General features: G+C 69.5%; 119 protein-coding genes, 5 tRNA genes and 3 pseudogenes (2 of these 127 running past the window's edge). 91 read left to right on the forward strand and 36 right to left on the reverse strand.

Annotated features, from left to right (window positions below):
• Positions 1–1,167 carry the 5' portion of a peptide MFS transporter gene (locus B9S64_RS19410; protein ID WP_103490598.1) on the reverse strand. The gene continues 333 nt to the left of window position 1, outside the view, so only the first 1,167 of its 1,500 coding nucleotides appear in the window; it begins with the start codon at positions 1,165–1,167; the stop codon falls past the left edge of the window.
• A 156-nt stretch (positions 1,168–1,323) separates the two neighbouring features.
• Here B9S64_RS19410 and B9S64_RS19415 point away from each other — a divergent pair, with 156 nt between their 5' ends.
• From B9S64_RS19415 to B9S64_RS19435, 5 genes are all read left to right on the forward strand, one after another.
• Complete coding sequence (locus B9S64_RS19415; protein ID WP_103490599.1) at positions 1,324–2,334, forward strand: polyprenyl synthetase family protein; 1,011 nt, start codon at positions 1,324–1,326, stop codon at positions 2,332–2,334.
• Positions 2,335–2,523: 189 nt separating this feature from the next.
• Positions 2,524–3,738, forward strand: a complete 1,215-nt coding sequence (locus B9S64_RS19420; protein ID WP_103490600.1) for a sigma-E factor regulatory protein RseB domain-containing protein — start codon at positions 2,524–2,526, stop codon at positions 3,736–3,738.
• Positions 3,739–3,830: 92 nt separating this feature from the next.
• On the forward strand, positions 3,831–4,847 hold the full coding sequence (locus B9S64_RS19425) for an ABC transporter ATP-binding protein (RefSeq protein WP_103490601.1): 1,017 nt from the start codon (positions 3,831–3,833) through the stop codon (positions 4,845–4,847).
• Complete coding sequence (locus B9S64_RS19430; RefSeq protein ID WP_103490602.1) at positions 4,834–5,709, forward strand: ABC transporter permease; 876 nt, start codon at positions 4,834–4,836, stop codon at positions 5,707–5,709. Before B9S64_RS19425 ends, B9S64_RS19430 begins: the two co-directional genes overlap by 14 nt.
• A 225-nt stretch (positions 5,710–5,934) precedes the next feature.
• The gene (locus B9S64_RS19435; RefSeq protein ID WP_103490603.1) at positions 5,935–6,534 is read left to right on the forward strand and encodes a TetR/AcrR family transcriptional regulator; all 600 of its coding nucleotides are present in this window, start codon (positions 5,935–5,937) and stop codon (positions 6,532–6,534) included.
• Between the two features lie 26 nt (positions 6,535–6,560).
• Here the strand turns inward: B9S64_RS19435 and B9S64_RS19440 are convergent, their stop codons facing one another.
• The 4 genes from B9S64_RS19440 to B9S64_RS19455 all read right to left on the reverse strand — a co-directional run bounded on the left by B9S64_RS19440 (position 6,561) and on the right by B9S64_RS19455 (position 8,797).
• Positions 6,561–7,367: an HAD family hydrolase gene (locus tag B9S64_RS19440; protein ID WP_103490604.1), complete on the reverse strand. Its 807-nt coding sequence runs from the start codon at positions 7,365–7,367 to the stop codon at positions 6,561–6,563.
• A 64-nt stretch (positions 7,368–7,431) separates the two neighbouring features.
• Positions 7,432–7,704, reverse strand: coding sequence for a DUF397 domain-containing protein (locus tag B9S64_RS19445; RefSeq protein WP_103490605.1), 273 nt, complete (start codon positions 7,702–7,704; stop codon positions 7,432–7,434).
• 38 nt (positions 7,705–7,742) lie between these two features.
• Positions 7,743–7,958 carry a DUF397 domain-containing protein gene (locus B9S64_RS19450; RefSeq protein WP_103490606.1) on the reverse strand — a complete coding sequence of 72 codons (216 nt, stop codon included), beginning with the start codon at positions 7,956–7,958 and terminating at the stop codon, positions 7,743–7,745.
• Positions 7,955–8,797, reverse strand: coding sequence for a helix-turn-helix transcriptional regulator (locus B9S64_RS19455; RefSeq protein ID WP_103490624.1), 843 nt, complete (start codon positions 8,795–8,797; stop codon positions 7,955–7,957). Before B9S64_RS19455 ends, B9S64_RS19450 begins: the two co-directional genes overlap by 4 nt.
• A gap of 92 nt (positions 8,798–8,889) precedes the next feature.
• Here B9S64_RS19455 and B9S64_RS19460 point away from each other — a divergent pair, with 92 nt between their 5' ends.
• From B9S64_RS19460 to B9S64_RS19480, 5 genes are all read left to right on the forward strand, one after another.
• Positions 8,890–9,150 carry a hypothetical protein gene (locus B9S64_RS19460; RefSeq protein ID WP_037747924.1) on the forward strand — a complete coding sequence of 87 codons (261 nt, stop codon included), beginning with the start codon at positions 8,890–8,892 and terminating at the stop codon, positions 9,148–9,150.
• Between the two features lie 53 nt (positions 9,151–9,203).
• Positions 9,204–9,575, forward strand: a complete 372-nt coding sequence (locus B9S64_RS19465; RefSeq protein ID WP_103490607.1) for a hypothetical protein — start codon at positions 9,204–9,206, stop codon at positions 9,573–9,575.
• 110 nt (positions 9,576–9,685) lie between these two features.
• The gene (locus B9S64_RS19470; protein ID WP_103490608.1) at positions 9,686–9,952 is read left to right on the forward strand and encodes a hypothetical protein; all 267 of its coding nucleotides are present in this window, start codon (positions 9,686–9,688) and stop codon (positions 9,950–9,952) included.
• Positions 9,933–10,448: a DUF6879 family protein gene (locus tag B9S64_RS35555; RefSeq protein ID WP_103490609.1), complete on the forward strand. Its 516-nt coding sequence runs from the start codon at positions 9,933–9,935 to the stop codon at positions 10,446–10,448. The genes B9S64_RS19470 and B9S64_RS35555 overlap by 20 nt, the downstream gene beginning before the upstream one ends.
• 41 nt (positions 10,449–10,489) lie before the next feature.
• Positions 10,490–11,293, forward strand: a complete 804-nt coding sequence (locus B9S64_RS19480; RefSeq protein WP_258037801.1) for a helix-turn-helix transcriptional regulator — start codon at positions 10,490–10,492, stop codon at positions 11,291–11,293.
• Between the two features lie 377 nt (positions 11,294–11,670).
• On the opposite strand, the gene B9S64_RS19490 is transcribed toward B9S64_RS19480, so the two are convergent.
• Entirely contained in the window at positions 11,671–12,864 is a 1,194-nt protein-coding gene (locus B9S64_RS19490; RefSeq protein WP_103490611.1) for an MFS transporter, read from the reverse strand.
• Positions 12,865–12,968: 104 nt separating this feature from the next.
• On the opposite strand from B9S64_RS19490, the gene B9S64_RS19495 reads away from it, so the two are divergent.
• A complete protein-coding gene (locus tag B9S64_RS19495) occupies positions 12,969–13,577 on the forward strand; it encodes a TetR/AcrR family transcriptional regulator (protein WP_103490612.1) in 609 nt (202 codons plus the stop codon).
• 13 nt (positions 13,578–13,590) lie between these two features.
• Here B9S64_RS19495 and B9S64_RS19500 read toward each other — a convergent pair whose 3' ends face one another.
• Positions 13,591–14,040 (reverse strand): VOC family protein, encoded by a 450-nt coding sequence (locus tag B9S64_RS19500; protein WP_103490613.1) that lies wholly within the window; start codon positions 14,038–14,040, stop codon positions 13,591–13,593.
• A gap of 22 nt (positions 14,041–14,062) precedes the next feature.
• Between B9S64_RS19500 and B9S64_RS19505 the strand changes: the two genes are divergently transcribed.
• Entirely contained in the window at positions 14,063–14,746 is a 684-nt protein-coding gene (locus B9S64_RS19505; protein ID WP_181012236.1) for an ABATE domain-containing protein, read from the forward strand.
• A gap of 38 nt (positions 14,747–14,784) precedes the next feature.
• Here the strand turns inward: B9S64_RS19505 and rarD are convergent, their stop codons facing one another.
• Both rarD and B9S64_RS19515 read right to left on the reverse strand, forming a co-directional pair.
• Positions 14,785–15,792, reverse strand: a complete 1,008-nt coding sequence (gene rarD, locus B9S64_RS19510; protein WP_103490614.1) for an EamA family transporter RarD — start codon at positions 15,790–15,792, stop codon at positions 14,785–14,787.
• Between the two features lie 162 nt (positions 15,793–15,954).
• Entirely contained in the window at positions 15,955–16,815 is an 861-nt protein-coding gene (locus B9S64_RS19515; protein WP_103490615.1) for an SDR family oxidoreductase, read from the reverse strand.
• Between the two features lie 104 nt (positions 16,816–16,919).
• On the opposite strand from B9S64_RS19515, the gene B9S64_RS19520 reads away from it, so the two are divergent.
• Positions 16,920–17,321 (forward strand): helix-turn-helix domain-containing protein, encoded by a 402-nt coding sequence (locus B9S64_RS19520; protein WP_103490616.1) that lies wholly within the window; start codon positions 16,920–16,922, stop codon positions 17,319–17,321.
• Here B9S64_RS19520 and B9S64_RS19525 read toward each other — a convergent pair.
• The 6 genes from B9S64_RS19525 to B9S64_RS19550 form a co-directional block, all read right to left on the reverse strand.
• A complete protein-coding gene (locus B9S64_RS19525) occupies positions 17,309–19,267 on the reverse strand; it encodes an APC family permease (RefSeq protein ID WP_103490617.1) in 1,959 nt (652 codons plus the stop codon). The genes B9S64_RS19520 and B9S64_RS19525 overlap by 13 nt on opposite strands.
• Before the next feature lie 129 nt (positions 19,268–19,396).
• Positions 19,397–20,455 carry a 2-oxoacid:ferredoxin oxidoreductase subunit beta gene (locus B9S64_RS19530; RefSeq protein WP_028439302.1) on the reverse strand — a complete coding sequence of 353 codons (1,059 nt, stop codon included), beginning with the start codon at positions 20,453–20,455 and terminating at the stop codon, positions 19,397–19,399.
• Positions 20,448–22,403: a 2-oxoacid:acceptor oxidoreductase subunit alpha gene (locus tag B9S64_RS19535; protein WP_103490618.1), complete on the reverse strand. Its 1,956-nt coding sequence runs from the start codon at positions 22,401–22,403 to the stop codon at positions 20,448–20,450. Before B9S64_RS19535 ends, B9S64_RS19530 begins: the two co-directional genes overlap by 8 nt.
• Before the next feature lie 406 nt (positions 22,404–22,809).
• Positions 22,810–23,469 carry a response regulator transcription factor gene (locus B9S64_RS19540; protein WP_103490627.1) on the reverse strand — a complete coding sequence of 220 codons (660 nt, stop codon included), beginning with the start codon at positions 23,467–23,469 and terminating at the stop codon, positions 22,810–22,812.
• Positions 23,470–23,715: 246 nt separating this feature from the next.
• Entirely contained in the window at positions 23,716–25,077 is a 1,362-nt protein-coding gene (locus tag B9S64_RS19545) for a sensor histidine kinase (protein WP_103490619.1), read from the reverse strand.
• Between the two features lie 212 nt (positions 25,078–25,289).
• On the reverse strand, positions 25,290–26,486 hold the full coding sequence (locus tag B9S64_RS19550; RefSeq protein WP_103490620.1) for a sensor histidine kinase: 1,197 nt from the start codon (positions 26,484–26,486) through the stop codon (positions 25,290–25,292).
• A 363-nt stretch (positions 26,487–26,849) separates the two neighbouring features.
• On the opposite strand from B9S64_RS19550, the gene B9S64_RS19555 reads away from it, so the two are divergent.
• The 14 genes from B9S64_RS19555 (at position 26,850) to B9S64_RS19620 (ending at position 39,694) form a co-directional block, all read left to right on the forward strand.
• A complete protein-coding gene (locus B9S64_RS19555) occupies positions 26,850–27,251 on the forward strand; it encodes an NADH-quinone oxidoreductase subunit A (protein ID WP_028439297.1) in 402 nt (133 codons plus the stop codon).
• The gene (locus tag B9S64_RS19560; protein WP_103490621.1) at positions 27,242–27,880 is read left to right on the forward strand and encodes an NADH-quinone oxidoreductase subunit B; all 639 of its coding nucleotides are present in this window, start codon (positions 27,242–27,244) and stop codon (positions 27,878–27,880) included. Before B9S64_RS19555 ends, B9S64_RS19560 begins: the two co-directional genes overlap by 10 nt.
• Positions 27,877–29,316 (forward strand): NADH-quinone oxidoreductase subunit C, encoded by a 1,440-nt coding sequence (locus B9S64_RS19565; protein WP_109492074.1) that lies wholly within the window; start codon positions 27,877–27,879, stop codon positions 29,314–29,316. Before B9S64_RS19560 ends, B9S64_RS19565 begins: the two co-directional genes overlap by 4 nt.
• On the forward strand, positions 29,313–30,281 hold the full coding sequence (locus tag B9S64_RS19570; RefSeq protein WP_103492037.1) for a complex I subunit 1 family protein: 969 nt from the start codon (positions 29,313–29,315) through the stop codon (positions 30,279–30,281). Before B9S64_RS19565 ends, B9S64_RS19570 begins: the two co-directional genes overlap by 4 nt.
• Entirely contained in the window at positions 30,281–31,051 is a 771-nt protein-coding gene (locus B9S64_RS19575; RefSeq protein WP_103492038.1) for an NADH-quinone oxidoreductase subunit I, read from the forward strand. Before B9S64_RS19570 ends, B9S64_RS19575 begins: the two co-directional genes overlap by 1 nt.
• Positions 31,048–31,728, forward strand: coding sequence for an NADH-quinone oxidoreductase subunit J (locus B9S64_RS19580; protein ID WP_258037913.1), 681 nt, complete (start codon positions 31,048–31,050; stop codon positions 31,726–31,728). The genes B9S64_RS19575 and B9S64_RS19580 overlap by 4 nt, the downstream gene beginning before the upstream one ends.
• Positions 31,728–32,156 carry an NADH-quinone oxidoreductase subunit NuoK gene (gene nuoK, locus B9S64_RS19585; RefSeq protein ID WP_103492039.1) on the forward strand — a complete coding sequence of 143 codons (429 nt, stop codon included), beginning with the start codon at positions 31,728–31,730 and terminating at the stop codon, positions 32,154–32,156. The genes B9S64_RS19580 and nuoK overlap by 1 nt, the downstream gene beginning before the upstream one ends.
• Positions 32,153–34,153, forward strand: coding sequence for an NADH-quinone oxidoreductase subunit L (locus B9S64_RS19590; protein WP_103492040.1), 2,001 nt, complete (start codon positions 32,153–32,155; stop codon positions 34,151–34,153). Before nuoK ends, B9S64_RS19590 begins: the two co-directional genes overlap by 4 nt.
• A gap of 27 nt (positions 34,154–34,180) precedes the next feature.
• The gene (locus tag B9S64_RS19595; RefSeq protein ID WP_103492041.1) at positions 34,181–35,782 is read left to right on the forward strand and encodes a NuoM family protein; all 1,602 of its coding nucleotides are present in this window, start codon (positions 34,181–34,183) and stop codon (positions 35,780–35,782) included.
• On the forward strand, positions 35,779–37,314 hold the full coding sequence (locus B9S64_RS19600; protein WP_103492042.1) for an NADH-quinone oxidoreductase subunit N: 1,536 nt from the start codon (positions 35,779–35,781) through the stop codon (positions 37,312–37,314). Before B9S64_RS19595 ends, B9S64_RS19600 begins: the two co-directional genes overlap by 4 nt.
• Positions 37,315–37,406: 92 nt before the next feature.
• Entirely contained in the window at positions 37,407–37,880 is a 474-nt protein-coding gene (gene mscL / locus B9S64_RS19605) for a large conductance mechanosensitive channel protein MscL (protein WP_103492043.1), read from the forward strand.
• A 210-nt stretch (positions 37,881–38,090) separates the two neighbouring features.
• Complete coding sequence (gene htpX, locus B9S64_RS19610; RefSeq protein ID WP_103492044.1) at positions 38,091–38,954, forward strand: zinc metalloprotease HtpX; 864 nt, start codon at positions 38,091–38,093, stop codon at positions 38,952–38,954.
• Positions 38,951–39,343, forward strand: a complete 393-nt coding sequence (locus B9S64_RS19615; protein ID WP_028439286.1) for a YccF domain-containing protein — start codon at positions 38,951–38,953, stop codon at positions 39,341–39,343. The genes htpX and B9S64_RS19615 overlap by 4 nt, the downstream gene beginning before the upstream one ends.
• A gap of 78 nt (positions 39,344–39,421) precedes the next feature.
• Positions 39,422–39,694, forward strand: coding sequence for a GlsB/YeaQ/YmgE family stress response membrane protein (locus B9S64_RS19620; RefSeq protein ID WP_103492045.1), 273 nt, complete (start codon positions 39,422–39,424; stop codon positions 39,692–39,694).
• A 17-nt stretch (positions 39,695–39,711) separates the two neighbouring features.
• On the opposite strand, the gene B9S64_RS19625 is transcribed toward B9S64_RS19620, so the two are convergent.
• From B9S64_RS19625 to B9S64_RS19635, 3 genes are all read right to left on the reverse strand, one after another.
• The gene (locus B9S64_RS19625; protein ID WP_093675328.1) at positions 39,712–40,356 is read right to left on the reverse strand and encodes an alpha-ketoglutarate-dependent dioxygenase AlkB; all 645 of its coding nucleotides are present in this window, start codon (positions 40,354–40,356) and stop codon (positions 39,712–39,714) included.
• A gap of 211 nt (positions 40,357–40,567) precedes the next feature.
• Positions 40,568–41,080, reverse strand: coding sequence for a methylated-DNA--[protein]-cysteine S-methyltransferase (locus B9S64_RS19630; RefSeq protein WP_181012340.1), 513 nt, complete (start codon positions 41,078–41,080; stop codon positions 40,568–40,570).
• 361 nt (positions 41,081–41,441) lie between these two features.
• Entirely contained in the window at positions 41,442–41,930 is a 489-nt protein-coding gene (locus tag B9S64_RS19635) for a YajQ family cyclic di-GMP-binding protein (RefSeq protein ID WP_028439282.1), read from the reverse strand.
• A gap of 165 nt (positions 41,931–42,095) precedes the next feature.
• Between B9S64_RS19635 and B9S64_RS19640 the strand changes: the two genes are divergently transcribed.
• Positions 42,096–42,177, forward strand: a tRNA-Tyr gene (locus tag B9S64_RS19640).
• A gap of 550 nt (positions 42,178–42,727) precedes the next feature.
• On the opposite strand, the gene B9S64_RS19650 is transcribed toward B9S64_RS19640, so the two are convergent.
• The gene (locus tag B9S64_RS19650; RefSeq protein WP_103492046.1) at positions 42,728–43,288 is read right to left on the reverse strand and encodes a histidine phosphatase family protein; all 561 of its coding nucleotides are present in this window, start codon (positions 43,286–43,288) and stop codon (positions 42,728–42,730) included.
• A 27-nt stretch (positions 43,289–43,315) separates the two neighbouring features.
• Positions 43,316–44,436 (reverse strand): annotated as a pseudogene (locus tag B9S64_RS19655) (IS630 family transposase).
• A 125-nt stretch (positions 44,437–44,561) separates the two neighbouring features.
• Here B9S64_RS19655 and B9S64_RS19660 point away from each other — a divergent pair.
• Positions 44,562–45,079: pseudogene (locus B9S64_RS19660) on the forward strand (XRE family transcriptional regulator); the annotation flags it as partial.
• Here the strand turns inward: B9S64_RS19660 and B9S64_RS19665 are convergent.
• The 3 genes and pseudogenes from B9S64_RS19665 to B9S64_RS19670 form a co-directional block, all read right to left on the reverse strand.
• Positions 45,063–45,839: pseudogene (locus tag B9S64_RS19665) on the reverse strand (GntR family transcriptional regulator); the annotation flags it as partial. The pseudogenes B9S64_RS19660 and B9S64_RS19665 overlap by 17 nt on opposite strands.
• Before the next feature lie 159 nt (positions 45,840–45,998).
• Entirely contained in the window at positions 45,999–47,006 is a 1,008-nt protein-coding gene (locus tag B9S64_RS34195) for a hypothetical protein (RefSeq protein WP_146060130.1), read from the reverse strand.
• Complete coding sequence (locus B9S64_RS19670; protein ID WP_374936082.1) at positions 47,003–47,542, reverse strand: hypothetical protein; 540 nt, start codon at positions 47,540–47,542, stop codon at positions 47,003–47,005. The genes B9S64_RS34195 and B9S64_RS19670 overlap by 4 nt, the downstream gene beginning before the upstream one ends.
• 315 nt (positions 47,543–47,857) lie before the next feature.
• Here B9S64_RS19670 and B9S64_RS34555 point away from each other — a divergent pair.
• A tRNA-OTHER gene (locus B9S64_RS34555) sits at positions 47,858–47,964 on the forward strand.
• A 99-nt stretch (positions 47,965–48,063) separates the two neighbouring features.
• Here B9S64_RS34555 and B9S64_RS19675 read toward each other — a convergent pair.
• Positions 48,064–49,128, reverse strand: a complete 1,065-nt coding sequence (locus B9S64_RS19675; RefSeq protein ID WP_103492048.1) for an FAD-dependent monooxygenase — start codon at positions 49,126–49,128, stop codon at positions 48,064–48,066.
• A gap of 109 nt (positions 49,129–49,237) precedes the next feature.
• On the opposite strand from B9S64_RS19675, the gene B9S64_RS19680 reads away from it, so the two are divergent.
• The gene (locus B9S64_RS19680) at positions 49,238–49,765 is read left to right on the forward strand and encodes a TetR/AcrR family transcriptional regulator (RefSeq protein ID WP_103492049.1); all 528 of its coding nucleotides are present in this window, start codon (positions 49,238–49,240) and stop codon (positions 49,763–49,765) included.
• Between the two features lie 82 nt (positions 49,766–49,847).
• Here the strand turns inward: B9S64_RS19680 and B9S64_RS19685 are convergent, their stop codons facing one another.
• The gene (locus B9S64_RS19685) at positions 49,848–50,504 is read right to left on the reverse strand and encodes an SDR family oxidoreductase (RefSeq protein ID WP_103492050.1); all 657 of its coding nucleotides are present in this window, start codon (positions 50,502–50,504) and stop codon (positions 49,848–49,850) included.
• Positions 50,505–50,540: 36 nt separating this feature from the next.
• Complete coding sequence (locus tag B9S64_RS19690; RefSeq protein WP_109492075.1) at positions 50,541–51,869, reverse strand: hydrolase; 1,329 nt, start codon at positions 51,867–51,869, stop codon at positions 50,541–50,543.
• Positions 51,870–52,242: 373 nt separating this feature from the next.
• Between B9S64_RS19690 and B9S64_RS19695 the strand changes: the two genes are divergently transcribed.
• From B9S64_RS19695 to B9S64_RS19730, 8 genes are all read left to right on the forward strand, one after another.
• Positions 52,243–52,315: transfer RNA gene (locus B9S64_RS19695), tRNA-Thr, on the forward strand.
• A 45-nt stretch (positions 52,316–52,360) separates the two neighbouring features.
• Positions 52,361–52,433 (forward strand) — tRNA-Met (locus B9S64_RS19700).
• 89 nt (positions 52,434–52,522) lie between these two features.
• On the forward strand, positions 52,523–52,687 hold the full coding sequence (gene rpmG / locus B9S64_RS19705; RefSeq protein ID WP_003956487.1) for a 50S ribosomal protein L33: 165 nt from the start codon (positions 52,523–52,525) through the stop codon (positions 52,685–52,687).
• A 105-nt stretch (positions 52,688–52,792) separates the two neighbouring features.
• Positions 52,793–53,245, forward strand: coding sequence for a MaoC family dehydratase N-terminal domain-containing protein (locus tag B9S64_RS19710; protein WP_103491253.1), 453 nt, complete (start codon positions 52,793–52,795; stop codon positions 53,243–53,245).
• Positions 53,245–53,673 carry a MaoC family dehydratase gene (locus B9S64_RS19715; RefSeq protein ID WP_103491254.1) on the forward strand — a complete coding sequence of 143 codons (429 nt, stop codon included), beginning with the start codon at positions 53,245–53,247 and terminating at the stop codon, positions 53,671–53,673. Before B9S64_RS19710 ends, B9S64_RS19715 begins: the two co-directional genes overlap by 1 nt.
• A 191-nt stretch (positions 53,674–53,864) precedes the next feature.
• Positions 53,865–54,413: a TetR/AcrR family transcriptional regulator gene (locus B9S64_RS19720; RefSeq protein WP_093819744.1), complete on the forward strand. Its 549-nt coding sequence runs from the start codon at positions 53,865–53,867 to the stop codon at positions 54,411–54,413.
• Between the two features lie 161 nt (positions 54,414–54,574).
• The gene (locus tag B9S64_RS19725; protein WP_103491255.1) at positions 54,575–56,005 is read left to right on the forward strand and encodes a DHA2 family efflux MFS transporter permease subunit; all 1,431 of its coding nucleotides are present in this window, start codon (positions 54,575–54,577) and stop codon (positions 56,003–56,005) included.
• 53 nt (positions 56,006–56,058) lie between these two features.
• Positions 56,059–57,114 (forward strand): UDP-N-acetylmuramate dehydrogenase, encoded by a 1,056-nt coding sequence (locus B9S64_RS19730; protein ID WP_181012285.1) that lies wholly within the window; start codon positions 56,059–56,061, stop codon positions 57,112–57,114.
• Between the two features lie 5 nt (positions 57,115–57,119).
• On the opposite strand, the gene B9S64_RS19735 is transcribed toward B9S64_RS19730, so the two are convergent.
• Positions 57,120–58,133: an adenosine deaminase gene (locus tag B9S64_RS19735; protein WP_030632157.1), complete on the reverse strand. Its 1,014-nt coding sequence runs from the start codon at positions 58,131–58,133 to the stop codon at positions 57,120–57,122.
• Between the two features lie 133 nt (positions 58,134–58,266).
• Complete coding sequence (locus B9S64_RS19740; protein ID WP_103491267.1) at positions 58,267–59,493, reverse strand: pyridoxal phosphate-dependent aminotransferase; 1,227 nt, start codon at positions 59,491–59,493, stop codon at positions 58,267–58,269.
• 214 nt (positions 59,494–59,707) lie between these two features.
• On the opposite strand from B9S64_RS19740, the gene B9S64_RS19745 reads away from it, so the two are divergent.
• From B9S64_RS19745 to tuf, 14 genes are all read left to right on the forward strand, one after another.
• Positions 59,708–59,780: transfer RNA gene (locus B9S64_RS19745), tRNA-Trp, on the forward strand.
• Between the two features lie 106 nt (positions 59,781–59,886).
• Positions 59,887–60,174, forward strand: coding sequence for a preprotein translocase subunit SecE (secE, locus tag B9S64_RS19750; protein ID WP_028439272.1), 288 nt, complete (start codon positions 59,887–59,889; stop codon positions 60,172–60,174).
• A gap of 74 nt (positions 60,175–60,248) precedes the next feature.
• Positions 60,249–61,127 (forward strand): transcription termination/antitermination protein NusG, encoded by an 879-nt coding sequence (gene nusG, locus B9S64_RS19755; protein WP_103491257.1) that lies wholly within the window; start codon positions 60,249–60,251, stop codon positions 61,125–61,127.
• Positions 61,128–61,302: 175 nt separating this feature from the next.
• A complete protein-coding gene (rplK, locus tag B9S64_RS19760; protein WP_103491258.1) occupies positions 61,303–61,737 on the forward strand; it encodes a 50S ribosomal protein L11 in 435 nt (144 codons plus the stop codon).
• Between the two features lie 82 nt (positions 61,738–61,819).
• Positions 61,820–62,542 carry a 50S ribosomal protein L1 gene (gene rplA, locus B9S64_RS19765; RefSeq protein ID WP_103491259.1) on the forward strand — a complete coding sequence of 241 codons (723 nt, stop codon included), beginning with the start codon at positions 61,820–61,822 and terminating at the stop codon, positions 62,540–62,542.
• Positions 62,543–62,689: 147 nt separating this feature from the next.
• A complete protein-coding gene (locus tag B9S64_RS19770; RefSeq protein ID WP_103491260.1) occupies positions 62,690–63,616 on the forward strand; it encodes a hypothetical protein in 927 nt (308 codons plus the stop codon).
• Between the two features lie 302 nt (positions 63,617–63,918).
• Positions 63,919–64,476, forward strand: a complete 558-nt coding sequence (rplJ, locus tag B9S64_RS19775) for a 50S ribosomal protein L10 (protein ID WP_028439267.1) — start codon at positions 63,919–63,921, stop codon at positions 64,474–64,476.
• Positions 64,477–64,560: 84 nt separating this feature from the next.
• Complete coding sequence (gene rplL / locus B9S64_RS19780) at positions 64,561–64,944, forward strand: 50S ribosomal protein L7/L12 (RefSeq protein ID WP_103491261.1); 384 nt, start codon at positions 64,561–64,563, stop codon at positions 64,942–64,944.
• 599 nt (positions 64,945–65,543) lie between these two features.
• Positions 65,544–69,029 (forward strand): DNA-directed RNA polymerase subunit beta, encoded by a 3,486-nt coding sequence (gene rpoB, locus B9S64_RS19790; RefSeq protein WP_103491262.1) that lies wholly within the window; start codon positions 65,544–65,546, stop codon positions 69,027–69,029.
• A gap of 129 nt (positions 69,030–69,158) precedes the next feature.
• Positions 69,159–73,058: a DNA-directed RNA polymerase subunit beta' gene (locus B9S64_RS19795; protein WP_103491263.1), complete on the forward strand. Its 3,900-nt coding sequence runs from the start codon at positions 69,159–69,161 to the stop codon at positions 73,056–73,058.
• Between the two features lie 499 nt (positions 73,059–73,557).
• Entirely contained in the window at positions 73,558–73,929 is a 372-nt protein-coding gene (rpsL, locus tag B9S64_RS19800) for a 30S ribosomal protein S12 (protein ID WP_003948652.1), read from the forward strand.
• A gap of 2 nt (positions 73,930–73,931) precedes the next feature.
• Positions 73,932–74,402, forward strand: coding sequence for a 30S ribosomal protein S7 (rpsG, locus tag B9S64_RS19805; protein ID WP_014047773.1), 471 nt, complete (start codon positions 73,932–73,934; stop codon positions 74,400–74,402).
• A gap of 38 nt (positions 74,403–74,440) precedes the next feature.
• Positions 74,441–76,570, forward strand: coding sequence for an elongation factor G (gene fusA, locus B9S64_RS19810; protein WP_103491264.1), 2,130 nt, complete (start codon positions 74,441–74,443; stop codon positions 76,568–76,570).
• A 157-nt stretch (positions 76,571–76,727) separates the two neighbouring features.
• Positions 76,728–77,921, forward strand: coding sequence for an elongation factor Tu (gene tuf / locus B9S64_RS19815; RefSeq protein WP_103491265.1), 1,194 nt, complete (start codon positions 76,728–76,730; stop codon positions 77,919–77,921).
• A gap of 106 nt (positions 77,922–78,027) precedes the next feature.
• On the opposite strand, the gene B9S64_RS19820 is transcribed toward tuf, so the two are convergent.
• The 6 genes from B9S64_RS19820 to B9S64_RS19845 form a co-directional block, all read right to left on the reverse strand.
• Positions 78,028–78,750 (reverse strand): trypsin-like serine protease, encoded by a 723-nt coding sequence (locus tag B9S64_RS19820; protein ID WP_103491266.1) that lies wholly within the window; start codon positions 78,748–78,750, stop codon positions 78,028–78,030.
• A gap of 210 nt (positions 78,751–78,960) precedes the next feature.
• Positions 78,961–81,108, reverse strand: a complete 2,148-nt coding sequence (locus tag B9S64_RS19825; RefSeq protein ID WP_109492076.1) for a PIG-L family deacetylase — start codon at positions 81,106–81,108, stop codon at positions 78,961–78,963.
• A 306-nt stretch (positions 81,109–81,414) separates the two neighbouring features.
• A complete protein-coding gene (locus B9S64_RS19830; RefSeq protein ID WP_103492845.1) occupies positions 81,415–82,359 on the reverse strand; it encodes a nitroreductase/quinone reductase family protein in 945 nt (314 codons plus the stop codon).
• Positions 82,360–82,857: 498 nt separating this feature from the next.
• The gene (locus B9S64_RS19835) at positions 82,858–83,766 is read right to left on the reverse strand and encodes a hypothetical protein (RefSeq protein ID WP_103492846.1); all 909 of its coding nucleotides are present in this window, start codon (positions 83,764–83,766) and stop codon (positions 82,858–82,860) included.
• A 36-nt stretch (positions 83,767–83,802) separates the two neighbouring features.
• Positions 83,803–84,774 (reverse strand): DNA-binding protein, encoded by a 972-nt coding sequence (locus B9S64_RS19840; RefSeq protein ID WP_103492847.1) that lies wholly within the window; start codon positions 84,772–84,774, stop codon positions 83,803–83,805.
• Between the two features lie 280 nt (positions 84,775–85,054).
• Positions 85,055–85,477, reverse strand: coding sequence for an ATP-binding protein (locus B9S64_RS19845; protein WP_103492848.1), 423 nt, complete (start codon positions 85,475–85,477; stop codon positions 85,055–85,057).
• A gap of 204 nt (positions 85,478–85,681) precedes the next feature.
• Here B9S64_RS19845 and B9S64_RS19850 point away from each other — a divergent pair, with 204 nt between their 5' ends.
• The 34 genes from B9S64_RS19850 (at position 85,682) to truA (ending at position 104,842) form a co-directional block, all read left to right on the forward strand.
• Positions 85,682–86,518, forward strand: a complete 837-nt coding sequence (locus tag B9S64_RS19850; RefSeq protein ID WP_103492849.1) for a helix-turn-helix transcriptional regulator — start codon at positions 85,682–85,684, stop codon at positions 86,516–86,518.
• Complete coding sequence (locus tag B9S64_RS19855; RefSeq protein ID WP_103492850.1) at positions 86,515–86,724, forward strand: DUF397 domain-containing protein; 210 nt, start codon at positions 86,515–86,517, stop codon at positions 86,722–86,724. Before B9S64_RS19850 ends, B9S64_RS19855 begins: the two co-directional genes overlap by 4 nt.
• 24 nt (positions 86,725–86,748) lie before the next feature.
• Complete coding sequence (locus B9S64_RS19860; RefSeq protein ID WP_103492851.1) at positions 86,749–86,955, forward strand: DUF397 domain-containing protein; 207 nt, start codon at positions 86,749–86,751, stop codon at positions 86,953–86,955.
• 604 nt (positions 86,956–87,559) lie between these two features.
• The gene (gene rpsJ, locus B9S64_RS19865) at positions 87,560–87,868 is read left to right on the forward strand and encodes a 30S ribosomal protein S10 (RefSeq protein ID WP_003948644.1); all 309 of its coding nucleotides are present in this window, start codon (positions 87,560–87,562) and stop codon (positions 87,866–87,868) included.
• Between the two features lie 13 nt (positions 87,869–87,881).
• Complete coding sequence (gene rplC, locus B9S64_RS19870) at positions 87,882–88,526, forward strand: 50S ribosomal protein L3 (protein WP_014047781.1); 645 nt, start codon at positions 87,882–87,884, stop codon at positions 88,524–88,526.
• Between the two features lie 4 nt (positions 88,527–88,530).
• A complete protein-coding gene (gene rplD, locus B9S64_RS19875) occupies positions 88,531–89,181 on the forward strand; it encodes a 50S ribosomal protein L4 (protein ID WP_014047782.1) in 651 nt (216 codons plus the stop codon).
• A complete protein-coding gene (gene rplW / locus B9S64_RS19880; RefSeq protein WP_003966958.1) occupies positions 89,181–89,504 on the forward strand; it encodes a 50S ribosomal protein L23 in 324 nt (107 codons plus the stop codon). Before rplD ends, rplW begins: the two co-directional genes overlap by 1 nt.
• A gap of 39 nt (positions 89,505–89,543) precedes the next feature.
• Positions 89,544–90,380: a 50S ribosomal protein L2 gene (gene rplB, locus B9S64_RS19885; protein ID WP_028439253.1), complete on the forward strand. Its 837-nt coding sequence runs from the start codon at positions 89,544–89,546 to the stop codon at positions 90,378–90,380.
• 12 nt (positions 90,381–90,392) lie between these two features.
• Positions 90,393–90,674, forward strand: a complete 282-nt coding sequence (gene rpsS, locus B9S64_RS19890) for a 30S ribosomal protein S19 (RefSeq protein ID WP_003966956.1) — start codon at positions 90,393–90,395, stop codon at positions 90,672–90,674.
• Between the two features lie 43 nt (positions 90,675–90,717).
• Positions 90,718–91,065, forward strand: coding sequence for a 50S ribosomal protein L22 (gene rplV / locus B9S64_RS19895; protein WP_026290933.1), 348 nt, complete (start codon positions 90,718–90,720; stop codon positions 91,063–91,065).
• A complete protein-coding gene (gene rpsC / locus B9S64_RS19900) occupies positions 91,065–91,901 on the forward strand; it encodes a 30S ribosomal protein S3 (RefSeq protein WP_103492852.1) in 837 nt (278 codons plus the stop codon). The genes rplV and rpsC overlap by 1 nt, the downstream gene beginning before the upstream one ends.
• Before the next feature lie 5 nt (positions 91,902–91,906).
• A complete protein-coding gene (gene rplP / locus B9S64_RS19905; RefSeq protein ID WP_014047785.1) occupies positions 91,907–92,326 on the forward strand; it encodes a 50S ribosomal protein L16 in 420 nt (139 codons plus the stop codon).
• Positions 92,326–92,550: a 50S ribosomal protein L29 gene (gene rpmC / locus B9S64_RS19910; RefSeq protein WP_014047786.1), complete on the forward strand. Its 225-nt coding sequence runs from the start codon at positions 92,326–92,328 to the stop codon at positions 92,548–92,550. The genes rplP and rpmC overlap by 1 nt, the downstream gene beginning before the upstream one ends.
• Positions 92,550–92,837, forward strand: a complete 288-nt coding sequence (gene rpsQ / locus B9S64_RS19915) for a 30S ribosomal protein S17 (protein WP_028439251.1) — start codon at positions 92,550–92,552, stop codon at positions 92,835–92,837. Before rpmC ends, rpsQ begins: the two co-directional genes overlap by 1 nt.
• Positions 92,838–92,937: 100 nt before the next feature.
• Positions 92,938–93,306 carry a 50S ribosomal protein L14 gene (rplN, locus tag B9S64_RS19920; RefSeq protein WP_003966950.1) on the forward strand — a complete coding sequence of 123 codons (369 nt, stop codon included), beginning with the start codon at positions 92,938–92,940 and terminating at the stop codon, positions 93,304–93,306.
• A gap of 2 nt (positions 93,307–93,308) precedes the next feature.
• On the forward strand, positions 93,309–93,632 hold the full coding sequence (gene rplX / locus B9S64_RS19925; protein ID WP_028439250.1) for a 50S ribosomal protein L24: 324 nt from the start codon (positions 93,309–93,311) through the stop codon (positions 93,630–93,632).
• On the forward strand, positions 93,632–94,189 hold the full coding sequence (gene rplE / locus B9S64_RS19930) for a 50S ribosomal protein L5 (protein WP_006126888.1): 558 nt from the start codon (positions 93,632–93,634) through the stop codon (positions 94,187–94,189). The genes rplX and rplE overlap by 1 nt, the downstream gene beginning before the upstream one ends.
• Positions 94,190–94,191: 2 nt before the next feature.
• The gene (locus tag B9S64_RS19935) at positions 94,192–94,377 is read left to right on the forward strand and encodes a type Z 30S ribosomal protein S14 (protein WP_003948630.1); all 186 of its coding nucleotides are present in this window, start codon (positions 94,192–94,194) and stop codon (positions 94,375–94,377) included.
• A gap of 223 nt (positions 94,378–94,600) precedes the next feature.
• Complete coding sequence (gene rpsH, locus B9S64_RS19945; protein ID WP_028439249.1) at positions 94,601–94,999, forward strand: 30S ribosomal protein S8; 399 nt, start codon at positions 94,601–94,603, stop codon at positions 94,997–94,999.
• Positions 95,000–95,020: 21 nt separating this feature from the next.
• Entirely contained in the window at positions 95,021–95,560 is a 540-nt protein-coding gene (gene rplF, locus B9S64_RS19950; protein ID WP_028439248.1) for a 50S ribosomal protein L6, read from the forward strand.
• 2 nt (positions 95,561–95,562) lie between these two features.
• Positions 95,563–95,946: a 50S ribosomal protein L18 gene (rplR, locus tag B9S64_RS19955; RefSeq protein ID WP_028439247.1), complete on the forward strand. Its 384-nt coding sequence runs from the start codon at positions 95,563–95,565 to the stop codon at positions 95,944–95,946.
• A gap of 46 nt (positions 95,947–95,992) precedes the next feature.
• Positions 95,993–96,595, forward strand: coding sequence for a 30S ribosomal protein S5 (gene rpsE / locus B9S64_RS19960; RefSeq protein WP_014047793.1), 603 nt, complete (start codon positions 95,993–95,995; stop codon positions 96,593–96,595).
• Positions 96,595–96,777: a 50S ribosomal protein L30 gene (gene rpmD, locus B9S64_RS19965; protein WP_028439246.1), complete on the forward strand. Its 183-nt coding sequence runs from the start codon at positions 96,595–96,597 to the stop codon at positions 96,775–96,777. The genes rpsE and rpmD overlap by 1 nt, the downstream gene beginning before the upstream one ends.
• A gap of 1 nt (position 96,778) precedes the next feature.
• A complete protein-coding gene (gene rplO, locus B9S64_RS19970; RefSeq protein WP_103492853.1) occupies positions 96,779–97,234 on the forward strand; it encodes a 50S ribosomal protein L15 in 456 nt (151 codons plus the stop codon).
• 224 nt (positions 97,235–97,458) lie between these two features.
• Positions 97,459–98,778, forward strand: coding sequence for a preprotein translocase subunit SecY (gene secY / locus B9S64_RS19975; protein ID WP_103492854.1), 1,320 nt, complete (start codon positions 97,459–97,461; stop codon positions 98,776–98,778).
• Positions 98,778–99,434, forward strand: coding sequence for an adenylate kinase (locus tag B9S64_RS19980; protein ID WP_103492855.1), 657 nt, complete (start codon positions 98,778–98,780; stop codon positions 99,432–99,434). Before secY ends, B9S64_RS19980 begins: the two co-directional genes overlap by 1 nt.
• Positions 99,435–99,562: 128 nt before the next feature.
• Entirely contained in the window at positions 99,563–100,399 is an 837-nt protein-coding gene (gene map, locus B9S64_RS19985; RefSeq protein ID WP_103492856.1) for a type I methionyl aminopeptidase, read from the forward strand.
• A 168-nt stretch (positions 100,400–100,567) separates the two neighbouring features.
• On the forward strand, positions 100,568–100,789 hold the full coding sequence (gene infA / locus B9S64_RS19990) for a translation initiation factor IF-1 (protein WP_003956442.1): 222 nt from the start codon (positions 100,568–100,570) through the stop codon (positions 100,787–100,789).
• 60 nt (positions 100,790–100,849) lie between these two features.
• Positions 100,850–100,963, forward strand: a complete 114-nt coding sequence (rpmJ, locus tag B9S64_RS19995; protein WP_003956441.1) for a 50S ribosomal protein L36 — start codon at positions 100,850–100,852, stop codon at positions 100,961–100,963.
• Positions 100,964–101,160: 197 nt separating this feature from the next.
• Positions 101,161–101,541: a 30S ribosomal protein S13 gene (gene rpsM, locus B9S64_RS20000; protein WP_014047799.1), complete on the forward strand. Its 381-nt coding sequence runs from the start codon at positions 101,161–101,163 to the stop codon at positions 101,539–101,541.
• 105 nt (positions 101,542–101,646) lie between these two features.
• Positions 101,647–102,051 carry a 30S ribosomal protein S11 gene (gene rpsK, locus B9S64_RS20005; protein WP_003956432.1) on the forward strand — a complete coding sequence of 135 codons (405 nt, stop codon included), beginning with the start codon at positions 101,647–101,649 and terminating at the stop codon, positions 102,049–102,051.
• A gap of 137 nt (positions 102,052–102,188) precedes the next feature.
• On the forward strand, positions 102,189–103,211 hold the full coding sequence (locus tag B9S64_RS20010; RefSeq protein ID WP_003966937.1) for a DNA-directed RNA polymerase subunit alpha: 1,023 nt from the start codon (positions 102,189–102,191) through the stop codon (positions 103,209–103,211).
• A gap of 191 nt (positions 103,212–103,402) precedes the next feature.
• Positions 103,403–103,909 (forward strand): 50S ribosomal protein L17, encoded by a 507-nt coding sequence (gene rplQ / locus B9S64_RS20015; RefSeq protein WP_103492857.1) that lies wholly within the window; start codon positions 103,403–103,405, stop codon positions 103,907–103,909.
• Between the two features lie 78 nt (positions 103,910–103,987).
• Positions 103,988–104,842, forward strand: coding sequence for a tRNA pseudouridine(38-40) synthase TruA (gene truA, locus B9S64_RS20020; RefSeq protein ID WP_103492858.1), 855 nt, complete (start codon positions 103,988–103,990; stop codon positions 104,840–104,842).
• Between the two features lie 7 nt (positions 104,843–104,849).
• On the opposite strand, the gene B9S64_RS20025 is transcribed toward truA, so the two are convergent.
• The gene (locus tag B9S64_RS20025) at positions 104,850–105,698 is read right to left on the reverse strand and encodes a hypothetical protein (RefSeq protein WP_103492859.1); all 849 of its coding nucleotides are present in this window, start codon (positions 105,696–105,698) and stop codon (positions 104,850–104,852) included.
• A gap of 66 nt (positions 105,699–105,764) precedes the next feature.
• Here B9S64_RS20025 and B9S64_RS20030 point away from each other — a divergent pair, with 66 nt between their 5' ends.
• The 4 genes from B9S64_RS20030 (at position 105,765) to glmM (ending at position 110,231) form a co-directional block, all read left to right on the forward strand.
• Positions 105,765–107,384, forward strand: coding sequence for an ABC-F family ATP-binding cassette domain-containing protein (locus B9S64_RS20030; RefSeq protein WP_103492860.1), 1,620 nt, complete (start codon positions 105,765–105,767; stop codon positions 107,382–107,384).
• Between the two features lie 246 nt (positions 107,385–107,630).
• A complete protein-coding gene (gene rplM, locus B9S64_RS20035) occupies positions 107,631–108,074 on the forward strand; it encodes a 50S ribosomal protein L13 (RefSeq protein ID WP_103492861.1) in 444 nt (147 codons plus the stop codon).
• A 44-nt stretch (positions 108,075–108,118) separates the two neighbouring features.
• A complete protein-coding gene (gene rpsI / locus B9S64_RS20040) occupies positions 108,119–108,655 on the forward strand; it encodes a 30S ribosomal protein S9 (RefSeq protein WP_028439237.1) in 537 nt (178 codons plus the stop codon).
• A 217-nt stretch (positions 108,656–108,872) separates the two neighbouring features.
• Entirely contained in the window at positions 108,873–110,231 is a 1,359-nt protein-coding gene (gene glmM, locus B9S64_RS20045; protein WP_103492862.1) for a phosphoglucosamine mutase, read from the forward strand.
• Positions 110,232–110,241: 10 nt separating this feature from the next.
• On the opposite strand, the gene B9S64_RS20050 is transcribed toward glmM, so the two are convergent.
• Positions 110,242–110,757, reverse strand: the 3' portion of a protein-coding gene (locus B9S64_RS20050; RefSeq protein WP_103492863.1) for a DUF389 domain-containing protein. 441 nt of this gene lie beyond the right edge of the window; 516 of the gene's 957 nt are visible here — the last part of the coding sequence; its start codon lies off the right edge, out of view — the gene reads right to left on this strand; the stop codon is at positions 110,242–110,244.

A 110,757-nucleotide genomic window follows, 5' to 3' on the forward strand; every position in this document is an offset into this window, starting at 1 on the left:
CGGCAGGACCATCAGCAGGAAGGACAGGCCGCCGAGGATCACCCCGATCGCGATCTTGTTCGAGGCGTGCGGCTGCCTCGGCCCCATCCGGGCCCAGACGGTGGCCACCACGGGGGCCAGCGCCACCTCGAAGGCCCCCAGCGCGGAGGCGTACCAGCTGGCCGGGAAGTGGAAGCCGAAGATCTCCGTCCGCGCGTTCGTCGAGGCGAGCAGCATCATCGTCGAGTACGCCTGGAAGAGGATGAAGTTGAAGACGACCGAGGCGAGGAAGAGCACGACGTACGGCCGCAGCCTGCCGCGTTCCTCCGGGGACACCCTCGGGCTCCGGAACATCACCACGAAGTAGACGACCGGGGCGATCACCGAGACCAGGGTGAGCACGTCCACGAACCGGTCCATGGTGAGCCAGCCGGCCAGGGCCAGCGCGGTCGCCACGGCGGCCACCACGACGCTCCCGAGCACGATCAGCGTCACCGCCCGGCGCATCGGGCCCGGTGCCAGCGCGTACTCGGCCGCGTGCTTTCGCCCGGCCAGGTGACGGCGGCCCGCCACGTACTGGATCAGACCGAGCGTCATGCCGACGGCGGCGGCCGAGAACCCCCAGTGCCATCCCACGTGGTCGCCGAGCCAGCCGGTGATCAGCGGACCGGCGAAGGCGCCGATGTTGATGCCCATGTAGTAGAGGGCGAAGCCGGCGTCCCGGCGCTCGTCCTCGGTGCGGTAGAGCTTGCCGACCATGGACGCCACGTTGGGCTTGAGCAGGCCGGTGCCCGCGCTGATCAGGCCGAGGCCCACCCAGGTCATGGTGGCGGTCGGCACGGCCATCGAGTAGTGGCCGCAGGCGATGAGGATGCCGCCGTACAGGACGGCGCGGTAGGAGCCGAGGATCCGGTCGGCCAGCCAGCCGCCCGCGACGGAGACCAGGTAGACCAGAGTGCCGTAGGCGGCGGAGACCGAGGCGGCGGTGCCCGGGTCCATGCCCAGGCCGTCGTTGGCGACCGAGTCCGCGAAGAAGAGGACGAGGATCGCCTGCATGCCGAGGAAGGAGAAACGCTCCCAGACCTCCAGCCCGGACAGCGTCATCAGACCCCGTGGCTGCCCGAAGAACGCGTGGTCGTCCTCGGGTGCGGGGCCTTCCGGCTCGGTGGTGGGGGTGGCGTGGGACAAAGCGGCAACTCCTGATCGTATGAGCTGATCCCGAACATACCGGCGGCGGCGGGAAGGCGCCCACGGTGATCCAAACAGGACCGGATACGCTGACTTGAGTGAAGACAGCGACACATCGACATTCCCTGTGATCGTCAGCAGACAGGAGATCCCCTCGTGACCGTCGTCGGGCCGTTCGGGCTGCGCGTGCGGGACCAGGCCCTTGAGGCCGATGTCCAGGCCGGTTTGGCCGCTGTCGAGGCCGGGCTGCTGGACGCCACCAAGAGCGACGTCCCGTTCATCACGGAGGCGGCCCAGCACCTCGTCAGCGCCGGGGGCAAACGGTTCCGCCCGCTGCTGGTGATGCTCGCGTCGCAGTTCGGCGACCCCGAGGCCCTCGGGGTCGTGCCCGCGGCCGTGGTCGTCGAGCTGACGCACCTGGCGACGCTGTACCACGACGACGTGATGGACGAGGCCGACGTACGCCGCGGGGTGGAGAGCGCCAACACCCGCTGGGGCAACTCCGTGGCCGTCCTGACGGGCGACTTCCTCTTCGCCCGCGCCTCGCACATCCTGGCCGACCTCGGCCCCGAGGCCGTACGCATCCAGGCCGAGGCGTTCGAACGACTGGTCACCGGCCAGATCCTGGAGACCGCCGGCCCGCGCGACGGCTGCGACCCGGTCGACCACTACATGGACGTACTCGCCGGCAAGACCGGCTCCCTGGTCGCCGTGGCCGGACGCTTCGGCGCCCTGATGGCGGGCGCCGACGAGTCGGTCGTGGACATCCTCACCCAGTACGGGGAGCGGCTCGGCGTCGCCTTCCAGCTCGCCGACGACGTCCTGGACATCGCCTCCGACTCCCACGAGTCCGGGAAGACCCCCGGCACCGACCTCCGGGAGGGCATCTCCACCCTCCCCGTCCTCCACCTGCGCGCCCAGGCCGCGGCCGAGGGCAGGCCCGAGGACCTCAAGCTGGTGGAACTGCTCGACGGCGACCTGAACGACGACGCCCGGCTCGCCGAGGCGCTGCACGGGCTGCGCGCCCACCCGGCGCTGGAGCAGGCCCGCCGCGACACCGTCCGGTACGCGCAGGAGGCACGGGCCGCCCTGACCCCGCTGCCCGAGTGCTACGCCAAGTCCGCCCTCGAAGAGCTGTGTGACGCCGTGGTGCACCGCGCGGGCTGACCCTAGGGTTCCGTCCCCCGGACGTCATACCGCAGGGGTAGGCGGAGTTGCTCCCCGGGGCTGACGCCTGCCGCCGCCCGATTTGGTCAGATGGAGTACACCACTTCCGACCACATCGGGTGAGAAGGGCGGCGGGAAGTGGATGAGCGCAGAGGGATGACAGCCGCCGATCACGGAGGTAGGGCACACATGGCACCGAACGACAGCGCGGAGACCACGGGCGAGGCCACGAGCGGGTCCGTGGGCCGCCGGAAGGCGGCGCGCTACATCGTCCCCGTCGCGGTGGCGGGAGTGGCGGCGGCGACCATCGGACTCGTCCCGGCCCTCGCCGACTCCGGCGACCCGGACCTGCCGGCGATCACGGCGCAGGAGCTCGTCGAGAAGATCGCCGCCTCGGACGAGCAGCAGCTCTCCGGCACCCTGAAGATCAGCACCGACCTGGGTCTCCCGTCCCTGGGCGGGCTCACCGACTCCCTCCTGCCGGGCGGCACGGGAGGCGCGGACACGTCGAGCGCCGCGCCCGAGGCCAAGCTGACGGAGCTGGCCTCCGGCACGCACACGCTCCGGCTGGCGGCCGACGGCCCCGACCGGCAGCGCCTTTCGGTCCTCGGCAAGGGCTCCGAGTACAGCGTCGTCCACAACGGCGCCGACGTCTGGGCGTACGACAGCGCGAGCGACGAGGTGTACCACCAGCGGGCCGAGGGCGGGGCCGAGGACCACCCGGCTCCCAAGGGTGTGCCCGGCACCCCCAAGGAGATGGCCGAGGAGGCGCTCGCCGCGGCGGACAAGACCACCTCCGTCACGGTGGACGGCACCACGCGGGTGGCGGGACGCGACGCGTACCGGCTGCTGATCAAGCCCAAGCAGTCCGGTTCCACGATCGGGGGCGTCAGGATCGCGGTGGACGCCGCCAACGGCGTGCCGCTGAAGTTCACCGTGGCCCCGAGCGGCGGCGGCAAGGCGGTGGTCGACGCGGGCTTCACCCAGGTCGACTTCGCGAAGCCGGACGCCTCGTCCTTCTCCTTCACCCCGCCCAAGGGCGCCCGGGTGACCGAGGCCGACGAGCTGACGGAGCGCACGGACGAGAAGGCCGACGAGCTGGGCGCCTTCCCGAAGGAGCTGTCCGGGCTGGGCGACCTCGGCGCGGTGAACGTCATCGGCGAGGGCTGGACCGCGGTCGCCGAGATCAAGGCGGGCAAGGACGCCGCCGGGGACCTCTCCGGGATGCCCGCCGAGGCGCAGGGCCTCCTGGGCGCGTTCGGCGACAAGGTCAGCGGCGACTTCGGCTCGGGCACGGTCTTCAAGACCCGCCTGGTCAACGCCCTGCTGACCGACGACGGCTCGGTCTACGTCGGTGCCGTCACCAAGGACGCCCTGGTGAAGGCGGCCGACACCGCCCGGTAGGACCGGTCCGCACGAGCGCCCCGCCGTACGCTCCGTACGGCGGGGCGCTCGCGTAGGGCGGCCTGGGCACGGCGGGAAGGGAGCGGGAGCGTATGGACCGCACGGCGGACCGGGCGGCGGGCGTGGCACCGGACACGGGCCCGGACGCGGGCTCGGGCGTGGCACCGGACGCGGACCCGGTGATCGAGACCCGGGGCCTCACCAAGCGCTACCGGGGCGGTCAGTTGGCCGTCGACGGGCTCGACCTGCGTGTGCCCGGCGGCAGCGTCTTCGGTTTCCTCGGGCCCAACGGCTCCGGCAAGACCACGACGATCCGCATGCTGATGGGCCTGGTCGAACCGACCTCGGGCACCGCGCGGGTGCTGGGCAGCCCCGTCCCGGCCGCCGTCCGCACGGTTCTGCCGCACGTCGGCGCCCTGATCGAGGGGCCCGCCCCGTACGGCTTCCTGACCGGCCGCGACAACCTCCTCCGGCTCGACCGCGCCGACCCCACCGCCGATCCGCGCACCCGCCGGGCACGGGTGGAGGGAGCCCTGGAGCGGGTCGGTCTCGGGGCGGCCGCCGGGAAGAGGGCCAAGGCGTATTCGCTCGGCATGAAACAGCGCCTCGGTCTCGCCGCCGCACTGCTCAGGCCGCGTCGGCTGCTCGTCCTGGACGAGCCGACCAACGGCCTCGACCCGCAGGGCATGCGGGAGATCCGCGCCCTGGTGCGGGAGCTGGCGTCCGAGGGCACCACCGTCTTCCTCTCCTCCCACCTGCTGGACGAGATCGAGCAGGTCTGCGACCACGCCGCCGTCATGGCCCGGGGCCGGCTCCTCGTCCAGGGGCCGGTGGCCGCGCTCGCGGCCCGCGCCCGTGGCCGGCTCGTCGTCACCACCCCCGACCCGGACACCGCCGCCCGCGTCCTGCGCGAGCACGGGGCGGGCGGGCTCGCCGTCGAAGGGGAACGCGTCGGCGCGGACGCCCCGCCCCCCGACACCGAGCTGGCGGACCTCAACGCCGCGTTGGTGCGCGCCGGGGTGCGCGTACGTTCCTTCGGCGTCGAACGCGGCACGCTGGAGGACGCGTTCGTCGCCCTCACCGGAGAGGGATTCGATGTCGCGGGCTGAACTCACCGCCGCCCCGGAGCGGCGGGCGCTGTGGACGTTCGGGCTCCTGGGCTCCGAGCTGACCACCGTGCTCCGCCGTGGCCGTACCCTGGCGCTGCTCGGCGTGCTGGCGGCCGTCCCCGTCCTCATCGGGATCGCCGTGCGGATCGAGACCGGCGACGGCTCCCCGGCCGGGCCCGGCGGCGGAGGCGGCCCCGCCTTCCTCTCCCAGGTCAGCCACAACGGCCTCTTCCTGGTCTTCGCGGCCCTCTCCGCGACGCTCCCCGTCTTCCTGCCGATGACGGTCGGCGTGGTCGCGGGGGACAGCGTCGCGGGGGAGGCGAGCGCCGGGACGCTGCGCTATCTGCTGGTCGCCCCGGCGGGCCGGAGCAGGCTGCTGCTCACCAAGTACACGTCCGTGCTGGTGTTCTGCCTGGTGGCGACCCTGGTCGTGGCGGTGTCCGGGCTGGTGGCGGGGGCGCTGCTCTTCCCGGTCGGGGAGATGACGACCATCTCCGGCACCCGGATCGGTCTCGGCGAGGGGCTGTCGCGGGCCGGGCTGATCGCGCTGGTGGTGGCGGTGTCGCTGTCCGGTTTCGCGGCGCTGGGGCTGTTCGTCTCGACGCTCACCGACAGCGGGATCGCGGCGATGGCGGCCACCGTGGGCGTGCTCATCACCGCGCAGATCGTGGACGGCATCCCGCAGTTGGACGCGGTCGGGCCGTATCTCTTCCCGCATCTGTGGATGTCGTTCACGGATCTGCTCCGCGCGCCCGTCTACTGGGACGAGATCGTCCGGAACCTGGGTGTGCAGGCGGTGTACGTCGCGGTGTTCGGCTCGGCCGCCTGGGCCCGTTTCACGACGAAGGACATCACGGTCTGAGGGCACGGTCCGAGGGATCCGCGGGAGAAGCGCCCACCGGAGTCCGTCCGCCCGCGCCGCCGGCCGGTCGAGCCGTCCCCCGATCGGCTCGTCGCGGCACGAACGGCACGAACGGTGAAGGCGGAACGTCACGACACGGTACGTTCCGTTTCTGCCAGGTCATTGTTCGACTTCTGACGACGAACTGTCAACAAGCGGTGGTCGGTATCCCCCTATGCTCACCGAATGATCACACCGCAGAGTTCCTTGCGCCGCAGCGAGCGGTCACGACGGGCCACGCTGGACGCCGCCCTGGAACTGTGCACGGAAAAGGGGTACGGCCGGGTCACGGTGGAGGCCATCGCGGCCCGCGCCGGGGTGAGCAAGAAGACGATCTACCGCTGGTGGACGTCAAAGGGCGCGGTGCTGCTGGAGGCCTTCACCGACACGTTCGTCGGTGCGACGCCGTTCGTCGACACGGGGGACATCGCACGCGACCTGCGGACGCACATCAACAGCGCGGTGCGGCTGACGTCCACGACCCCGTACGGCCCGGCCTACGCCGGAATCCTCTCCGAGATGCAGTACGACGACGCCCTGGCCGAGGCCGTGCAGGAACAACTCGTCGGCCCGCGCTTCGCCGCGGCCGAGGCCCGGTTGCGGAAGGCGCGGGAGCAGGGCCAGATACCGGCGGACGCGGACCTGCCGCTGGCCGTGGAGATGCTCTACGGCCCGGTCTACTACCGGCACGTCCTGCGTAAGCCGCCCCAGGACGAGGCGACGGTGGCCTCCCTGGTGGACCACGTCCTGCGCTCCCTGGGCGCCGAGCCCGGGAGCCCCGGCTGAGGCGAGGCCGTGCCCGGCCCGGGGGCTCAGCCGAACAGCCGCTCCAGCACCACGGCGACCCCGTCGTCGTCGTTCGACAGGGTGATCTCGTCCGCCTCCGCGAGGAGTTCGGGGTGCGCTCCGGCCATCGCCACGCCCCGCCCGCAGAGCCGGAACATCGGCAGATCGTTGGGCATGTCCCCGAAGGCGACCGCCCCGGCGGGGTCGCGGTCCAGCTCGGCGGCGGCCAGGAGGAGGCCGGTGCCCTTGTCCACCCCGTACGGCGCCAGCTCCACCGTGCCGGGTCCCGCCATCGTCACGGAGGCGAGGCTGCCCACGGCGGCGCGGGCCAGGGCGGTCAGCGCGTCGTCCGTCAGCTCCGGGTGGCGCACCAGGACCTTGACGACCGGGGCCGCGAAGAGTTCGCTCCGCCGTGCCACGGGACGGGCGGGCAGCGACGCGTGCGGCATCCGGTAGCCGCGCTCGATCAGGGTGAGGCCGTCCGTACCGTCCTGGTCCACCGCCGCGAAGACCGGTCCGGCCTCGGCCTCTATCTTGCCGAGCGCGGTGGCGGCCAGCTCCCGGTCGAGCGTCACCGAGCGCAGCATCCGGGCCGCGCCGGCGTCGTACACCTGGGTGCCCTGCCCGCAGACGGCGACACCGTCGTAGCCGAGGCCGGTGAGGAGGGCCCGGACGTTCGGCACCGGCCTGCCCGTCACGACGAGATGGCGCGCCCCGGCCGCCGTGGTACGGGCCAGGGCGGCGCGGGTCCTGGGACTCACCGTGTCGTCGGACCGCAGCAGGGTGCCGTCCAGGTCGGTGGCGAGGAGGGCGGGGGCGGGGGACATGGCCATGGAGGCCAGCCTAGGGACGCCCGGAGCCCCGTCACGCGGACGGGGCTCCGGCCGTGCTCACCGCTCAGACGGTGTCGAACTCTCCGGCCTTGACGCCGGTCACGAAGGCGGCGAAGGCGGTGGCGGGGACGGTGAGGACGGGGCCGCCGGGGTTCTTGGAGTCGCGGACGGGGACCGCGCCGGTGGTGGCGGCGCGGCCCGGCGCCCACTCGACGCAGGTGCCGCCGTTGTCGCTGTGGGTGGACTTGACCCAGACGGGGTCGAGGGCGACTTCGACGCAGGAGCCGCCGTTGTTGCTGTAGGAGGACTTGTACCAGCGGAGGGAATCGTTCGTCACGGGGTGCCCTTTCGCGGTGGTCCGGTGGAGGGTGTGGCTCAGACGGTGTCGAACTCTCCGGCCTTCACGCCGGTCACGAAGGACGCGAAGGCGGTGGCGGGGACGGTGAGGACCGGGCCGCCGGGGTTCTTGGAGTCGCGGACGGGGACCGCGCCGGTGGTGGCCGCGTGGCCGGGGGCCCACTCGACGCAGGTGCCGCCGTTGTTGCTGTAAGAGGACTTGACCCAGGCAGGGGTCGCAGAGTCGGTCGTCACGAGGTGCCCTTTCGTAGCTGGTGGAACAGGTCCACGGAGGCCGTCTGCGACAGAGACATGGCCTGGAGCTGATGGTAGTCCCTCATCAGCGGTACGGCTGCGGTCAGTTCGCGGTCCAGATGGCCTCGGGTCTGGGACTCGACATAGGAGACCACGGACCGGTCCGAGAGCGTCAACAGGTTTACGGCTCGGTCGAATGGGCGGCGTTCGCCCAAGCTGTAAGAGGCGAGCTGAAGCATGGTGTTCGGGCGCTCGGCGAAATCGATGAGATGGCGTAGTTGCGCGTCCATGACGGCCGGTCCCCCGATGGGCCTGCGGACACAGCTCTCGTCGAGCACCGCGACCATCAGCGGCGGCAGCACCGGGCGTTCCAGCGCGGCCTGGCGGTCCATGAGGAGCGAGACGCGTTCCTCTGCCTGTTCCGGGGTGATGGACCCCCGTTCGACGGCGCTGTTGGCCAGAGACTGCGCATAGGCGACGGTCTGAAGCGGTCCGGGGATCAGGCCGACCTCGAAGAGCTTGATCTCCACCGCCCGGCCTTCGAGTCTCACGTACTCGGGAAAGCCCTGGAGAAGTACGCCGTGCCGCAGATCCCGCCACGCTCGCTCGAACGAGTCATCGGTTCCCTCCAGTCCTAACGCTGTGTCAGTGGCGAGCGAAAACCTGCGGGTCGGCGGTTTGTGGCCGGTTTCCACGCCCGAGACATGGCGGCCCGAGTACCCGATGCGTACGCCGAACTCATCCTGATTCCAGCCGCGCGCCTCACGTGCGCTGCGCAAACGCGCGCCGAACGCCGCCGCCGGGCCCGCGTCCGGGTTCAACTCCTTGCGGTTTACCAACACTTCCTCCGCATCCAGAACGTTGAAGCACCCCTGACTCTAGGTCAATGCTGAGCCTCTTGGTAGTGGAACGACTACGGAGAGGAACGGTCATGTCCGTCGAGCGTGAACTGTCCGACCGCCCCGCACCCCCGCCCGTCCCCGCCCCCGGCACGCTCGTGGTGGACACCCGACGCGGCGACCTGGTGGGCGAGTTCCGGGGGGTCGCCGGCCCGTACTGGTCGCTGCGCCCGGTGCGGGGCGGGGCCGAGTGGGAGGCCGACCCCGCGCACGTACGGCCCGCCGACGCCCGGGAGCACCTGCATGCGGCGACGGCGATCGCGAACCGGCGGAGCACGGGGGAGCGGCTGTGAGGCGCCGCCGTCCTCCGTACCGCAGGTCCCGTCATGACCCGGAGGGATGAACCGTGAACCAGTGCACCGCCTTCGTCCTGCTGAGCCCGCCGCCCCACCTCGTGGCACTGCTGGAGGACCCGGAACCGGGGTACGTCCTGTGCGAACTGGGTGAGGGCCACGACGCCGATCACGCCACGCTGCTCTGGGACCTGGACGGCGACAGCGGTGGCGTATGGGCCCGCTGGGGCGAACAGCGCGCCCGGCTGGTCCCGTTCGCCTGGTGCGGGGACGTGGACGGCGGGGGCAACGCGTGCGAACTGTTCGCCGAACACTCCGCCGGGCACAGCTGGGACGTCATCGACCCGACGAGTGCCGTCCTGTGGGAACTTGCCGCGAAGGGCCACCCGCATCTGTCCCCCGAGGGGGACGGACCCGAGCTGTGATCCCGCCGGTGCCGTGTCCGGAGAGTTTCACCGGGGTGCCCTTGACCGTGCGTGTCGGGTGAGTGACGCTCAAGCAATCCGCTGCAATCAGATCGGTGCAAGGAGATGTCATGCGCTTGCGTTTCCTTGGGATCATCCCCAACACCGGCAAGGACGACTCACCTACCATCTGGCTGGACGAAGACAGTGGAGACCTGCTGATCCAGTCCTACCGGGCCACCGATGACGAGGTGAAGGCGTGCCAGGAGATCGGTTCAGTTCCCGGCCATGGCACGGACGTCCCGGACCACGAAGCGATCATTCGGTTGCCCAAGGTCATGATCCAATACATCCCTCGACCGGACGGAGGCAGTGGCGATGAAGCCTCCGGCGCGTGAGCCGTTGTCTCGGGCGCGACGAACCGCAATACACCTAGAGGTCCGCGATCAGTACGCGAGCACTGATCCCGATTTCCTCGAATGGCGTGAGGGGCGCCGCACATTCACGCCGGACAACCGTGCGGACTGGTGGGAAGGTTGGCACGACGCGGTACGGGATTCCGTTTCTCGGGGAGTCTCGGTTCGGCGCGCGCGAGTGGTTTCCGAGCCTCTGACAGAGTACCTGCGGTGGGAATATGACTACACGGTGACCAACGTCGTCGCTGGTGAAGATGTCCGTTGGCTTCCGCGGCGCCAAGCCAAGGATCTCGCCGTTCCCGCTGTGGATTTCTGGGTGTTCGACAGTGAGCTGGTGCTGTTCCATCACTTCGGCGGGGACGGCGTTCTGCAGGAACGCGAATATGTCAACGACGCGGCTCTGGCTGCGTGGTGCGTCAAGGCATTCGATGCTGTCTGGGAAAGGGCAACACCTCACGAGGAGTACAAGCCGGTCTAGTGCAATCAGCATCATCTAGCCTCCAAGAGGCCCGGCAAGCCTTGGCCAATCGTCTGCGCGAGTTGGTCAAGGACGCCGGGCTGGACGGCAAGGATCTCGCCGCCCTGTGTGGTTGGCACCCGTCAAAGGTTTCTCGAATCTCAACGGCGAAGACACAACCGAGTGAGAACGATATCCGGATGTGGTGTCGGGCATGCGGTGCCGAGGATCAAACGGGTGACCTGATCGCCTCACTCCGGACCGCGGAGGGTACATGGCTGACATGGCGTCGTTTGGAGCGGGCGGGACTCAAGCGGTCTCAAGAGGAACGGTTGCCGCTGTACCAGCGCACTCGACATTTCCGCTCGTATAGCGTGTGGGCGCTTCCTGGGCTCCTTCAGACTCACCAGTACACCGAGGACGTGCTTCGGACGATTCAGGAACAACGGGTGTCAGTGGACGACGTTGCGGATGCGGTGGCCGCACGTATGGAGCGGCAGCGAGTGCTGCGCGAAGGGCAGCGGGTGTTCGCTTTCCTGGTCGAAGAGCCGGTACTCAGAAACACGCTCAGCACTGCCGAAGCGCAGGAAGAGCAGCTGGAGCATCTGCTCTCTGTGAGTGTTCTGCCTCATGTGAGTCTCGGCGTTGTCCCAGTTGCTCAGCAACGCCGGCAGCTTCCGGTAGAAAATTTCTGGATCTATGACAACGCGCAAGTCAATGTGGAATTGGTGTCGGGCTACCTGACGTTGACTCAGCCGAGCGAGGTCAAGGCGTACGTGGATATGTACAGGACGTTCGCAGGCATGGCCGTCTACGGCGCACGGGCGCGGGCCCTGATCCACAAGGCGCGTGCTTCGCTCGCCTGATTCGCATGCAATCACGTGCAATTGGGCGTGAGTGGCGGACCTGGCGTCCCTAGAGTTGTCGCGATCCAGACGACGCGAAGGGGCCGACATGAGCGAGTCGCGGACCTACCCGGGTGCACCAGTGATCTTGCCGTTACGGCTGGACGACGAGCCGAAACCGGTACCGGGGTGCTCCCTCTGCGACAACATCGCCTCTGACCGGGACCGGGCGCGGGCGAACGGTGACGCCAGTAAGCGCACGGATTGCAACGTGCGCTTGAACCGGCATCATTCGGCGGATCACTGACGAGCGCCTCCGTTCGGGCGAAGGCTCGGGTGGCATACCCGTCCACGGCCGCATGACACGCCACGAGGTGTGGGCCGGTCAGGTCTCCTGATCAACGCCCCGCGGGGAATGCCGCGTGCCGGCCGAAGCCGACCATGACGGACGCCACGAGTGCGAGAGCGATCATCCCGGCCGGAAGAACCGGTGCGCCCACGCCATTGACGACCACAGCCCCCACAGCACCACCCGCGAAGATCGCCATGTTGAAGGATGTCGTCAGCATCGCGTTCGCCGCGTCGGCGTTCTCGCCCGCGGCCTCCCCCAGGGCTGTCTGCAACTGCGTCGCCGAGCCGCCGAACGCGAGGCCCCACAGGACGATCGCGAGCAGCACGATCACAGTGGAGTGCTGCCCGGCGGCAAGAACCGCCCCGGCGACGATGAACAGGATCACACTCGCCAGGGTGAGCCTGCGAAGTGCGCGGTCGATGAACACGCCGGTGATCCAGATGCCTCCGAGCGCGGCGACGCCGAAGACGAGAAGTGTGACGTCGGGCCGGAGGGCGAGACGCATCTGCTGCAGATAGGAAGCGATGTAGGTGTAGAGCAGGTTGTGCGCGAGCATCCAGACGAACACGACGGCGAGGATGGTCGCCACGCCGGGGATGCCCAGCACTCGGCCGAGCGGAGCGCGGGTCCGCGCCGACTGCCCCGGGGCGTCGGGCACGAGGAACTTCGCGACGACCATGACGACGACGCTGAGCAGTGACATCGCGGCGAAGGACCAGCGCCACCCGACCGTCGAGCCCAGCCAGGCGCCGAGGGGTGTTCCGACGCCGAGCGCGACCGGGGTTCCGGTCATGGCGATGGCAAGGGCGCGCCCGGCGTGCTCAGGCGCGGTGATACGCCGCGCGTATCCGGCGAGCATGCCCCACAGCAGCCCGGAGAAGGCTCCCCCGACGAACCGGGCGACAAGGGCGACGGTGAACGAGGGCGATACCGCGGTGACGGCGTTCGCGACGAGGAACCCGAGCAGACCCGCGAGGAGGAGCGGCTTCCGCCGTGCCCCGCGCGTCAGCGCGATCGCGGGTATCGCCGAGAGGACCGTGCCGATCGCGTAGGCGCTCACGAGCTGGCCGGCGCCGCCTTCGGAGACGTCGAGCCCGGCGGCGAGCTGGGGGAGCAGCCCCGCCGGCAGCGTCTCGGTCATGATCACGATGAATCCGGTACACGCCATCACCACCAGCGCCGGAACGGGGAACGCCTCGTGCGGTCGTTCGTGAACCGGCGTGGGGCACGTAGTGGTCATCGGTCGGACTCCTCCACCAATTATGGATCGACTGATCCGATATTGACGGGGGTGTTGACGGGTGTCAAACTGGATCGGACAGTCCGTAATAGAGGAGGTTTGCCGTGCCCCCCGTCGGCCGTCCCCGCGTCTTCGACATGGAGGCCGTCCTGGAGGCCGCGATGCTGCTGTTCTGGGAACAGGGCTACGAGGCGACATCGCTGGCCCAGCTTCGCGAGACCACAGGGCTGTCCTCCGCGAGCCTCTACGGCGCCTTCGGCTCGAAGGAGGGGCTGTTCGAGAAGGCCGTCGAGCACTACATCGGCGGACCGGGCAGCGTCACCGACGTCGTGGCCGGCGAGGCGGGCAGTCCCCGCGAGGCCGTCGCCCGGCTCCTCCACGGGTCGATCGACATGCAGACCGACACGTCCCACCCTCGCGGATGCCTCATCGCTCTCTCGGGGACGGTCCGGGCGCCGGGAGCGGGCGAGGCCGGAGCGCGAAAGGTCGTGTCGGCGCGCCGCGCGGCGGACCGGGCACGCATCAGGATGTGCGTCGTACGCGGCATCGACGCGGGGGAACTCGCCGAAGACACCGACGTGGACGGTTTCACGTCGATGATCCACGGCTTCCTGCTCGGTGTCTCGACGCAGGTGTGTGACGGCGCATCGGCGCGGCACCTGCACGCCGCGGCCGACGCCGTGCTCGCGAACTGGGGCACGCGGGGACGCTGACGCCCCCGGCCGGTCAGTGGACGCAGAATTCGTTGCCCTCCGGGTCCAGGAGTACCTGCCACGAGCCTCCCGGTTCCTCGATGGTGTGCAGCACGCTCGCTCCGAGCCCCACCAGCCGGGCCACCTCCTCATCGCGCTGTCCCGGCGCGGTGTGGACATCGATGTGGAGGCGGTTCTTCACCGTCTTCGGCTCCACCACCTGCTGGAAGAGCAGACGGCGGCCCAGGCCCGTCCCGCTCTGGGGGTCGTGCGGTTCGTCCGGGTGCCGGACCGCGGCCAGGCCGCGCCAGGCGTGACGGCCGTGGACCTCGACCGTGGCGGCCTCGGGCAGTTGCCCCGCGCGGAGCAACTCGTCGATGAGGGGGCTGTTGTCCTCGACGAGATAGCCGAGGGCCTCGGCCCAGAAGTCGGCCTGCCGGTGCGGATCGCCCGCGTCGATGACGAGTTTCCAGTGCAGTGTCATGGAAACCGTTTATAGTGGTTACATGACTGGAGGGGCAACAGAAACGCCGGAGCCGGGACCGGGTCTGGTCCTGCGGACGCCACGGGGGCGGACGTTCCGCTTCGACCCCGGCGCGCTCTGCCTGGAGCTGCTGCTCACCAGCGACCCCGGGGGAGTGCCCTGGCGCCTGGAGACGCTGCGCGAACCCGCCGACCTGGTCCGCTGGGCCGAGGAGAGCCGGCTGCCGGAGGGGCTACCGCTCGTCGTCGGTGACGGGGAGCTGGAGCGGGCCCATGTGCTGCGCGGTGCGCTCTGGCGCATGACCAAGGCCCGCGCCCGGGGCGAGGACCTCGCACCGGCCGACACGGACGTGGTGAACGAGACCGCCGCGGCACCCCCGCTGCTGGCCGTGATGACACCTACCGGTCACCGGATCTGGGCGCCGGGCGCGACCGGCACGGCCCTGCTCTCGACGGTCGCCCGCGACGCGGTGGACCTGTTCACCGGCCCGAACGCCCGGCGCGTCCGGGAGTGCGAAGCCCTGGAGTGCGCCCTGCACTTCGTCGACACCTCCCGTCCCGGCAGACGGCGCTGGTGCGCCATGGGCCGCTGCGGGAACCGCCACAAGGTGCGGGCCCACCGGGCCCGTACCTCCGGGAGTTCGTCACCGGCGAGGAGCGGCGTGCCCACGGACGGACCGGGCCGGACCGAAGCCGCGCCGGGCTGAGCCGGGCCGTCCGGGAAAAACTAGACCGTCCCTTCGGGTCAGGGCGCGGGCGTGCGCTCCTGCGTCGCCGGTCCGCCCGCCTCCGGGTCGGTGACGGCCGGCGCGGGGCCCGCCCCCTCCGGGGCTCCGGCCAGGACCGCGAGGCGCAGGGCCTGTGCCCGCGTCCGCCGTGCCGTGCGCAGCGCGTCCCAGGTCAGCAGGATCAGCGCCACCCAGACCAGGGCGAAGCCGGCCCAGCGCTCGGGCGGCATCGCCTCGTGGAAGTACAGGATGCCCAGCGCGAGCTGGAAGACCGGCGCCAGGTACTGGAGCAGGCCCAGCACCGAGAGCGGCACCCGGATCGCCGCCGCGCCGAAGAGGATGAGCGGGATCGCGGTGACGAGCCCGGTGGCGGCGAGCAGCGCCCCGTGTCCCGCGCCCGAGGAGACGAACGTGGAATCGCCGCGCGCCCCCTGCCACAGCAGGAAGCCGAGCGCGGGCAGGAACAGGACGGCGGTCTCGGCGGCCAGCGACTCCAGGCCGCCCATGTCCACCTTCTTCTTCGCCAGGCCGTACGTGGCGAACGAGAACGCCAGCGCCAGCGAGATCCACGGCGGCTGCCCGTAGCCGATGGCCAGCACGAGCACCGCGGCGAAGCCCGTCGCGACCGCCGCCCACTGCGCGGGCCGCAGCCGCTCACCGAGCAGCAGCACACCCATGGCGATGGTGACCAGCGGGTTGATGAAGTATCCGAGCGAGGCCTCGACCACATGTCCGTGGTTGACGGACCAGATGTACAGGCCCCAGTTGACCGAGATGACCGTCGCGGCGACCGCTATCAGCCCCAGTCTCCGGGGCTGCCCGAGCAGCTCGCGTATCCAGGCCCAGCGGCGCAGGGCCAGCAGGGCGATGCCCACCACGCCCAGCGACCAGACCATCCGGTGGGCGAGGATCTCCACCGCGCCCGTCGGCTCCAGCAGGGGCCAGAAGAGGGGGACCACGCCCCATATCCCGTATGCGCCGATTCCGTACAGCAGGCCTGCCCGCTGCTCGTTCTTCCCTGCCACGGGCCCTCCCGGCGTTCCTGGGTCGGCGAACGTCCGACGGCACGACGGTAGCGCCGTGCGGCCCGCCTGTCATAGCCGTCTCCCGCATACGGTCATGACAGACGGGCCGCCGGTGGGCCGCTCAGGGGCCCCGGAATCCGCTCACCGGGGCCGGGGGACCGCTCAGAGGGCGGCCACCGCCGAGGCCACCGTGTCGGCCAGCGGTGTCGTCGGCCGGCCGATGAGCCGGGCCAGGTCGCCGCTCGTGCCCGCGAGCAGCCCGCGCCCGATCGCCTCGTCCACGTCGACCAGGATGGTGGCGAAGGCCTCGGGCACCCCGGCGCCGACCAGGATCTCCCGGTGCGCGGCGGCCGGGACCCGGCTGTAGGTGATCTCCTTGCCGGTGGCGGCGGCGACCTGGGCGGCGTACTCGTCCAGCGACCAGGCGGTGTCGCCGCTCAGCTCGTACGCCGCGCCGAGGTGGCCCTCGCCGGTCAGCACCGCGACGGCGGCGGCCGCGAAGTCCGCACGGCTCGCGGAGGCGATCCGGCCGTCGCCCGCGTTGCCGACGACGGCGCCGTGGGCCAGGACCGGGGCCAGGTTCGCCGTGTAGTTCTCGGTGTACCAGCCGTTGCGCAGGAAGGTGTGGGGCAGCCCCGACGCGAGGATCAGCCGCTCGGTCTCCTTGTGCTCGGCGGCCAGCAGGAAGTCGGCGTCCGGTCCGCCGAGTATCCCGGTGTACGCGAGCTGCGCGACCCCGGCCGCCTTCGCCGCGTCGATCACGGCGGTGTGCTGGGCCACGCGCCGGCCGACCTCGCTGCCCGAGATCAGCAGGACACGGTCACCGGCGCGGAAGGCGTCGGCGAGGGTCTCGGGCCGGTCGTAGTCGGCGACCCGGATCTCGACGCCCCGGGCGGCCGCCTCGGCGGCCTTCTCCTTGTCACGGACGACGGCGGTGATCCGCTCCGCCGGGACCGTGGCGAGCAGCTGCTCGACGACGAGGCGGCCGAGTGCGCCGGTGGCTCCGGTGACGACGATGCTCATGGGGGTTCTCTCCTGGGGTGCGCTGATCCTGCGGGACGGGACTCACTCACCCTACGGGGGGTACTAACCTTGGGAAAGTACCCACTTTCAAGTAAGGTACTGGCATGACGGTAAGCATCCTGGACGAGGTGGGCGGACGGCGCCCCGACGTCAACCAGCAGAACTGCCCCTCGCGGCTGGTCCTCGAACACGTCACCAGCCGGTGGGGCGTGCTCGTGCTGGGCGCCCTGCTGGCGCGCTCGTACCGCTTCAGCGAGCTGCGGCGGACGGTCGGCGGCGTCAGCGAGAAGATGCTCGCGCAGACCCTCCAGACGCTGGAGCGCGACGGCTTCGTCCACCGCGACGCCAAGCCGGTCATCCCGCCCCGCGTGGACTACTCACTGACCCCGCTCGGCCGGGAGGCGGCCGAGCGGGTCTGGGAGCTGGCCCGCTGGTCCGAACAGCGGCTGGACACGGTGGAGTCGGCCCGCGAGGCGTACGACACCCGGCGCCGTCAGTCCGGCTGAGGCGCCCGGCCCTCCTTCATGACGTGCAGGGCCCGCGACACGTCGAAGGGCAGGATCGTCACCGCGACGTGCGGCACGGTGCTCAGCGTCTTCGCCACCCCCTCGCCCGTACCCCGGTGCAACAGCTTCCCCAGCACATGGCGGTACAGCCGCCGGGGCACCAGGACCGTCAGCGAGGTGTCCCCGTCGGCGGTCGTGCGGGCCGCGAGTTCGGCCATGGCGTGGTGCAGCCGCCGGTCCGGGCAGGCCACGACGTCCAGCGGCACGGAGGTCGCGGAGGTGTCCTCCCACCGGGCAGCCAGCCGCTCCGCGTACGTCTCGTCGATCGCGAAGTGCACCGCCCTGATCCCGTCGGGGTGCAGCTCATGGGCGTACCGCAGGCACTTCAGGGTCGCGAGGTCGAGCCGTTCGACGAGGATGAACACCAGGTGGCGGTGGGTGAGCGGACGGTCGGCCCCGGGCGGCTGGATGCCCTCCAGGGCGGCGGCCTCGCTCCGGTACTCGCGGTTGATGCGGATCAGCGCCCACACACCGATCGGGAAGACCACGACGACGAGCCACGCGCCCTCGGTGAACTTGGTGATCGCGAAGATCACCACCACGGCGGCCGAGCTGGCCGAGGCGAGGGCGTTCACCGTGATCTTGGTACGGCGGTGGGGCTCGCGGCGCCTGAGGTGGTACGCGGTGAGGCCGGCACCGGCCATGGTGAAGGCCGTGAACACCCCGATCGCGTACAGGGCCACCAGCTTGTCCACGCTGGCCCCCGTCACCAGCAGCAGGGCCAGCGAGATGACGGCGAGGCAGATGATGCCGTTGGAGAACGCCAGCCGGTGCCCGCGCCGGGTCAGCACCCGGGGCAGGAACCGGTCCTGGGCGACGAAGCTCGCCAGGAACGGGAAGCCGGTGAACGGGGTGTTGGCCCCGGTGTACAGCACCAGGGCCGTCGCCAGCTGGACGAACACCAGCCCCACCGTGCCCACCGGCCCGCCCCCGAACGCGAGATGGGCCTCCTGCGCGATGACGGTCGGCGTGCCGTCCTTGTACGGGACGGCGTGCGTGAAGTGCGCCAGCGTGGAGACGCCGAGAACGAGGAACCCCAGCACACAGCTCATGGTGATCATCGTGCGGCGGGCGTTGCGGCCCTGCGGCTCGCGGAACGCGGAGATGCCGTTCGAGATGGCCTCCAGCCCGGTCAGCGAGGAGCCGCCGTTGGCGAACGCGCGCAGCACGATGAAGAGCGAGGCCCCGTACAGCCAGCCTCTCCCCTCGGTGCCGATGTGCACCACCCCCGGGGCGTGCAGATCGGCGTGCGGGAGGTCCCCGGCGAGACCGCGTACGGCCGCGACGACGATGACCAGCCCGATCGCCGCCATGAAGAGGTAGGCGGGGAGGGCGAACAGCCGCCCGGCCTCGCGCACGCCCCGGAGGTTCCCGTACGCCAGCACCGCGATGGCCAGGACGGAGACGGGGAGCTGGAAGCGGTCCATGCCGCTCCAGCCGATCCCGGTCAGATGCGCGAGCGAGATCAGCGCGTTGGTGCCCGCCGACACCTGCACGGCGACGGTGACCACGTAGTCGACGAGCAGAGCGACGGCGGCGACCTGCGCGATGTCCGGCCCGAAGTTCTCCCGCGCCACGACGTACGAGCCGCCCGCCCGCGTGTAGATCATGACGACGTCGCTGTAGCAGAGCGTCAGCAGCAGCAGGACGAGCAGGATCGCCCCGGTCACCGGCATGAGCAGGGTGAAGGCCGCCACCCCGGCGGCCGGCACCAGGACCCGGAGCATCTGTTCCGAGCCGTACGCCGAGGAGCTGATGCAGTCCGAGGCCAGGACGCCGAGGGCCGTACGGTTGCTCAGCTTCTCCTTGCCGAGGCGGCGACTGGTGAGCGCTTTGCCGAGCAGGTGGTTCTTGACCCGGTACCCCGGGCCGCTGTCCAGGGCCATGGCGTCATGATGGGCCGCCCGGCACGGGGCCGGGGCGGCCAAACGCCGGGCGGGCGGAAAGTCTGCCCGTCCGGCGCTGGTGGTGCGGCGCCCGTCCGGCCGGGGCGCCGGGCGCCGGGTGGGGCGGGGTCAGCCGACGACGGTCCAGGTGTCGTTGCCCGCCAGCAGTCCCGCCAGGTCGCCCTTGCCCCGCTGCTCCACGGCGGCGTCGAGCTGGTCGGACATGAGGCGGTCGTAGACCGGGCGCTCCACGCTGCGCAGCACCCCGATCGGGGTGTGGTGCAGCGTGTCGGCGTCGGCGAGCCGGGAGAGGGCGAACGCCGTGGTGGGGCTCGGGTTGTGGGCGTCGTGGACGAGGATCCGGGACCGGTTCTCCTCGGTCACCGCGACCACCTCCAGATCACCGGTGAGCGGATCGCGCACCACGCCCTTGGAGTCGTCGGTACCGAAGAGGATGGGACGGCCGTGTTCCAGGCGGATGACCGCCTCCTGCGCCTTCTCCTTGTCCTTCAGCACCTCGAAGGCACCGTCGTTGAAGATGTTGCAGTTCTGGTAGATCTCCACCAGCGCGGTCCCCGGGTGGTCCGCCGCCGCCCGCAGCACGCTCGTGAGGTGCTTGCGGTCGGAGTCGACGGTCCGCGCCACGAAGGACGCCTCGGCGCCCAGGGCCAGGGAGACCGGGTTGAACGGCGCGTCCAGCGAGCCCATCGGCGTCGACTTGGTGATCTTGCCCAGCTCGGAGGTGGGGCTGTACTGACCCTTCGTCAGGCCGTAGATCCTGTTGTTGAACAGCAGGATCTTCAGGTTGACGTTGCGGCGCAGCGCGTGGATCAGGTGGTTGCCGCCGATGGACAGCGCGTCGCCGTCACCCGTGACCACCCACACCGACAGGTCCCGCCGCGAGGTCGCGAGCCCGGTGGCGATGGACGGGGCGCGGCCGTGGATGGAGTGCATCCCGTAGGTGTTCATGTAGTACGGAAAGCGGGACGAGCAGCCGATGCCCGAGACGAACGCGATGTTCTCCTTGGCCAGGCCCAGTTCGGGCATGAAGCCCTGCACCGCGGCCAGGACCGCGTAGTCCCCGCACCCGGGGCACCAGCGCACCTCCTGGTCGGACTTGAAGTCCTTCATGGACTGCTTGCCCTCGGCCTTCGGGACCAGCTGGAGGAGTTCGTTGGCATCAGACATCGATGGCCTCCTTGAGGGCGGTGGCGAGCTGCTCGGCCTTGAAGGGCATGCCGTTGACCTGGTTGAAGCTCTGCACGTCCACCAGGTACCTGGCCCTCAGCAGGGTGGCGAGCTGGCCGAGATTCATCTCCGGGACGACCACCTTGTCGTACCGGGCGAGCACCTCCCCGAGGTTGGCCGGGAACGGGTTGAGGTGCCGCAGATGGGCCTGGGCGATCGTGTCGCCGGCCGCCCGCAGCCGGCGGACCGCGGCGGTGACCGGGCCGTACGTCGAACCCCAGCCGAGCACCAGCGTCCGGGCGTCCGCCGGGTCGTCCACCTCCAGGTCCGGCACGGTGATGCCGTCGATCTTGGCCTGGCGGGTACGCACCATGAAGTCGTGGTTGGCCGGGTCGTAGGAGATGTTGCCCGTGCCGTCCTGCTTCTCGATGCCCCCGATCCGGTGCTCCAGACCCGGTGTGCCGGGCACCGCCCACGGGCGGGCCAGCGTCTCGGGGTCGCGCTTGTAGGGCCAGAACACCTCGGTGCCGTCGGCCAGTTGGTGGTTGGGGCCGGTCGCGAACCGGGTGCGCAGGTCCGGGAGGCCGTCCACCTCCGGGATGCGCCAGGGCTCCGAGCCGTTCGCCAGGTACCCGTCGGACAGCAGGAAGACCGGGGTGCGGTAGGTCAGGGCGATCCGGGCCGCGTCCAGCGTCGCGTCGAAGCAGTCCGCCGGCGTACGGGGGGCGACGACCGGGACCGGCGCCTCGCCGTTGCGGCCGTACATCGCCTGGAGCAGGTCCGCCTGCTCGGTCTTGGTCGGCAGGCCCGTGGACGGGCCGCCGCGCTGGATGTCGATGATCAGCAGCGGCAGCTCCAGGGAGACCGCCAGGCCGATGGTCTCCGACTTCAGCGCCACCCCGGGTCCCGAGGTGGTCGTCACCGCGAGCGAACCGCCGAAGGCCGCGCCCAGCGCCGCCCCGATCCCCGCGATCTCGTCCTCCGCCTGGAAGGTCCGCACGCCGAAGTTCTTGTGCCGGGACAGCTCGTGCAGGATGTCGGAGGCCGGGGTGATCGGGTACGAACCCAGGTAGAGCGGCAGTTCCGCCTGCCGGGCCGCGGCGATCAGGCCGTAGGACAGGGCCAGGTTCCCGGAGATGTTGCGGTAGGTGCCGGTGGGGAAGGCCTCGGACGCGGGGGCCACCTCGTAGGAGACCGCGAAGTCCTCGGTCGTCTCACCGAAATTCCAGCCCGCCCGGAAGGCCGCCACATTCGCCTCGGCGATCGCCGGCTTCTTGGCGAACTTCGACCGCAGGAACTTCTCCGTACCCTCCGTCGGACGGTGGTACATCCAGGAAAGCAGCCCGAGGGCAAACATATTCTTCGAACGTTCGGCCTCTTTACGGGAAAGTCCGAACTCTTTCAGCGCCTCGATCGTCAAAGTCGTCAACGGCACCGGGTGCACGTTGTACGCGTCGAGGGAGCCGTCCTCCAGCGGAGACGTCTCGTAACCGACCTTCGCCATGGGGCGTTTCGTGAACTCGTCGGTGTTCACGATGATGTCGGCCCCGCGCGGCACATCGGCGATATTGGCCTTCAGCGCCGCGGGATTCATCGCGACCAGCACGTTCGGCGAGTCGCCCGGCGTGAGGATGTCGTGGTCCGCGAAATGCAGCTGGAACGAGGAGACGCCCGGCAGTGTCCCGGCGGGCGCCCGGATCTCGGCCGGGAAGTTCGGCAGCGTCGAGAGGTCGTTCCCGAACGACGCGGTCTCCGACGTGAAGCGGTCGCCGGTCAGCTGCATACCGTCGCCCGAGTCACCCGCGAACCGGATGATCACCCGGTCCAGGCGGCGGATCTCCTTCGCGGTGGCACCCGCGGAACCGAGCTGGGGGACACGTTGTTCCCCGACGAGCGCCTCGTCGGCCTCGTCGGTCTTTCCGGCTGGGCTACTGACCTGGCTGGTCACTGAACTGGACCTCCCTCGGGGCGGCGGCTCGGGACCGTCCGGCCCGCCGGCGGTCCAAGGCTCCACCCTACTTCTGTAAGGGTCGCCTTCCTCGGATCGATCATATGGCCGATGTGCTTTTGAGACAGAGATTCTTTCGGGTTCCGTCGCATGTCACCGGCGCCGCCGCCTTCGGGATAAACATCCGGCCTCTCGGCCTTTCGACCTAGGTCCCGCCCTGGAATCCCGCCTTCCGGTTCTCCCTGAGGGCTGTCCCGTCATCCGTGGTGGATCAGCGTGCGGCGTCAGATGCGGTGCATCGCAAGGCGGAGGGACGTCCGCATACTGGATGTATTCGGGCGTTCCGACAACGCGGCGAGGTGCCGTAGCTGTCGTCGTGCGCCCGCCAGGGATTACGGGACAGCCCTTAGGAGTTCAGATAGGTGAGCACCGCGAGAACGCGCCGGTGATCACCCACGCTCGGTGACAGGCCCAGTTTCAGGAAGATGTTGCTGACGTGCTTCTCCACGGCCCCGTCGCTCACCACCAGCTGTTTGGCGACCGCCGAATTAGTCCGCCCCTCGGCCATCAGACCGAGGACCTCCCGCTCGCGCGGCGTGAGCCCCGCCAGCACGTCCTGCTTGCGACTGCGGCCCAGAAGCTGCGCCACCACCTCGGGGTCCAGGGCCGTCCCGCCCTGGGCGACCCGCACCACGGCGTCCACGAACTCCCGGACCTCGGCCACCCGGTCCTTCAGCAGATAGCCCACCCCCCGGCTGCTGCCGGCCAGCAGCTCGGTGGCGTACCGCTCCTCCACGTACTGGGAGAGCACCAGCACCCCGATCTGCGGATGGTCCTTCCGCAGCCGCACCGCGGCCCGCACCCCCTCGTCGGTGTGGGTCGGCGGCATCCGTACGTCGGCGACCACCACGTCCGGCAGCTCACCCCGCCCCGCGAGGTCGCCCACCGTCTTGATCAGCGCCTCGCCGTCCCCCACCCCCGCCACGACGTCGTGCCCGAGATCGGTCAGCAGCCGGGTGAGTCCCTCCCGAAGCAGTACCGAATCCTCGGCGATGACGACCCGCACCCTGTCCTCCACGACGCTGTTTCCCCCACTGTTGAGATCGATCGGCTGCCCCGGTGTGTCGGCCGGCCGGCCCGCACACGGCGGCGCCTCGGACGCCGCCGGGGCCCGCCCCGGGGACGTCCAGCATCCCAGGATCCGCGCCCGAACGGTACGTACCGGGAATCCTTCCGCCCGGCGGCAGCGCGCGGTGCCCCGGCCCGCCGGGACGGCGGTCGGGGCACCACGGGTCGCGGCCGGGCGGCCAGGTCAGCCGCGCCAGGGCAGTTCGGCGGTGACCGTCGTCGGGCCGCCGGCCGGGGACTCGACCACGAGCACACCGTCCACCGCGTCCAGCCGCTCGGCGAGCCCGGCCAGACCGCTGCCCGAGGAGGCGTCGGCCCCGCCCCGGCCGTTGTCGGTGACCTGGAGCATCAGCCGGTCCGCCGCACGCCACACGTCCACGGTGGCCCGGGTGGCCCGGGAGTGCTTGCTGACGTTCTGGAGCAGCTCCGACACCGTGAAGTACGCGATGCCCTCGATCGCCTGGGCGGGCCTGGAGTCCAGATCCACCTCGACGGTGACGGGGACGGTGCAGCGGGAGGCGATGGCGGAGAGTGCGGCGTCGAGGCCGCGGTCGGTGAGGACGGCGGGGTGGATGCCCCGGGCGAGGTCGCGGAGTTCCTGGAGGGCGACTTTGACCTCGCCGTGGGCTTCGTCGACCATGCGGGCGGCGGCTTCGGGGTCGGCGGTGAGTTTTTCCTTGGCGAGTCCGAGGTCCATGGCGAGGGCGACGAGGCGGGCCTGTGCTCCGTCGTGGAGGTCGCGTTCGATGCGGCGGAGGTCGGCGGCGGCGGTGTCCACCACGACCCCCCGGTCCGACTCCAGCTCGGAGACCCGGGTGGCCAGCCGGGACGGGCCCAGCAGACCGAGCACCAGCAGCCGGTCCACCGAGGCCAGCGCCCGCACGATCCACGGGGTGACCAGCACGAGGGCCAGGCCGACGGCGCTGGTCACCGCCAGCTCGAAGGGGGAGTCGAGGTAGACCTGGTGGCTGTCGTCGCCGTACAGCTGGATGCCGCCGACGCCCACGTACGTCGGGAACACCCAGCGCCACAGCGGGTAGGTGAACGCCGCCCAGCCGGTCGCCCAGAACGTCACCGCGACGGGGAACGCGAACACGGCCCACGGGAAGTGCAGGACCGCGTAGAGCAGATGGCGCCAGGACACGCCGCTCTTCAGCATCGCGCCCACCCAGGACATCAGCCCGTCCGTCCGGCCGCGCGCGGGGGCCGGCTCCGCCACGTCCAGGTGCAGCAGCCCCCGGGCCCGCGCCCGCTCCAGCATGCCGAATCCACGGCACATGGCCAGCCCGGCGGCGAGGATCGGAACGCCGAGGAAGGTGATCAGCATGCCCGCGCCCAGGGACACCATGGTGATCGCGAAACTGAACATCACCACGCTGACCGGCACGCTCAGCAGCAGATAGGCCAGCTCACGCCAGGTGCGGGCCTCGAAGGGCGCGCGCAGCGCCGCCGGAAGGAAGTGCTTCGCCGGACGGGCCGGGGGACGGCCCCCCGAGCCGGCGGAACCGTACTGGTCCCGGGTGTCCGCTCCGTATGCCGTGGCCATGAGTGGCGTCCGTTTCTTCCTGGCGGGAGACTTCCCGCGGCCGATACCCCAAGAGTGCTGTGCGGCGCGTTTGCGCACCATGAGGGCGGTATCCGTATCCGGCCGGGGGTTTTCCCCACCCCGGTGCCACGGAGGGGGCGGTCCGGGGCCGGGCGGGCTTCTCCGGTGTGTCCGTGCTCAGGGCCGGGCGGGCTTCGCCGGGGTGTCGGTGCTCAGGGCCGGGCGGGCTTCGCCGGGGTGTCCGTACGGTCCCGCCAGGGCAGTTCCGCGGTGACCGTGGTGGGCCCGCCCACCGGGGAGTCCAGGACGAACAGCCCGTCCACGGCCCCCAGGCGTTCCGCCAGTCCCGACATGCCGGTACCGCCGTCCAGCCGGGCACCGCCCGCCCCGTCGTCGCTGACCTGGATCAGCAGCCGGTCACCGGAGCGCCACACCTCGACCGACGCCTGACGGGCCCGGGAGTGCTTGCTGACGTTCTGGAGCAGCTCGGACACGGTGAAGTAGGCGATCCCCTCGATCGCCTCCGCCGGGCGGGCGGACAGCCCGACCTCGACGGTGACGGGGACGGTGCAGCGGGAGGCGATGGCGGAGAGTGCGGCGTCGAGGCCGCGGTCGGTGAGGACGGCGGGGTGGATGCCCCGGGCGAGGTCGCGGAGTTCCTGGAGGGCGACTTTGACCTCGCCGTGGGCTTCGTCGACCATGCGGGCGGCGGCTTCGGGGTCGGCGGTGAGTTTTTCCTTGGCGAGTCCGAGGTCCATGGCGAGGGCGACGAGGCGGGCCTGTGCTCCGTCGTGGAGGTCGCGTTCGATGCGGCGGAGGTCGGCGGCGGCGGTGTCCACCACCACACCCCGGTCCGACTCCAGCTCGGCGATGCGCCGCTCCAGCTCGTCGGAGGGCGAGAGCAGCCCCCGCACCATCGCCCGGTCCGCGTTCGCCATCCCACGCGCGATGTAGGGGAGGACCGGCCAGAGGACGAACAGGCCCACCAGCACCACCGTGAACGTCACCACCCCCCAGGGCAGCCGGATGAACGCGTACAGCAACGCCCGCCAGCCGACCGGGTCCTTGAGCTGGGACCACAGCCAGGAGAAGAAGCCCCGGTCCTGGCGGCCGAGTCGCATCGGGCTCGGCTCGTCGATCCGCACCCCCAGCATCGCGCGGGCCCGGCTCCGCTCCATCCGGCCGAAGCCGCGCGCACCACGCAGCCCCAGCGCGAGCAGCGGCAGGCCGATCACCGTGACGGACAGCCCCGTGCCCACCCCGATCAGGAACACCGCATAGACGAACCCGGCGATCGCCGTCGGGAGGTTGACGAGCAGATACGCGATCTCCTTCCACGTCCACCGGTCGAAGGCGAGGCGCGCGGGCGGCGGCCGGTCGGTGTCGGGCGGAGGAGGGCTCATGGTCATGGGACCAGCCTGCCGGGCCGCACGCCCGCACGCCATGGGGTACGTGGGGGGCGCGCGGTAGGGATAACCCCACCCCGGCCCCGTCCCGTACCCGCCCCACCAGGGGCGACCGCCGAACCGCCCGTGGCGCGCGGCGTGGTGGCCCCGGCGTGCGACGCCTGCCGGTAACCCCTCCCCCCGCCGGCCGGTGCTCCCGTACGGCGGCCGGCGGACTTCCGGGGCCGTGCGGCCGGAGGCCGGTACCGGCGGCCGGGGCCGCACCGGACCGGACCAACCACCCCGAAGCGAAACGGGGGTGGTGGGCAGGGCCTAGACTCCCGTGCGTACGGAGCGTCGAACAGGGTGAGGGAGCGAGGGGCGGACGTGGCGGACGTGCCGGAACCGACCGTTCTCGCGTCGGACTACTTCCAGAGCTACGCGGTGGTCGGACTGCTCGCCGTGGTCGGCGTGCTGTTCGTCGCCGTCGCCTTCGGCGCCGGCCGGCTGCTGCGGCCGGTGGTCCCGACGCCGGAGAAACTGCTCACCTACGAATGTGGCGTGGACCCCGTGGGGGAGGGCTGGGCCCACACCCAGGTCCGCTACTACGTCTACGCCTTCCTGTACGTGATCTTCGCCGTCGACTCCATCTTCCTGTTCCCCTGGGCCACCGTGTTCGCGGCGCCCGGATACGGGGCGACGACGCTGGTGGAGATGTTCATCTTCCTCGGTTTCCTGGCCGTGGGACTGCTCTACGCATGGAAGAAGGGCGTCCTCGCATGGGCGTGACGAGCCGGCCGGACCCGCAACCCCCCGTTCCGCTGCCCGACCCGACGCTGCCGCCCGAGCCGAAGAAGCTCGGCGTGCTCTCCCGGCTCGCGCCCGAACCGATGAAGGTCGTCCTCAACTGGGGCCGCCGCTACAGCCTCTGGGTCTTCAACTTCGGACTCGCCTGCTGCGCCATCGAGTTCATCGCGGCCTCCATGTCCCGGCACGACTTCATGCGCATGGGTGTCATCCCGTTCGCACCCGGCCCCCGGCAGGCCGACCTGATGGTCGTCTCCGGCACGGTGACGGACAAGATGGCCCCGGCCGTGAAGCGGCTGTACGAGCAGATGCCCGAACCCAAGTACGTCATCTCCTTCGGCGCCTGCTCCAACTGCGGTGGCCCCTACTGGGATTCGTACTCCGTGACCAAGGGCGTCGACCAGATCATCCCGGTCGACGTGTACGTACCGGGCTGCCCGCCCCGGCCGGAGGCGCTGCTCCAGGGCATCCTGAAGCTCCAGGAGAAGATCGCCCGCGAATCGCTCGCCGGGCGGTACGGGACCGGCACCACGCCCCGCCCCTCGGCCGAGGCCCTGCGCAGCGGCCTCGTCGCCGCCCCGAAGGCGCCGGGGGAGGAGAGCGAGCAGTGAGCACCGCCGACGCGTACGACCGGCTGCCGGACGCCGTCACCGACGTCTTCGGCCCGGAGGCCACGGCCGCGTACGCCTACGACCTGCTGACCGTCGACGTCCCCGCCACGGGCTGGACCGCCGCCCTGGAGACGGCCCGGTCCGCCCTGGGCTGCACCTATTTCGACTGGCTGAGCGCGGTGGACGAACCGGGCACCGGCTTCCGTGTCTGCGCCCATGTCGCCGCCCTGGGCGAGGGCACGGTGCGGCGCCTGCTCGTCCGTACGACGGTTCCGCACGAGGCGGCCACCCTGCCGAGCGCCGTGGGCGTCTACGCGGGCGCCGCCTGGCACGAGCGTGAGACCCACGAGATGTTCGGCATCGGCTTCGAGGACCATCCGCATCTGGTCCCGCTGCTGTTGCCGGAGGGCTTCGAGGGGCACCCGCTGCGGAAGGACTTCGTCCTGGCTGCCCGGGTCGCGAAGGCCTGGCCGGGCGCGAAGGAGCCGGGCGAGTCCGAACACGGCGGGCCCAAGCGGCGCACGATGCTGCCGCCGGGTGTGCCCGACCCGAACGAATGGGGGCCGCTGAAGGGGCAGCTCCCGCCCGCGCCCAGCCGTCCGGCCCGAGCGGCCCGCGCGGCGGGCGACCGCCCCGTACGCCGTGCCCGCAGCGCGAGCGAGGGCTCGGCCGCCCAGCGCGCCGCGACGCCGGAGTCCCCGGGCGCGGAGTCCCCGGGCGCGGCTTCCGCTCCGGCACCTGAGGTTTCCGGCGCGGCCGGGGCCACGGATGCGGTGACGCGGGCGCCGGACGGGCCCGAGGCCCCTCGGGCCGCACGTCCGCGCCGTAACCGCAGCGCCTCGCAGGGCTCGGCCAGCCAGACCGCCCCGCCGGCTCCCGCACCCTCCGACGCGGGGACGGAGACGGAGACCGGGGCGGAGACGGAGTCTGGGACGGAGTCCGGGGCGGAGGCCACGCCGCCCGCACCGCCCGTCGAGCCCGCGCCGGGCGACGAGCCCGCACCGCCCGTCGAGCCCGCGCCGGGCGTCGAGCCCGCACCGCCCGTCGAGCCCGCGCCGGGCGACGGTACCGGCGCCGACGCGGAGACCACCGCGTCCCGGCCCACCCGGCAGGCCCGCCCCGCGCGCGGCTCCGACGCCCCCTGGCACCACGCCCGCCCCGCCTTCGACGACACGCCGTCCCCGATGCCGGACGCCCCGGGCCCCACGAAGGCGGACACCGAACCGGGTCCCACGAAGGCAGACACCGATCCGGAACCGCGGCAGCCCGCCGGTGAGGACGGGACCGACGCCGGAGCCGGAACCGACCCCGGAGCCGGAACCGACCCCGGAGCCGACCCTGACACCGGAGCCGGAACCGACAACACCGACGCCGGAGCCGGGACCGAGGCCCCCGAACCCCGAACCGACCGTCCCGCCGGAGGCGATACCGCGTGAACGACGTACTCGACGTCGCCCTCCGGCTCCTCATCGTCTTCGTCGTCTTCCTGGTCGCCCCGCTCGTCGTGGGGCAGACCGAGCACAAGGTGATGGCCCATATGCAGGGCCGCCTGGGCCCCATGTACGCGGGCGGGTTCCACGGCTGGGCGCAGCTCGTCGCGGACGGGGTGAAGTTCGCGCAGAAGGAGGACATCGTCCCGGCCGCGGCCGACCGGCGGGTCTTCCAACTGGCCCCGGCCGTCGCCCTCCTGCCGTACCTCCTCGTGCTCGTCGCCATCCCGGTCGGCCCCGGTGACGGAGCCGTCGGCCAGGTCGTGGACGCGGGCATCTTCTTCGTGCTCGCCGTCATGGGCATCGGCGTACTCGGCTCGCTGATGGCGGGCTGGGCATCGGCCAACAAGTACTCCCTGCTCGGCGGTCTGCGCACCGCAGCGCAACTCCTCGCGTACGAACTGCCCATGCTGCTCGCGGCGGCGTCCGTGGCGATGGCGGCGGGCACGGTCTCGCTGACCGGCATCCTGGACGCCTTCGAGTGGTGGTGGCTGCCCTGGCAGATCATCGGCGCGCTCGTCTTCTTCGTGGCGGGCCTCGCCGAACTCCAGCGGCCGCCCTTCGACATGCCGGTCGCCGACTCCGAGATCATCTTCGGGGCGTACACCGAGTACACGGGGCTGCGGTTCGCCCTGTTCCTGCTCTCCGAATACGCCGGGATCGTCGTCCTGTGCGGCCTGACCACCGTCCTCTTCCTAGGCGGTTGGCACGGCCCGTTCGGCGCCGACGGCCTCGGCTGGGTCTGGACGCTCCTCAAGGCCGCCGTGCTCGCGTTCGTCGTCATCTGGCTGCGTGTGACCTATCCCCGGCTGCGCGAGGACCAGTTGCAGAAGCTCGCCTGGACCACGCTCATCCCCCTCGCCCTCGCGCAGATCGCGCTCACCGGCATCGTGAAGGTGGCGATCAACTAGTGCCCCCGATCCCCGGCTCAGGCCTGGCCAAGGGTCTGGCCGTGACCCTGCGGACCATGACGAAGCGCACGGTCACCGCCCAGTACCCCGACGTCCAGCCCGAGCTGCCGCCCCGCACCCGCGGGGTCATCGGACTGTTCGAGGAGAACTGCACCGTCTGCATGCTCTGCGCCCGCGAGTGCCCCGACTGGTGCATCTACATCGACTCCCACAAGGAGACCGTGCCCCCGGCGGCCCCCGGTGGCCGTGAGCGCAGCCGCAACGTGCTGGACCGCTTCGCGATCGACTTCGCCCTCTGCATGTACTGCGGTATCTGCATCGAGGTGTGCCCCTTCGACGCGTTGTTCTGGTCACCGGAGTTCGAGTACGCGGAGACGGACATCCACGAGCTCACCCACGAGCGCGACAAGCTCCGCGAGTGGATGTGGACCGTGCCGGAACCGCCCGCGCTCGACCCGGGGAGCGAGGAACCCAAGGAGTTCGCCGCCGCCCGCAAGACGGCCGACAAACTCCGGGCCGCGGAAGAGGCGGAGGCCCAGCGGGCCGCCGAAGAGGCCGAAGCGCGCCAGGCCGCCGAGGCCCAACAGGCCGCCGGAGCCCAACGACCCGTCGAGGACCAGGCCGCCGAAGGCCGACGCGCCGGCGAGGACCAGACCCCCGAAGGCCGACGGGCCGACGAGGACCAGACCCCCGAAGGCCGCCAGGCCGACGAGGACCAGGGCGGCGAGGGCCGACCGGGGCCCGGTTCGGACCGAGGGGGCCAGCCGTGAACCTCGCAGCGGCCGCCGGACATCCCGGCTTCCTCTCTCCGACCGGGGTCGAGATCGCCTTCCTCCTGGTCGGCATCGCCACCCTCGGCGCGGCGGTCATCACCGTCACGACCAAGCAGCTCGTGCACGCGGCCCTCTGGCTCGTGGTGGCACTCGGTGGTCTGGCCGTCGAGTACCTCCTGCTCACGGCCGAGTTCATCGCCTGGGTGCAGGTGCTGATCTACGTCGGCTCCATCGTCGTCCTCCTCCTCTTCGGACTCATGCTCACCCGGGCGCCCATAGGCCGATCCCCGGACGCCGACTCCGGCAACCGATGGGTCGCCCTCGGCGTGGCCGCCACCTCGGCCGCCGCCCTCGTCTGGGTCGTCGTGGACGCCTTCCGGGCGACCTGGATCGACCTGGACGGCCCGGCCCAGGGCTCCACGGACGTGACCGGCGCCTTCCTCTTCCAGCACTGGGTGCTGCCCTTCGAAGCGCTCTCGGTCCTGCTGCTCGCCGCCCTCGTCGGCGCGATCGTCCTCTCCCGCAAGAACGTCAGGGACGCCGCCCCCACGACCCGTCGGCCCGCCCCCCGCCGGACCACGACCGGAGACGACCCCGGGACCCGGAACGACGACGCGACCCGCAACGACGACGCGACCAGCAACGACGACGTGACCCGAGAGGACAAGCGCTGATGCACCTCGCCTATCCCGCCGTGCTCGCCGCCCTCCTCTTCTGCACCGGGCTGTACGGCGTCCTCGCCCGCCGCAACACGATCCTCGTCCTGATGTCCGTCGAGCTGATGCTCAACGCCGTCAACCTCAACCTGGTCGCCTTCGACGTCTGGCTCCGCGACACCCTCCACTCCGGTCAGGCGCTCACCCTCTTCACCATCGCCGTCGCCGCCGCCGAGATCGGCATCGGCCTCGCCATCGTCCTGGCCGTCCACCGCAACCGCGGCACCTCCGACGTCGACCGTCTTCGCGACACCGCCGAGACCGACGACGCCGAAGCGCTCCCGGACGACGCGGACGCCGACGACGCCACGGACGGCGCCCGCGCCACCGCAGACCAGGCCACTGCTCCGGCAGGGAAGGCACAGAAGGCAGAGGCCACCGCGTGACCACCACGACCCTCGCCGTCCTTGTCCCCCTCCTCCCCTTCCTGGGCGCCGCGGCCGGTCTCCTCCTCGGACGGACCGCCCCCGGCTTCGTACGGCCCCTCGCCGTCCTGCCGCCGCTGGCCGCGCTGGTCCTCGCGGCCGTCGTCGCCGCGCGGCAGGGCGGCGGCCGGGCCATCGACGCGGCCACCCAGCTCACCCCGACCGGCTCCGTCCCGATCGACCTCGCCCTGCACCTCGACGGCTTCGCCGTCCTCGTCGCCGTCCTCGTCGCCCTCGTCGCCACCTGCGTACAGATCTACTCGACGGCGTATCTCAAGGACGACGTCCGCTACCCCTCCTACGCGGCCCTCGTCTCCCTCTTCACCTCCGCGATGCTGCTCGTCGTCTACTCCGGCGACCTGATGGTGCTCCTGGTCGGCTGGGAGATCATGGGCATCTGCTCGTACTTCCTGGTCGGCCACTACTGGGAGACGCCCGAGGCACGGGCTGCGTCCCTCAAGGCCTTCCTCGTCACCAAGCTCGGTGACGTGCCGTTCCTCATCGGCCTGTTCGCCCTCGCCGCTGACACCGGCAGCTTCCGGATCACCAAGATCCTCGCCGCCGTCGCCCACGGCGGACTCGACCACCCCACTCTCATCGCCCTGCTGCTTCTCGCGGGCGTCGCCGGGAAGTCCGCCCAGTTCCCGCTGCACACCTGGCTGCCCGACGCGATGGCCGGCCCCACGCCCGTCTCCGCGCTGATCCACGCCGCGACGATGGTCGCCGCCGGCATCTACTTCGTGGCCCGCCTCCTCCCCGTCTTCGCGGCCTCCGCCGCCGCGCTCGTCGTCCTCGCCGTGATGGCCGCCGTCACGATGATCGGGTCCGGACTCGCCGCCCTCGCCCAGGACGACATCAAACGCGTCCTCGCCTACTCGACCATCGGTCAGCTCGGCTACATGTCCGGCGCCCTGGCCGTCGGCGACCGGGGGGCCGCCGTCTTCCACCTCCTCTCCCACGGAGCCTTCAAGGCCGTCCTCTTCCTCGCGGCGGGCGTCGTCATCCACGCGGCCGGCACCAACTCACTCGCCGCCATGTCCCGCATGGGCGGCCTCGCCAAGCGCATCCCCGACGCCTGCTGGACGATGACCGTCGCCCTCCTCGCGCTCGCCGCCATCCCCCCGTTCGCCGGCTTCTTCTCCAAGGAAGCCGTCCTCGTCGCCGCCGAGCACACCGCCTTCGGCGACCGCCACGTCGCCCCGGCCGCCGCCGGCTGGACGGTCCTCGTCGCCGGACTGATCGCCGCCGTCCTCACCGCCGCGTACGCCACCCGCCTCTGGCTCCTGGCCTTCCGCGGCCGCGGCCCCGCGGCCCCCGACCACGGCAGGCAGCCCGCCGCGATGACCTCTGTCCTCTGGATCCTCGCCGTGCCCACGATCGCCTTCGGGCTCGCCGTGGGTGTCCTGGGCGACTGGTTCGACGGACACTCCCTCACCCCCTCCCTGGCGACCGCCGTCCTGTCCACCGGCGTCGGACTCGTCGGCGGACTCGTCACCTACGGGGCCTGGCGCCACACCACCGCGCTCGCCACCCGCCCCCCGGTCGGCGCGGTCGCCGCACACCCGCACGCCGAACCCGCCCTCGTGGAGGCCGAGGCGATCACCTCGCACACCGCCGCCTACGGCACCATCGCGGGCGCCCCCGACCCCACGGACCCCGGACGCCTCCTGCTCGGCCCCCTCCACCGCCACGCGGTCAGCGGCTTCCACCTGGACGCCCTGTACACGGCGGCCTTCGTCCGCCCCGTCCAGGCCGCCGCCCGCCTCGTCCGCTTCCTGGACCGCGAGGTCGTCGACACCTACGTACGCGGCGCGGCCGGCACCGCCCGGGGACTCGGCACCCTGGTACGCCGCGCCCAGACCGGCAACGTGCAGACCTACCTCGGCGCGCTGCTCGGCGGAACCCTTGTCCTGGCGATCGCCGCCGTCGTCTTTGCCAACGTCTACGCCGGGGCGTGAGCCGTGTTCGATATCAGTGCGTCCGTGATGCAGTTCCTTCTGGCGTTCGTCGTCGCCGCACCGCTCCTCGGCGCCGTCGCCGCGCTCCTGCCCGCCCCGCCCGGCCTCAAGGGCAAGAACCCCGACCAGGCCGTGCTCCGCCACGGCGTGACCGTCACCGGTGTCGTCCTCGCCGCCGCCCTCGTGCTCGTCGCGGGCTTCGACCACGACCACCCCTCGACGATGCAGGCGACCACCGACATCAGGTGGATCCCCGCACTGGACGTGCGGATCCACCTCGGCACCGACGGCATCTCGCTCCCCCTTCTCGTCCTCACCGCGCTGCTGACCTTCCTCTGCGCGCTCTACAGCTACTTCAAGCCCCCCGCGGGCCCCTCAGCGAAGGGCTTCGTCGCCCTCGTCCTCGTCCTGGAGTCCGGCACCCTCGCCACCTTCGCCGTCCTCGACCTGATGCTGTTCTTCCTGGCCTTCGAGATGGTCCTCATCCCGATGTACTTCCTCATCGCCCGCTGGGGCGGCGAGGGCAGGCAGCCCGCCGCCTGGAAGTTCGTCCTCTACACCCTGCTCGGCTCCGTCGTCATGCTGCTGGGCCTGCTCCTCGTCGGGCTGAAGAGCGGCACCTTCGACATGGTGGCACTCGCCACTGACAACGGCCGGGGCCTCACCACGTCCGTGCAGGTCATCGCGGTACTGGCGATCGGTGTCGGGCTCGCCGTGAAGACCCCGATGTGGCCGCTGCACAGCTGGCTCCCCGACGCCCACACCGCCGCCCCCACCGTCGGCTCGGTGCTCCTGGCCGGGGTCCTGCTGAAGATGGGCACGTACGGCTTCGTCCGCATCCTCCTCCCCGTCGCCCCGGACGGAATGCGGACCTTCGCCCCCTACCTCGCCGCGTTCGCCGTCGTCGGCATCGTCTACGGATCCCTCGCCTGCCTCGCCCTGGCCCGCCCCGGCGCCAAGGGCGACCTCAAGCGGCTGATCGCGTACTCCTCCGTCGGCCACATGGGCTTCGTCCTCCTCGGCATCGCCACCATGACCCCCACCGGCGTGAACGGCGCCCTCTTCGCCAACATCGCCCACGGCCTCATCACCGGCCTGCTGTTCTTCCTGGTCGGCGCCGTCAAGGACCGCTACGGAACGGCCGACCTCGACACCCTCTCCGGCGCCACCGGCGCCGCGCTCTACGGCCGCGCCCCACGCCTCGGCGGCCTCCTCGCCTTCGCCGCCGTCGCCTCGCTCGGGCTTCCCGGACTCGCCGGGTTCTGGGGCGAGATGCTCACGCTCTTCGGCGCCTTCGACCCCGCCGAAGGGCTCAGCCGTCCCGCCTTCCTCACCTTCATGTCCATCGGCGCCTTCGGGACCCTGCTCACCGCCGCGTACCTGCTGATCGTCGTACGCCGCGTCTGCATGGGCGACCCCCGCGCCACCCCCGGCGACAAGGCCGAAGGCCTGTCCACCGGTCACGGGACCGGCGGCCTCCCGCAGCCGGTCGCCGACGTCCGGGGCTACGAGTTCGCCGCCTGGACCCCGCTCGCCGCCCTCACCGTCCTCGCCGGACTCTGGCCCGCCGTCCTCCTCGGCCTCACCGACCCGGCCGTGCAGAAGCTCCTCGCAGGAGGCAAGTCGTGATCGTGGCAGCCGGCAGCGCAACCGGGGCGGCGAGCCTCGTCCAGTCCGTCGACTGGCTCGCGATCGCGCCCCCCGTCGTCGTCGCGGTGGCCGCCCTCGCGGTGCTCGTCGCCGACCTCTTCGCCGACGAACGGCGCAAGCCGCTCCTCGGCCACGTGACCGTCGCCGCGCTCGTCGTCGCCCTCGCCTTCCTCGTACCGCTGCGCGCCGGCGACCGCTCCACCTTCTGCCTCACCGGCGACGTCCAGGCGTGCGGTTACACCGCCGACCACTTCGCCCTCGTCATCCAGGCCCTCGTGCTCGGCGGAGCGCTCCTCACCGCCCTGCTCTCCCTCGGCGACACCCGCAGGCTGCCGGCGGGGGAGTTCTGGTTCCTCCTGCTGGCCTCCGCCGCCGGGGCCACCCTCCTGCCCGCCGCCCGCGACCTCGCCACCCTCGTCGTCGCCCTCGAAGTGGCCTCGCTGCCCGCCTTCGCCCTCGTCGGCATCAAACGCGGCGACCGGCGCTCCTCCGAGGCGGCCCTGAAGTTCTTCCTCTCCTCGGTGGTCTCCACCGCCGTCATGCTCCTGGGCGTCAGCTTCGTCTACGCCACCACCGGCACCATGCACCTCACCGAGATCGCCGGCCGCCTCGACGACGTACCGGAACAGCTCGGCACCCTCGCCGGAGCGGGCGTCGTGCTGACCCTGGTCGGGTTCGCCTTCAAGACGGCCGCGGCCCCCTTCCACTTCTGGGTCCCCGACACCTACGTCGGCGCGCCGCTGCCCATCGCCGCCTACCTCTCGGTCGTCGGCAAGGCGGTCGGCTTCTCCGGGCTGATCCTGGTCACCGTGGTCGGCTTCCCCTCGTACGCCGACGTCTGGGGCCCCGCGCTCGCCGTCCTCGCCGCCCTCACCATGACGGTCGGCAACGTCGCGGCCCTCCGGCAGAGCCCCACCCGCGCGCGCGGCGCCGTACGCCTCCTGGCCTGGTCGTCCGTGGGGCAGGCCGGATACCTCCTCGTCCCGATCGCCGCCGCCGCGTACTCCAGCGACGAGCAGATCGGCTCGACCGTCGCCTACGCCCTCATGTACGCCGTCGTGAACCTCGGCGCCTTCTCCGTGGCCGCCCTCGTCGCCCGGACCCGCCCCGGCAACCGCCTCGACGACTACCGGGGCCTCTACGCCACCCGGCCCCTGGCCGCCCTCACCCTGGCCTTCTTCCTGCTCTGCCTGGCCGGTCTGCCGCCCGGGATCATCGGGCTCTTCGCCAAGGTCACCGTCTTCTCGGCGGCCGTCGACGCCGGACTCGGCTGGCTCGCCGTCGTCATGGCCGTCAACGTGGTGATCGCGTTGTACTACTACCTTCGGTGGACGGCCGATCTCTTCCGCTCCCCGGAGCCCGCGACCGGCGACGAACAGCCCGCAGCGCCCCGCCCGCACCGGGTCCCGGCGCCGCTCACCACGGCGATCGCCCTCACCGCCGTCGCCGGGGTGGCACTCTCCGGAGCACCCCAGCTCGTCCTGCGCTTCGCCGCCGTCAGCCTCTTCTGAGCGCCCTGGACGGGTTTGCCCCCCGCCCCACGCACAGGGCATGGTTCTGGCTGCACGTCGTCACCTGAAGAGACCACAGAGGAGCCGGAGCGGTGCTGAACGGGTTCAAGGACTTCATCCTGCGCGGAAACGTCATCTCCATGGCCATCGGCCTCGCCGTGGGAGCCGCGTTCACCGCCGTCGTCACCGGCTTCAGCAACGCCTTCATCGTGCCGTTGATCGGGCTCTTCACCCGGGGCACCGGCGACTTCAGCAAGGCCACCTTCACCCTCGACGGCGTGGAGTTCCCCTACGGCCTGTTCATCAGTGCCGCCATCGCCTTCCTCATCACCGCCGCGGTGCTCTACTTCCTCGTCGTGGTGCCCATGGCCAAGGTCCAGAACCGCTTCACGGCCAAGGAGGAGGAGAAGGAGGCCGACATCAAGGCGGCCCTGCGGGACTGCCCCTTCTGCTACACGGAGATCCCCGCCATCGCCTCCCGGTGCGCCCACTGCACCAGCGAGGTCGAGCCGGACAGCGAAGCCCGTGCCCTGGCGGGCCTGCCCACGCAGCCCGTCAGGCGCTGACCGGGGGGACGGCGCGCGGGGGGCGCACCACTCGCACGGCCCAGGGGCGGATCCGGCCGGATCCGCCCCTTCGCCGTGCCCCCGGGCGCCCGCCCGGCACAAGGGAACTAGCTCCCGCCGCCTCGCGTTGACCAGTACGGGAGGCTCCACTGGGGGAGTGGAGCACCACCGAGCAAGGGTTCCCCTGCTGCACCACTTGGAGGGCGTACCGTGCACCGCCGGCACAACGGGCTGAAAACCGCTGTACTTCTCGGGGGCCTGTCCGCCCTCATCATCGTCATCGGCAGCGTCTTCGGACGCACCGGTCTGATCGTGGCCCTGTTCGTCGCGGTCGGCACCAACGCCTACGCGTACTGGAACAGCGACAAGCTCGCGCTCAGGGCCATGCGGGCCCGCCCCGTGAGCGAGTTCCAGGCCCCCCAGCTGTACCGCATCGTCCGCGAGCTCTCGACCGCGGCCCGCCAGCCCATGCCCCGGCTCTACATCTCCCCGACGCAGGCGCCCAACGCCTTCGCCACCGGCCGTAACCCGCGCAACGCCGCCGTGTGCTGCACCGAAGGCATCCTCCAGATCCTCGACGAGCGCGAGCTGCGCGGGGTCCTGGGACACGAGCTCAGCCACGTCTACAACCGCGACATCCTCATCTCGTCCGTGGCCGGCGCCCTCGCCTCCGTCGTGATGTTCCTGGTGAACTTCGCGTGGCTCATCCCGGTGGGCCGGTCCAACGACGACGAGGGACCCGGCATCGTGGGCATGCTGCTCGTGATGATCCTCGGACCGCTCGCCGCCTCCGTCATCCAGCTCGCGGTCAGCCGTTCCCGCGAGTACGAGGCCGACGCCTCCGGGGCCCAGCTCACCGGCGACCCGCTCGCCCTCGCCGGTGCCCTGCGCAAGCTCGACGCGGGCACCAAGCGGCTTCCGCTCCCGCCCGAGCCGAGGATCGAGACCGCGAGTCACATGATGATCGCGAACCCGTTCCGTCCCGGCCCGGGGCTCTCCAAGATGTTCTCCACCCATCCGCCCATGGCGGAACGCATCGCACGGCTCGAGCAGATGGCAGGCTATCGACCGTGAAGACAATCCTGAACGTCATATGGCTCGTCCTCAGCGGCTTCTGGCTGTTCCTCGGCTACCTCGCCGCAGGCGTCCTCCTGTGCATCACGATCATCGGCATCCCCTTCGGGATCGCGGCGTTCCGCATCGGCGTCTACGCCCTGTGGCCCTTCGGCCACACGGTCGTCGACCGCCGGGACGCGGGCGGCGCGTCACTCATCGGGAACGTCCTCTGGGTGATCCTGGCCGGCTGGTGGCTCGCCCTGGGCCACATCTTCACCGGCATCGCCCTGTGCGTGACGATCATCGGCATCCCGCTGGGCTTCGCCAACTTCAAGATGATCCCGGTCTCCCTGATGCCCTTCGGCAAGGAGATCGTGCCCACCGACCAGCCGTTCGCCACCAGGTAGGACCGCCCACCTGGCAACCGGACCGCCCATCGCACGCGTCTTGGCTTGCAGGACCGAGCGATGGGTAGGTAGGCAACCATGGGCATCATCAGCTGGATCATTCTGGGACTGCTGGCAGGCGCGATAGCCAAGATCTTGCTGCCGGGGCGGGACCCGGGCGGCATCGTGGGCACCACGCTCATCGGCATCGTGGGCGCGTTCCTCGGCGGCTGGCTGTCGTCCCGCTTCCTGGACCGGCCCATCAGCAACGACTTCTACGACACGGCGACCTGGATCGCGGCCATCGCCGGATCGCTGATCCTGCTCATCGTGTACCGGCTGCTCCTCGGCAACTCCCGCGACCGACGCTGACCGGAGCCGCCCACCCCTCACAACCCCGTCTCACGCAACGTCAGGTTCAACCGGCCGGCCCGCATCCCCGACGCGGGACCGGCCGTTCCGCCGAAGACCCGCGTCACCCCGTGGAACGCGTACCGCGACGGGCCGCCGAAGACGAACAGATCGCCCGAGGCCAGCTCCACATCCGTGTACGGCCGCCCCCGGTCACGCGTGTTCCCGAAGCGGAACACACAGGTGTCGCCGAGGCTCAGCGACACCACGGGAGCGTCCGAACGCTCCTCACGGTCCTGGTGCATGCCCATCCGCGCGGCGCCGTCGTAGAAGTTCACCAGCGCGGTGTCCGGCGCGTACGCCTCGGCCGCCGCCGGGTCCCCGTACGCCTCGGCCACCGCGGACCGCCCCCAGGCGGCCAGCCACTCCGGGAAGGCCGCGACCCGCGCCCCGTTCACGTCGTCGGCCGTACGCGTGTAGCGGTACGGCTGCCAGTGCCACCCCAGGCAGACCGTCCGCACCGACATCACCCCGCCCCCGGGCAGCACGGTGTTCCGCAACGGCACGGGCCCCCGCGCCCACTCCCGACAGGCCTCCACCAGCTCCCGTTGGCGCTCCGGGGGCAGCCACCCGGGCACATGGACCGCCCCGGGGGCGACGACGCTCCGGGGGCGCGGGAACAGGGCGTCGGGCGGGTCCGGGGCGTCGTGTGCGAGGCCCTTGGACGGGCCCGGGGCACCGCGCCCGAAGCCGTCGGATGGGCCCGGAGCACCGTGTCCGAGGCCGTCGGGCGGGCCCGAGACGTCGCGTCCGAGGCCGTTGGACGGGCCCGGGGCACCGCGCCCGAAGCCGTCGGGCGGGCCGTCGTGTCCACCGTTCTTCGGCCCGGCCATCTCAGCCCCGTACCGCCAGGGCGCCCTCCAGCCCCAGCAGCCGTTCCTTGCGCTCCACGCCGCCCGCGTAGCCCCGTAGCGACCCGTCCGCGCCGATCACCCGGTGGCACGGCCGCACGACCAGCAGCGGGTTGCGCCCGATCGCGGTGCCCACGGCCCGCACCCCGGCGCCCGTGGCACCCACCCGCGCGGCGATCTGCCCGTACGAGACGGTCTCCCCGTACGGAACGGTGTCCAGGGCCGCCCAGACCCGCCGCTGGAACTCCGTGCCCGAGCCGTCCGCGTACGCGATGTCGAAACGCGTCAGACGGCCCTCGAAGTACGCCGCCAACTGCCTCTCGACACCGGCGAACGCCTCCGGGGCGTACCGCCAGCCGTCCCCGACGACCGCGGCCCCCTTCTGGCCCGGCAGCGACAACGAGGCCAGCGCCACCCCGCTGCCGGCCCGCTCCTCACCGGCGAGCAGCAGCTCGCCCAGCGGACTGCCGACCCTCGCGTACAGCGTGGTCATCATCCGTCACCCTCTCCACTCCTCCGGCCGCGTCCGGTGCGTACGGTCCGTTCTCGGAAGCGTCCGGTAGGCACGATCCTGTCTCCCGGGACGCGTCCGGTAAGCACGATCCTGTCTCCCGGAACGCGCCCTCGTACCTACGAGTCTGCGGCCCGCGTCCGCGCCGCACCGGCGGAATTCGGACATCATGCACGGAGACGGGCGGCACACCTCGAACCAGTGAGCCCCGCGTACGGACGGCGGGGCGGCCCGCAGGACGGAAGCGTCTGGTGGGCCCACCCCGCCCCGACACGAAGGCGGGACGGGGCGTACTCCTCGGCACGCCCCGCCCCGCCTTCACCCGCTGCACACGGCAGCGGACCACCTACCGGTAGTTGACGAACTGCACCGCGAAGTCCAGGTCCTTCTCCTTCAGCAGCGCCTGGACGGTCTGGAGGTCGTCCCGGCTCTTCGAGCTGACCCGCAGCTCCTCGCCCTGGACCTGCGCCTTGACGCCCTTCGGGCCCTCATCGCGGATGATCTTCGCCACCTTCTTGGCGTTCTCCTGGGAGATGCCCTCCTCGATCGTCGCGAAGATCTTGTACTCCTTGCCGGACAGCTGCGGCTCGCCCGCGTCCAGCGACTTCAGGGAGATCCCGCGCTTGACCAGCTTGGACTGGAAGATGTCGAGGATCGCCTTGACCCGCTCCTCGCCGTTCGCCTCCATGAGGATCTTCTCGCCGGACCACGAGATCGAGGCGCCCGTGCCCTTGAAGTCGTAGCGCTGGGAGATCTCCTTGGCGGCCTGGTTGAGGGCGTTGTCGACCTCCTGCCGCTCGACCTTCGAGACGATGTCGAAACTGGAGTCGGCCATGACGTGTGGCTCCTTGCGTCGTATGCGTTGGGTACGGCACAAAGCCTAGCCATCCCCGCCCGCCCCGAGCACTGATCAATCCGGTGGCGGAGCACCCCTGGGCATCAGGTATCGTTTACGTCGTCGCCAAGGAGCCCCCGAACAGGATTCCGACGCGTCGTTCCAGGCGGTGTGCCCGAGTGGCCAAAGGGAGCAGACTGTAAATCTGCCGGCTCAGCCTTCCCAGGTTCGAATCCTGGCGCCGCCACAGGACGGGAAACCCCGTCCGATCTGCTTCACCGCAGGTCGGACGGGGTTTCTGCGTGTGTGCAAGTGTGACGAGGGGCCGCGCTGATCGGCCCGCGTTTCTCGCCTTGTCTCACCTGAATCCACCCTTGATCGGCTTGTGTGGGGCAGGCGTGGGGCACGTTCGGCGGCTACCGACCGCTCGCAGCGTCGCTTCGATCAGGGCGTTCGCTGTCGCCGCAGCACCGTCCAGACACTTGGCGCAGACGCGGAACAGTACGGCCACGCTGTGGCCGGCGCGCTGAGCGACCACCTGAGACTCCACACCGGAGCTGAGCCAGGTCAAGACTGTCGCGTGATGCAGGTCACGCGGCCGCTTAGCCAGGGCCGAACTCCCGCTGGGCAGGCGTCAGGGCTCGCGTGCGGGCTCTGACGCCTGCCCATACCTTGTCGTGACAGGTGTCCTGGATCGGCCCACTACGCTGCTTACGGAGGAATCGCCCGTCTGGGGCCACTCAGTGGGTGACCACGTGCCATCGGAGCAGGGTGCCTAGCGCTGTGACCGGGAGGGTTTACCGGGGCGACGGGGTCCAGCCAGCGGGAAGCATGTAGTGCCAGCCCGGGCGCCAGGCGGGTGGGGCTTCGACGAGGTCTTCCAACGAGGCGCCGGCGAGCAGGCAGTCCAGGGCCCATCGGTTGGCCGAGTGGGCGATCACCAGGATCCGGCCGCCGTCCCAGCGCGTGGCCAGGTCGTACAGAAACACGGCGGTGACTGCGAGGACCTGGCGGTAGCTCTGACCGCCGGGGAAAGGTTCGTCGATGCGGTGAGCCCGCTGGGCGGCAATGCGGGCGACAGGGGTCCCGTTGAGGTCCCCGTAGTTGCACTCGCGCAGTCGGGTGTCCTGGCGGATCGAGGGCGTGCCGTCGGGGAACGCGATCCGGGCCGTCTCCACAGCTCGGTGGAGGTCGGAGGTGAACACCGCGGCAAAGTCGCCAGCGCGTCGGCGTTCGCCGAGTTCCGCGGCCTGACAGCGGCCGAGTTCCGAGAGCTTGCCGGGGAGCCAGCCGGTGGCGATGCCCGCCTCGTTGTCGGTGGTGGTGGCGTGCGTCTCGTAGACGATCTCTACTGCCATCGCGGGTCTCCTGCTTGCCGGGGCGGGTCAGGCTGCTTCGGTGAGTGGTCGGCCTCCCCAGCGCAGGTCCTTCTCGCTGCGGATGCGCGCTCGTTCGCGGCGTTGGGCGGGGAGGACTTCGAGGTGGGGGGGCGTTGGTGTTGTGCCAGCGCGGGTAGGCGTGCAGGGCCCGGGTCTGGACGGTGTGGTTGCGGTGGTTCGAGTTGGCGATGGTGAACTGTCGCAGCGGCCCGAAGTGGGCCTTGATCGGGTTCGCCCACGAGGCATAGATCGGGGTGAAGCACAGCTCGACCCGGTGCTTCCTCGCCCAGCTCCGGATCTTCTCGCCCTTGTGGGCGGACAGGTTGTCCATGATCGCGTAGATCGGGGCGCCGTCGGGGCGGGCGGCCCGGATGGACTTCAGCACGGCCAGGGTGTTCGCCGCGCCCTTCTTGCGGCGGTTGACGCCCCACAGGGTGTCGTCGCCGATCGAGTAGCAGCCGTGGAAGTACCGGATCCCGTGGGTGCGGTGGCAGGTCGCGGGGTGCCGCTCGGGGTGGCCGCCGGGGGCCCAGCCCGAGCCGCCGGTGGGTCGGATGCCGAGGGGGCCGGACTCGTCGAAGGCGAAGACCCGGTCGGGGAAGCGTTCCAGGACCTCCTCGATCCGGTCCAGCTTCGTGTCACGGTCGGGGTCCGGTGACTCCTTCCTTCTTGGCGTGTTGGAAGGTGACGCCGCGTCGGGCGCGCAGCCTGCGTAAGGCCTCGCGTCCGATGCGGATGACCCGGCCGTGGACTTTGCGCAGGTAAGCGGCCTGTTTGCGGATCGACCAGCGGGTGAAGGGCTGGCCGAGCTTGGTCGGTCGAGTGGTGGCCGTCTTGATGACGAAGTCCTCGTCGTCAGGACTGAGCAGGCGGGGACGGCCTCCCGCCCACCGAGGGTCCAGGCAGGCCAGGCCGATCTCGTTGAACCGGTGGATCACTTCGCGGACGGTATCCTCGTCGGCCTGCACCAGCTGGGGGATCACCGGGACCCGATTCCCGCCAGCCGAGGCCAGCAGCAGCATCGCGCGCCGGTAGCGCATGGCACTGGTGCTGCCCCGGCGCACAACCTGCTGCAGTTTCTGTCCCTCTTGATCGGTCAGTCTGCGCACACGGACAGGCTCAGCCACCGCACCCCCAGCGGTCGGATCGGACGTCACCACACATCCAACCGCCCCGACCACCAACCCGGCGAACCTATGCGGTCACAGCACTAGACAGATGTTGCTCCGCACCATGAACAGGCAGACTGGCGCAGGCATACGTGCTCTGTGAGGCCTCGCGGCCCCGACTCGGTCTTGACCTGGTGCGGGATGCTCAATGCACGGTCGGCCAAGCGGGTTCGGTCAGGCTCCGGGCATGGCTATATGCCACTGAGGCAGAGATGTGCGCTCATGCCGGCATGCCAGATGCTTGCCACCGCGCGTTGGAGGCCGCACTATCCAGCATCCCGTCCGGGTCCGAGGAGCGAGATCCGGATCTGCGGAGCATCTTTTTGAATGGAGTTCATCTCGCGCGGTGGCGGGGCAACGTATTGGCCTGCTCGGAGACAGCAGCGAGGCGGTCACTAGCCTGTATGGGGCGCTGGAAGAAATGGACCCGACCTTCGTGCGGGCCAGGGCTGGAATGCACGCCGACCTGGCGCAGGCGCACCTCACCGGTGCCGAGTACGGCGACGCGCAGACTCACCTGCGACAGGCCCGTCTGCTGGCGAGCCGCACCGGTTCGGTGCGGCAACGCCGTCGCGTCGACATGCTCAGCGTGAGGTTGTAGCGCCTCGCCTGGACCGAGTGGCCAGGATATGCAGCAGGGCAACGAGGGTGCCGGACCCCATCAGCTCACCACGGGCCATGAGCCCCAGGACGTCGGCTGGTGGGGTCCATTCGATATGCCCAGCCTCTTCGAGGTCGGACGGGTCGTTCTGCTCCATGGCCCACGAAGATTTCATGGGGCGAGTCGACCATGCCAACCATGGGCTGATAGGTCATAACGTGTTCCAGCGAATTCGGCCGCCAGCCAGTGTCTTCGATGACTTCCCTTACGGCCGTGTCCGCCGGCTTTTCGTCAGCATCGACGATGCCGCCTGGTAGCTCCCCCCCGAACTGTTGAGGGACGAAGCGATATCGCCAGATCATGAGAACGCGATCCTGGTCGTCCAGTGCGGCTGTGATGGCTACGTGGTGAAGCCTTACCACGTGATGCTCGAAGGGTTGCACGCCGGGCGGTTCCACGTTCCAGAGTTGCAGCTTTACCCAGCGGTTGTCATAGATGTCGCGCTCACCGTGGATGTGCCAGAGCTCCACCCCTTCCGGGCGCTGGACATTAACTGTGCCGGGGTACCCGGTACGAGCTTCGCCCTCGCACCTCCAATTTACCTTCAGTCACAAGGCGGGCAAGCACCTGGCGCAGTGCCGTGCGGCCGATACCGATTTCTTCCACAAGCGCACGTTCTGAGGGGGAGTTTGTCTCTGGGAGCGAACTCGCGTGACGCGAGCCGGGTGTGAAGTGTTTCGTAGACCTTGGTCGTTTTGGGTCACATTCGCGCAGTACTCTCCATTCTGGCATGGTGCGCACCAGCTTAGCGGACTCCGCTAGCGAACTGAGGTTGTATTGGTGGGGCCCTTTAGGTATGCCTAGTTGCCGCACGTGGGCGATGCGGCCAGGCTGCGGCGTGATAGTGCGAGGCTCATACCTAGCTGTCAGGTGATACTGATCTTCTGCCCTGCAGGTCAATCAGTACATAGCTGCGGTGCTCGCGTCCGCCGGGGGAACGTGCGATTAGGACGTGCACATCCGCTTTCACTTCCTTGTCCGTATGTACTGCCAGGATTCCTGTGACGTCATCCTTCGCAGTTCGGACAACGATAAGGCCCTTTCCGGCAACCTCAAGTTCAATGAACCCGCGCAGCTTGCTGCCGCCGACGAGTAGACCAGTAAGTCGTTCGCTGGCGTCTTCAATTCTCGCGTCTTGCAGCGCCTTCCGGCATCGGGCTGCGCTGGCGGAAGTGAAGGTGGAAGTCCTGTGTGTGGTGGTCTTGGATTCCCATGTAAGGGTCACATTCGTTCCGCTTGATGCCAAGATGTGAGACAAGTCAGATAGCTGCTTAATGGCTCGTCGACCTAGTGGCAAAACGGCATCTAGAATGGCCTCTTCCGCGTCGGATTCCTTACTGGCGCCATCGGTAATATCGAAGAGTCGATTGATGGCTTTATCTAGCAACACTTCTGTTCCGCTTCCAGGGAGTTCGGCCTGCCCTAGATTCGGTGCGCCTTGCAGGACCATGCCATACGAAGAAGCAAACACCGGGCCGGAGAATAGTCGTGTAGCACGCTTGATCTCTCCCGGTACAGGGCCTGCCTCTCGCCGCTGACGCAGGTCGTCGAGAGCATAGGCGACTGATTGAACAGCCGTTTGCAAGGTGTGGAGCCAGTCGCCGAGCACTGAGGCTTCCGCGCGGTGATTGCGCACTGATTTTCCATCCAGTGCGAATTTGAGAACAGGGCGTTCCCTGTCCTGCGGCAATTCGGGAAGGTCGGAATCACCTTGTAGCGTGCGCGCAAGCTTTTTAAGCTGGAGCGATCGAAACTCTGCCAGTGTGCGAGGCGGCGACTTGCGAGGAGTCTCAGTGCGACGTGCTGCCATCCACGCCCGCAAGGCGGCTTTGTCTGCCATGTCAGGGAATCGGTGCTTTGCGGTCATGGTGTCACCTCCACGTACCCTCGGCGTTCCCCGCGGGAGCCGCGAGTACGCTGCCAGATCTCGTCGTAGAGACCCAGAGACTGGAAGACCTCAGCGTCCCCAGCTTCCATCGCGCCAGTGATGCCCAAGTCCTCAAAAGCCACTGTCGCAGGCAGGGGCAGGAAGTACGCGTCGATCCGCATCTCGTGCTTCACGCACCACTCCCGGTCCCCGAGGTTGGCAAGGTTGGCAAGGTCGTCTGCCTCCGTGATTGCCCCGAAAGCGTCGGCGTCAATCAGGTAGGCAAGGTCTACGTCACTGGGGTCCAGTTTGCCGCTTACGAAGCTTCCTGCCAGCCAGATTCGCCTCACCCAGCCGAACAGGCAAACGGACTGCGCATGATGAAACTGCAGCTCATCCCACAGGTCGGAGCGGGTGCCTGACTGCACGAACTCAGGTGCCCGCACCAGCCGACTTTCGACTTCATCCCAGGTCAGGGGGTAGCGTCCCGGCGGCGGGCAGAGGGTGCCAGGGTCGAATGGCGGAAGCGGAGGCATGTAGCTCCAGAGGCGATCGGAGTGACGCCAGCACTCTATGTGACTAGCGGAGGGGCATGAAGGGCCTCTGCTCGGATCGTTGTCGCGCACTGGCGCGCTCGGTATGGGTTGGTACCTCGGGTGGCTTTGCAGAGACGCGACGGTACGTTGCCGCTCTGACACTGGGGTCTCACCAGTCGACGGATGCCGGGTGTCTTCCGCCGCTGAGTGGCGCTGCCGACAGGCCGAGCTCTCAGGCCCTGACGCTCGAACAGGATCGGGGAGTAGGCGGTTGTGGAGCGACACGCTATGTGCCTGCCTGCGGGGTCTCTGTGGGGCAACATGCTCACTCCGGTAACAACGATGCACATTGAGACGTGGATGCCGCGCAGACTGTAAATCTGCCGGCTCAGCCTTCCCAGGTTCGAATCCTGGCGCCGCCACAGGACGGGAAACCCCGTTCGACCTGCTTCAGTGCAGGTCGGGCGGGGTTTCTGCGTGTGTGGGCAGTGCAGCGCGGGCCTACACGGGCACCCCGTGGCTCAGCTCGTCGGTCCGCCGCCGAAGGCCCTCGCGCCCTCGCGGCCCTTGGCCTGGTTCTCCGCGACGTACGGGCGCAGTTCGGCCTCGTACGCCGTGAACGCCGTCCGGTGGTCGTCCGCCGAGGCGGCCAGGTGCCGGGTCAGGGTTCGTGCGCCGATCAACGCCTGCGAGGTGCCCATGCCGCTGGTCGGCGCCGCGCAGTAGCCCGCGTCGCCGACCAGTGCGACGCGGCCGTGCGACCAGCGGTTCAAGCACACCTGGGACGAGGACGAGAAGTAGAGGTCGTCGGCCTCCGTCATCGCGCGCAGCAGGCGCGGGGCCACCCAGCCGCAGTCGGCGAACGCGGTGCGGACCGCGTGTTCCTGCTCCTCGCGCGGGCGGCGGTCCAGGGCGGGTGAGCTGGTGGCGAAGGAGAGGCTGACCGCCATCCGGTCTCCGTCGTGGGGGCCGTACGCGTAGATCGCCCGGCCGTTCCCCTGGTGCAGCACCCCGCTGCGGTCCAGGCCGAGGAAGTCGGCGGTGGTGAAGCCGGCTCCGGACAGGCCCAGGTGTTCCAGGGCGTCGGCGTGCGGGCCGAACGCCAGCTGCCGGACCTTCGAGTACAGCCCGTCCGCGCCGAGCACCATAGCGAACCGGCGGGGCGCCCCGCGCTCGAATTCGACCGTGACTCCGGAGTCGTCCTGGACGAGGGAGCTGATCGAGTCGTCGAAGACGTACTCCACCTCGTCCTCGGTGATCCGGTGCAGGATCCGGGTCAGCTCACGCTTGGGCACCTCCAGTTCGCCGGCGAACACCTCGGCGGGCAGTCGCCCCGTCTCGGCGCCCGTCTCGTCCACGAGGGCGGTGCCGCGCATCTTGGTGTCGTGCGTCCACACCTCGTCCAGCAGGCCCATCTCGTCGAGTACGTCGAAGGCGGCACCGCGGAAGTCCACCGCGTACCCGCTGTCGCGCAACGTCGGTGCACGTTCCACCACCGTCACGTCGTATCCGTCGCGCCGCAGGAAGTGGGCGAGGGCCGGTCCGGCCACGCTCGCCCCGGAGATCAGAACGGTCTTGGAGGTCATGGGAACGACCGTAGCGAGAATTTGACCATATGGTCAATCCGTTTGGTTCAACCGTATGGATGGAACGCATGAATGAACCGCTTGGGCAACTTTTCGGTAGGGTGCGGGCATGGGAAACCGGGAAGACCTGCTCAGAGGCGCCAAGCAATGCCTGGTCGAACGCGGCTGGGCCCGCACCACCGTCCGGGACATCGCCGCCGCGGCCGGGGTCAGTCACGCGGCCATCGGCTATCACTTCGGCTCCCGGGACGCACTGCTGACCCGGGCGCTGGTGGAGGCCGTGGACGAGCTCGGTGACCAGCTCGCCGGCCGGGCGCCGGGGGGAGAGCCCCAGGAGCGCTGGCAGGCCCTGATCGACAGCTTCACCACGCACCGGGCGCTGTGGGTGGCTCAGATCGAGGCCGTGGTGCAGGCGGAGCGGTCGCCCGAGGTACGCGAACACCTCGCCGCCGGACAGCGGGAGGCCAGGGAGGGGCTCGGCGGCTCGGTTCCGCTCGCCCTGCTGAGCGGGCTGATGCTCCAGTGGCTGGTCGACCCGGAGCACGGGCCCTCCGGCGCCGACGTGGTCGCCGGGCTGCCCTCGGCCCTGAACCTCCCGGAGACGGACCACCTGCCGGAGACGGACCGGAGCCCCTGACCGGCCCGGCCGGACAGGGGCTCCTCGTGACGTACGGGTTGTGACGCACGGGTGTGACGTACGGGTACGCGGGCTGCGCGGGTCAGTTCCCGGCGACGTCACGCACCGCGACCGCCACCGGCGTGCTCCCGGAGATCAGCTCCAGGGTCAGGCCCGCCGTCGCCGGAGTGTCCAGCAGCTCCAGCAGGATCGCGGCCACGTCGTCGCGCGGGACCGGGCCCCGGCCCGTCGAGACCGCCAGCAGCACCCGTCCGGTGCCCGCGTCGTTCGTCAGCATCCCGGGGCGCAGGATCGTCCAGTCCAGGTCCGCCCTGGAACGCACGTACGCGTCCGCCTGGCCCTTGGCCCGCTGGTAGACGTCGAAGACCTCGTCGCCGCTGTGGTCGGGGTCGGCGCCCATCGAGGAGACGACGATGTAGCGGCGTACGCCCGCGCGTTCCGCCGCGTCCGCGAAGAGCACCGCCGCGCCCCGGTCCACCGTGTCCTTGCGTTCCGCGCCGCTGTTCGGGCCCGCGCCCGCCGCGAAGACCACCGCGTCGGCGCCGCGCAGGGCCTCCGCGACCTCCTCGACGCCGGCCGATTCGAGGTCGAGGACCAGAGGCTCCGCCCCGGCCTCCTGGAGGTCCCCGCTCTGCTTCGGGTCGCGGATGACGCCCACCGCTTGGTCACCGCGCGCGGCGAGCAACCGCTCCAGCCGCATCGCGATCTGTCCGTGTCCACCTGCAATGACAATGCGCATGTTCCCGACCGTACGCCGGGGCGCGCGTGCCCGCGCTCAGAGCTCGCCGCCGGGACCGGTACGGCCCTGCCGGGGCAGGCCCAGGACCCCGGCGGTCCCCCAGGCGGAAGCGTCGCGTACGGCACCGCCCCCGGGGGCCCGGTCCCCGTGCGCGCGGTACTCGCGTACGGCGCCGGTCCGGGCCACCACCCGGCCGCGGTGCACCACGATCCGGCTGTACGCCAGGGACAGCGCCCCCGGGAGGTCGTCGCCCCGTACGGCGAGCAGTTCCGCCGGGGACCCGGCCTCGACGCGTACCTCGGGCAGGCCCATGGCCGCCCTGGCGGTGGCGGAGACCGCGTCGTACGCGGCCGCCGCGTCCAGGCCGTGCTGGGCGGCCAGGAGGTACGCCGCCTCCAGCGGGTCCCCCCGGCCGACCGGGCGCGCGGCGTCGCGCAGGGCGCCGCTCCCGGCCGCCAGGCGTACCCCGGCGGCCCGCAGCAGTCCTGCCGGCGCCGTGTCACGCAGGCGCGAGCCGGCGCAGCCGCCCTGCGGGAGGCAGACCACCGTCACCCCGGCGGCGGCGAGCCGGTCGGCGGCCGCGGCGGCCATGTCCTCGGGCAGCCGGGAGAGGCCGCCGCACGGGCCGAGGGAGACTCCGGGGCCGAACGCGCCGGCCGTCGCGGCGAACCGGGCCAGGAGCGCCGGGTCGTCCGCGTCCGTGTGCAGGTCCACGGGGAGGCCGTGCCCGGCTGCGAGGCCGAGTACGGCTTCGGCGTGGCCACCCGGGTCGGGGTCCAGGTCCGGGCGGCCCCCGACGACGTCCGCACCCCGGTCCACCGCGTCGCGGAGCAGGGCGAGTCCGTCGGCCCCCGCGCGCCCGGTGAGGGGTCCGGAGACGGCGACGACGGTCAGGTCCATGAGCCCGCGCAGTGAGCGGCCGGCCTCCAGGACGGCGTCGAGCGGCGCGAGGCCCGTCCCGGTCGTGACGCGTACCTGGGCGCGCAGCGCGGTGGCGCCGTGGCTGAGCTGGAGGAGGGCGGCCTCGGTGGCGCGGCGCCGGACGTCGTCGGCGGTGAGCGCGCCGGCCTGTCCGGGGGAGGCGCTGTGCGCGCCGATCTGTCCGGTGGAGGCGGTGAGAGCGGTGTCGCTGTGGGCGTGCGGCTCGGCGGGGGCCGGCAGCAGGAGGTAGCCGCGCAGGTCCAGCCGAGTGCCCTGGGTGCCGAGGCTGCCGGCCGTGCCCACCGACTCGATACGCCGCCCGTCGATCAGGACGTCGGCGGTCCGCCCGTCGGAGAGCCGGACCCCGCTGAGCAGCAGGGTGGAGGGTCCGGGTCCGGGTCCGGCCGTACTGCCGCCGGGCCACTGCGGGCGGCTGTCGGGCATCGCGCTCCTGGAGGGGGCTGCGGGGGACACGGGACGGGACACGGGACCGCCGGGGCGTGATCACGTGGAGTGCGGCCGAGCCTAAGGGCTGTTCCGCCGGGTGCGACGGAACAGCCGATGGGTGTCCGGTTCCTCCCGGGGAGAGGTGGAATAGTCGTACGAGTGCGACCCTGGGGAGCAGGCGTTCCCCACGGGTGCTCCCAGGGCGGCGGGGCGCTTCCGAAAGAGGCCCGGCGAAGCGATCAAGGCCTGATCAGGGGCCGGATGGCCGAGGCGGCCGGGACGGGCGTCCGGAGCGGGTGCCGGGTCGCACGGAGGCCTCCGAAACGGATTTGGGCGATCGGCGGCCGACCGTGTAATGTCTTCCTCGCTCGCCCCAATAGCTCAGTCGGTAGAGCGTCTCCATGGTAAGGAGAAGGTCTGCGGTTCGATTCCGCATTGGGGCTCTGGTGATCGAGGGAACCCGCTTCGGCGGGGGATCTCATCATCAAAGCGGTGTAGCTCAGTCGGTAGAGCAAGCGGCTCATAATCGCTGTGTCACCGGTTCAAGTCCGGTCACCGCTACTTTCGGTAGCCGATTGCGGGGTCGGTCCTTCGATCGGCTACTCTTTTTTTGCGTTCATCCGTCCACCGTCCGTCCAAGGAGCACTCACGTGGCTGCCACCGACGTCCGCCCGAAGATCACGCTGGCCTGCGTGGAGTGCAAGGAGCGGAACTACATCACCAAGAAGAACCGGCGTAACAACCCGGACCGTCTTGAGATGAAGAAGCACTGCCCGCGCTGCAACTCGCACACCGCGCACCGCGAAACGCGCTGAAACAGGCTCGTACACGAGGCCGCCCCCACTGGGGGCGGCCTCGTGTCGTTGTGGTGGTGTGTTCCTCGCCCTGTTCCACTTTTTTCACCAGGAGGTAGCGGGCCCATGGCGCTCGACCAGTCCTTCGTGGGGCGGACCTATCCGCCCACCCCTGCCTACGAGGTCGGCCGGGAGAAGATCCGGGAGTTCGCGGAGGCGGTGGGTGACGCCAATCCCGCGTACGTGGATCCGGAGGCCGCCGAGGCTCTGGGGTATCCGGATGTGATCGCCCCGCCCACGTTCGTGTTCTCCATCACGTTCAAGGCCGCGGGTCTGGTGGTGCGGGACCCGCAGCTGGGCCTGGACTACAGCCGTGTGGTGCACGGCGACCAGAAGTTCGCGTACACGCGTCCCGTGCGGGCGGGCGACCGGCTCACGGTCACCTCGACGATCGAGTCCATCAAGTCGCTGGCGGGCAACGACGTCGTGGACGTCCGCGGCGAGGTGCACGACGCGTCGGGTGAGCACGTGGTGACCGCGTGGACGAAGCTGGTGGCGCGCGCCGCCGAGGAGGCGTGATGACGGCGAACAGGACCTACGAGTCCGTCGAGGTCGGTACGGAGCTGCCGGCGCAGACGTTCCCCGTGACGCGTGCCGCGCTCGTGCAGTACGCCGGAGCCTCGGGCGACTTCAACCCGATCCACTGGAACGAGCGGTTCGCCCGCGAGGTCGGACTGCCCGACGTGATCGCGCACGGCATGTTCACGATGGCCGAGGCGATCCGGGTGGTCACCGACTGGGTGGGCGATCCGGGCGCGGTCGTGGAGTACGGCGTGCGGTTCACCAAGCCCGTGGTCGTGCCGGACGACGACAAGGGCGCCACGGTCGAGGTCAGCGGCAAGGTGGCGGTCAAGCTGGACGACAACCTGGTGCGCGTGGACCTGGTCGCGATGAGCGACGGCAAGAAGGTGCTGGGTATGTCCCGCGCCGTGGTCCGGCTGGCCTGACGGCCGCCCGGACCCAGGTCAGGCTGCCGGGAGGCGGTGCGAAGGGGCGTCCTGGGGGCGCCCCTTCGCCGTAGCCGCCCCTGGACCCGGAGCCGGTGCGTCCGCCCCTCCCCGCGCCCGGGAACCAAGGCCCCCGGTGTACCCACTTGACGTAGTTAGTGATTAAGCAATAACTTACCTGCATGGCACGGATGAGCGCGGAGGACAGGCGGGAGAGCGCCGTGCGGGCGGCGGTCACGGAATTCGCCCGCGGCGGGTACAACGGCACTTCCACGGAGGCGATCGCCAAGCGGGTCGGCGTCTCGCAGCCCTACCTCTTCCGGCTCTTCCCCAACAAGCAGGCGCTCTTCCTGGCCGCGGCCGAACGCTGTCTGGAGGACACCCGGGCGGTGTTCCTCCGGGCCGCCGACGGCCTGGAGGGTGAAGAGGCGCTCCAGGCCATGGCGGCGGCGTACCAGCGGCTCATCGTCGAGGACCCCGACAAGCTGATGATGCAGATGCAGATGTACGCGGCCACCGCGGCGGCCGAGGCGGCGGGGGACCACGCGTTCGGGGAGCGGCTGCGCACCGGGTGGGAGCGGATGTGGGACGAGATCCACCTCGTCCTGGGGGCGGACCACGACGAGACCACGACGTTCCTCGCCTACGGCATGCTCATCAACACGCTGGCCTCGTTGGGCTTCCCGGCCGGCCACCGCGTGTGGGAGGGCTTCTACCTCTCGGCCCGGCCCACCGCCTGAGACGGCCCCGCCGGAACGGAACCGCGCGGGGCGCACCAGGAAGTTCCCGTACGGGGCGCACCAGGAAGTTTCCGGGCGCGCCGCCCATGACCCACCCGGGCTCGGCCCGGTTTTCTGTCCGCATAAGTTAGTCATTGATAACTAACCCTCTGGGGGGAACAGTGAAGCAGCAGGCATCCAGCCGCGGGGGAGCGGTCTGGGCCCTCGTCCTCACGAGTATCGCCGGGTTCATGGCGGCGCTCGACAACCTCGTCGTCACCACCGCCCTGCCGTCCATCCGCACGAGCCTGGGAGGCGAGCTGGCGGAGCTGGAATGGACGGTGAACGCCTACACCCTCACCTTCGCGGTCCTGCTGATGACCGGCGCCGCGCTCGGTGACCGCTTCGGCAGGCGCCGGCTCTTCCTGGCCGGTCTCGCCGTCTTCACCGCGGCCTCCGCCGCGGCCGCCCTCTCGCCCGGCATCGGCGCGCTCATCGCCTTCCGCGCCGTCCAGGGCGTCGGAGCCGCGGTCATGATGCCGCTCACCCTCACCCTGCTCACCGCCGCCGTACCGCCCGCCCGGCGCGGCATGGCCTACGGCGTCTTCGGCGCGGTCACCGGACTCGCGGTCGCCAGCGGTCCGCTGGTCGGCGGCAGTCTCACCGAACACCTCTCCTGGCAGTGGATCTTCTGGCTCAACGTGCCGGTCGGCCTGGTCCTGCTGCCCCTGGCACGGCTGCGGCTGGCCGAGTCGTACGCCCCGAAGGCACCCCTCGACATCCGCGGCACGGCCCTGGTCAGCGCGGGCCTCTTCGGCATCGTCTACGCACTGGTCAGCGCCACGGGCGACGGCTGGACCAGCCCCGGTGTACTGACCGGGCTGATCGCGGGGACGGCCCTGCTCGGCGCCTTCGTCCGCCACGGGTTCCGCGCCGCGCACCCGGTCCTGCCCATGCGGCTCTTCCGGAACCGGGCCTTCTTCGGGATCAACGTCGCCAGTCTGCTGATGTTCCTCGGCATGTTCGGCTCGATCTTCCTGCTCAGCCAGTTCCTCCAGAGCGCGCTGGGCTACTCGCCCACCGAGGCGGGTCTGCGCATGCTCCCCTGGACCGGGATGCCGATGCTGGTGGCGCCCGTCGCCGGATACCTCTCCGACCGGTTCGGCGGCCGCCCCGTCGTGGTGACCGGACTCGCCCTCCAGGCGCTGGGCCTCGGCCTCTTCGCGGCGGTCCTGGAACCGGACGTCGGATACGCCGCCCAGCTGCCCGGTCTGATCATCGGCGGCATCGGCATGGCCCTGTACTTCGCGCCCGCCTCCAGCCTGGTGATGTCCAGCGTCCGGCCGGGCGAGCAGGGCATGGCCTCCGGCGCCAACAACGCCCTCCGGGAGGTCGGCGGGGCGCTCGGCGTCGCCGTACTGGCCTCGGTCTTCTCGGCGCACGGCGGATACGGCTCCCCGCAGGCCTTCGCCGACGGCACCGTGCCCGCCGTCTGGATCGGCGCCGGGGTGGTGGCCCTCGCCGCGCTCGTGGCCCTGTTCATACCCGGCCGCCGCACGGCACAGGCCCCGGCACCCGAGACGGCGGACGCACGCGTGCCGCTCTCCGCCTGAGACGCGTACGGTCCATGGCCCCGCCCCGGGCCGTGGACCGTACTCTTGTCCCCGTGCAGGAACTCCACGACGCCCCCCTCGCCCCCCTGACCACCTTCCGGCTCGGCGGACCCGCGACCCGCCTGCTGACCGCCACCACGGACGACGAGGTGATCGCCGCCGTACGCGAAGCCGACCGGAGCGGCACCCCGCTGCTGGTCATCGGCGGCGGCTCCAACCTGGTGATCGGCGACAAGGGCTTCGACGGCACCGCCCTGCGCATCGCCACCAAGGGCTTCGCGCTCTCCGGTACGACGCTCGAACTGGCCGCCGGCGAGGTCTGGACCGACGCCGTGGCCCGCACGGTCGAGGCGGGACTGGCGGGCATCGAGTGCCTCGCCGGAATCCCCGGATCCGCCGGTGCCACCCCGATCCAGAACGTCGGCGCCTACGGGCAGGAGGTGTCCTCGGTCGTCACCGAGGTCGTCGCCTACGACCGGCACACCGGCGAGAGCGTCACCCTGCCCAACGAGGCGTGCGCCTTCGCCTACCGGCACAGTCGCTTCAAGGCCGAACCCGACCGTTACGTGGTGCTGCGCGTCCGGTTCGCGCTGGAGGACGCGGGAGGGCTCTCCGCGCCCCTGCGCTACCCGGAGACCGCCCGCGCCATGGGTGTCGGGCAGGGCGACCGGGTGCCCCTGGGCGAGGCCCGCGCGACCGTCCTGCGCCTGCGGGCCGGCAAGGGCATGGTGCTCGACCCGGACGACCACGACACCTGGTCGGCGGGGTCCTTCTTCACCAACCCGATCCTCGACGAGGAGGCGTACACCGCCTTCCTGGCGCGCGCCGGGGCCCGGCTGGGCGCCGACGTCACACCCCCGGCCTTCCCGGCCGGCGAGGGCCGCGTGAAGACGTCCGCCGCCTGGCTCATCGACAAGGCGGGCTTCACCAAGGGGTACGGCACCGGCTCCGCCCGCATCTCCACCAAGCACACGCTCGCCCTCACCAACCGCGGCGACGCGACCACCGAGGATCTGCTGATGCTCGCCCGCGAGGTCGTCGACGGGGTGCGCGAGGCCTTCGGGGTCACCCTCGTCAACGAACCGGTGACGGTCGGCGTCAGCCTCTGAGGGCGTCAGCCGGCGAGCCAGCCGTCGATCCCGCTCAGCATCGACGCGCGTACGTCCTCGGGCGCCGCCGAGCCGCGCACGGACTGCCGTGCCAGCTCGGCCAGTTCCTCGTCGGTGAACGCGTGGTGGCGGCGGACCAGGTCGTACTGGGCGGCCAGCCGCGAACCGAAGAGCAGCGGGTCGTCCGCCCCCAGCGCCATCGGGACCCCCGCGTCGAACAGGGTGCGCAGCGGCACGTCCGCGGGCTTCTCGTAGACGCCGAGCGCCACGTTGGACGCCGGGCACACCTCGCAGGTCACGCCCCGCTCGGCGAGCCTGCTCAGCAGCCGGGGGTCCTCCGCCGCCCGTACGCCGTGCCCGATCCGGGAGGCGTCCAGGTCGTCCAGGCAGTCCCGGACGCTCGCGGGCCCGGAGAGCTCACCGCCGTGCGGGGCGGCCAGCAGACCGCCTTCCCGGGCGATGGCGAAGGCCCGGTCGAAGTCGCGTGCCATGCCCCGGCGTTCGTCGTTGGACAGGCCGAAGCCGATGACACCCCGGTCCGCGTACCGCACGGCGAGCCGCGCCAGGGTCCGGGCGTCCAGCGGGTGCTTCATCCGGTTCGCCGCGATCACCACCCGGATCCCGAGCCCGGTCTCCCGCGACGCGCTGTCCACGGCGTCGAGGATGATCTCGATGGCCGGGATGAGCCCGCCCAGCAGGGGCGCGTACGAGGTGGGATCGACCTGGATCTCCAGCCACCCCGAGCCGTCCGCGACGTCCTCCATGGCGGTCTCCCGGACCAGCCGCTGGATGTCCTCCGGCTCACGCAGGCAGGAGCGGGCGATGTCGTAGAGGCGCTGGAAGCGGAACCAGCCACGCTCGTCGGTGGCCCGCAGCTGGGGCGGTTCGCCGCCGGTCAGCGCGTCGGGCAGGCGTACCCCGTACTTGTCCGCCAGTTCGAGCAGGGTCGTGGGCCGCATCGACCCGGTGAAGTGCAGATGCAGATGGGCCTTGGGCAACAGCCGTACGTCACGCTCCATTCAAGGATCTTGCCGCATCGGCGGGGTGTCGCGGTAGCCGGTTCCCGTCGAGGGTGACGCGTCGAACAAAAAGCGGCCCCCGGCGTCCTTGGTGCGGAACGCCGGGGGCCGGACCCCGTCACGGGGGTCAGGTTCAGTCGCGGGCCTCGCCCAGCAGCTTCTGGATCCGCGAGACACCCTCGGCCAGGTCCTCGTCGCCCAGGGCGTACGACAGCCGCAGGTAACCCGGCGTACCGAAGGCCTCGCCCGGTACGACGGCGACCTCGGCCTCGTCCAGGATGAGCGCGGCCAGCTCCACGGAGGAGGCCGGGCGCGTGCCGCGGATCTCCTTGCCGAGCAGCCCCTTCACCGACGGGTAGACGTAGAACGCGCCCTCGGGCTCGGGGCAGACGACGCCCTCGATCTCGTTGAGCATCCGCACGATCGTGCGGCGGCGGCGGTCGAAGGCGGTGCGCATCTCGGCGACCGCGTCCAGCGGACCGGAGACGGCGGCCAGCGCCGCGACCTGGGCGACGTTGCTCACGTTGGAGGTGGCGTGCGACTGGAGGTTGGTCGCGGCCTTGACGACGTCCTTCGGGCCGATGAGCCAGCCGACCCGCCAGCCGGTCATGGCGTACGTCTTGGCGACGCCGTTGACGACGACGCACCTGTCACGCAGCTCGGGCACGACCGCCGGGAGCGAGGTGAACGTCGCGTCGCCGTAGACCAGGTGCTCGTAGATCTCGTCGGTCATGACCCACAGGCCGTGCTCGACGGCCCAGCGGCCGATCGCCTCGGTGTCGGCCGCGCTGTAGACGGCACCGGTCGGGTTGGAGGGGGAGACGAACAGGACGACCTTGGTGCGCTCGGTGCGGGCCGCCTCCAGCTGCTCGACCGAGACGCGGTACCCGGTGGTCTCGTCGGCGACGACCTCGACCGGCACACCGCCGGCGAGACGGATGGACTCCGGGTAGGTGGTCCAGTACGGGGCGGGGACGATGACCTCGTCGCCCGGGTCGAGGATCGTGGCGAAGGCCTCGTAGATGGCCTGCTTGCCCCCGTTGGTCACCAGGATCTGGGAGGGGTCGACCTCGTAGCCGGAGTCGCGCAGCGTCTTCTCCGCGATGGCGGCCTTGAGCTCGGGGAGCCCGCCGGCCGGGGTGTAGCGGTGGTACTTCGGGTTGCGGCAGGCCTCGACCGCGGCGTCGACGATGTAGTCGGGGGTCGGGAAGTCGGGCTCGCCGGCGCCGAAGCCGATCACCGGACGTCCGGCGGCCTTGAGGGCCTTGGCCTTGGCGTCGACGGCGAGGGTGGCGGACTCGGAGATCGCACCGATGCGGGCGGAGACCCGGCGCTCGGACGGAGAAGTTGCAGCGCTCATGCCCCCCATGCTCGCAGACCGCAAACGCCGCCGGCACAGGGGTTTCAGGGACCGGACAGGACCCGGACAGCATCCGGACAGGACCGGTCGGTAGTTGTCTGTTCGACGCGGAGGCCCCGAGCACGTACACTCACCTGTCGTTGGCCTTCATCAGCCGCACCGTTTTCCCACTCGGGCCACCGGGGAGGATGCGGTAGGTTGGTGGATACCACAAAGGGTCGTAGCTCAATTGGTAGAGCACTGGTCTCCAAAACCAGCGGTTGGGGGTTCAAGTCCCTCCGGCCCTGCTACACACTCCTTCGCCAGGATGTGTGCGCATGTACGTACTTCAATGCACCGCCGTGCGGCTCCACCGGGCGCGGCACGGCCACGACCCGGAATCAGGTGAGTAGCGTGACGGACGCCGTGGGCTCCATCGACATGCCTGATGCCGAGGATGAAGCCCCCGAGTCGAAGAAGAGGCCTCGGAAGGGCGGCAAGCGCGGCAAGAAGGGCCCGCTGGGCCGCCTCGCGCTGTTCTACCGCCAGATCGTCGCCGAGCTGCGCAAGGTCGTTTGGCCCACGCGCAGTCAGCTGACGACGTACACCTCGGTCGTGATCGTCTTCGTGGTGGTCATGATCGGTCTCGTCACCGTGATTGACTTCGGATTCGCGCGGGCCGTGAAGTACGTCTTCGGCTGATCCCCGCGAAGGGCGCCTCACCGGCGCCCCTTTCGCATGTTCCACCCATTTGTATCCAGGAAGAAGCAGCCATCGTGTCTGACCCGAACCTGAACGACGACGCCGAGCCCACGGCGCGCGCCGTCGAGTCCGCCGAGGACGAGCTCGACATCGTCGAGGCGGCGGATGCCGTGGCTCCGGACCAGGCCGAAGCTGCTGACGCCGCGGCGGGCGAGCCCGCCGAGGAGGCCGCCACCACCACCGAGTCCGACGAGGAGGCGGAGGCCCGGGAGGCCGCCGCGTCCGACGGGACCGATGAGGCCGACGACGTGGAGAGCGCCGAGCCGGCCGCCCCCGTCGACGCCGTGGCCGCCCTCCGCGAGGAGCTGCGCGGCCTGCCCGGCGAGTGGTACGTCATCCACACGTACGCCGGTTACGAGAAGCGTGTGAAGGCCAACCTGGAGCAGCGCGCCGTCTCGCTCAACGTCGAGGACTTCATCTACCAGGCCGAGGTGCCCGAGGAAGAGATCGTCCAGATCAAGAACGGCGAGCGGAAGAACGTCCGTCAGAACAAGCTCCCCGGCTACGTCCTGGTGCGCATGGACCTGACGAACGAGTCCTGGGGCGTGGTCCGCAACACGCCCGGCGTCACCGGCTTCGTGGGCAACGCCTACGACCCGTACCCGCTGACCCTGGACGAGATCGTCAAGATGCTCGCCCCCGAGGCCGAGGAGAAGGCCGCCCGTGAGGCCGCCGAGGCCGAGGGCAAGCCGGCTCCGGCCCGCAAGGTCGAGGTCCAGGTGCTGGACTTCGAGGTCGGCGACTCGGTCACCGTCACCGACGGCCCGTTCGCGACGCTCCAGGCGACGATCAACGAGATCAACGCCGACTCGAAGAAGGTCAAGGGCCTCGTCGAGATCTTCGGCCGCGAGACCCCGGTCGAGCTGAGCTTCGACCAGATCCAGAAGAACTAGCGGCTTCCGCACCTTCTGGACACATGCCTACCGAGCAGGTCAGACCGGCGGTGAACCCGGTCTGACCTGCTCGGTTTTTGGTCGCACAGCTATACCCGTTATCGTTGTGCGGTATGCCTCCATCCGGATGACCGGTATGGCGGCGAAACACTCTCACTAGGACCCGGAGAGAGCAATGCCTCCCAAGAAGAAGAAGGTCACGGGGCTTATCAAGCTCCAGATCAACGCCGGCGCGGCCAACCCGGCGCCGCCGGTCGGTCCCGCGCTGGGCCAGCACGGCGTCAACATCATGGAGTTCTGCAAGGCCTACAACGCCGCGACCGAGTCGCAGCGTGGCATGGTCGTGCCGGTGGAGATCACGGTCTACGACGACCGCTCCTTCACCTTCGTCACCAAGACCCCGCCGGCCGCCAAGCTGATCCTCAAGGCCGCGGGTGTGGAGAAGGGCTCGGGCGAGCCGCACAAGAACAAGGTCGCCAAGCTCACGGCCGACCAGGTGCGCGAGATCGCCACGACGAAGCTCCCCGACCTCAACGCCAACGACCTCGACGCCGCGTCGAAGATCATCGCCGGCACCGCCCGTTCCATGGGCATCACGGTCGAAGGCTGAGTCAGCCCCGTACGTCCTCAGTGGTAGGGCCAAGCGCTGGTCCGCACCACGACTCCGCACTCTGAAAACCTCAGGAGCAGCAGTGAAGCGCAGCAAGAACCTCCGCGCTGCGGACGCCAAGATCGACCGGGAGCGTACCTACGCCCCGCTCGAGGCCGTCCGCCTCGCCAAGGAGACCGCCACCACGAAGTTCGACGGCACCGTCGAGGTCGCCTTCCGCCTGGGTGTCGACCCGCGCAAGGCCGACCAGATGGTCCGTGGCACCGTGAACCTCCCGCACGGCACCGGCAAGACCGCCCGGGTCCTGGTCTTCGCGACCGGTGACCGTGCTGCGGCCGCGGAAGCCGCGGGCGCCGACATCGTCGGCGCCGACGAGCTCATCGACGAGGTGGCGAAGGGCCGTCTGGACTTCGACGCCGTCGTCGCCACGCCGGACCTCATGGGCAAGGTCGGCCGCCTGGGCCGCGTGCTCGGTCCGCGTGGTCTGATGCCGAACCCGAAGACCGGCACCGTCACCCCCGACGTCGTGAAGGCCGTCAACGACATCAAGGGCGGCAAGATCGAGTTCCGCGTCGACAAGCACTCGAACCTGCACTTCATCATCGGCAAGGTCTCCTTCGACGAGACGAAGCTGGTCGAGAACTACGGCGCGGCCCTGGAGGAGATCCTCCGCCTCAAGCCGTCCGCCGCGAAGGGCCGCTTCATCAAGAAGGCGTCCCTGACCACCACGATGGGCCCCGGCATCCCGCTGGACGCCAACCGTGTGCGCAACCTCCTGGTCGAGGAGGACCCGGCCGCCGTCTGATCCTGACGGCTGTCGCGGATCCCGTGACCTGAAGCCCGCCCCCGCGACTCCCCGGAGCCGCGGGGGCGGGCTTTACCCGTTGTTGTCTTGTCAGCGGCGTGCGTTACGGTGCAGTGAGTTGAGAAACGAACAACAGGGGGTGGGGGCATGAGCACGTCCGCATGGAGGCGCGCCGGTGCGTCGTTGGTGGCCGCGATCGTGATCGCCGGTGTCGCCGGCTGTCAGAGCGGTGAGAAGGACAAGGCGGCCGACGCGCCGAAGGCGGAGAACCGCTCGGGGTCCGCGGCGACGCAGGTCCTGACGGCGGCGTACAAGAAGACCGCGGCGGCCGGGTCGGCCAAGGTGCGCATGACGATGGAGCTGCCCGCCTCGGCGGACGGCGGCGGCACCATGGAGATGTCCGGCACGATGGGGTGGAACCCCAACACGATGGACATGACGATGAAGGGCGAGGCCTTCAAGGTCTCCCCGGACGCGCCCGAGCAGATACGCATGGTCATGCTCGACAACGTCATGTACATGGACATGGGCGAGAAGGCCGCGTCCGGCATGGACGGCAAGCGCTGGATGAAGATGGACGTCGCCGCCATGGCGGAGGCGTCCGGTGACGAGGCCGCGCAGAAGCAGCTCACCGGAGGCATGGAGAACGCCAACCAGGACCCGTCCCAGCAGCTGGCCATGCTGCTGGAGTCGCCGAACCTCAAGCACGTGGGGGCGGAGAAGATCGACGGCGTCGACACCGAGCACTACAAGGGTTCCCTCGCGGTCGACGAGATGATGGACACCAACAAGTCGCTCGACGTCCTCACGGAGAAGGAGCGCAAGGACCTGCTGGACTCCGTCAAGAAGGCAGGGATCACGGGATACGACACCGAGGTCTGGGTCGACAAGGAGGGCTACCCGATCCGCATGGACATCGGGATCGACAGCGCGGAGGGCAAGATCCGGATGGTCGCCGACTACTCGGACTACGGCACCGCGACCGCCGTCAAGGCGCCGCCCGCCGACGAGACCTTCGACCTGATGGAGATGCTCGCGGAGGCCGGTGCGGGCGCGGACGCCGCGAATTCCTGACCCGGCCGGGCCGGCGGGGTTCACCCCGTCGGCCCGATTTGCCTGACCGGCAGCCGGTCCATTAGTCTTCCCCAGAAGCCAAAGACCGCTGGTCGTCGCTGTGCTCTCGTAAGAGGGCCGGTGACCGAAGGATCCGTCAAGAACGGACGACCTGCGCAGGTGACTGTGGAATGCTCCCGGATCCCGTCCGGTCTCCCGGATTTCGGTTCGGTCGAGCTACGCCCTGGCACCCGCGCCGGGGCGTTTCGTCTTTCCCGGCCCCTTCTGAGCGGTCCTCATCACCCGGAAGGAGGCCGACGCTCATGGCAAGGCCCGACAAGGCTGCCGCGGTGGCCGAGCTGACGGACCAGTTCCGCAGCTCGAACGCCGCCGTGCTGACCGAGTACCGGGGTCTCACCGTGGCCCAGCTCAAGGAGCTGCGCCGTTCGCTCGGTGAGAACGCCCAGTACGCCGTGGTGAAGAACACGCTGACCAAGATTGCGGCCAACGAGGCCGGGATCGACGCGCTGGACGACCTGTTCACGGGTCCGACGGCGGTTGCCTTCGTCACCGGTGACCCGGTGGAGTCGGCGAAGGGTCTTCGTGACTTCGCCAAGGACAACCCCAGTCTCGTCATCAAGGGCGGTGTCCTTGACGGCAAGGCGCTGTCCGCCGACGAGATCAAGAAGCTTGCGGACCTCGAGTCCCGCGAGGTTCTGCTCTCCAAGCTGGCCGGTGCCATGAAGGGCAAGCAGTCTCAGGCTGCCGCTCTCTTCCAGGCGCTGCCCTCGAAGTTCGTCCGCACCGCGGAGGCGCTTCGTGCCAAGAAGGAAGAGCAGGGCGGTGCCGGTACTCCGGCTCCCGCCGAGGCCGCCGAGTAATCACGCTCAGCGGTCCAGCGGGCTCCACGTACGCCCGCCGACACATACATCCGGCACCAGCCGAATAGTGGAAGGACGCCTGTCATGGCGAAGCTGTCCCAGGACGACCTGCTCGAGCAGTTCGAAGGCATGACCCTCATCGAGCTCTCCGAGTTCGTGAAGGCCTTCGAGGAGAAGTTCGACGTCACCGCCGCCGCTCCGGCCGCCGTCGTCGCCGCGGGCCCGGGTGCTCCGGCCGCCGAGGCCGCCGCCGAGCAGGACGAGTTCGACGTCATCCTCACCGGCGCCGGTGAGAAGAAGATCCAGGTCATCAAGGTCGTGCGTGAGCTGACCTCGCTGGGTCTGAAGGAGGCCAAGGACCTCGTCGACGGCACCCCGAAGCCGGTCCTCGAGAAGGTCGCCAAGGAGGCCGCGGACAAGGCTGCCGAGTCCCTCAAGGCCGCCGGCGCCTCCGTCGAGGTCAAGTGACCCCTGGAGTCTCCGGACTCCTGTAGGGCCCCCTGCCGCGAGGCGGGGACGTCACTTCGCGAAGGGCGATCACCCATCCGGGTGGTCGCCCTTCGGCGTGCTCCGGGAGGCTGCCTTGATCTTCTGCCGGTGACGAGTAGGGTGATCTTCGCCGTGCGTTCCTCCGGGGGCGTCAACCGGGGTCCCCGGGCGACGGGTGAAGATCGCGGGGGGCCCGTCCGGGCCTCGGGGCCTTGACGAACCGCACGCGGCGCGCAATTCTCAGGACGCGTCGTCATCTCGATCCGGTTCCGAGGCATGGATCGTGAGCGAAGAGGGCAGTAAAGAAGAGCGCGCACCGCGCGAGGTCTATTCATAGGTGTTGAGAACAGCTGTTGCGAGCTACGTGGGTCTCTGAGTACCCCGACTGGACATCAGTGTGGCACTTGGCTACACTGACCCTTTGCGCTGCCTGTTAGCTGCCTCCTGCCCGTCACCAGGGGCATGCCCACGCCTAGCACCGATGACCGGATCTTCCCTGACCTGGGGATTTCTGTCGCTGTGTGGGGCTTGGGGCCGGTACGCGCGTAGTGAGTCCGAGCCCTCGGAAGGACCCCCTCTTGGCCGCCTCGCGCAACGCCTCGACCTCGAATACGAACAACGGTGCCAGCACCGCCCCGCTGCGCATCTCTTTTGCAAAGATCAAGGAGCCCCTCGAGGTTCCGAACCTCCTCGCGCTGCAGACCGAGAGCTTCGACTGGCTCCTCGGCAACGCCGCGTGGAAGGCTCGCGTCGAGGCTGCTCTGGACAGCGGACAAGACGTCCCCACCAAGTCCGGCCTGGAGGAGATCTTCGAGGAGATCTCCCCGATCGAGGACTTCTCCGGGTCGATGTCGCTCACCTTCCGCGACCACCGCTTCGAGCCCCCGAAGAACTCGATCGACGAGTGCAAGGAGCGCGACTTCACGTTCGCCGCCCCGCTCTTCGTCACCGCCGAGTTCACCAACAACGAGACCGGCGAGATCAAGTCCCAGACGGTCTTCATGGGCGACTTCCCGCTCATGACCAACAAGGGCACCTTCGTCATCAACGGCACCGAGCGTGTCGTCGTGTCGCAGCTCGTCCGCTCGCCGGGCGTGTACTTCGACTCCTCCATCGACAAGACGTCCGACAAGGACATCTTCTCCGCCAAGATCATCCCTTCCCGGGGTGCCTGGCTGGAGATGGAGATCGACAAGCGCGACATGGTCGGTGTCCGTATCGACCGCAAGCGCAAGCAGTCCGTCACCGTCCTCCTGAAGGCCCTCGGCTGGACCACCGAGCAGATCCTGGAGGAGTTCGGCGAGTACGAGTCCATGCGCGCCACCCTGGAGAAGGACCACACCCAGGGGCAGGACGACGCGCTGCTCGACATCTACCGCAAGCTGCGCCCGGGTGAGCCGCCCACGCGCGAGGCCGCCCAGACGCTGCTGGAGAACCTCTACTTCAACCCGAAGCGCTACGACCTCGCGAAGGTCGGCCGCTACAAGGTGAACAAGAAGCTCGGCGCCGACGAGCCCCTCGACGCCGGTGTCCTCACCAGCGACGACATCATCGCCACCATCAAGTACCTGGTGAAGCTGCACGCCGGCGAGACCGAGACGATCGGTGAGTCGGGCCGGGAGATCGTCGTCGAGACCGACGACATCGACCACTTCGGCAACCGCCGCCTGCGCAACGTCGGCGAGCTCATCCAGAACCAGGTCCGTACGGGTCTCGCCCGTATGGAGCGGGTCGTGCGCGAGCGCATGACCACCCAGGACGTCGAGGCGATCACGCCGCAGACCCTGATCAACATCCGGCCGGTCGTCGCCTCCATCAAGGAGTTCTTCGGCACCAGCCAGCTGTCGCAGTTCATGGACCAGAACAACCCGCTGTCGGGTCTCACCCACAAGCGCCGTCTGTCGGCGCTCGGCCCGGGTGGTCTCTCGCGTGAGCGGGCCGGCTTCGAGGTCCGTGACGTGCACCCGTCGCACTACGGACGCATGTGCCCGATCGAGACCCCCGAAGGCCCGAACATCGGTCTGATCGGTTCGCTCGCCTCGTACGGCCGCGTCAACGCGTTCGGCTTCATCGAGACGCCGTACCGCAAGGTCGTCGACGGCCAGGTCACCGACGACGTCGACTACATCACGGCCGACGAGGAAGACCGCTTCGTCATCGCCCAGGCGAACGCGACGCTCTCCGACGAGCTGCGCTTCACCGAGCCCCGCGTCCTGGTCCGCCGCCGTGGCGGGGAGGTCGACTACGTGCCCGGCACGGAGGTCGACTACATGGACGTCTCGCCGCGCCAGATGGTGTCCGTCGCCACCGCGATGATCCCGTTCCTGGAGCACGACGACGCCAACCGCGCCCTCATGGGCGCGAACATGATGCGCCAGGCGGTGCCGCTCATCAAGTCCGAGGCCCCGCTCGTGGGCACCGGCATGGAGTACCGCTGCGCCACCGACGCCGGTGACGTCCTGAAGGCCGAGAAGGACGGTGTGGTCCAGGAGGTCTCCGCGGACTACATCACCGTCACCAACGACGACGGCACGTACACCACGTACCGCATCGCCAAGTTCTCGCGCTCCAACCAGGGCACCTCGGTCAACCAGAAGGTCGTCGTCTCCGAGGGTGAGCGCGTCATCGAGGGCCAGGTCCTCGCCGACGGGCCGGCCACCGAGAACGGTGAGATGGCGCTCGGCAAGAACCTTCTCGTGGCGTTCATGCCGTGGGAGGGCCACAACTACGAGGACGCGATCATCCTGTCGCAGCGCCTCGTGCAGGACGACGTCCTCTCCTCGATCCACATCGAGGAGCACGAGGTCGACGCCCGTGACACCAAGCTCGGCCCGGAGGAGATCACCCGGGACATCCCGAACGTCTCCGAAGAGGTCCTCGCCGACCTCGACGAGCGCGGCATCATCCGCATCGGTGCCGAGGTCGTCGCCGGTGACATCCTCGTCGGCAAGGTCACGCCCAAGGGTGAGACCGAGCTGACCCCGGAGGAGCGCCTGCTCCGCGCGATCTTCGGTGAGAAGGCGCGCGAGGTGCGCGACACCTCCCTGAAGGTGCCGCACGGCGAGATCGGCAAGGTCATCGGCGTCCGCGTCTTCGACCGCGAAGAGGGCGACGAGCTGCCGCCGGGCGTGAACCAGCTGGTCCGCGTCTACGTCGCGCAGAAGCGCAAGATCACCGACGGTGACAAGCTCGCCGGCCGCCACGGCAACAAGGGCGTCATCTCGAAGATCCTGCCGATCGAGGACATGCCGTTCCTGGAGGACGGCACCCCGGTCGACATCATCCTCAACCCGCTGGGTGTCCCGTCCCGGATGAACCCGGGACAGGTCCTGGAGATCCACCTCGGCTGGCTCGCCAGCCGCGGCTGGGACGTCTCCGGCCTCGCTGACGAGTGGGCCCAGCGCCTGCAGGCCATCGGCGCCGACCAGGTCGCCCCCGGCACCAACGTCGCCACGCCCGTCTTCGACGGTGCGCGCGAGGACGAGATCTCCGGTCTCTTCGGAGCCACGATCCCGAACCGCGACGGCGACCGCCTGGTCCAGCCGTCCGGCAAGGCCCAGCTGTTCGACGGCCGCTCCGGCGAGCCGTTCCCGGACCCGGTCTCGGTCGGGTACATGTACATCCTCAAGCTGCACCACCTGGTCGACGACAAGCTGCACGCCCGTTCGACCGGCCCGTACTCCATGATCACGCAGCAGCCGCTGGGTGGTAAGGCGCAGTTCGGTGGTCAGCGATTCGGCGAGATGGAGGTGTGGGCCCTTGAGGCCTACGGCGCCGCGTACGCCCTCCAGGAGCTCCTGACGATCAAGTCCGACGACGTCACCGGCCGTGTGAAGGTCTACGAGGCGATCGTCAAGGGCGAGAACATCCCGGAGCCGGGCATCCCCGAGTCCTTCAAGGTGCTCATCAAGGAGATGCAGTCGCTCTGCCTCAACGTGGAGGTGCTGTCCTCGGACGGCATGTCCATCGAGATGCGCGACACCGACGAGGACGTCTTCCGCGCGGCGGAGGAGCTCGGTATCGACCTGTCCCGGCGCGAGCCGAGCAGCGTCGAAGAGGTCTGACGGGCCGGCCGGCCGGATCCCCGTGATCCGGCCGGCCCTCCCCGGACCCGTTCAGACCATTGCTGAAGTGCCCCGATTTCTCGCGTGAAGCGAGGGGGCTCGAACCCCCGAAAGAGGGATTGACGACAAGTGCTCGACGTCAACTTCTTCGACGAGCTGCGGATCGGCCTTGCCACCGCGGACGACATCCGGACCTGGTCCCACGGCGAAGTGAAGAAGCCGGAGACCATCAACTACCGCACGCTCAAGCCCGAGAAGGACGGACTCTTCTGCGAGAAGATCTTCGGTCCGACCCGGGACTGGGAGTGCTACTGCGGCAAGTACAAGCGTGTCCGCTTCAAGGGCATCATCTGCGAGCGCTGCGGCGTCGAGGTGACACGCGCCAAGGTGCGTCGCGAGCGAATGGGCCACATCGAGCTCGCCGCTCCCGTCACCCACATCTGGTACTTCAAGGGCGTCCCGTCGCGCCTGGGCTACCTGCTGGACCTCGCGCCGAAGGACCTTGAGAAGGTCATCTACTTCGCCGCGTACATGATCACGTTCGTCGACGAGGAGCGCCGTACCCGCGATCTCCCGTCGCTGGAGGCGCACGTCTCCGTCGAGCGCCAGCAGGTCGAGAACCGCCGCGACTCCGACCTGGAGAACCGGGCCAAGAAGCTCGAGACCGACCTGGCCGAGCTGGAGGCCGAGGGCGCCAAGGCCGACGTGCGCCGCAAGGTGCGCGAAGGTGCCGAGCGCGAGATGAAGCAGCTGCGCGACCGCGCGCAGCGCGAGATCGACCGCCTCGACGAGGTGTGGAGCCGCTTCAAGAACCTCAAGGTCCAGGACCTGGAGGGCGACGAGCTGCTCTACCGCGAGCTGCGTGACCGCTTCGGCACGTACTTCGACGGCTGCATGGGCGCCGCGGCGCTCCAGAAGCGCCTGGAGTCCTTCGACCTCGACGAGGAGGCCGAGCGCCTCCGCGAGATCATCCGCACCGGCAAGGGCCAGAAGAAGACCCGTGCGCTCAAGCGCCTCAAGGTCGTCTCCGCGTTCCTGCAGACCAGCAACAAGCCCAAGGGCATGGTGCTCGACTGCGTGCCGGTCATCCCGCCGGACCTGCGTCCGATGGTGCAGCTGGACGGTGGCCGCTTCGCGACCTCCGACCTGAACGACCTGTACCGCCGTGTGATCAACCGCAACAACCGCCTCAAGCGTCTTCTCGACCTCGGCGCCCCCGAGATCATCGTGAACAACGAGAAGCGGATGCTCCAGGAGGCCGTCGACGCGCTGTTCGACAACGGCCGCCGCGGCCGCCCGGTCACCGGTCCGGGCAACCGCCCGCTGAAGTCCCTGAGCGACATGCTCAAGGGCAAGCAGGGCCGTTTCCGCCAGAACCTCCTCGGCAAGCGTGTGGACTACTCCGCGCGTTCCGTGATCGTCGTCGGTCCGCAGCTCAAGCTGCACCAGTGCGGTCTGCCGAAGGCGATGGCGCTGGAGCTGTTCAAGCCGTTCGTGATGAAGCGCCTGGTGGACCTGAACCACGCGCAGAACATCAAGTCGGCCAAGCGCATGGTCGAGCGTGGCCGCACCGTCGTGTACGACGTCCTCGAAGAGGTCATCGCCGAGCACCCGGTGCTGCTGAACCGTGCGCCCACCCTGCACCGCCTCGGCATCCAGGCCTTCGAGCCGCAGCTGGTCGAGGGCAAGGCCATCCAGATCCACCCGCTCGTCTGCACCGCGTTCAACGCGGACTTCGACGGTGACCAGATGGCCGTGCACCTGCCGCTCTCCGCGGAGGCGCAGGCCGAGGCCCGCATCCTGATGCTGTCCTCGAACAACATCCTGAAGCCGGCCGACGGCCGTCCCGTCACCATGCCGACCCAGGACATGGTGCTGGGCCTCTTCTTCCTCACCACGGACGACGAGGGCCGCGACGTCAAGGGCACGGACCGTTCCTTCGGGTCCACGGCCGAGGCGATCATGGCCTTCGACGCCCGCGAGCTCTCGCTCCAGGCGAAGGTGGACATCCGCTTCCCGGTGGGCACCATCCCGCCGCGTGGCTGGGTGCCGCCGGTCGCTGAGGAGGGCGAGCCCGAGTACCAGCCGGGTGACACCTTCCGGCTGCGTACGAGCCTGGGCCGCGCGCTCTTCAACGAGCTGCTGCCCGAGGACTACCCGTTCGTCGACTACTCGGTGGGCAAGAAGCAGCTCTCCGAGATCGTCAACGACCTGGCCGAGCGCTACCCCAAGGTCATCGTGGCGGCGACGCTCGACAACCTGAAGGCGGCCGGTTTCCACTGGGCGACCCGCTCCGGTGTGACCGTGGCCATCTCCGACGTCGTCGTGCCCGAGGCCAAGAAGGCCATCGTCAAGGGCTACGAGGAGCAGGACGAGAAGGTCCAGAAGCAGTACGAGCGCGGTCTGATCACCAAGGACGAGCGCACGCAGGAGCTCATCGCGATCTGGACCAAGGCGACCAACGAGGTCGCCGAGGCGATGAACGCGAACTTCCCGAAGACGAACCCCATCTTCATGATGGTCGACTCGGGTGCCCGAGGAAACATGATGCAGATGCGTCAGATCGCGGGTATGCGTGGTCTGGTGTCGAACGCGAAGAACGAGACCATCCCGCGTCCGATCAAGGCGTCCTTCCGTGAGGGCCTCACGGTGCTGGAGTACTTCATCTCCACGCACGGTGCCCGTAAGGGTCTGGCGGACACCGCCCTGCGTACCGCCGACTCGGGTTACCTGACCCGTCGTCTGGTGGACGTCTCGCAGGACGTGATCATCCGCGAGGAGGACTGCGGCACCGACCGCGGTCTGAAGCTGCGGATCGCGGACAAGGGCGCGGACGGTGTGCTCCGCAAGACGGAGGACGTCGAGACCTCGGTCTACGCCCGCATGCTCGCCGAGGACGTCGTCATCGACGGCAAGGTCATCGCGCCTGCCAACGTCGACCTCGGTGACGTCCTGATCGACGCCCTGGTGGGCGCCGGCGTCGAGGTGGTCAAGACCCGCTCGGTCCTGACCTGTGAGTCCGCGGTCGGCACCTGTGCCTTCTGCTACGGACGCTCGCTCGCCACCGGCAAGCTGGTCGACATCGGTGAGGCGGTCGGCATCATCGCCGCCCAGTCCATCGGTGAGCCCGGCACCCAGCTGACGATGCGTACCTTCCACACCGGTGGTGTGGCCGGTGACGACATCACCCAGGGTCTGCCGCGTGTCGTCGAGCTCTTCGAGGCCCGTACGCCCAAGGGTGTCGCCCCGATCTCGGAGGCGGCCGGCCGCGTCCGGATCGAGGAGACCGAGAAGACCAAGAAGCTCGTCGTCACCCCGGACGACGGCAGCGAGGAGACGGCGTTCCCGATCTCCAAGCGTGCCCGTCTCCTGGTCGGCGAGGGCGACGCGGTCGAGGTGGGCCAGAAGCTCACCGTCGGTGCCACCAACCCGCACGACGTGCTGCGGATCCTCGGTCAGCGCGCGGTCCAGGTCCACCTGGTCGGCGAGGTCCAGAAGGTCTACAACTCGCAGGGTGTGTCGATCCACGACAAGCACATCGAGATCATCATCCGGCAGATGCTGCGCCGGGTGACGATCATCGAGTCCGGCGACGCGGAGCTGCTGCCGGGCGAGCTGGTCGAGCGGTCGAAGTTCGAGACCGAGAACCGTCGTGTGGTCACCGAGGGCGGTCACCCCGCCTCCGGCCGTCCGCAGCTGATGGGTATCACCAAGGCCTCGCTGGCGACGGAGTCCTGGCTGTCGGCCGCCTCCTTCCAGGAGACGACCCGGGTGCTGACGGACGCGGCGATCAACGCCAAGTCCGACTCGCTCATCGGCCTCAAGGAGAACGTCATCATCGGTAAGCTCATCCCGGCCGGTACGGGTCTGTCCCGCTACCGCAACATCCGGGTCGAGCCGACCGAGGAGGCCAAGGCCGCGATGTACTCGGCCGTCGGCTACGACGACATCGACTACTCGCCGTTCGGCACGGGCTCCGGCCAGGCCGTTCCGCTGGAGGACTACGACTACGGTCCGTACAACCAGTAGAAGTCGGTGAGAGGGCGGCCATCCCGTTGCGAGACGGGGTGGCCGCCCTTTCGTGCGCCCATGCGGCGGTGGGGCCGGCCGGTGACGGCCTTCACAGGGCGGGGGAGCGGTGGGCGGAGAGGGGCGCGAGGCGCCCTGTCCGGTACGTCCGGACCTGTCGGGTCCGGAGAGGGGCCGGCGGCCGTCCCAGGGGCCCGTGCCGGGCCTCTCGGGGCCGTACGCCGTCACCCTCAGGAGTGGTGGCCGGGTGCTCCGGTCGGCCGCGCGGCATTTGTTTTGACCCAGCTCCGTGAGGTAGGTACGCTCAAGCCTTGTGCCTGGGGTGTGCCTTGGGCTCGTGTGCGTGTCCTCAACCGCACGGCGAGTCATATGCGGCCACTGCAATCTGCGCTCGTTCCGCCTCTTGGCGGGAGCTTGCAGTATTCGACACACCCGACCGCGTGGGTCGGAGAGTGTTCCAGGTTAGTTTCACGAACGGCACACAGAAACCGGAGAAGTAGTGCCTACGATCCAGCAGCTGGTCCGGAAGGGCCGGCAGGACAAGGTCGAGAAGAACAAGACGCCCGCGCTCGAGGGTTCGCCCCAGCGTCGTGGTGTCTGCACGCGTGTGTTCACGACCACCCCGAAGAAGCCGAACTCGGCGCTCCGTAAGGTCGCGCGTGTGCGCCTGACCTCCGGCATCGAGGTCACGGCCTACATCCCGGGTGAGGGACACAACCTGCAGGAGCACTCCATCGTGCTCGTGCGTGGTGGCCGTGTGAAGGACCTGCCGGGTGTTCGTTACAAGATCATCCGCGGCTCGCTCGACACCCAGGGTGTCAAGAACCGCAAGCAGGCCCGCAGCCGCTACGGCGCCAAGAAGGAGAAGTAAGAATGCCTCGTAAGGGCCCCGCCCCGAAGCGCCCGGTCATCATCGACCCGGTCTACGGTTCTCCTCTTGTCACCTCGCTGATCAACAAGATCCTGCTCAACGGCAAGCGTTCCACCGCCGAGCGGATCGTGTACGGCGCCATGGAAGGCCTCCGCGAGAAGACCGGCGCAGACCCGGTCATCACGCTGAAGCGCGCGCTTGAGAACGTCAAGCCCTCGCTCGAGGTCAAGTCCCGCCGTGTCGGTGGCGCCACCTACCAGGTGCCGATCGAGGTCAAGCCCGGTCGCGCCGCCACCCTCGCGCTGCGCTGGGTCGTCGGTTACTCCCGCGCCCGCCGCGAGAAGACCATGACCGAGCGCCTCATGAACGAGCTGCTGGACGCCTCCAACGGTCTTGGCGCTGCGGTCAAGAAGCGTGAGGACACCCACAAGATGGCCGAGTCCAACAAGGCCTTCGCGCACTACCGCTGGTAGTCGCTCACCCCATCGAAACCGAGAGAAGACTGAGCCTTATGGCCACCACTTCGCTTGACCTGGCCAAGGTCCGCAACATCGGGATCATGGCCCACATCGACGCGGGGAAGACGACCACCACCGAGCGGATCCTCTTTTACACCGGTGTGAGCTACAAGATCGGTGAGACCCACGAGGGTTCCGCCACGATGGACTGGATGGAGCAGGAGCAGGAGCGCGGCATCACGATCACGTCCGCCGCGACGACCTGCCACTGGCCCCTGAACGATGTTGACCACACCATCAACATCATCGACACCCCCGGCCACGTGGACTTCACCGTCGAGGTGGAGCGTTCGCTCCGCGTCCTGGACGGCGCCGTCACCGTGTTCGACGGTGTGGCCGGCGTCGAGCCGCAGTCCGAGACCGTCTGGCGACAGGCGGACCGCTACGGCGTGCCGCGTATCTGCTTCGTCAACAAGCTCGACCGTACCGGTGCCGACTTCCTGCGCTGCGTCGAGATGATCGTCGACCGCCTGGGTGCGGTTCCGCTGGTCATGCAGCTGCCCATCGGTGCCGAGGCCGACTTCAAGGGCGTCGTCGACCTCGTGTCGATGAAGGCCTTCGTCTGGTCGGACGACGCGCCCAAGGGCGAGATGTACGACACCGTCGAGATCCCCGAGGACCTCGTCGAGGCGGCTCAGGAGTGGCGCGGCAAGCTGCTCGAGTCCGTCTCCGAGAACGACGACCAGATGATGGAGCTGTACCTGGAGGGCGTCGAGCCCACCCAGGAGCAGCTGCACGAGGCGATCCGCCGGATCACCCTGGCGTCGAAGGGCGGCGCCGACTCGGTCACCGTCACCCCGGTGTTCTGTGGCACCGCGTTCAAGAACAAGGGCGTCCAGCCCCTGCTCGACGCGGTCGTCCGCTACCTGCCGTCCCCCCTGGACGTCGAGGCCATCGAGGGCCACGACGTCAAGGACCCCGAGCTGGTTATCACGCGCAAGCCTTCGGACGACGAGCCGTTCTCCGGCCTGGCGTTCAAGATCGCGAGCGACCCGCACCTGGGCAAGCTCACCTTCGTCCGGATCTACTCCGGTCGCCTCGAGGCCGGCACCGCGGTGCTGAACTCGGTCAAGGGCAAGAAGGAGCGCATCGGCAAGATCTACCGCATGCACGCGAACAAGCGTGAGGAGATCGCGTCGGTGGGCGCCGGTGACATCGTCGCCGTCATGGGCCTGAAGCAGACCACCACCGGTGAGACGCTGTCGGACGACAAGAACCCGGTGATCCTGGAGTCCATGGACTTCCCGGCGCCGGTGATCGAGGTCGCCATCGAGCCCAAGTCCAAGGGTGACCAGGAGAAGCTGGGTGTCGCCATCCAGCGCCTCTCCGAGGAGGACCCGTCCTTCCAGGTGCACTCCGACGAGGAGACCGGCCAGACCATCATCGGTGGTATGGGCGAGCTTCACCTCGAGGTGCTCGTCGACCGCATGAAGCGCGAGTTCCGCGTCGAGGCGAACGTCGGCAAGCCCCAGGTCGCGTACCGCGAGACGATCCGCAAGGCCGTCGAGCGCATCGACTACACGCACAAGAAGCAGACCGGTGGTACCGGTCAGTTCGCGAAGGTGCAGATCGCCCTCGAGCCCATCGAGGGTGGCGACGCGTCCTACGAGTTCGTCAACAAGGTCACCGGTGGCCGCATCCCCCGGGAGTACATCCCCTCGGTGGACGCGGGTGCCCAGGAAGCCATGCAGTTCGGCATCCTGGCCGGTTACGAGATGGTCGGCGTCCGCGTCATCCTTCTCGACGGTGGTTTCCACGAGGTCGACTCCTCGGAGCTCGCCTTCAAGATCGCCGGTTCGCAGGCGTTCAAGGAGGGTGCCCGCAAGGCGTCCCCCGTGCTCATGGAGCCGATGATGTCCGTCGAGGTCACCACGCCCGAGGACTACATGGGTGATGTGATCGGCGACCTCAACTCCCGCCGTGGCCAGATCCAGGCCATGGAGGAGCGCAGCGGCGCTCGCGTCGTGAAGGGCCTCGTGCCCCTCTCGGAGATGTTCGGCTACGTCGGAGACCTCCGCAGCAAGACCTCGGGTCGCGCAAGCTACTCGATGCAGTTCGACTCCTACGCCGAGGTTCCGCGGAACGTCGCCGAGGAGATCATCGCGAAGGCCAAGGGCGAGTAACTCACCCGAGTACACGCTTTAGGCTTGTCACCGGAGCCCGGCAGGGCATTCGACGCGGAGTTCGCTCACGCGCCGGATGCCCCCGGCACCGGCATTCCAGCAAAGATCACCTGGCGCCGATGAAGCAAGGCGTACAGAACCACTCCAGGAGGACCCAGTGGCGAAGGCGAAGTTCGAGCGGACTAAGCCGCACGTCAACATCGGCACCATCGGTCACATCGACCACGGTAAGACGACCCTCACGGCCGCCATTACCAAGGTGCTGCACGACGCGTACCCGGACCTGAACGAGGCCTCGGCCTTCGACATGATCGACAAGGCGCCCGAGGAGCGCCAGCGCGGGATCACCATCTCGATCTCGCACGTCGAGTACCAGACGGAGCAGCGTCACTACGCGCACGTCGACTGCCCGGGTCACGCGGACTACATCAAGAACATGATCACGGGTGCGGCGCAGATGGACGGCGCCATCCTCGTGGTCGCGGCCACCGACGGCCCGATGCCGCAGACCAAGGAGCACGTGCTCCTGGCCCGCCAGGTCGGCGTTCCGTACATCGTCGTCGCCCTGAACAAGGCCGACATGGTGGACGACGAGGAGATCCTGGAGCTCGTCGAGCTCGAGGTCCGTGAGCTCCTCTCCGAGTACGAGTTCCCGGGCGACGACGTACCCGTCGTCAAGGTCTCGGCGCTCAAGGCGCTGGAGGGCGACAAGGAGTGGGGCCAGTCGGTCCTGAACCTGATGTCCGCCGTGGACGAGGCCATCCCGCAGCCCGAGCGTGACGTCGACAAGCCGTTCCTCATGCCGATCGAGGACGTCTTCACGATCACCGGTCGCGGTACGGTCGTCACCGGCCGTATCGAGCGTGGTGTCCTGAAGGTCAACGAGACCGTCGACATCGTGGGCATCAAGCAGGAGAAGACCACCACCACGGTCACCGGCATCGAGATGTTCCGCAAGCTGCTCGACGAGGGCCAGGCCGGTGAGAACGTCGGTCTGCTCCTCCGTGGCATCAAGCGCGAGGACGTCGAGCGCGGCCAGGTCATCATCAAGCCCGGTTCGGTCACGCCGCACACCGAGTTCGAGGCCCAGGCCTACATCCTGTCGAAGGACGAGGGTGGCCGTCACACCCCCTTCTTCAACAACTACCGCCCGCAGTTCTACTTCCGTACCACGGACGTGACCGGCGTGGTGACCCTTCCCGAGGGCACCGAGATGGTCATGCCGGGCGACAACACCGTCATGTCGGTCGCGCTGATCCAGCCGGTCGCCATGGAGGAGGGCCTGAAGTTCGCCATCCGTGAGGGTGGCCGGACCGTGGGCGCCGGCCAGGTCACCAAGATCGTCAAGTAGTTCACGCTTGACCGTCTGACCTGGTAGCTCCGCACAGAGCACCAAGAAGGGCCCCGCACCTCGCGAGAGGTGCGGGGCCCTTCGGCGTGCCGGCCGCTGTCCCGGGTCAGACCCCGGCGACCTGCTGGATCCAGGAGCGGTACGCGGTGACGTTGGTGTACGCGGTGGTGGTCTGGCGGTCGCTGGTGGAGGCGACGCCGACCTGGACGCCGTCGGCCATCATCGGGCCGCCCGAGTCGCCGCCCGCGGTGATGCCGTCGCCACGCCGGGCGCAGATCGCGGAACCGCCGTAGGCGTCGGTGCAGCCGCTGGTCACCGTCACGTTGGCGACCTTGAGGTAGCGGGACTGGCAGTTGGCCTCGGAGCCGCACTGGGAGGTGGCGCCCCAGCCGTAGACCTGCACGTTCTGTCCGACGCGTACGGTTCCGGGCTGGCCGAGCCGGGCGTACGTCCCCTGTACGGAGCGGTCCAGGCGGACCAGCGCGAGGTCCGCGCCGTGGGTGTAGGTCTGGACGCCGTTGGCCACGGTGCCGCCGCTGTGCTGGTCGAGGCTGCCGATGCGGAACGAGAGCCCGCCGGAGGCCACGCAGTGCTTGGCGGTGAGGATCCACGTCGGGGCGATGAGCGTGGACGAACAGGTCTCTCTGCCGTTGGAGAGGAGGCGGGCGGCCCAGGGTGCGTTCTGGGCGTAGCCGCCGCCGATGATGGGCTGGACGGCCTGGGTCGCGGGGGCGGGAGCGGACTCGGCGGCCGAGGCGGTGGGGGAGAGCAGGGCGAGGACGGTGACCGCTGCGGCGGCGACAGCGGGGGCCAGCCTGGTTATTCGCATGCTTCCTCGTTTCGCGGGACACGCGGGGGGCGTGTCTGTGGGGGTGGACGGCCCCCAGATTCCCGGAGAACGGCGGCGGCGGGAACCTAACGTCTGGCCATGACGCGGCGTTATACCCGTACGAGGCCGGGGTGGACGGCGGTCGGCCTGCGGGGAGACGGGACGTGACGGTGAAGCCGCCCGTGACTCCGACCGGAGGTACGCCGCCCGTTACGGCCGCCAGAGCCATGGCCGCGCGTCCGGGCCCAGGCCCACCACCACCGCCCGGCCGTCCCCGCCGATGTGGAGGGCGGTTCCGGCCGTTGCCACGGGGCCCTGGTCCCGTACGGAACGGTCCGCGCCCGTACGGAGTTGGACCAGGCCCTTCGCGGTGCGGCCGAGCAGGACGGGGCCCCGTGGGGAGGCGGCGGCGGTGACCGGTCCGTAGCCGTCGAAGCCCCGCAGGTCCGTCGCGCCTCCCGCGTGCACCACGGTGACCGAGGCGTCGGCCGCGCCCCGGTAGTAGAGGTCCACGGTGCCGTCGTCGGCGGGCAGGGCGGCCGGGGACGTGCCGGGCACCGGGCCCGCGTCGATCTGGGTACGGGCGGTCAGCGGCTCGCCGGGGGCGTCCTGGGTCCAGTGGTGCACGGCGTGGTGGCCCGCTCCGTACACATGGACGCGGCCCTCGCCGTCCACCGCGGTGCGGAAACCGTCCTGCGCCTCGCCGCCGCCCATGTCACGCCAGCCGCTCCACCGGCCGTCGCTCTCCCGCACCCGGGTGCTGAGCCCCTTCTCCGCGGTACGCGCGAAGAGATGGACCCGGCCGTCCGGTGCGGTGACCGCCACCGGGACGCCGACGCGCCGGCCCTCGTCGCGGCCGGGGCCGGGGTTGCCGAGGCCGCGCCAGGCGAGGAAGTCCCCGTCCGGGGTGCTCTGTTCCAGCACCACGACCTCGCGGGCGTTGTTCGCGCCGTGCCCGCCGAGCGCGGCGAAGCGCAGGGCGAAGAGCAGCAGCCGCCCGTCCTTGGCGGTGGCCGTGGCCAGGGCCGGGGCGAGCGGGCCGCCGCCGAGGTCGCGCGGTGGGCCCCAGACGCCGCTGCCCGCCCCGGTCTCCCGCCACCGCACCAGCCGCAGCCCCAGCACCGCGTACGCGGCGAGCCGTCCGTCCGCCTCGGCGGCGACGGCGGCCCGGGGCCCGGGGTAGCGGTGGACGGTGGAGCGGACCCAGCCCTTCCGGTTGGTCAGGGGGCGCTTCCCGCCCACGTTGTAGTCACCGCATCCCGACGGGTTCCCGCAGTCCCAGTCGGGCGAGCCGCCGTACGGGACGAGGTGCGCGGCCTTCCCGGCCACGACTCCGGGGGGCAGGTTCTTCGGCCAGTGCCGGTTGTAGTACCCCCGGTAGGCGGTCACCACGAACGCCGGTACCTCACCGCCGCCCGCGGTCGTCCGGGCGACCCAGCGGATCAGCGCCGCCCAGGCGAAGCAGGCCGCGGCGGTGTGGTCGGCGTGGTCGGAGTAGCCGCGCTGCTCGCTGTCCGCGCGGCGGGCGGCCTCGGTGCTGTGCTGGATGTCCGGGTCGGGGTCCAGGGTGTGCACGAGGGTGGGGCGGTGGTTGTCCAGCAACCCGACGAGGACGTCCAGGAGCCCGTCGTACGTGTACGCACCGGGCCGGCGCAGCGGCGAACCCTCGGCGACGACGGTGCGCAGCGAGAGGTGCCGGTCCTGCCAGAGGCTGGGCAGGCCGAGCCGGTGGCGGGTGGTGTGCATGGCCGTGTTCAGGAAGACCAGCTCGACCCGGCGCAGCCCGTCGGTGAGGGTGTTCACCTCGGCGAGGTGGTTCCCGGCCAGCTCGGCGACGGACACGTCCCAGGGCGTGAACTTCTCCAGCCCGAGCAGGGTCGCGTACGCCTGCCGGAGCCCCTGGTGGCGGGCGGAGGAGTAGCCGGCCTTGTCGGGGGCCGGGTGCGGGGCGCCGGGCACCTTGTTGAGGCCGTCCGCCTCACCTGCGGTGAGATAGACGCAGACCAGCGGGGTGCCGGCGTCCACGGCCTGCTGGGTGTCCGGGTTCATGAAGTACAGGTCGTCGTCCGGGTGGGCGAGGATCTGCATCAGGCAGGCCCGGCGGACGGTGCCGATGGCCAGGCCGGGCGTCGGGTCGGCGGGCGGGTCACCGCGCCGGGGCGGCGGTACGGAGCAGGCGCCGAGGGCCGCCGCGCCGGCGGTGGCGGCCAGCGCGGCGACGACCGCGCGGCGCGGCGTCCCCGGACGCGGTGGTCCGGCGTGGGGCGGTTCGTGGCGCGGGGGCTCGGGCTGCGGGGGTTGCAGGTGTGTGGGTTGCAGGTGTGCGGGTTCCAGGTGTGCGCGGGGCCGATCCGTCATGCCGTGTGCTCCATCCGCTTCCCGCGCAGCGGGTGGCGAACCGCCTGGTGCCGCGTGCCGTGCTGCGTGTCCGTCGCTCGACGGGGGCCGGCCGACCGGGCCGTCCCGCGTGGACAGACGGAGATCGGGAACGGCGGGTTGCCTGGTCCACGGGGTGAGTCGCGCACGGAAGGGAGCGGGACGGGGACGCGGTCGCCGGTCCGGGCCGACGGCCGGCCCGGCGTCGGTTTCGACGTCCGGCCTGGCGGCCGTCGCGGCCGGGGCCCCTTCGCAGGTGAACGCTCGCGGAGGGGCCCGGCCGACCGGTCAGGCCGTGGTGCCGTCCCTCCCGCCCTCGGCCGGGGGCACGGGCGGCGCCGGTGGCCAGGGGATCCCGGCCAGGAGGGGCAGGATCGACTCCTCCTCGTAGTCGAGATGCGCGTTGAGTTCCCTCGACATCTCCGTCAGCTCGGTACGTAAGCGCTGGGGGTCGGCGGCGGCGATGTCGCCCAGGAGCGCCACCAGCTCGCCCTGGAGCCGTGCGACGGTGCGGTGTTCGTCGCGGAGCCGGTCGAAGACCTCGGCCAGGTGCGGGTGGTGGCGGGCGATCCCGGGGAACAGATGGGCGTCCTCGCTGGTGTGGTGGAACTCCAGGGCCTGGCAGAACGCCAGGCAGCGCTGCCTGATCTGGAGGCCGAGACCGGGAGCCGGGGGCGCGCCCGGCCCCTGGTGGGCCGCTCGCGCGCGGAAGTGGGCGTCGGCCTCCGCCCTCACCTGCCGCAGCTGGGCGCGCAGCCAGGTGTGGACCTCCATGAGCTTGTCCGCGAGGGTGGCGATGTCCCGGGGACCCTCCCAGCCGTCGGGCTCGGCACGCTCCAGCACCACGACCGGCAGGGTGCGGCTGGTCCGGGCCTGGTAGTCGCCGTATCCCGGAGCCATCCGGACGGCGTGCGCGAACAGCTCGTCGCGCCTGGCCCCCTCGGCGGGGACCGCGAGCGCCTGGAAGGTACGGGTATCGACCTCCACTCGCACCACGGGGTGGGCGAGCAGGTTGTGGTACCAGGCGGGGTGGCGCGGGCCGCCCAGGTTCGACCCGACGAGGACGAGGGCGTCGCCGTGGCGGACGTACCCGAGGGGAGTGGTGTGCTCGGCACCGGACCTGGCGCCGGTCGTCGTCAGAAGGAGCAGATCGCCGCCCTGGAACGGGCCGCCCACCTTTCCTTCGTTGGCGCGGAACTCCTCGATGACCGATTCATTGAAAGACATGGGCATACGGCTGTGTGTCTCCGGAAGACATGGGCGTGCGCCGCAGTGGCCGCGGGCATGCCAGGGATGAGGTCTGCGGGGCGGAGGGGCCACACGGTCTCGGGACGCGGGGTCGCGGACGGGCCCACGCAACGGCGGCGGAACGCGCGACCGGTGCGGAGGTCGTCGGACACTACGGGCGACACGGCGGTGCCGGTGGCCGGAGGGCGAAGAGAGACGACGTGCGGCTGCTGCGCTACGTCAGGTACAGGGCGCGGAGTGGATACTCATACGGGACCCCTTGAGTGAAGGGTGTTCGCCCGATCACCGGCCGGCCCACTGCTCTGTGGCCGGTGCCACGTGACACCGGGTTCATTTACACGTATCCGGCCGTCACCTGTCAATGAGGCAGGTCCCCGCGCCCGGAGCGGCGCGTCCACGGGCCGGTCGGCCCGGTACGGCAACGCCCGCGCCCCGCCGCCCGGACGGGCCGGGGGCGGGGCGCGGGCGTGCGGGGTGCCGGAATCACTCCCCGGCGAAGATCTCCTCGGCGGAGGTGGCGGTGGCGGCGCGGGTGAACCACCGGTCCAGGAGCTCCGTGTCGACGCAGCCGTTGATCTTCTCGCGGGCCTCGTCGGGGATGACCACACCGCGCAGATCGAGCATCATCAGCAGGCTCTTGGCCTGGCCCCGGGCCTGGCCCCGGGCCTCGCCCAGGGCTCGGCCTTCGTCCCGGCCTTCGTCCCGGATCTCTTCCGAGAGGGGTGAGGTGTAGAAAGAAAGGTCCACGGCCACCAGGTTCCTCCACTGTTGTGCGGCCGGGCGGTTACCCAGGCCTTGTGCGGTGAGTTCGACGATGGGGTTGGCGATTGTCTCCGGCGCGTCCCGCAGTGCGGTGGACAGTGCTTTCAGTATGGCACCGACGTCCGGATTGTCGGCGTGTGTGATGGCGGAGAGGGTGGCGAGTGCGAGGTCTTTCCGTGCTTCGGCCACATCGGTGACGAGCGGAATGTTGTGCGGCCCCGCGACGAGCGGGTGCAGGGTGAGCACCGGCCATTGGGGTGCGCCGAGCGGCACCGGGCGGGCCGCCCACTCGGCGGTGGCGCGGTCCTGGCAGACGACCAGCAGCGTGGTGGGCAGCCGGTACTTCGCCAGGAGGTAGGAGAAGTAGTACGCCCAGCTCGCGTGCTTGTCGGGGTCCTTCCTGCCCTGGGCCTCGACGGCCAGGAGGAAGGGCCCGTCACGCTCTGTCTCGATGCGCAGAAGGGTGTCGACCCGGCGTTCGAGAGGCTGGTTCTCCGTGAGGTCGTTGGTGAGGATCTCGGTGGTGGTGGGTTCGGGAAAAGCGACGCCGAGCACTTCGGACAGGCGGGAGAAGAGCCCCGGGTATTCCTGGAAGATGCGGTGCATCGCCTCGTGAGGCGCGTTGGCCATGCGGGTCCGTTCTGAGTAGTGGGTCGTGCCGTCCGGTCAGGCGGCGGTGTGGTCATCGGCCCGGCAGTCGCGGCAGTGGCCGGGCCGGCGGGAGCGGAAGGCGCGGTCGCAGAGGTCGCAGTTCTGGAGCGGGATGACGATCGCGCGGGGGCGTGTGGGTGGGGCGAGTTCTCGGGTACCGGGCAGCGGTGGTGGCAGAAGCGTCGTGATGCGGTGCCGCAGGAGTTTCGCCGGGTGTCTCAGCGGGACCGGCAGGTCGGCGGTGAGGGCATGGCGGACGGTGTCGGGGTGCGCGTCCCGTTCGAGCCAGGCGGCGACGCCGGGGGCGAGGACCTGGACGTCCTGTTCGGAGAGGACCAACTGCGGTGTGCGGCGGCGCAGATCGGCGAGCAGGGCGGCTGCGGCCCGGTGCAGCTCGGGGGTGGCCGAGCGGGCCTGGGGGAGCGGTGGGGGCGGCACGGTGCGGGCGGTGGGGACCGGCACGCGGACGGCCGCGGTCGGTGGCTCCGATTGCGGTACGGACACCGCTGCGGGCACCGGTACGGCCGGGGCAGGTAGCGGGGGTGCGGGCGGGGATGTGGCGGGGACCGGTGCCGGAGGCTGCCCGGTCCATGGCTGGGGGATCGCCGCGGGAGCCTCGGCTCCTGGCCGGTTGTACGAGACGGTCCGGGTGACGACACGGCCGTCAGGGAGGCGTAAGCGGCTGCGGTGGAGGTAACCGGCGGCTTCCAACTCCCGCAGGGCGGAGGCGATCCGGGTCTCGCTCTCGGGGAATCGCTCGGCGAGCCGTTTGATGCCGATCCTGGCTCCGGCGGGGAGCGACTGGATGTGTACGGCCAGGCCGATGGCGACGAGGGAGAGACCTCGGTGCTGGGAGAGGTGGTTGCCGATGACGGTGAAGCCCGCCGCGTGGCGGACGTTGACGTGGATGACGCCGGATGCGGGTGTGGAATGCCCGGCCGGGCGGGGTGGGGCGCACGGGGGCGCGCTAACCTGCTGGGTACCCATCGGGAAGCCCTTTACTTCCTCGGTGGTCAGGCCCTCGTTCGGGATGCCAGTCCCGGCGGGGGCCGTCTCATGTCGGTGGTGGTCGGGGCGAGCATATGCACGGCAACCCGTACCGAATCCAGCCCAGTTGCCCTATGTCACCCGAGTGAGTGACGAGAGCGGAAATAGGTGGGTCGGGTGGGGGAGGGTCATTTCCCCACGTCCTCAAAAGCTTTATGCGTCGCGGGCCACCGGGTCTCGGTCCACCGGGTCGTGGGTTTCCGCGACCCGGTGGCGGCGGTCACGGCAGGAGGTCGATCTCGGCCCAGACGGTCTTGCGGGGCACGGGCCCGTGGTCCACGCCCCAGCGGTCGGCCAGGGCGTCGACGATCAGGAGCCCGCGTCCGGTCTCCGCGTCGTCGGCGGGGGCTTCGGGGGTGGGTAGCTGCTCACTCCTGGTGTCGGTGACTTCGATCCGCAGGCGTTTGTCGTCGCGGACCGTCACGTTCAGCTGGAAGTCCCGCCCTGAGACGCGCCCGTGGGTGGCGGCGTTGTTGGCCAGCTCCGCGACCACGTGCGCTGCGGGGTCCGGCGAGAGGCCCCAGTCGGCCAGGTGCGCTGTGGTCAGCAGCCGGGCGAGGCGTGCTCCGCGCCGGGTGGGGGAGAGCAGCACGGTGAAGCGGCGGTGGGTGGCGGATGCCCGGGAGACGGTTTCGTAAGTCACGTCCCCAGCGTGGCGAGCCGCACCTACGGTGAACAGTGACTCAGTGCATGCGTACGGTCACTGTCCGGGGCTTGTCCGGTGCTGTCGGGCCTGTCCGTAAGCGCCGTACGGGTAGGGGGCGGTTCACGTACGGAACGCGTCGGAAGGTGGAGTGCGGTGTCGGTGGAAACGAGTGGAGCCGTAGGTGTCACGGTCCATGGGGACATGGACGAGCCGGGCTGGGAGGTTGATCCGGAGGACGAGTCCGGCGCGGCCGTGGTGGCGGCGGTGGGCCGCCAGTTGCGCATGCGCCGTGAGGCGGCGGGCCTGCGGGCCGGGGAGTTCGGCTCGGCGATCGGGTACGGCGAGGACCTGGTCTACAAGGTCGAGGCCGGAAAGCGGATTCCGCGCCCGGAGTATCTGGACAAGGCGGACGAGGTGCTGCGGGCGGACGGGCTGGTCGCCGCGATGAAACCGGACGTGGCGGAGGTCCGGTACCCGAAGAAGGTGCGGGACCTGGCCAAGCTGGAGGCGCGGGCGGTGGAGTTGCTCTCGTACGGCAGCCACAACCTGCACGGCCTGTTGCAGACGGAGGAGCATGCGAGGGCGCTGCTCCGCACCAGGCGGCCGGCGCTGTCTGACGATGAGTTGGAGCGAGCCGTCGCCGGTCGAGTAGCCAGGCAGTCCATCTTCGAGCGCTCGCCCGCCCCCGAACTGAGCTTCGTGCAGGAGGAGGTGACTCTGACCCGACCGATCGGCGGGGTGGACGTACGACGGGGTCAGCTGGAGCACCTGCTGAAGATGCAGGAGAGGCGGAACGTCGCGATTCAGGTGATGCCCACGGAGAGGTGGGACCACCCTGGAAGCGGTGGGAAGATCCAGGTGTTGAAGTTCAACGACGGTTCAGCGGTGGGGCGTACGGACGACGCGAACGGCGGACGCCCTATCTCCGACCCTCGGAATCTCCGTATCCTTGAACTGCGGTACGGCGTTATCCGGACCGAGGCTCTCACTCCGCGGGAGTCGGTGGCCTTCATCAAGCAACTGCTGGGAGAGACATGATCCGCGAGACCTCTGCCGGGGGCGCTCTTGAACTGGATTGGTTCAAGAGCAGCTACAGCGACAGCAGCAATCCCAGCGACTGCGTCGAGGTCGCGACCGCTTCCGGCGCGGTGCACGTCCGGGACTCCAAGAACGCCGAGGGCCCGCGCTTCGCCGTGGCCGGTCCGGCGTGGACCAGGTTCGTCGCGTACGCCTCGCAGGGCTGACGTTCCCGAAGTGCGAGGGGAGACATGATCCTCAAGTCCGACGCCGGGAACGACTCCGCGTTGCTGTGGCGCAAGAGCAGCTACAGCAGCAACGACGGTCCCGACTGCGTCGAGGTCGCGGCGACGGTAGCGGCGGTGCACGTCCGCGACTCCAAGAACGCCGCAGGCCCGCGTTTCGCCGTGGCCGGTCCGGCGTGGGCCGAGTTCGTCGCGTACGCGGCGCGGCGCTGACGCTCCCCGGTCGCGTTCCGTCTTGAGCACCGCGAGGTGGGACGCGGGCGAAGGGCTCAGCCCCGGGGGTGTCCGCACCCCATATACGTCCACCGGGACGCCCTCGCCGTCGGTGGGCCCGGATGCGGTGGCATATGCCAAAAGGGGCCGGCACCCCCACGAGCAGGCGGCCGGCACCTGAACGGCGGGCATACGACCCTCCGCACGGCCGCCTGCGTTTGACCGGTCCCTCGTAGGGGGTAGGATTCCCGACCCGATTGGCCAGCGCCGCAGGCCGTGTGTCACACTAGCCAGGTTGCTCGGTTGAGTGTCAATGCTGCGCGCCTCCCGCCGGGAGGACCGGAAGCGAGTCCCACAGTACTCGTCGGCCCCTTCGGGCCGGACGTACGGGAATCTTCCGGGAAGCGTCAGTGGGGCGCTGACCAGGCACCCGGTGGGGTTTCGCCCCCGGCAGCGCGGTTTCGGCCCGCACCCCCTTGGTTGGGAAATCCTTCGGGAGATCTTCGTAGAGGGGATGCGACACGCCCGACCGCGTGGGTCGGAGGCGGAGTTATCGAACCGCCGGGTTCCAGAGCGTTATTGAGAGACAGGACTACTAGTAGCCATGGCGGGACAGAAGATCCGCATCCGGCTCAAGGCCTACGACCACGAGGTCATCGACTCCTCGGCGAAGAAGATCGTCGAGACGGTGACCCGCACTGGTGCGTCGGTCGCGGGCCCGGTGCCGCTGCCCACTGAGAAGAACGTGTACTGCGTCATCAAGTCGCCGCACAAGTACAAGGACTCGCGCGAGCACTTCGAGATGCGGACGCACAAGCGCCTCATCGACATCCTCGACCCCACGCCGAAGACGGTTGACTCGCTGATGCGTCTCGACCTGCCGGCGGGCGTCGACATCGAGATCAAGCTCTGAGGTGACGCGCGAGATGGCTAAGAACATTAAGGGCGTCCTGGGCGAGAAGCTCGGCATGACCCAGGTCTGGGACGAGAACAACCGGGTTGTCCCGGTGACCGTCGTCAAGGCCGGGCCGTGTGTCGTCACCCAGGTCCGCACCAACGACAGCGACGGCTACGAGTCGGTCCAGATCGCCTTCGGCGAGATCGACCCGCGCAAGGTGAACAAGCCCCTCAAGGGTCACTTCGCCAAGGCCGACGTCACCCCGCGCCGCCACCTGGTGGAGCTCCGCACCCCTGACGCCAGCGAGTACACGCTGGGCCAGGAGGTCACTGCCGAGGTGTTCGAGTCCGGCGTCAAGGTCGACGTCACGGGCAAGAGCAAGGGCAAGGGCTTCGCCGGTGTCATGAAGCGTCACAACTTCAAGGGCCTCGGCGCCGGACACGGCGTCCAGCGCAAGCACCGCTCCCCCGGTTCGATCGGTGGCTGCGCCACCCCTGGGCGTGTCTTCAAGGGCATGCGCATGGCCGGTCGCATGGGTAACGAGCGCGTCACCACCCAGAACCTGACCATCCACGCGGTCGACGCGGAGAAGGGTCTGCTGCTCATCAAGGGCGCGGTCCCCGGTCCCAACGGCGGCCTCGTCCTGGTCCGTACCGCGGCCAAGGGGGCTTGAGGTAATGAGCACCATTGACATCCTTTCGCCGGCAGGCGACAAGGCCGGTACCGTCGAGCTCCCCGCGGAGATCTTCGACGCGAAGACCAGCGTTCCGCTGATCCACCAGGTCGTCGTCGCACAGCTGGCAGCCGCCCGTCAGGGCACGCACAAGACCAAGCGTCGCGGCGAAGTCCGTGGTGGTGGCCGCAAGCCGTACCGCCAGAAGGGCACCGGCCGCGCCCGCCAGGGTTCGACCCGCGCACCGCAGTTCGTCGGCGGTGGCGTCGTCCACGGCCCGCAGCCGCGCGACTACTCGCAGCGCACCCCCAAGAAGATGAAGGCCGCCGCCCTGCGCGGTGCCCTCTCGGACCGGGCGCGTCACTCCCGCATCCACGTCGTCACCGGCGTGGTCGAGGGTGGGATCTCCACCAAGGCCGTCAAGACGCTGTTCGGCAAGATCTCGGAGCGCAGCAACCTGCTCCTGGTCGCCGAGCGTTCCGACGAGGCCGCGTGGCTGTCCGCGCGCAACCTGCCCCAGGTGCACATCCTGGAGCCGGGCCAGCTGAACACGTACGACGTGATCGTCTCTGACGACGTGGTCTTCACCCAGGCCGCTTTCGAGTCCTTCGTGTCTGGCCCCCAGACCGCTGAGACCGAAGGGAGCGCCGCCTGATGAGTGAGGCGACCGTTACCAGCAAGACCTACTCGGACCCGCGCGACGTTCTCGTCAAGCCGGTCGTTTCCGAGAAGAGCTACGCGCTGCTCGACGAGAACAAGTACACGTTCATCGTCGCGCCCGGCTCCAACAAGACCCAGATCAAGCAGGCCGTGGAAGCGGTCTTCTCGGTCAAGGTCACCGGGGTCAACACGATCAACCGGCAGGGCAAGCGCAAGCGCACCCGCACCGGTTTCGGCAAGCGCGCCGACACGAAGCGCGCCATCGTGACCCTCGCCGAGGGCGACCGTATCGACATCTTCGGCGGCCCGACCTCCTGACGGAGGTCGAGTCGTCCGGAATCGGACGAGGACTGAGAAATGGGTATCCGCAAGTACAAGCCGACGACCCCGGGCCGTCGTGGCTCCAGCGTCGCCGACTTTGTCGAGGTCACGCGGTCCACGCCGGAGAAGTCGCTGGTCCGCCCCCTGCACAGCAAGGGCGGCCGTAACAACGCCGGTCGTGTGACCGTTCGCCACCAGGGTGGTGGCCACAAGCGCGCCTACCGCGTGATCGACTTCCGTCGTCACGACAAGGACGGCGTGCCGGCCAAGGTCGCGCACATCGAGTACGACCCGAACCGCACCGCGCGCATCGCGCTGCTGCACTACGCGGACGGCGAGAAGCGCTACATCATCGCCCCCCGTGGCCTGTCGCAGGGTGACCGCGTCGAGAACGGTCCGGCCGCCGACATCAAGCCGGGCAACAACCTGGCGCTGCGCAACATCCCGGTCGGTACGACGATCCACGCCATCGAGCTGCGGCCCGGCGGCGGCGCGAAGTTCGCCCGCTCCGCGGGTGCCTCCGTGCAGCTGCTGGCGAAGGAGGGCACCATGGCCCACCTTCGTATGCCGTCCGGCGAGATCCGGCTGGTCGACGCCCGCTGCCGCGCCACCATCGGCGAGGTCGGCAACGCCGAGCAGTCGAACATCAACTGGGGCAAGGCCGGCCGCATGCGCTGGAAGGGCGTGCGCCCGACCGTCCGCGGTGTCGTGATGAACCCGGTTGACCACCCGCACGGTGGTGGTGAAGGCAAGACCTCCGGTGGTCGTCACCCGGTCTCGCCGTGGGGTCAGAAGGAGGGTCGTACTCGTTCTCCCAAGAAGGCGAGCAACAAGTACATCGTCCGCCGCCGCAAGACGAACAAGAAGCGCTAGGAGCGGGTTTAGATGCCGCGCAGTCTCAAGAAGGGGCCCTTCGTCGACGGACACCTCATCAAGAAGGTGGACGTACAGAACGAGGCAGGCACCAAGAACGTCATCAAGACCTGGTCCCGTCGCTCGATGATCGTCCCGGCCATGCTGGGTCACACCATCGCGGTGCACAACGGCAAGATCCACGTCCCGGTGTTCGTCACCGAGTCGATGGTCGGCCACAAGCTCGGCGAGTTCTCGCCGACTCGCACCTTCCGCGGCCACGTCAAGGACGACCGGAAGTCGAAGCGCCGCTAAGCGCGGGGTGGAAACGACTATGACTCACACCGAAGGGACAACCATGGAAGCCAGGGCCCAGGCGCGGTACATCCGCGTCACGCCCATGAAGGCCCGCCGCGTGGTGGACCTCATCCGTGGCATGGATGCCACGGAGGCTCAGGCGGTCCTGCGTTTCGCCCCGCAGGCCGCGAGCGTGCCGGTTGGCAAGGTGCTGGACAGCGCCATCGCCAACGCTGCACACAACTACGACCACCCTGACGCCTCTTCGCTGGTCATCAGCGAGGCGTACGTGGACGAGGGCCCGACCCTGAAGCGGTTCCGTCCGCGTGCTCAGGGCCGTGCCTACCGGATCCGTAAGCGGACCAGCCACATCACCGTGGTCGTCAGCAGCAAGGAAGGAACCCGGTAATGGGCCAGAAGGTTAACCCGCATGGGTTCCGACTCGGCATTACCACGGACTTCAAGTCCCGTTGGTACGCCGACAAGCTGTACAAGGACTACGTCAAGGAAGACGTTGCCATTCGTCGCATGATGACGAAGGGCATGGAGCGGGCCGGCATCTCCAAGGTGGAGATCGAGCGCACCCGCGACCGGGTCCGTGTAGACATCCACACCGCTCGTCCGGGCATCGTCATCGGCCGCCGCGGCGCCGAGGCCGACCGCATCCGCGGCGAGCTGGAGAAGCTGACCGGCAAGCAGGTCCAGCTGAACATCCTCGAGGTCAAGAACCCCGAGGTGGACGCTCAGCTGGTGGCCCAGGCCGTCGCCGAGCAGCTCTCCTCCCGCGTCTCCTTCCGTCGTGCCATGCGCAAGAGCATGCAGAGCACGATGAAGGCCGGCGCCAAGGGCATCAAGATCCAGTGCGGTGGCCGCCTCGGCGGCGCCGAGATGTCCCGCTCGGAGTTCTACCGCGAGGGCCGTGTGCCCCTGCACACGCTCCGCGCGAACGTCGACTACGGCTTCTTCGAGGCCAAGACGACCTTCGGCCGCATCGGCGTGAAGGTCTGGATCTACAAGGGCGACGTCAAGAACATCGCCGAGGTCCGCGCCGAGAACGCAGCGGCTCGCGCCGGCAACCGTCCGGCCCGTGGCGGCGCTGACCGCCCGGCCGGCCGTGGTGGCCGTGGTGGCGAGCGCGGCGGTCGCGGCCGCAAGCCGCAGCAGTCCGCGCCGGCAGCCGAGGCCCCCAAGGCCGAGGCTCCCGCCGCCGCTGCTCCGGCTGAGAGCACCGGAACGGAGGCCTGACCGACATGCTGATCCCCCGTAGGGTCAAGCACCGCAAGCAGCACCACCCGAAGCGCAGCGGTATGTCCAAGGGTGGCACGCAGGTTGCGTTCGGCGAGTACGGCATCCAGGCGCTGACCCCGGCGTACGTGACGAACCGCCAGATCGAGGCAGCTCGTATCGCGATGACCCGCCACATCAAGCGTGGCGGCAAGGTCTGGATCAACATCTACCCGGACCGCCCCCTGACGAAGAAGCCCGCCGAGACCCGCATGGGTTCCGGTAAGGGTTCTCCCGAGTGGTGGATCGCGAACGTCAAGCCCGGTCGGGTGATGTTCGAGCTGTCCTACCCGAACGAGAAGATTGCTCGTGAGGCGCTCACCCGCGCTGCTCACAAGCTTCCGATGAAGTGCCGGATCGTTCGGCGCGAGGCAGGTGAGTCGTGATGTCGGCCGGAACCAAGGCGTCCGAGCTGCGCGAGCTGGGCAACGAGGAGCTCCTCAACAAGCTCCGCGAGGCCAAGGAAGAGCTGTTCAACCTCCGCTTCCAGGCGGCGACGGGCCAGCTCGAGAACCACGGTCGGCTCAAGTCCGTCCGTAAGGACATCGCCCGGATCTACACCCTGATGCGCGAGCGCGAGCTGGGCATCGAGACGGTGGAGAGCGTCTGATGAGCGAGAGCACTGTGACTGAGACCAAGACGAGCGACCGCGGTTTCCGCAAGACCCGTGAGGGTCTGGTCGTCAGCGACAAGATGGACAAGACCGTCGTCGTCGCTGTCGAGGACCGCGTCAAGCACGCGCTGTACGGCAAGGTCATCCGCCGTACGAACAAGCTCAAGGCCCACGACGAGCAGAACGCCGCAGGCGTCGGTGACCGCGTCCTCATCATGGAGACGCGTCCGCTGTCCGCGACGAAGCGCTGGCGCATCGTCGAGATCCTCGAGAAGGCCAAGTAATTCCTGAGGGGAATTCCCCTCAGGCCAGTTCCGCCAGGCTCGGCAGGGGCTCTTGTGAAAGAGCCCCTGCCGGGAACCGGCAGACGATCAGGAGATAGACGTGATCCAGCAGGAGTCGCGACTGCGTGTCGCCGACAACACGGGTGCGAAGGAAATTCTCACCATCCGTGTTCTCGGTGGCTCGGGTCGCCGCTACGCGGGCATCGGTGACGTCATCGTCGCCACCGTCAAGGACGCGATCCCCGGTGGCAACGTGAAGAAGGGTGACGTCGTCAAGGCCGTCATCGTTCGCACCGTCAAGGAGCGTCGTCGCCAGGATGGCTCGTACATCCGCTTCGACGAGAACGCCGCTGTCATTCTCAAGAACGACGGCGACCCCCGCGGCACCCGTATCTTCGGCCCGGTGGGCCGAGAGCTGCGCGAGAAGAAGTTCATGAAGATCATCTCGCTCGCGCCGGAGGTGCTGTAAGCATGAAGATCAAGAAGGGCGACCTGGTCCAGGTCATCACCGGTAAGGACAAGGGCAAGCAGGGCAAGGTCATCGTGGCCTACCCCGCTCAGGACCGCGTCCTCGTCGAGGGTGTCAACCGGGTCAAGAAGCACACCAAGGCCGGTCAGACGGCTCGCGGCTCGCAGACCGGTGGCATTGTCACCACCGAGGCCCCGATTCACGTCAGCAACGTGCAGCTGGTCGTGGAGAAGGACGGCAACAAGGTCGTCACCCGCGTCGGCTACCGCTTCGACGACGAGGGCAAGAAGATCCGCGTTGCCAAGCGGACCGGTGAGGACATCTGATGACTGCCACCACTGCGCCGCGTCTCAAGACGCGCTACCGCGAGGAAATCGCCGGCAAGCTGCGTGAGGAGTTCTCGTACGAGAACGTCATGCAGGTTCCCGGTCTGGTCAAGATCGTGGTCAACATGGGTGTGGGCGACGCCGCCCGCGACTCCAAGCTGATCGACGGTGCCGTCAGGGACCTCACCACGATCACCGGTCAGAAGCCGGCCGTCACCAAGGCCCGCAAGTCGATCGCGCAGTTCAAGCTGCGCGAGGGGCAGCCGATCGGCTGCCACGTCACCCTCCGTGGTGACCGCATGTGGGAGTTCCTGGACCGTACGCTGTCGCTCGCGCTTCCGCGTATCCGTGACTTCCGCGGCCTGTCGCCCAAGCAGTTCGACGGCCGTGGCAACTACACCTTCGGTCTCACGGAGCAGGTCATGTTCCACGAGATCGACCAGGACAAGATCGACCGGGTCCGGGGCATGGACATCACCGTGGTGACCACGGCGACCAACGACGACGAGGGTCGTGCCCTCCTTCGTCACCTCGGCTTCCCGTTCAAGGAGAACTGACCGTGGCGAAGAAGGCTCTGATCGCTAAGGCCGCCCGCAAGCCGAAGTTCGGCGTCCGCGGGTACACCCGCTGCCAGCGCTGCGGCCGGCCCCACTCCGTCTACCGCAAGTTCGGCCTGTGCCGCGTGTGCCTTCGTGAGATGGCTCACCGTGGCGAGCTGCCGGGCGTGACCAAGAGCTCCTGGTAACTCTCCCCTCGCCCTCGGGCGTTGGGAGTACCGGAAAGCTCTCGGTAAGTATCTGGTCGGCAGGAGCCCCGCTCTTCATGCCGTAGGCTTGAAGGGTTGGGCGCCTGCCGCCCTGACCGACTTACTACGCCGTAGGTCCCCGCACCGCACCCGTCCCGCCACTGAGTGGGGAGAGGGATGGCGCATACAGGAAACCCCGGCGAGAGAGGCCGAAGGCCAACTCATGACCATGACTGATCCCATCGCAGACATGCTCACGCGTCTGCGCAACGCGAACTCGGCGTATCACGACGATGTCGCGATGCCGCACAGCAAGATCAAGTCGCACATCGCGGAGATCCTCCAGCAGGAGGGCTTCATCACCGGCTGGAAGGTCGAGGACGCCGAGGTCGGCAAGAACCTCGTCCTGGAGCTGAAGTTCGGGCCCAACCGCGAGCGTTCGATCGCCGGCATCAAGCGCATCTCGAAGCCGGGTCTGCGTGTTTACGCAAAGTCCACCAACCTGCCGAAGGTCCTCGGCGGCCTGGGCGTGGCGATCATCTCCACGTCCCACGGTCTCCTGACCGGCCAGCAGGCCAGCAAGAAGGGCGTAGGTGGGGAAGTCCTCGCCTACGTCTGGTAGTCGGGAACGGAGGAAAAGCTCATGTCGCGAATCGGCAAGCTCCCCATCCAGGTTCCCGCCGGTGTGGACGTCACCATCGATGGCCGCACGGTCGCGGTGAAGGGCCCCAAGGGTTCCCTCACGCACACCGTCGCCGCGCCGATCGAGGTCACCAAGGGTGAGGACGGCGTGCTCAGCGTCTCCCGCCCGAACGACGAGCGTCAGAACAAGGCCCTTCACGGCCTGTCCCGCACGCTGGTGGCGAACATGATCACCGGTGTGACCCAGGGATACAGCAAGGCGCTCGAGATCAGCGGTGTCGGTTACCGCGTCCAGGCGAAGGGCTCCAACCTGGAGTTCGCCCTGGGCTACAGCCACCCGATCCTCATCGAGGCTCCGGAAGGCATCACCTTCAAGGTCGAGTCGCCCACGAAGCTCAGCGTCGAGGGCATCGACAAGCAGAAGGTCGGCGAGGTGGCCGCCAACATCCGCAAGCTGCGGAAGCCCGACCCGTACAAGGCCAAGGGCGTCAAGTACGCGGGCGAGGTCATCCGCCGCAAGGTCGGAAAGGCTGGTAAGTAGCCATGGCATACGGTGTGAAGATCGCCAAGGGCGACGCGTACAAGCGCGCCGCTCTCAAGCGGCGCCACATCCGCGTCCGCAAGCACATCTCCGGTTCGCCGGAGCGTCCCCGCTTGGTCGTGACGCGTTCCAACCGCCACATCGTCGCCCAGGTCATCGACGACGTCGCGGGCCACACGCTCGCCTCGGCGTCGACCCTGGACACGTCGATCCGTGGTGGCGAGGGTGACAAGAGCGCCCAGGCCAAGCAGGTCGGCGCCCTGGTCGCCGAGCGTGCCAAGGCCGCAGGCGTCGAGGCCGTCGTGTTTGACCGCGGTGGTAACCAGTACGCCGGGCGGATTGCCGCTCTGGCTGACGCCGCCCGTGAAGCCGGACTGAAGTTCTAGCCCCGGTTCCTACGCACAGCGGACGTAACAGAGAGAGGTAAATCCAATGGCTGGACCCCAGCGCCGCGGAAGCGGTGCCGGTGGCGGCGAGCGGCGGGACCGGAAGGGCCGTGACGGTGGCGCAGCCGCCGAGAAGACCGCGTACGTCGAGCGTGTCGTCGCGATCAACCGTGTCGCCAAGGTAGTGAAGGGTGGTCGTCGCTTCAGCTTCACCGCGCTGGTCGTGGTGGGCGACGGTGACGGCACCGTGGGTGTCGGATACGGCAAGGCCAAGGAAGTTCCCGCGGCCATCGCCAAGGGCGTCGAAGAGGCCAAGAAGAGCTTCTTCAAGGTCCCGCGTATCCAGGGCACCATCCCGCACCCGATCCAGGGCGAGAAGGCCGCGGGCGTCGTCCTGCTCAAGCCTGCTTCCCCCGGTACCGGTGTGATCGCGGGTGGCCCGGTGCGCGCCGTCCTGGAGTGCGCCGGCGTCCACGACATCCTGTCGAAGTCGCTCGGTTCGTCGAACCCGATCAACATCGTGCACGCGACCGTGGCGGCCCTCCAGGGCCTGCAGCGTCCCGAGGAGATCGCGGCCCGCCGCGGTCTGCCCCTCGAGGACGTCGCCCCCGCGGCTCTGCTCCGTGCGCGTGCGGGAGCGGGTGCGTAATGGCTCGCCTCAGGATCACGCAGACGAAGTCGTACATCGGCAGCAAGCAGAACCACCGCGACACCCTGCGTTCGCTCGGGCTCAAGCGCCTGAACGACTCGGTTGTCAAGGAGGACCGCCCCGAGTTCCGCGGAATGGTGCACACCGTCCGCCACCTCGTGACGGTTGAGGAGGTTGACTGACATGGCGGAGAACAGCCCGCTGAAGGCCCACAACCTCCGGCCTGCCCCGGGCGCCAAGACCGCCAAGACCCGTGTGGGTCGTGGTGAGGCGTCCAAGGGTAAGACCGCAGGCCGTGGTACCAAGGGTACGAAGGCTCGTTACCAGGTTCCGGAGCGCTTCGAGGGTGGGCAGATGCCCCTCCACATGCGTCTCCCGAAGCTCAAGGGCTTCAAGAACCCGTTCCGCACGGAGTACCAGGTCGTGAACCTGGACAGGCTCGCGACGCTCTACCCCGAGGGTGGAGAGGTCACGGTGGCCGACCTGGTCGCCAAGGGCGCCGTGCGTGACAACCACCTCGTCAAGGTCCTCGGACAGGGCGAGATCTCCGTGGCGCTGCAGGTTTCGGTTGACGCCGTCTCCGGCTCCGCCAAGGAGAAGATCGCCGCTGCCGGCGGCACCGTCACCGAACTCGTCTGAGACAACTCGGACAAGCCGGTGCGCTGAACATCCGACCGGGGATGCCTCTCATATGGGGCATCCCCGGTTGGTCGTTCCTAGGGGGGCATGTCCGCCGGTAAGGTGGCGTGCACTGTAGCTGTGGTACGCCTTGGGCAACCGCCCGGGGTCCTTTGGCTGTTACCTATTCGTCGATCCTCAAGACCGTCACCTCACGCTTTTGCGCGGGGGTCGCAGGAGGCACCGTGCTCACCGCGTTCGCCCGGGCGTTCAAGACGCCCGACCTGCGCAAGAAGCTGCTCTTCACGCTCGGCATCATCGTGCTCTACCGTCTCGGTGCGCACATTCCCGTACCGGGGGTGAGCTACGAGAACGTCCAGATTTGTGTTAATCAGGCAAGCGAGGGCAACAACAGCCTCTTCGGCCTGGTGAACATGTTCAGCGGTGGTGCACTGCTGCAGATCACGATCTTCGCGCTCGGCATCATGCCGTACATCACGGCCAGCATCATCCTTCAGCTGCTGACCGTCGTCATCCCCCGGCTCGAAGCCCTCAAGAAGGAGGGGCAGTCGGGCACGGCCAAGATCACGCAGTACACGCGGTATCTGACCGTCGCGCTGGCCGTCCTCCAGGGCACCGGACTGGTCGCCACCGCGCGCAGCGGCGCGCTGTTCAGCGGCTGCCCCGTGGCCAGTCAGATCGTCCCGAACCAGTCGATGTTCACCACGATCGTCATGGTCGTCACCATGACCGCCGGCACCGCCGCCGTCATGTGGCTCGGTGAGCTGATCACCGACCGCGGCATCGGCAACGGCATGTCGATCCTGATGTTCATCTCGATCGCCGCCAGCTTCCCCGCGGCCCTGTGGACCATCAAGGAGAGCGGCAAGCTGGCCGACGGCTGGATCGAGTTCATCACGGTGATCCTGATCGGCTTCGTGATGGTCGGCCTCGTCGTCTTCGTCGAGCAGGCCCAGCGCCGGGTCCCGGTCCAGTACGCGAAGCGGATGATCGGGCGCCGGTCGTACGGCGGTACGTCCACATACATCCCGTTGAAGGTGAACCAGGCGGGTGTGATCCCCGTCATCTTCGCTTCTTCGCTGCTCTACATTCCCGCTCTCATCGTCCAGTTCTCCAATTCGACCGCGGGCTGGGCGACCTGGATCCAGGCGCACTTCGTCAAGGGTGACCACCCCTACTACATCGCCACGTACTTCCTGTTGATCGTGTTCTTCGCCTTCTTCTACGTGGCGATTTCGTTCAACCCCGAGGAAGTCGCCGACAACATGAAGAAGTATGGTGGCTTCATCCCGGGCATCCGGGCTGGTCGACCTACTGCCGAGTACCTGAGCTACGTGCTCAACCGGATCACCTGGCCGGGCTCGCTGTATCTGGGTCTGATCGCTCTTGTGCCGACGATGGCGTTGGCGGGCTTCGGCGGTGCGAACCAGAACTTCCCGTTCGGCGGGACGAGCATCCTGATCATCGTGGGTGTGGGTCTGGAGACCGTGAAGCAGATCGAGAGTCAGCTCCAGCAGCGCAATTACGAAGGGTTCCTCCGCTGATGCGAATTGTCCTCGTCGGGCCGCCCGGTGCCGGCAAGGGTACGCAGGCCGCGTACCTTGCCAAGAATCTCTCGATTCCGCACATCTCCACGGGCGACCTCTTCCGCGCCAACATCAGCCAGGGCACCGACCTTGGCAAGCGGGCCCGCGCCTTCATGGACGCGGGGCAGCTGGTGCCGGACGAAGTCACCATCGGAATGGCCAAGGACCGCATGGCCCAGCCGGACGCCGTGGGCGGCTTCCTGCTGGACGGCTTCCCGCGCAACGTGGGACAGGCCGAGGCGCTCGACGCGATGCTCCGTGACGAGGGCGTCGCACTGGACGCGGTCCTGGACCTGGAGGTCCCCGAGGACGAGGTGGTCAAGCGCATCGCGGGCCGCCGCATCTGCCGTAACGACAGCGCGCACGTCTTCCACGTGACGTACAACCCGCCGAAGACCGAGGGCGTCTGTGACGTCTGCGGCGGCGAGCTGTACCAGCGTGACGACGACAGCGAGGAGACCGTGCGCACCCGGCTGGAGGTCTACCACACGCAGACCGAGCCGATCATCGACTACTACCGGACCCAGGGTCTGGTCGTGACGATCTCCGCGCTCGGCAAGGTCACCGAGGTGACCGACCGCGCGATGGAGGCTCTGGAGAAGTCCGAGGGCTGACCGGGTCCTCACCCCGTACCACCACAGTCGGCCGCGACGCCATCGGGCGCCGCGGCCGACTGTGTGCGCCGTATCGTGGAGTACGGCATCGACCGTTCCCACCCCAGGCAGAGAGAGGCGCCGAGCAGATGGTGCAGATCAAGACCCCCGAGCAGATCGCGAAGATGCGCGAGGCGGGGCTGGTGGTCGCCGCCGTCCACGCCGCCACCCGTGAGGCCGCGGTCCCCGGTGCCACCACCAAGGACCTGGACGAGGTCGCCCGCAAGGTGATCGCCGAGCACGGCGCGACGTCGAACTTCCTGGGGTACGGCGGATTCCCCGCGACGATCTGCACCTCGGTCAACGAGGTGGTCGTGCACGGCATCCCGGACGACAAGACCGTCCTGAAGGACGGCGACATCATCTCCATCGACGCCGGCGCGATCGTGGACGGCTGGCACGGCGACGCGGCGTACACGGCCTTCGTGGGCACCGGTCACGCTCCGGAACTGGTCGAACTGTCCCGGGTGACCGAGGAGTCCATGTGGGCCGGGATCGCCGCGATGAAGGTGAACAACCGGCTCGTGGACATCTCGAAGGCCATCGAGTCCTACATCCGCCGCCAGCCCCGCCCGGCGACCGGGAAGTACGGGATCATCGAGGACTACGGCGGCCACGGCATCGGCACCGAGATGCACATGGACCCGCACCTGCTGAACTACGTCTCGCGCAAGCGGGGCAAGGGGATCAAGCTGGTCCCGGGTGTGTGCCTGGCGATCGAGCCGATGGTCTCGCTGGGTACGGCGAAGACGGAGGTGCTCGCCGACGAGTGGACGGTCCTCACGACGGACAAGACCTGGTCCTCGCACTGGGAGCACTCGATCGCGCTCACCGAGCAGGGGCCGCTGGTGCTGACCGCACCGGACTGCGGCCGGGAGCGGCTCGCCAAGTACGGCATCGAGCCGGCGCCGGACCCGCTGGGCTGACGGGGGCGGGCTGGTTTTCGGATCGGCCCGAGTGGGCAAACTTGACGGATTCGTCTTTTGGAGTCCGCTGACGTAGACTGACTCGTCGGCTCTCGTGCATCAGTGTGCCCGTATGTCTGCACACCAAGGACGAGAGTCGATCAAGGTAGCCGATTCGAAAGGCGAAGCGTGGCCAAGAAGCAAGGTGCCATCGAAATTGAGGGCACCGTGATCGAGTCCCTCCCGAACGCCATGTTCAAGGTGGAACTCCAGAACGGTCACAAGGTCCTCGCGCACATCAGCGGCAAGATGCGGATGCACTACATCCGTATCCTCCCGGATGACCGGGTCGTCGTGGAGCTCTCTCCGTACGACCTGACGCGTGGCCGGATCGTCTACCGGTACAAGTAGATCTTGCCGCCACCCCGCTTCGGCGTGGTGTGGGCACTGACCCGGAGAACCTGACATCCCATGAAGGTCAAGCCGAGCGTCAAGAAGATCTGCGACAAGTGCAAGGTGATCCGCCGTCACGGCCGGGTCATGGTCATCTGCGACAACCTGCGCCACAAGCAGCGCCAGGGCTGACGCACGACCACCTGCATCTCGCAGCTCTTCGCGCGACGCACGTACACGTACATACGCAGTGCCCGTCCAAGCCACGGCTGACGACACCTCCGGCGGGGGCCGGGGACCCGGGCGTACCACCTCCTCCCCCAGGGGCGGGGTCGGCGTTCGGGAGCGGCACTGCGGAAGACCCCCGACATGACAACTGGAGCCATTGAATGGCACGCGTTTCAGGTGTTGACATCCCGCGCGAAAAGCGCGTGGAGGTTGCCCTCACCTACGTCTTCGGTATCGGGCGCACCCGGTCCAAGGAGATCCTCGCCACCACCGGCGTGAACCCGAACACCCGCGTTCGTGACCTGGCCGAAGAGGACCTGGTCAAGATCCGCGAGTACGTGGACGCCAACCTCCGCACGGAGGGTGACCTTCGCCGCGAGATCCAGGGCGACATCCGCCGCAAGATCGAGATCGGCTGCTACCAGGGCATCCGGCACCGTCGCGGTCTGCCGGTCCACGGTCAGCGCACCAGCACGAACGCGCGTACCCGCAAGGGCCCGCGTCGCGCCATCGCCGGCAAGAAGAAGCCCGGCAAGAAGTAGTCCTCAGCGGACGCACTGCGTCTCTCCGGTCCGCCGGACGTGCGCAGCAACCAGCGGTCTTCGCTGTAGGACCGATCACCTCCCCTCTCCATCTGGAGTCAAGACATGCCCCCCAAGGGTCGTCAGGGCGCAGCCAAGAAGGTGCGTCGCAAGGAAAAGAAGAACGTCGCTCACGGCCACGCGCACATCAAGAGCACGTTCAACAACACCATCGTCTCGATCACGGACCCCTCGGGCAACGTGATCTCCTGGGCCTCCGCCGGCCACGTCGGCTTCAAGGGCTCGCGCAAGTCCACCCCCTTCGCCGCGCAGATGGCCGCCGAGTCGGCCGCCCGCCGCGCGCAGGAGCACGGCATGCGCAAGGTGGACGTCTTCGTCAAGGGTCCCGGCTCCGGCCGTGAGACCGCGATCCGCTCCCTCCAGGCCACCGGCCTCGAGGTCGGTTCGATCCAGGACGTCACCCCGACGCCGCACAACGGCTGCCGTCCGCCGAAGCGCCGTCGCGTCTGATCCGTCACGGCCGGTGACGGCCGTGCGTCAGTAGCGCCGGGTCCGGGCGGTATGCCCCTTCGGGGGTGTGCCGCCCGTATCCTTGTCTTATCTGTCGGGCATCAAATAGTGGGTGCCCCCGACTGAAGGATCTCCCCATGCTTATCGCTCAGCGTCCGTCGCTGACCGAAGAGGTCGTCGACGAGTTCCGCTCCCGGTTCGTGATCGAGCCGCTGGAGCCGGGCTTCGGTTACACCCTCGGCAACTCCCTGCGTCGCACGCTCCTCTCCTCGATCCCCGGTGCGGCTGTCACCAGCATCCGGATCGACGGCGTCCTGCACGAGTTCACCACCGTGCCGGGTGTCAAGGAGGACGTCACCGACCTCATCCTCAACATCAAGCAGCTGGTCGTCTCCTCGGAGCACGACGAGCCCGTCGTGATGTACCTGCGCAAGCAGGGCCCCGGCCTGGTCACCGCCGCCGACATCGCCCCGCCGGCCGGTGTCGAGGTGCACAACCCGGACCTGGTCCTGGCCACGCTGAACGGCAAGGGCAAGCTGGAGATGGAGCTGACCGTCGAGCGCGGTCGCGGCTACGTCTCCGCCGTCCAGAACAAGCAGGTGGGCCAGGAGATCGGCCGGATCCCGGTCGACTCCATCTACTCGCCGGTGCTCAAGGTCACGTACAAGGTCGAGGCGACCCGTGTCGAGCAGCGCACCGACTTCGACAAGCTGATCGTCGACGTCGAGACCAAGCAGGCCATGCGTCCCCGTGACGCCATGGCGTCGGCCGGTAAGACCCTGGTCGAGCTGTTCGGTCTGGCGCGTGAGCTCAACATCGACGCCGAGGGCATCGACATGGGCCCGTCCCCGACGGACGCCGCGCTCGCCGCCGATCTGGCTCTGCCGATCGAGGAGCTGGAGCTCACGGTCCGCTCGTACAACTGCCTCAAGCGCGAGGGCATCCACTCGGTGGGCGAGCTGGTGGCCCGCTCCGAGGCGGACCTGCTCGACATCCGCAACTTCGGCGCCAAGTCGATCGACGAGGTCAAGGCGAAGCTGGCCGGCATGGGCCTGGCCCTCAAGGACAGCCCGCCCGGATTCGACCCGACCGCCGCCGCGGACGCCTTCGGCGCGGACGACGACGCGGACGCCGGTTTCGTGGAGACCGAGCAGTACTGACGCCTTCCGGCGGGGGCGCCCGGATTCCGGGTGCCCCGTGCCGTGGCCTCAAGCGCCGGACGGGCCTGATCCCGTGGCCCCCTGGGCCCGAGGACGGCCGTGCGGCGCGCACGACTTCCGCGGGGCGACCGCCTCGCGGGAACTGACACCGGTACCTGATACGGCCGGTGCAGCACACAAGGAGACACACCATGCCGAAGCCCGCCAAGGGCGCCCGTCTGGGCGGCAGCGCTGCGCACGAGAAGCTTCTTCTCGTCAACCTCGCGAAGGCGCTGTTCGAGCACGGCCGCATCACCACGACCGAGGCCAAGGCCCGCCGCCTGCGTCCGGTCGCCGAGCGCTTCATCACCAAGGCGAAGAAGGGCGACATCCACAACCGTCGCCTGGTGCTGCAGTCGATCACGGACAAGAGCATCGTGCACACGCTCTTCACCGAGATCGCCCCGCGGTACGAGAACCGCCCCGGTGGTTACACCCGCATCACCAAGATCGGCAACCGTCGTGGCGACAACGCCCCGATGGCCGTCATCGAGCTGGTCGAGGCGCTGACCGTGGCCCAGCAGGCCACCGGTGAGGCCGAGGCCGCGACCAAGCGCGCGGTCAAGGAAGACGCCCTCAAGAAGGACGAGGCTCCGGCCGAGGCCGTCGAGGACGCCAAGCCGGCCGCCGAGGCCGCCGAGGAGTCCAAGGACGCCTGAGCGTTCTGAGACCCCGCTTCGGGCCCGTACCACCCTTCGGGGCGGTGCGGGCCCGTTCGGTTTTGAGAGGATGCGCGGGTGAGTGACGAAGCAGAGCCCGGATACGTACGGGTACGGCTGGACCTGTCGTACGACGGGAAGGATTTCTCCGGCTGGGCGAAGCAGACCAGCCGGCGCACGGTGCAGGGGGAGATCGAGGACGCGCTGCGGACCGTGACCAGGTCCCCGGTGACGTACGACCTGACGGTGGCCGGGCGGACGGACGCCGGGGTGCACGCGCGCGGGCAGGTGGCGCACGTGGACCTGCCGGTCGAGGTATGGGCCGAGCACCGGGAGAAGCTGCTGCGCCGGATGGCCGGGCGGCTGCCCCTGGACGTACGGATCTGGCGGGCGGCCGAGGCGCCGGCGGGGTTCAACGCGCGGTTCTCCGCGCTGTGGCGCCGCTACGCCTACCGGGTGGGGGACCGGCCGGGCGGGGTGGACCCGCTGACGCGCGGTCATGTGCTCTGGCACGACCGGCCGTTGGACCTGGACGCGATGAACGAGGCGGCGGCCCTGATGACGGGCGAGCACGACTTCGCCGCGTACTGCAAGAAGCGTGAGGGGGCCACGACCATCCGTACGCTCCAGAAGCTGCGCTGGGAGCGGGACGCGGCCTCCGGGGTGCTGACGGCGACCGTGCAGGCCGACGCCTTCTGCCACAACATGGTGCGGGCGCTGATCGGCGCGGCCCTGTTCGTCGGCGACGGGCGCCGCCCGCCCGGCTGGCCCGCCGAGGTGCTGGCGGCCGGGGTGCGGGACCCGGCGGTGCACGTGGTGCGGCCGCACGGGCTGACGCTGGAGGAAGTCGCCTACCCCGAGGACGCGTTGCTGGCGTCCCGGGCCGCCGAGGCCCGGAACGTCAGGTCGCTGCCGGGGGCGGCCTGCTGCTGAACGGGCGTCAGGTGGTGACCGGGGCCCCGGCCGCCGCCGACGCCTGGACCTCGCCGCGGTGGCGGATCTGACGGAAGGTGAACTCGGTGAGGTCGTTGCCCACCGCGAACACGTCCTGGTCCGCCTTGGTGACGCTCTTGCCGCTGGTGAAGCCGCCGACCGTGAAGTAGGCGTAGCGGCCGTGGGAGTTGGCGGTGCGCCGGCAGACCGCGCCGCCGCGGCAGAAGGTGGGGACGCCGGAGCCGCTGAGGGAGGCCAGCCCGCCGGACGCCTCCTCGGCGGCCTTCCGTGCCTCCGCCTCGGTGCCGAACACGGCGATCCCGACGGTGACCGCCACCCCGTCCTTGCTGTACGTGGCGCGGAGGACCCGGTCGCAGCCGTGGTCGGTGAGGATCGACCCGAGGGCGCCCTGGGTGGTCGAGGCGCAGCTCTTGGTGGCGTTCGTCGGCCCCTTGGCGTAGACGCGGTCGCCCATGGTCAGCTTCGTGCCGGGGAAGAAGGCGTCCAGGGTGACCGGGGCCTTGTCCTTCTTCGCATCGGCTATGTAGTCCTTCGGGTCCGGCGGGGGCGCCGGCGCGACCGAGGAGAAGGAGGGCTGCGGCTCGGTGCTGCTGGACGGCAGGTCCTCGGGGGCGGGCAGCCGGCTCGCCCGGTCGTCCGCGGAGCCGCCGCCGTTGGTCGTGACGACGGCGGTGGCCACGATCGCGGCGACGGCCGCCGTGGCCACCGCGCCGCCCCCGATCATCAGCCACTTCCTGCGGCGGCCGCGCGCCTCGGACGCTTCGGCCAGTGCCGCCCAGTCCGGAGTCCGGCTCTCTTCCGGCCCCCAGGAGGGCCCCCCTTGCCCAAAGCTCATGCGGCGCATCCTAGACCGGCGGTAATCCGTTTGGGTCAGCGGTTCTCGGGCCGTGACAATGCTGTCATGGGACATCTTGAAGCGGGCCATCTGGAGTACTACCTGCCGGACGGGCGGGTGCTGCTCGGCGACGCCTCGTTCCGGGTGGCGGACGGGGCGGTCGTCGCCCTGGTCGGGGCGAACGGGGCGGGCAAGACGACGCTGCTCAAGCTGCTCGCCGGGGAGCTCCAGCCGCACGGCGGCTCGGTGTCGGTGAGCGGCGGGCTGGGGGTGATGGCCCAGTTCGTGGGTTCCGTACGGGACGAGCGGACCGTGCGCGACCTGCTGGTGTCCGTGGCCCAGCCGCGTATCCGGGAAGCCGCGCGGGCCGTGGACGCGGCCGAGGAGCGCATCCTGACCGTGGACGACGAGGCCGCGCAGATGGCGTACGCGCAGGCGCTCAGCGACTGGGCCGAGGCGCGGGGGTACGAGGCCGAGACGCTCTGGGACATCTGCACCACGGCCGCGCTCGGCGTCCCGTACGAGAAGGCGCAGTGGCGCGAGGTGCGCACGCTCAGCGGGGGCGAGCAGAAGCGGCTCGTCCTGGAGGCGCTGCTGCGGGGCCCGGACGAGGTGCTGCTGCTGGACGAGCCGGACAACTACCTGGACGTGCCCGGCAAGCGGTGGCTGGAGGAGAGGCTCAAGGAGACCCGTAAGACGGTCCTGTTCGTCTCCCACGACCGGGAGCTGCTGTCCCGGGCCGCCGAGAAGATCGTCAGTGTGGAGCCGAGTCCGGCCGGTTCGGACGTGTGGGTGCACGGCGGCGGGTTCGCCACGTACCACCAGGCCCGCAAGGAGCGGTTCGCGCGCTTCGAGGAGCTGCTGCGGCGCTGGGAGGAGGAGCACGCCCGGCTGAAGGCGCTCGTCCTGCGGATGCGGCAGCAGGCGGCCAACAGCCCGGACATGGCGAACCGCTACCACGCGATGCAGACCCGCTTCAAGAAGTTCGAGGAGGCGGGCCCGCCGCCCGAGCCGCCGCGTGAGCAGGACATCCGGATGCGGCTGCGCGGCGGACGCACCGGGGTGCGGGCGGTGACCTGCGCGGGGCTGGAGCTGACCGGGCTGATGAAACCCTTCAACCTGGAGATCTACTACGGCGAGCGGGTCGCGGTCCTCGGCTCCAACGGCTCCGGCAAGTCGCACTTCCTGCGGCTGCTCGCCGGGGAGCCGGTGGCGCACACCGGTGAGTGGAAGCTCGGCGCGCGCGTGGTGCCCGGCCACTTCGCCCAGACCCACGCCCACCCGGAGCTGCTCGGCAGGACGCTGGTCGAGATCCTGTGGACCGAGCACGCCAAGGACCGCGGCGGCGCGATGTCCGTGCTGCGCCGCTACGAGCTGGAGCGCCAGGGCGACCAGGCCTTCGAGAGGCTGTCCGGCGGGCAGCAGGCCCGCTTCCAGATCCTGCTGCTGGAGCTGGCCGGCACCACGGCGCTGCTGCTGGACGAGCCGACGGACAACCTGGACCTGGAGTCGGCGGAGGCCCTCCAGGACGGCCTCGAGGTGTACGACGGCACGGTGCTGGCCGTCACCCACGACCGCTGGTTCGCGAAGTCCTTCGACCGGTTCCTGGTCTTCGGCTCGGACGGGGTGGTGCGGGAGACCGCGGAGCCGGTCTGGGACGAGCGCAGGGTGCGACGCGCCAGGTAGGAGGGGGCCGGTCACCCGTGCGGGGGGCGTTTTGACCCGCGCGGGGGCCGGACGGTACTCTTCTGGTTTGTTATACGTATTGGCTTGGTCGTTCTCACGCGAAGGGCCCTTACGTAGGTTCTCTGGAGCAGTTACCAGTGGCTCGCATACGGGCAGCGTCCCCGGCATTGTGAGCCCCAGCTGCATGATCGCTTCAGAGGTGCCATGTGTCTGGACCCATCCACTGAAGAAGCGAAGGCTACGACCGTGCGTACGTACAGCCCCAAGCCCGGCGATGTGACGCGCCAGTGGCACATCATCGACGCCGAGGACATCGTCCTCGGCCGTCTGGCCACCACGGCCGCGAACCTCCTCCGGGGTAAGCACAAGGCGATCTACGCCCCCCACATGGACATGGGTGACTTCGTCGTCATCATCAACGCCGACAAGGTGCACCTGTCCGGCAACAAGAAGACCCAGAAGATGGCGTACCGCCACTCCGGTTTCCCGGGCGGTCTGCGTTCCGTGCGCTACGACGAGCTGCTCTCCAAGAACCCGGAGAAGGCCGTCGAGAAGGCCATCAAGGGCATGATCCCCAAGAACACCCTGGGTCGCCAGATGCTCTCGAAGCTGAAGGTCTACGCGGGTGACCAGCACCCGCACGCTGCGCAGCAGCCGGTCCCGTACGAGATCACCCAGGTCGCGCAGTAGTTCCGGCCTCCCCCCAAGACGTAAAGAAAGATCTGAGGAGCATCGTGGCCGAGACCACTGTTGAGACGACCACCGAGGACGTGGCGGGCACCGACGGCGAGGAGACCTTCGCCGAGGTGACCACCTTCGAGTCGGAGGTCCCCGTCGAGGGTGAGTACACCTCCGAGTCGCTCGCGGGCCGCTTCGGCGACCCGCAGCCCGCGGCCGGCCTGGGCCGTCGCAAGAACGCCATCGCCCGTGTCCGGATCGTTCCGGGCTCCGGCAAGTGGAAGATCAACGGTCGCACCCTTGAGGACTACTTCCCCAACAAGGTGCACCAGCAGGAAGTCAACGAGCCCTTCAAGGTGCTCGAGCTCGACGGCCGCTACGACGTCATCGCCCGTATCTCGGGTGGCGGCGTCTCCGGTCAGGCCGGCGCCCTGCGCCTCGGCGTGGCCCGCGCGCTGAACGAGGCGGACGTGGACAACAACCGCGCCACGCTGAAGAAGTCCGGCTTCCTCTCCCGCGACGACCGTGCGGTCGAGCGCAAGAAGGCCGGTCTCAAGAAGGCCCGCAAGGCTCCGCAGTACAGCAAGCGCTAAATCGCGCCTGCTCGTCTGCTGTACACGTTCGCCCCGGCGGCACACCTCGTGCTGCCGGGGCGTTCGTCTATCGGCCTCGGCGGGCGTATAACGGCTTAAGACGTTTATCGGGCTGGTGGTCGTGACCACGCCTTGTTTGTCGTGTCGTGCACAGCCATGCCCTGTATTGATTGATTGCTTTGGTTTTGTGGTTTCGGAGCACCTTCGGAGGACACCAGTGGGACGACTCTTCGGCACGGACGGCGTGCGCGGTGTCGCCAACGCGGACCTGACGGCCGAGCTCGCGCTCGGACTCTCGGTCGCGGCGGCGCACGTACTGGCCGAGGCCGGCACCTTCGAAGGGCATCGGGCTACCGCCGTGGTGGGGCGCGATCCCCGCGCGTCCGGAGAGTTCCTGGAGGCGGCCGTGGTGGCGGGGCTGGCCAGCGCGGGCGTGGACGTCCTGCGGGTCGGCGTGCTCCCGACCCCCGCGGTGGCGTACCTGACCGGCGCGCTCGGCGCCGACATCGGTGTCATGCTCTCCGCCAGCCACAACGCCATGCCGGACAACGGCGTCAAGTTCTTCGCCCGGGGCGGCCACAAGCTGGCCGACGAGCTGGAGGACCGCATCGAGACGGTCTACGAGCAGCACCGCACCGGTGCGCCGTGGAACCGTCCGACCGGCGCCGGGGTCGGCCGCGTCACCGACTACACCGAGGGCTTCGACCGGTACGTCGCCCACCTCATCGGCGTCCTCCCCAACCGGCTCGACGGGCTGAAGGTCGTCCTGGACGAGGCACACGGCGCCGCCGCCCGCGTCTCCCCCGAGGCGTTCGCCCGCGCCGGGGCCGAGGTCGTCACCATCGGCGCCGAGCCGGACGGCCTGAACATCAACGACAGCTGCGGCTCCACCCACATGGCCCTGCTCCGGGCCGCCGTCGTGGAGCACGGCGCCGACCTCGGCATCGCGCACGACGGCGACGCGGACCGCTGCCTGGCCGTGGACGCGTCCGGCGAGGAGGTGGACGGGGACCAGATCCTCGCCGTGCTCGCCGTCGCCATGCGCGAGGCCGGACAGCTGCGCAAGGACACCGTGGTCGGCACGGTCATGTCGAACCTCGGCTTCAAGACGGCGATGGAGCGGGAGGGCATCCATCTCGTCCAGACCGCCGTCGGCGACCGCTACGTCCTGGAGTCCATGAAGGCCGAGGGCTTCGCCCTGGGCGGTGAGCAGTCCGGCCACGTCATCGTCCTGGACCACGCCACCACCGGCGACGGCACGCTCACCGGCCTGATGCTCGCGGCCCGGGTCGCCGCCACCGGCCGTACGCTCGCCGACCTCGCCGGCGTGATGCGGCGCCTCCCGCAGGTCCTCGTCAACGTGCCGGACGTCGACAAGTCCCGGGTGGACACCTCGCCCGAGGTGGCCGCCGCGGTCGCCGAGGCCGAGCGCGGCCTCGGCACCACCGGACGGGTGCTGCTGCGCAAGTCCGGCACGGAGCCGCTGGTACGGGTCATGGTCGAGGCCGCCGACATCGAGCAGGCGCGCGCCGTGGCCGGGCAGCTGGCCGACGTGGTGAAGTCGGCCCTCGGCTGACCGTCCGCCGTCACCTGGAGGGACCCGGCCGCACGGCCGGGTCCCTCCTGCGCCGCACGCTCCACAGCGCCTTCTGGACCAGCAGGGTCAGCGTCCCGGCCAGCACGATGCCCCCGAGGTTGGCGAGCAGCTGCGCGGACGCCCCCCAGGCCTGCGGAAGGTCCTGGTAGCTGAAGGCGACCGAGGCGTTGGCGGCGGCCGGCACCGTCGTCACGGAGATCGCCACACCGATCAGGGCCCCCGACTTGGCGGACGTCAGCGACAGCGTCCCGGCGATCCCCGCCAGGAGCGCCACCACGAACGAGACCTGGTCCGGATGCCAGATGAAGGTGGTGTTGGGCCGCTCCGCCGTGACCATACGGGCGGTGAACAGCCCGAGCGCGTCCATCAGCCGTACGAACCCGGCCGTCAGCACCATCGCGGCGGCGAATCCCCCGACCAGGGCCCACAGGGACGTGGCGACCAGACGCGGCGCCCGCTGCACCAGGGCCGTCGAGATCCCGGCCAGCGGACCGAACTCCGGGCC

The sequence above is a fragment of the Streptomyces sp. SM18 genome (assembly GCF_002910775.2).
In the GTDB taxonomy this organism is placed as follows: Bacteria; Actinomycetota; Actinomycetes; order Streptomycetales; family Streptomycetaceae; genus Streptomyces; species Streptomyces halstedii.

What these genes read in the sequence shown, in the direction of transcription:
- B9S64_RS19420 (WP_103490600.1), top strand. Translation starts at nt 2,524, where the DNA reads ATGGCACCGAACGACAGCGCGGAGACCACGGGCGAGGCCACGAGCGGG.
- B9S64_RS19425 (WP_103490601.1), top strand. Translation starts at nt 3,831, where the DNA reads ATGGACCGCACGGCGGACCGGGCGGCGGGCGTGGCACCGGACACGGGC.
- B9S64_RS19430 (WP_103490602.1), top strand. Translation starts at nt 4,834, where the DNA reads ATGTCGCGGGCTGAACTCACCGCCGCCCCGGAGCGGCGGGCGCTGTGG.
- B9S64_RS19435 (WP_103490603.1), top strand. Translation starts at nt 5,935, where the DNA reads ATGATCACACCGCAGAGTTCCTTGCGCCGCAGCGAGCGGTCACGACGG.
- B9S64_RS19440 (WP_103490604.1), bottom strand. Translation starts at nt 7,367, where the DNA reads ATGGCCATGTCCCCCGCCCCCGCCCTCCTCGCCACCGACCTGGACGGC.
- B9S64_RS19460 (WP_037747924.1), top strand. Translation starts at nt 8,890, where the DNA reads ATGTCCGTCGAGCGTGAACTGTCCGACCGCCCCGCACCCCCGCCCGTC.
- B9S64_RS19470 (WP_103490608.1), top strand. Translation starts at nt 9,686, where the DNA reads ATGCGCTTGCGTTTCCTTGGGATCATCCCCAACACCGGCAAGGACGAC.
- B9S64_RS35555 (WP_103490609.1), top strand. Translation starts at nt 9,933, where the DNA reads ATGAAGCCTCCGGCGCGTGAGCCGTTGTCTCGGGCGCGACGAACCGCA.
- B9S64_RS19490 (WP_103490611.1), bottom strand. Translation starts at nt 12,864, where the DNA reads ATGACCACTACGTGCCCCACGCCGGTTCACGAACGACCGCACGAGGCG.
- B9S64_RS19500 (WP_103490613.1), bottom strand. Translation starts at nt 14,040, where the DNA reads ATGACACTGCACTGGAAACTCGTCATCGACGCGGGCGATCCGCACCGG.
- B9S64_RS19505 (WP_181012236.1), top strand. Translation starts at nt 14,063, where the DNA reads ATGACTGGAGGGGCAACAGAAACGCCGGAGCCGGGACCGGGTCTGGTC.
- B9S64_RS19515 (WP_103490615.1), bottom strand. Translation starts at nt 16,815, where the DNA reads ATGAGCATCGTCGTCACCGGAGCCACCGGCGCACTCGGCCGCCTCGTC.
- B9S64_RS19520 (WP_103490616.1), top strand. Translation starts at nt 16,920, where the DNA reads ATGACGGTAAGCATCCTGGACGAGGTGGGCGGACGGCGCCCCGACGTC.
- B9S64_RS19525 (WP_103490617.1), bottom strand. Translation starts at nt 19,267, where the DNA reads ATGGCCCTGGACAGCGGCCCGGGGTACCGGGTCAAGAACCACCTGCTC.
- B9S64_RS19530 (WP_028439302.1), bottom strand. Translation starts at nt 20,455, where the DNA reads ATGTCTGATGCCAACGAACTCCTCCAGCTGGTCCCGAAGGCCGAGGGC.
- B9S64_RS19545 (WP_103490619.1), bottom strand. Translation starts at nt 25,077, where the DNA reads ATGGCCACGGCATACGGAGCGGACACCCGGGACCAGTACGGTTCCGCC.
- B9S64_RS19550 (WP_103490620.1), bottom strand. Translation starts at nt 26,486, where the DNA reads ATGACCATGAGCCCTCCTCCGCCCGACACCGACCGGCCGCCGCCCGCG.
- B9S64_RS19560 (WP_103490621.1), top strand. Translation starts at nt 27,242, where the DNA reads ATGGGCGTGACGAGCCGGCCGGACCCGCAACCCCCCGTTCCGCTGCCC.
- nuoK (WP_103492039.1), top strand. Translation starts at nt 31,728, where the DNA reads ATGCACCTCGCCTATCCCGCCGTGCTCGCCGCCCTCCTCTTCTGCACC.
- B9S64_RS19595 (WP_103492041.1), top strand. Translation starts at nt 34,181, where the DNA reads ATGCAGTTCCTTCTGGCGTTCGTCGTCGCCGCACCGCTCCTCGGCGCC.
- B9S64_RS19620 (WP_103492045.1), top strand. Translation starts at nt 39,422, where the DNA reads ATGGGCATCATCAGCTGGATCATTCTGGGACTGCTGGCAGGCGCGATA.
- B9S64_RS19630 (WP_181012340.1), bottom strand. Translation starts at nt 41,080, where the DNA reads ATGATGACCACGCTGTACGCGAGGGTCGGCAGTCCGCTGGGCGAGCTG.
- B9S64_RS19635 (WP_028439282.1), bottom strand. Translation starts at nt 41,930, where the DNA reads ATGGCCGACTCCAGTTTCGACATCGTCTCGAAGGTCGAGCGGCAGGAG.
- B9S64_RS19650 (WP_103492046.1), bottom strand. Translation starts at nt 43,288, where the DNA reads ATGGCAGTAGAGATCGTCTACGAGACGCACGCCACCACCACCGACAAC.
- B9S64_RS34195 (WP_146060130.1), bottom strand. Translation starts at nt 47,006, where the DNA reads ATGACCGCAAAGCACCGATTCCCTGACATGGCAGACAAAGCCGCCTTG.
- B9S64_RS19670 (WP_374936082.1), bottom strand. Translation starts at nt 47,542, where the DNA reads ATGCCTCCGCTTCCGCCATTCGACCCTGGCACCCTCTGCCCGCCGCCG.
- B9S64_RS19675 (WP_103492048.1), bottom strand. Translation starts at nt 49,128, where the DNA reads ATGACCTCCAAGACCGTTCTGATCTCCGGGGCGAGCGTGGCCGGACCG.
- B9S64_RS19680 (WP_103492049.1), top strand. Translation starts at nt 49,238, where the DNA reads ATGGGAAACCGGGAAGACCTGCTCAGAGGCGCCAAGCAATGCCTGGTC.
- B9S64_RS19685 (WP_103492050.1), bottom strand. Translation starts at nt 50,504, where the DNA reads ATGCGCATTGTCATTGCAGGTGGACACGGACAGATCGCGATGCGGCTG.
- B9S64_RS19690 (WP_109492075.1), bottom strand. Translation starts at nt 51,869, where the DNA reads ATGCCCGACAGCCGCCCGCAGTGGCCCGGCGGCAGTACGGCCGGACCC.
- B9S64_RS19710 (WP_103491253.1), top strand. Translation starts at nt 52,793, where the DNA reads ATGGCGCTCGACCAGTCCTTCGTGGGGCGGACCTATCCGCCCACCCCT.
- B9S64_RS19715 (WP_103491254.1), top strand. Translation starts at nt 53,245, where the DNA reads ATGACGGCGAACAGGACCTACGAGTCCGTCGAGGTCGGTACGGAGCTG.
- B9S64_RS19720 (WP_093819744.1), top strand. Translation starts at nt 53,865, where the DNA reads ATGAGCGCGGAGGACAGGCGGGAGAGCGCCGTGCGGGCGGCGGTCACG.
- B9S64_RS19735 (WP_030632157.1), bottom strand. Translation starts at nt 58,133, where the DNA reads ATGGAGCGTGACGTACGGCTGTTGCCCAAGGCCCATCTGCATCTGCAC.
- B9S64_RS19740 (WP_103491267.1), bottom strand. Translation starts at nt 59,493, where the DNA reads ATGAGCGCTGCAACTTCTCCGTCCGAGCGCCGGGTCTCCGCCCGCATC.
- rplK (WP_103491258.1), top strand. Translation starts at nt 61,303, where the DNA reads ATGCCTCCCAAGAAGAAGAAGGTCACGGGGCTTATCAAGCTCCAGATC.
- B9S64_RS19770 (WP_103491260.1), top strand. Translation starts at nt 62,690, where the DNA reads ATGAGCACGTCCGCATGGAGGCGCGCCGGTGCGTCGTTGGTGGCCGCG.
- rplJ (WP_028439267.1), top strand. Translation starts at nt 63,919, where the DNA reads ATGGCAAGGCCCGACAAGGCTGCCGCGGTGGCCGAGCTGACGGACCAG.
- rplL (WP_103491261.1), top strand. Translation starts at nt 64,561, where the DNA reads ATGGCGAAGCTGTCCCAGGACGACCTGCTCGAGCAGTTCGAAGGCATG.
- rpsG (WP_014047773.1), top strand. Translation starts at nt 73,932, where the DNA reads ATGCCTCGTAAGGGCCCCGCCCCGAAGCGCCCGGTCATCATCGACCCG.
- fusA (WP_103491264.1), top strand. Translation starts at nt 74,441, where the DNA reads ATGGCCACCACTTCGCTTGACCTGGCCAAGGTCCGCAACATCGGGATC.
- B9S64_RS19820 (WP_103491266.1), bottom strand. Translation starts at nt 78,750, where the DNA reads ATGCGAATAACCAGGCTGGCCCCCGCTGTCGCCGCCGCAGCGGTCACC.
- B9S64_RS19825 (WP_109492076.1), bottom strand. Translation starts at nt 81,108, where the DNA reads ATGACGGATCGGCCCCGCGCACACCTGGAACCCGCACACCTGCAACCC.
- B9S64_RS19830 (WP_103492845.1), bottom strand. Translation starts at nt 82,359, where the DNA reads ATGCCCATGTCTTTCAATGAATCGGTCATCGAGGAGTTCCGCGCCAAC.
- B9S64_RS19835 (WP_103492846.1), bottom strand. Translation starts at nt 83,766, where the DNA reads ATGGCCAACGCGCCTCACGAGGCGATGCACCGCATCTTCCAGGAATAC.
- B9S64_RS19840 (WP_103492847.1), bottom strand. Translation starts at nt 84,774, where the DNA reads ATGGGTACCCAGCAGGTTAGCGCGCCCCCGTGCGCCCCACCCCGCCCG.
- B9S64_RS19850 (WP_103492849.1), top strand. Translation starts at nt 85,682, where the DNA reads ATGGACGAGCCGGGCTGGGAGGTTGATCCGGAGGACGAGTCCGGCGCG.
- B9S64_RS19855 (WP_103492850.1), top strand. Translation starts at nt 86,515, where the DNA reads ATGATCCGCGAGACCTCTGCCGGGGGCGCTCTTGAACTGGATTGGTTC.
- B9S64_RS19860 (WP_103492851.1), top strand. Translation starts at nt 86,749, where the DNA reads ATGATCCTCAAGTCCGACGCCGGGAACGACTCCGCGTTGCTGTGGCGC.
- rpsJ (WP_003948644.1), top strand. Translation starts at nt 87,560, where the DNA reads ATGGCGGGACAGAAGATCCGCATCCGGCTCAAGGCCTACGACCACGAG.
- rplC (WP_014047781.1), top strand. Translation starts at nt 87,882, where the DNA reads ATGGCTAAGAACATTAAGGGCGTCCTGGGCGAGAAGCTCGGCATGACC.
- rplD (WP_014047782.1), top strand. Translation starts at nt 88,531, where the DNA reads ATGAGCACCATTGACATCCTTTCGCCGGCAGGCGACAAGGCCGGTACC.
- rplW (WP_003966958.1), top strand. Translation starts at nt 89,181, where the DNA reads ATGAGTGAGGCGACCGTTACCAGCAAGACCTACTCGGACCCGCGCGAC.
- rplB (WP_028439253.1), top strand. Translation starts at nt 89,544, where the DNA reads ATGGGTATCCGCAAGTACAAGCCGACGACCCCGGGCCGTCGTGGCTCC.
- rpsS (WP_003966956.1), top strand. Translation starts at nt 90,393, where the DNA reads ATGCCGCGCAGTCTCAAGAAGGGGCCCTTCGTCGACGGACACCTCATC.
- rplV (WP_026290933.1), top strand. Translation starts at nt 90,718, where the DNA reads ATGGAAGCCAGGGCCCAGGCGCGGTACATCCGCGTCACGCCCATGAAG.
- rpsC (WP_103492852.1), top strand. Translation starts at nt 91,065, where the DNA reads ATGGGCCAGAAGGTTAACCCGCATGGGTTCCGACTCGGCATTACCACG.
- rplP (WP_014047785.1), top strand. Translation starts at nt 91,907, where the DNA reads ATGCTGATCCCCCGTAGGGTCAAGCACCGCAAGCAGCACCACCCGAAG.
- rpmC (WP_014047786.1), top strand. Translation starts at nt 92,326, where the DNA reads ATGTCGGCCGGAACCAAGGCGTCCGAGCTGCGCGAGCTGGGCAACGAG.
- rpsQ (WP_028439251.1), top strand. Translation starts at nt 92,550, where the DNA reads ATGAGCGAGAGCACTGTGACTGAGACCAAGACGAGCGACCGCGGTTTC.
- rplX (WP_028439250.1), top strand. Translation starts at nt 93,309, where the DNA reads ATGAAGATCAAGAAGGGCGACCTGGTCCAGGTCATCACCGGTAAGGAC.
- rplE (WP_006126888.1), top strand. Translation starts at nt 93,632, where the DNA reads ATGACTGCCACCACTGCGCCGCGTCTCAAGACGCGCTACCGCGAGGAA.
- rpsH (WP_028439249.1), top strand. Translation starts at nt 94,601, where the DNA reads ATGACCATGACTGATCCCATCGCAGACATGCTCACGCGTCTGCGCAAC.
- rplF (WP_028439248.1), top strand. Translation starts at nt 95,021, where the DNA reads ATGTCGCGAATCGGCAAGCTCCCCATCCAGGTTCCCGCCGGTGTGGAC.
- rplR (WP_028439247.1), top strand. Translation starts at nt 95,563, where the DNA reads ATGGCATACGGTGTGAAGATCGCCAAGGGCGACGCGTACAAGCGCGCC.
- rpsE (WP_014047793.1), top strand. Translation starts at nt 95,993, where the DNA reads ATGGCTGGACCCCAGCGCCGCGGAAGCGGTGCCGGTGGCGGCGAGCGG.
- rpmD (WP_028439246.1), top strand. Translation starts at nt 96,595, where the DNA reads ATGGCTCGCCTCAGGATCACGCAGACGAAGTCGTACATCGGCAGCAAG.
- rplO (WP_103492853.1), top strand. Translation starts at nt 96,779, where the DNA reads ATGGCGGAGAACAGCCCGCTGAAGGCCCACAACCTCCGGCCTGCCCCG.
- B9S64_RS19980 (WP_103492855.1), top strand. Translation starts at nt 98,778, where the DNA reads ATGCGAATTGTCCTCGTCGGGCCGCCCGGTGCCGGCAAGGGTACGCAG.
- map (WP_103492856.1), top strand. Translation starts at nt 99,563, where the DNA reads ATGGTGCAGATCAAGACCCCCGAGCAGATCGCGAAGATGCGCGAGGCG.
- rpmJ (WP_003956441.1), top strand. Translation starts at nt 100,850, where the DNA reads ATGAAGGTCAAGCCGAGCGTCAAGAAGATCTGCGACAAGTGCAAGGTG.
- rpsM (WP_014047799.1), top strand. Translation starts at nt 101,161, where the DNA reads ATGGCACGCGTTTCAGGTGTTGACATCCCGCGCGAAAAGCGCGTGGAG.
- rpsK (WP_003956432.1), top strand. Translation starts at nt 101,647, where the DNA reads ATGCCCCCCAAGGGTCGTCAGGGCGCAGCCAAGAAGGTGCGTCGCAAG.
- B9S64_RS20010 (WP_003966937.1), top strand. Translation starts at nt 102,189, where the DNA reads ATGCTTATCGCTCAGCGTCCGTCGCTGACCGAAGAGGTCGTCGACGAG.
- rplQ (WP_103492857.1), top strand. Translation starts at nt 103,403, where the DNA reads ATGCCGAAGCCCGCCAAGGGCGCCCGTCTGGGCGGCAGCGCTGCGCAC.
- B9S64_RS20025 (WP_103492859.1), bottom strand. Translation starts at nt 105,698, where the DNA reads ATGAGCTTTGGGCAAGGGGGGCCCTCCTGGGGGCCGGAAGAGAGCCGG.
- B9S64_RS20030 (WP_103492860.1), top strand. Translation starts at nt 105,765, where the DNA reads ATGGGACATCTTGAAGCGGGCCATCTGGAGTACTACCTGCCGGACGGG.